This is a genomic window from Halorhodospira sp. 9622, assembly GCF_022228025.1.
GTDB lineage: Bacteria > Pseudomonadota > Gammaproteobacteria > Nitrococcales > Halorhodospiraceae > Halorhodospira > Halorhodospira halophila_A.
On sequence record NZ_JAJNRE010000005.1, the window covers coordinates 56,032 to 161,457 of the forward strand.

Genomic DNA, 105,426 nt, shown 5'->3' on the forward strand with positions numbered 1-105,426 from the left:
GGCGCTGGCAGCACTGCTGGCGGTGGCCACGGCGGTGGCCATCGGCAGCGTGCCCCTGACCCCGGGCGAAGTCCTCGCGGTCCTGGCCGGCAGCGGCGAGCCGCTGCACCAGACCCTGGTCCTGGAGCTGCGCCTGCCGCGAGCCCTGGCCGCTTTCGCCGTCGGCGGGCTGCTGGCCGTGGCTGGGGCGCTGATGCAGGTGCTGCTGCGCAACCCGCTGGCCGATCCCTACGTGCTCGGGCTCTCTGGCGGGGCCGCCGTGGGCGCCCTGGCGGCGATGCTCCTCGGGCTGGGCATGGCCCTGGTCTCCGGGGCGGCCTTCGTCGGGGCGCTCTTCTCGACCCTGCTGGTCTTCGGCCTGGCCCACGGCACCGGCAGCTGGACGCCGACCCGGCTGCTGCTCACCGGCGTGGTGGTGGCCTCCGGCTGGGGGGCGCTTGTCACCTTCATGCTCGCCGTCGGGCCCACCGAGCAGCTGCCCGGCATGCTCTACTGGCTCATGGGCGATCTGGCCTACGCCCGCAGCCCGTGGCTCGCCTTGGCCGCCCTGGCCGTGGCCGTGTTGGTGGCGCTGCCGCTCGGGCGCAGCCTCAACGTCCTCGCCCGCGGGCCTCTGCAGGCGGCGGCGCTCGGCGTCGCCGTGCGGCCATTGGAGTGGGCGGTCTATGTGGCGGCCAGCGTGCTCACTGCCGTCGCCGTGACCACTGCCGGGAGCATCGGCTTCGTCGGGCTGGTGGTCCCGCACATGCTGCGCCTGGTGCTGGGCAACGACCAGCGGCTGATCCTGCCCGCCGCGGCGCTGGCCGGCGGGGCGCTGCTGGCGCTGGCCGATGTCTTCGCGCGCACGCTCATCGCCCCGGAGCAGCTTCCGGTGGGCGTGATCACGGCGATGCTCGGCGTGCCGCTGTTCCTCTACCTGCTGCACCGCAGTCGTTAGGGGGGAAGCATGCTCCAGGCCCAGGATCTGATCATCGACATCCCCGAGCGGCCCGATGGCTATCCGCTCAACCTCACCATCGAGCCCGGGGAGATCTGGGGCGTGCTCGGGCCCAACGGCGCGGGCAAGACGACGCTGCTGCACACCCTGGCCGGGCTGCGCGCGCCCCGTGCCGGTGCGGTCGAGCTCGACGGCGCCAGCCTGCGCCGCTGGCGGCGCAAGGCGCTGGCCCGGCGCCTGGGGGTGGTCTTCCAGGAGCGCCACGACGGCTTCCCGGCCTCGGTGCTGGAGACCGCGCTCATCGGTCGCCACCCCTACCTGACGCCGTGGGATCTGGAGACCGCCGAGGATCTGGCCTGCGCCCGGCAGGCGCTGGAGCGGCTGGAGCTCGGCGGGCTCGAGGAGCGGCTGGTCAGCACCCTCTCCGGCGGCGAGCGTCAGCGCCTGGCGATGGCTACCGTGCTGGCCCAGGACCCGGCGGTCTGGCTGGCCGACGAGCCCACCAACCACCTGGACCTGCGCCATCAGGTGGCCGTCATGGATCTGCTGGCCGGCCAGGCGCGGGAAGGGCGCGGTGTCTTCCTCTGCCTGCACGACATCAACCTGGCGGCGCGCTGGTGTACCCACATCCTGCTGCTCTACCCCAACGGCGATGCCTGCTGGGGGCCCGCCGAGGTGATGCTCGTCACCGAGGCGCTGGAGGCGCTGTACGGCCAGCGGCTGGTCGCCGCCGAGGCCGACGGGGCCCGCGTCTTCGTGCCCGCAGGCGGCGTGCCGTGCGGCTGATCGCCCCCGGCGTCGCCGCCCTGGAGCGCTGGAGCGCGCGCTGGCCGCTCCTCTTCCACCTCTACGCCTGGCCGTACCGCCGGCTGGTGGCCCGGGAGCTGCGCCTGGCCGGGGTCGTGCCCGGCGAGCGGCTGCTGCATGTAGGCTGCGGGGCGCTGCCGTTCACTGCGGTGCTGGCCGCGCGTCTGGGCGGGGCTCGGGTGATCGCCGTGGATCACTCCGCCGCCGCCGTGGCCGGGGCACAGTCGGTGGTGGCGCACCTGGGCCTCCTCGGTGAGGGACCGGGGCGCGTCCGGGTCCTCTGTGCCGATGCGGCGGCCGACGCCCTGCCCGAGGTGGATGTGGCGCTGATCGCCCTGCAGGCTTGCCCGCGGACGTCGATCCTTGCCAACATCCGCCGCCAGCGTGCGCCGGCCCGTATCCTCTTTCGCCTGCCGCGGCCCGGGCTGGAGGGCCAGTACGGGGCTGCGCCGGACGGCGAGAAGGCGGCCGGGAGCTGCCGGCACGGGATGCCGACCTTCGACCGCACCGCGCTCTATCTCCATCGGCCACCGGAAACGACGTGAGCGGAGCCACTCTCAGCTGGACGACCCTCGGTGCCCGCGCCGCGCTCGCGGCCCTGGTGCTGACCCTGCTCGGCGCCTTGCTGGCCGGCAGCGCGCCGGAGTGGGCGTGGGTGCACGGCCAGCTGCAACAGCTGCGGCAGGTGGCCGAGTCGCAGCCGGTGCAGGCGGCGCTCGTCTTCCTGTCGCTGCGCTTTCTCTTCTCGGTGGTCTCAGTCCCCGGAAGCGGGGTGCTGACCGTCGCCGGTGGGGTGATGTTCGGCTTCTGGGCCGGTCTGGCGCTGGTCCTGGTGGCGGTGAGCACCGGCGCGCTGGCGATCTTCCTGCTCACCCGCTACGCCCTCCACGACGCGGTACGCCGCCGATTCCCGGAAGCGCTGCGGCGCGTCGACCGCCACTGTGCCGACCACGGTCCGAGCGCGCTGTTTTTGCTGCGCATCGCCGAGCCGTTTCCTACCTTCTTGATCAACGCGCTCTTCGCGCTGACGCGGATGCCGGCGCGGACCTACTTCTGGGTCAGCCTGCTGGGGATGTTCCCGGGCGTGGCCATCCTCACCAATGCCGGCGCGCAGCTGGAGGCGGTCCACACCCCGGCGGAGCTGATGAGCACCGGGATGATCGCCTCGCTGGTGGCCCTCGGCGCCATCCCGTTGCTCTCCAGCCTCGCCGCCGCCCGGCTTCGGGCGGATCGGCGCCGGCGCGGCGACTGAGCGCCACGGGGGGCCATGCCCCGGGCATCGGCCGTGGCCGCCGCGGACCGCCTAGAATAGGGGGAACCGCTGCCCGGTCATCGTGAGGCGCCCCGTTGCCCGCCCAGGAAGTCTTCCGCGCCGAGGGCATCACCAAGGTCTATCGCATGGGCGAGGTGGCCGTGCACGCCCTGCGCGGGGTGGACCTGGTCCTCTACGCCGGGGAGCTGGTGGTGCTGCTCGGGCCCTCGGGCAGTGGCAAGTCGACCCTACTCAACATCCTCGGCGGGCTCGATACGCCCACCAGCGGTCGTGTCATCGTCCAGGGGCGCGATCTCACCCGGGCCGGGGAGGCGGAGCTGACCGCCTTTCGCCGCCACTTCGTCGGCTTCGTCTTCCAGTTCTACAACCTGATCCCCAGTCTGACCGCCCGCGAGAACGTGGCCATCGTCACCGAGATCGCCCGCGACCCCATGCCCCCCGAGGAGGCGCTGGCGCTGGTCGGGCTGGGCAGCCGACTGGACCACTTCCCCTCGCAGCTCTCCGGCGGCGAGCAGCAGCGGGTGGCCATCGCCCGCGCCGTGGCCAAGCGCCCCCAGGTCCTGCTCTGCGACGAGCCCACCGGCGCCCTGGACTCGAAGACCGGGGTGGCGGTGCTCGAGGTCCTCGAGCGCATCAATGCGGAGCTGGGCACTACCACCGCGCTGATCACCCACAACGCGGACATCGCCTCCATGGCCCACCGGGTAGTGGACTTCAAGGACGGGCTGATCGACTCGGTGCACATCAATGACCAGCGGCGCCGGGCGGCGGAGCTGGTCTGGTGAGCGCGCTCACCCGCAAGCTGCTGCGCGAGCTGGTGACCCTGCGCGGGCAGGTGATCGCCATCGCCGTGGTCATCGCCGGCGGCGTGGCGACGCTGATGATGTTCCTCACCGCGCTCTTTGCCCTGACCGAGACCCGCGACGCCTTCTACCAGGAGTACCGCTTCGCCGATCTCTTCGCTAGCGCCGAGCGGGCCCCCCGGGGCCTGGTGACGGAGATCGAACGGATCGACGGCGTCCAGCGCGTGGAGGACCGCGTGGTCACCGCGGCCAACCTGGACGTCCCCGGCTACGACAACCCGGTGACCGGGCGCATCCTCTCGCTGCCCGAGGGTCGGCAGCCGGACATGAACCGCCTCCACCTGCGCCAGGGGCGGCTGCCGGAGCCGGACCGCGAGGCCGAGGTGGTGGTCAGTGACGCCTTCGCCGAGGCCCATGGGCTGCGTCCCGGCGATGATCTGGCGGCGATCATCCGCGGCCGCTACCAGCGCCTGGAGGTGGTCGGCGTGGCGGTATCGCCGGAGTTCATCTACCAGATCCGCCCGGGCGAGATCCTCCCCGACTACGAGCGCTACGGCATCCTGTGGATGAATCGCCGGGCCCTGGCCGCGGCCTACGACATGGACGGGGCCTTCAACGACCTGCTTCTCACCCTGCAGCACGGCGCCCGGCCCGGTGACGTCATCGAGGCCGTGGACCGCCTACTGGAGCCCTGGGGCGGGCGCGGCGCCCACGACCGGGGGGATCAGCTCTCCCACGCTCTGCTCGAGGACGAGCTGACCCAGCTGGCCAACCTGGCCTACGTGATCCCGGCGATCTTCCTCGGTGTGGCCGCCTTCCTGCTCAATGTGGTGGTCAGCCGCTTGGTGGCCACGCAGCGCGAGATCATCGGCGCCCTGAAGGCCTTCGGCTACTCGCGGCTGGCCATCGCCGGGCACTACGTCCGGCTGGTGCTGCTCATCGTCGTGCTCGGGGTGCTCGCCGGCGTGGCCGCGGGGTACTGGCTGGGGGTGCAGCTGGCCGAGATCTACGCCGGCTTCTTCCGCTTCCCCTTCCTCGAGTTTCGGCTCCAGCCGCCGGTGGTCGCCATCGCCGCGGCGGTGACCACGCTCTCGGCGCTGCTCGGGACGTGGCTGGCGGTCCGCCGTGCCGCCCGCCTGCCGCCGGCCGAGGCGATGCGCCCGGAGCCGCCGCCGACCTATCGGCCTACACTGATCGAGCGCCTTGGGCTGCAGCGCTGGTTCAGCCAGCCGACGCGGATGATCCTGCGCGGTCTCGAGCGCCGTCCCCTGCGCGCCGGGCTGGCCACCGTGGGGATCGCCCTGGCCGTGGCGATCCTGATGATCGGCCCGTATCAGCGCAACGCGCTCAACACCATGATCGACGTCCAGTTCAACCTGGTTCAGCGCGATGACGTGACGGTCTCCTTCTACGAGCCGACCTCGCGCAAGGTGATCCACGAGCTTGCCGGGTTGCCCGGTGTCGATCGCGCCGAGCCGTTTCGCCAGGTGGCGGCGGAGGTCGCCTTCGGACACCGCAGCCACCGCATGGCGGTGCTGGGCCTGGAGCCGGATGCGGACCTGCGGCGGCTGCTCGATACCGACCTGCGTACGGTGCCGCTGCCGGGGGAGGGGGTGCTGCTGACGGATTACCTGGCCGAACAGCTGCAGGTCGGGCCCGGGGATACGCTGGAGATCCGCGTGCTCGAGGGGCGGCAGCAGACGCTGGAGGTCCCGGTCAGCGGGGTGATCGCCGAGTACCTGGGGGTGTCGGTCTACATGGAGCTGGACGCACTCAATCGGCTCCTCGGCGAGGGCGAGGCGATCTCCGGGGCCTGGCTGGGTCTTGCCGGGCAGGAGCGCGGCCCCCTGCTGCGCGAGCTCGACCGCCGCCCGCGGGTGGCCGGGGCCACCGAGGCCGATGCCGCCATGCGCAACTTCGAGGAGAACGTGGCCGGCACGATGATGGCCACCGCGGCGATGACCACGCTGCTCGCCGGTGCCATCGCCTTCGGGGTCGTCTACAACAACGCCCGGATCGCACTGGCCGAGCGCGGGCGCGAGCTGGCCAGCCTGCGGGTGCTCGGCTTCACCCGGCGCGAGATCGCCTATCTGCTCCTCGGCGAGCAGGCGGTGCTGATCGCCGCCGCCCTGCCCATCGGGTTCGTGATCGGCCACTACCTCTACGCCATCATCGTCCAGGCGGCGGAGTCGGAGCTCTACCGGGTCCCCATGATCCCGTCGGTGGCCGGCATGGCGTTGGCTACCCTGGTCCTGCTCGGCGTCGCCGCTCTCTCGGCCTGGGTGGTGCGGCGCCGGCTGGATCGCCTGGACATGGTCGAGGCCCTGAAATCGAGGGAGTAGGGATGCAGCCACGCTGGAAATCGGTCATCGCATGGACCCTGGCCGGGGTCGCGGTCATCGGCCTGCTGGTCCTGGTGATGCGGCCGGCGCCGATCCTCGTGGATACCGAGGCGGTCAGCCGCGGCGCCCTGGAGGTCACCCTGGAGGAGGAGGGCAAGACCCGCGTGGCCGATCGCTATCTCCTCTCCGCCCCGGCAACGGCCCAGGCCCGGCGGGTCACTCCCGAGCCCGGGGATCGGGTCGAGGCCGGGCAGGTCCTCGCCACCCTCGACCCGATGGCCGTCCCGGTGCTCGACGCGCGGGCCCGGGAGCAGGCCCGGGCCCAGCTGGAGGCCGCGCGCTCGGCGCTGGAGGCGGCCCGCGAGGAGGCCGAGGCGGCCCGGGCGACGGCGGAATCGGCGGCCGATGAGTACCGCCGTCTAGCGACCCTGGGCGAGGAGGGGGCGGTCTCGGAGCGGAGCGTGGAGCGGGCCGACGCCGAGCGCCGGCAGACCCAGGCGGCCTGGCGCTCGGCGCAGTTCCGGGTGGCCAGCGCCGAGGCCCAGCGGGATCAGGCCCAGGCGGTTCTGCGCTGGGAGGGGGAGGAGGCCCTGGACGCCGGCGCTGCCGAGCCGATCCGTCTGCGTGCCCCCATCGACGGCGTGATCCTCCAGCGCCACTTCGAGAGCGCCCGGGTGGTGCAGCCCGGTGATCCGATCCTGGAACTGGCCGATCTCAGCCGGCTGGAGGTGGAGGTCGAGGTGCGCTCGGCGGATGCGGTGCGCATCGCCCCCGGCATGCCGGTGCGCCTGGAACGCTGGGGCGAGGCCGAGCCCCTGGAGGCCGTGGTCCGCCGGGTGGAGCCCTACGGCTTCGAGTACATCACCGCCCTCGGCGTGGAGGAGCGGCGGGTGCGGGTCATCGCCGATCTCGCCTCGCCCCGGCAGGCGTGGGCGCGCCTTGGCGATGGCTACCGGGTCAACGCGGTCTTCGTGCTCTGGTCGGCGGAGGATGTGCTCCGCGTGCCGACCAGCGCCCTGTTCCGCCACGACGACGGCTGGGCGGTCTTCGTGGTCGAGCAGGGCCGGGCGCGGTTGCAGCCGGTGACCATCGGCGAACGCGGTGCCCGTCTGACCCGGGTCCACTCGGGCCTTGAGGCCGGCGTCGAGGTGGTGGTGCACCCGCCCCGGGAGCTGGCCGACGGAGGGCGGCTGAGCGTGCGCCGCTGACCGGGCCGCCAGGGCGCAGCGGCGTTGTCCGGCCCTGGCCGCGGCGTATAGCCTAGTCCGACTTAGCGAATACCGGTGTGCGATGAAACAGGTCAACATTCATGAGGCCAAGTCCCAGCTCTTGAGCGGATCCGCCAGTACGGGATTCGCACCCTGAGGGCGGCCTGAGCCATGGCATCCTCGGCAGGTATGGCCGGTGCGCTGGCGGTGGCCGTGGGCAGTGCCCTCGGCGGGGTGGGCCGTTTCTGGGTGGCGGCGGCCGTCAACCGGCGCCTGGGCGAGGCCTTCCCCTGGGGGACGCTGGTGGTCAACGTCACCGGGGCGCTGCTTGCCGGGGTGCTGGCCGCTGTGCTCGCCGCCACGGCCGGCGGATTCGCCACGCTGGAGAGGCTGCTGCTGATCGGCTTCTGCGGCAGCTACACCACGGTCTCCTCCTTCGCCCTGCAGACCTACACCCTCGCCCGGACGGGTAGCGGAGTCCGGGCCGTGGGGAACATCGCCGCCACCCTGGCGCTGACCCTGGCGGGCGCCTGGATCGGGTTGCAGGCGGGGGCGTGGATCGCCGGAGGCGGCTCATGAGGATCACCCTCTGGGTCGCCGCCGGCAGTGCCCTCGGCGGGCTGAGCCGTTACGGCGTGGACCGGTTGATGCACGTGGCCGGCTGGGTGGCCTTCCCTGGGGGGGACCTGCTGGTGAACACCCTCGGCTCGCTGCTCATCGGTGCCGTGGCGGCCTGGGCGGCGGCGGATCCGGCGGAGCGGACGCTGCCCACCCACTGGCGGCAGTTCGCCGTGAACGGCTTCTGCGGCGGGTTCACCACGTTCTCCATCTTCAACCTGGAGACGCTGACCCTCCTCGAGCGGGCGCCCGCTCTTGCCGGCGCCAATGTGCTGGCCACCACGGTCCTCTGCCTGGCGGCGGTGGCGATCGGTTACGCTGGAGTGGCGCGGTGGCTCCAGGCTCGATGGCCGGCCGCCTCCTGAGACCGATACGGAACCTGCCTGGAGGACACTGTGAAGATCTGGGTCGATGCGGATGCCTGCCCGGGCGCGATCAAGGAGATCCTCTTTCGCGCCGCCCAGCGCACGGAAGTGCCGTTGACGCTGGTGGCCAACCACCCGATCCGGGTGCCGCCGTGCAAGCATATCCGCGCCGTCCAGGTGGCGCCCGGCTTTGACGTCGCCGATCATGAGATCGTCCGCCAGGTGGCAGCGGGGGATCTGGTCATCACCGGCGACATCCCGCTGGCCGCCGAGGTCATCGAGGCCGGCGCCCAGGCGCTCAACCCCCGTGGCGAACTCTACACGCCCGCCACCATCCGGGAGCGCCTGAATATGCGTGATTTCATGGATACTATGCGCGCCAGCGGGGTGGAGACCGGTGGGGCGGCGGCGCTGAGCCAGCGTGACCGCCAGGCCTTCGCCAACCAACTCGACCGGATTCTGGCCCGCCGCGGGACGGACGGGTAGCCGGGCGCGCCCTAGCAGGCCACCGTCGCGCCGTTGAGGTTCTCGTAGAGTTCGCGGAACTGTCCGGTGAGCTTGTGCCTCGGCGCCCAGTGAATCAGCGGCTGGGCGTTCTGGTGCGATTCGCGGACCTTGACCGAGGTGTTCAGGTGGGGGGCGAGGATGGGCAGTTCCTCGTTGATCAGTTCCTCGACCAGCTGCCGGGGCAGATTGGCGCTGGGCTGGAACTGGTTGACCACGATGCCCTCGACCCGCAGCGCCTCGTTGTGATCCTCGCGGATCTCTTCCAGGTGCTCGACGAGCTCGTAGAGCGCACGGCGGGAGAAGTCGTCGCAGTCGAAGGGGATCAGGCAGCGTTGCGCGGCGATCAGCGCCGAGCGGCTGAAGAAATTCAGTGCCGGCGGGGTATCGATGTAGATGGCGTCGAATGGGGTCTGCAGGCTGGAGAGCGCGTCGCGCAGCTTGTAGATCTTGTAGCGCGCCTCCAGCTTGTTCTGCAGCGCCTCCAACTCCCGGTTGGCCGGCAGGATCGAGAGGTTCTCGAACGGGGTCTCGGTGATGAACTGATCGAGATCCGCCGGCTTGCGGGGGCCGAGACGGAAACCCAGGGTCGAGGCGTAGAAGTCGGCGATGGTGGACTCGCACGCGTCGGCATCGGCGCCGAGCAGATACTGTGAGGAGTTGCCCTGCGGGTCGGAGTCGACCACCAGCGTCCGCAACCCGGAGGCGGCGCTGATGGCGGCCAGGTTGCAGGTGATGGTGGATTTGCCCACCCCGCCTTTCTGATTAAAGATCACGCGGTTCACGCTTGCCTCCCGCTCCGTGTTGCCACCGGTTGGACGGATCGCCGGCAAATTGCCGGTAAGTATCCGGCCGCAGGGCATGTGCCGTCAATCCGTGTGCCCGCCGGCGAGGGTGCGGTGCGCTTCGCGGAGGTCTCCGTCTGTCATTCGCCCCCCCAGGGCTGGTAGGATCCTCGCCCTTTCGCGATTGGCACGAACAGCGCCCTCCTTGGTGGCGGGCCCTTCCGGGTCTGCTGGTGATTCGCGGCATCCAGGCTCCGGGCCCGGCCCGTGAGCGCACCATCGCGGTTTCGTATTGCGTACGAGCCCTCGGTCCTGGAGCGGTCCGAAAGGGGGCGTAATGGTCTGGTGACTTGGGGAACGGAATGGACTGGAGCAGGCTCAAGCGGGAGTGGTTCGGCAACATCCGGGGCGACGTGCTCGCCGGCATCGTGGTGGCACTGGCCCTGATCCCCGAGGCCATCGCCTTCTCCATCATCGCCGGTGTGGACCCGCAGGTCGGCCTCTACGCCTCCTTCTGCATCGCGGTCGTGGTCGCCTTCACCGGCGGGCGGCCGGGGATGATCTCGGCGGCCACCGCGGCGATGGCGCTGCTGATGGTCACCCTGGTCAAGGAGCACGGGCTGGAGTATCTGCTGGCGGCGACCCTGTTGACCGGCGTGCTGCAGATCATCGCCGGCTATCTGCGGGTCGGGCAGTTGATGCGTTTCATCTCGAACTCGGTGATGACCGGTTTCGTCAATGCTCTGGCCATCTTGATCTTTATGGCGCAGATCCCGGAGCTGATCGATGTGCCGTGGACCGTCTACCCGATGGTTGTCGGCGGTCTGGCGATCCTTTACCTGTTCCCGTATCTGACCCGGATGGTGCCGTCCCCGCTGGTGACCATCGTCGTTCTCACCACGCTGGCCTGGTTCCTCGGCATGGACATCCCCACCGTGGGGGATATGGGCAAGCTCCCGGACACCCTGCCGGTGTTTCTCTGGCCGGATGTCCCGCTGAACCTGGAGACGCTCTGGATCATCCTCCCCTATGCGCTGGCGTTGACCGTGGTGGGGCTGCTGGAGTCCATGATGACCCAGGGGATCGTGGACAACCTGACCGATACGGAGACCGACCGCGACCGCGAGTGCAAGGGGCAGGGTATCGCCAACATCGCCGCGGGCAGCCTGGGGGGCATGGCCGGCTGTGCGATGATCGGCCAGTCCGTGATCAATGTGAAATCCGGCGGGCGGGGGCGGCTGTCGTCGCTGGTCGCCGGCCTGGTGCTGCTGATCCTCGTGGTCTTTCTGACCCCGCTGCTGGAGATGATCCCGATGGCGGCGCTGGTGGCGGTGATGATCATGGTCTCCATCGGGACCTTCAGCTGGGCCTCGATCCGGGATCTGCCCAAGCACCCGATGAGCACCAACATTGTCATGATCAGCACCGTGGCCGTGACGGTGTTCACGCACAACCTGGCCATCGGCGTGCTCACCGGCGTCCTCCTCGCGGCGCTGTTCTTCGCCAACAAGGTCAGCCGCTTCATGTACGTGCGCTCGGATGTGCAGAGCCTGCCCGACGACCAGACGCTGCACCGCCGCTACGAGGTGGTCGGCCAGGTCTTTTTCGCCTCGGCGGAGCGTTTCCGCAAGTCCTTCGATTTCGGTGAGGACCTGGACACCGTCACCATCGATCTAACCCGGGCCCATTTCTGGGACATCACGTCGGTGGCCGCGCTGGATCGGGTCGTCATAAACTTCCGCCGCGAAGGCGTCGCGGTGGACGTGGTCGGCATGAACGAGGCGACGGCGACCATCGTCGATCGCTACGCGGTCCACAACGAGCCGGATGCCGTCGAGCGGTTGATGGGTCACTGAGCCGGGCAAGGAGTCAACGACCATGAGCAAAATCATCGCCAGCGTCGACGGATCCCGCTCGTCGCCCTCCGTCTGCGATCACGCGGTCTGGGCCGCACGGCGCCTGCAGGCGCCGTTGACGTTCCTGCACGCCTTTCGCAACCCGCACGGTGAGCGCGAGGCGGATCTCAGCGGCAATCTGACCTTCGGGGTGCGGGAAAACCTCCTCGACGAGATGGTGCAGCTTGAGGAGCAGCGGGGTAGGCTCGCACGCGAGCAGGCGCGCGCCATCCTCGAGGATGCCATGAGCCGCGCCCGGGAACAGGGCATCGAGAACCCCGGGCGGCTGCTGCGCAACGGCGAGGTGACCGATGTGCTGGACAAGGCGCAGGAGGAGATGCGCCTGCTGGTGCTCGGCAAGCAGGGCGAGGACGGCGACGCCGAAGAGCAGCATATCGGCAGCCACCTGGAGAGCACCATCCGCCGGGTGCAGAAGCCGATCCTGGTGGCGCCGCTGGCCTTCCGCGAGCCGGAACGCTTCCTGATCGCCTACGACGGCAGCCCGGCGGCCCAGAAGGTGGTCGATCGCATCACCGAGAGCCCGCTGCTCCAGGGGCTCGAGGCGCACCTGCTCCTGGTTGACGCCGATACCGAGGTCAACCGCGAGCGGTTGCTCGCCCCGCGTCAGCAGCTGGAGGCGGCCGGTTTCACGGTCCACGCCGAGGTCCGTCCCGGCGGGATCGACGAGACGGTGTGCAACTACCGCAAGGAGCAGGATATCCACCTGATGGCCATGGGCGCCTACGGCCACTCGCGGTTGCGCCGGTTCTTTGTCGGCAGCACGACCACCCACATGATCATGCGCTCGAGCACGCCGCTGCTCATCCTGCGCTAGGGTTTCGGGCAATGACGGTCCCCGCGCTGCTGATCGCCGCCCCGGGCTCCGGCCAGGGCAAGTCGATGATCACCGCGGCGCTCGCCCGGCTGCACCGCAATGCCGGGCGCCGGGTGCGGGTGTTCAAGCACGGCCCGGATTACCTGGATCCGATGGTCCAGGAGCGGGCCAGCGGGACGCCGGTCTACCAGCTCCACCCGTGGATGACCGGCGAGGCCGAGTGCCGCTGGCGCCTGGCCGAGGCCGCGCGCGAGGCCGACCTGATCCTCGTCGAGGGCTCCATGGGGCTCTTCGATGGCGACCCCTCCAGTGCCGATCTCGCCGCCCTGGCCGGCCTGCCGGTGGCGGTGGTGATCGACGCCCGGGCCATGGCCGAGACCTTCGGGGCCCTGGTCGGCGGGCTGGCCCGCCACCGCGATGACGTGCGGGTGATCGGGGCCATCGCCAACCGGGTGGGGAGTCCGGGGCATGCGCGCATGCTCGCCGGCAGCCTGCCCGAGGGGGTGGAATGGCTCGGGGCGGTGCCCCGCGACGAGGCCCTGCATGTACCTGATCGCCACCTGGGACTGGTCCAGGCCGGCGAGGTGGCCGACCTGGATGCACGCCTGGATGCGGCCTCAGCGGTGCTCGCCGAGGCCGGCCTGGGCCGCCTGCCGCCCCCGGTGGCCCTGCACGGCGAGGCGCCGCCGGCTCCGCCCCGGCGGCTGCATGGGCAGCGGATCGCGGTGGCCCGGGATGCCGCCTTTGCCTTTGCCTACCGGGCCAACCTCGAGTTGCTGGAGGCGATGGGGGCCGAGGTGGTGCCCTTCTCGCCGCTGCGCGATGCGACGCTGCCCCCCTGCGATGCCCTCTGGCTGCCCGGCGGCTACCCGGAGCTGCACGCCGCCACCCTGGCCGCCAACGACGGGATGCGGGCCGCTATCGGTGAACACCACGCCGCGGGCCGGCCGATCCTCGCCGAGTGCGGCGGTCTGATGTACTGCGCCGAGTCGCTGGTCGATGGCGACGGCAGCGAGCACCCGATGCTCGGCCTCCTCGCGGGGCGTGCCGAGATGGCCGGGCGGCTGACGGGCATCGGCCTGCAGAGCCTGTCCCGCCCGGAGGGCGAGCTGCGCGGCCACACCTTCCACCACTCGCGGCTGGAGACGGCCCTGGAGCCCACGGAGCAAACCGTGCGGCGCAGCGGCAGCCCGGCCGAGGGCGTCTACCGGGTCGGCAGCCTGACCGCGACCTACTTCCACGCGTATTTTCCCTCGGCGCCCGAGGTCGTCGCCGGGCTCCTGAGCCGGTAGGCTACTCATCGCCGCTTCCCCGGGGAGCGGTTTCTCCCGAGCAACGAGGTGTGCGAAGCGATGCGTGAAGACGCGAAGGACCCGCAGCGGCACGCGGCGCGCATGGAGCGCAAGAGGGCGGTCATGGAGGAGCGCCGGTCCCGCGCGCAGCAGGATCGCGGTGTGCTACTGGTGCTCACCGGCCCGGGCAAGGGCAAGAGTTCGTCGGCGCTGGGCATGGTGGCGCGGACCCTGGGCCACGGCCGCAGCGCCGGGGTGATGCAGTTCATCAAGGGCGGCCGGGCCACCGGCGAGGAGGCCTTCTTCCGTGACCAGCCTGGGGTCGACTGGCAGGTGATGGGCGAGGGCTTCACCTGGGAGACCGCCGACCGCGAGCGGGATGTGGCGGCGGCCCGCGAGGCCTGGCGCGCCGCCCGGGGCTGGCTGTGTGAGGAGGGGCCGTCGCTGGTGGTGCTCGATGAGCTGTGCATCGTCCTGCGCTACGAGTACCTGGAACTGGGCGAGGTCCTGGATGATCTGTCCCGGCGGCCCTACGAACAGCACGTGGTGGTCACCGGCCGTCACGCGCCGCAGCCGCTGATCGACGCCGCGGATACGGTCAGCGAGGTAGGCGCCGTGCGACACGCCTTCGAGGCCGGGGTGCGCGCCCAGCCGGGGATCGAGTGGTGAGCGCCCGCACCCTCATGCTCCAGGGCACCTGCTCCGGCGCCGGCAAGACGGCGCTGGTCGCCGGTCTCTGCCGCCTGCTCGCCCGCCACGGGGTCCGCGTGGCGCCGTTCAAGCCGCAGAACATGAGCAACAACGCGGCGGTCACCCGCGACGGCGGCGAGATCGGCCGCGGCCAGTGGCTCCAGGCCCTGGCCGCCGGGGTGCCGGCGCACACCGACATGAACCCGGTGCTGCTCAAGCCCGAGGCCGAGCGCACCGCCCAGGTGGTGCTCCAGGGCCAGGTCACCGGGCGGCTCGAGGCGCGCGCCTTCCGCGAGGCCCGCCAGCCGTTGCTGCCGCCGGTGCTCGAGTCCTTCGAGCGTCTGCGCGGCGCCTACGACGTGGTCCTGGTCGAGGGGGCCGGCTCGCCGGCGGAGCCCAACCTCCGCCAGGGGGACATCGCCAACATGGGCTTTGCCGAGGCCGCCGACGTCCCGGTCTGGCTGGTGGGCGATATCGACCGCGGCGGCGTCTTCGCCTCCCTGCTCGGCACCCTGGAGTGGCTTGATGTGGCCGACCGGCGCCGGGTCGAGGCACTGATCATCAACCGCTTCCGCGGTAGCCCCGAGCTGCTCGGCGAGGCGCCGGCGCAGCTCGCCGAGCGCGGGGGCGTGCCGGTGATCGGCGTGGTCCCGGCGGTGCCCGATCTGCACCTGCCCGAGGAGGACGCCCCCTACCGGATGGCTGGGCCGCGCGGCTCCGGCGGCGCCCTGCAGGTGGTGGCGGTGGCCTATCCGCGGATGAGCAACCACGACGATCTCGACGCCCTGGATGCGGAGTCGGGGGTCCACGTCCGCTTCGCCCGGCAGCCGCGGGATCTCGACGGGGCGGACCTGGTCGTCCTGCCCGGCTCCAAGCATGTCTTCTCGGATCTGGCCTGGCTGCGTGAATCCGGCGTGGCCGAGGCGCTGCTGCGCCACTGTCGGTATGGAGGTCGGGTGGTCGGCCTGTGTGGCGGCCTGCAGATGCTCGGCGAGCACATCGAGGACCCGGAAGGGGTCGAGGGCGGCGGCAGCGCCCCGGGCCTAGGCCTGCTGCCGGTGCGCACCCGCCTGGCGGCGACCAAGCAGCTGGCCGAGGTGCACGGCCACGCCGAGTGGCCGGCGCCGGTGACCGTCACCGGCTACGAGATCCACCACGGTGTCACCGGCGCCCAAGAGGGCCTCTTCCCCTTCGTGGCGCGCTCCGACGACGGCCGCGTGCTCGGCAGCTACCTCCACCGGCTCTTCGACAGCGGGCCGTTCCGCCGCGCCCTGCTGGTGGAGTGGTTCGCCCTGGAGGGCGAGGGTGGCGACGAGCAGGCGCGCATCGAGGCGGAGCTGGATCGCCTTGCCGACACCCTGGAGCAGGCCCTGGAACCCGCCTGGCTGGAGGCGCTCGGCGTGCCGGGGCGGCCGGCGGGCTAGGTGCGCGTTCCGTCGGTGCATCCCCCGGGGGGTGGGCACGGGGATCGCGCCCCCTGCGACGAACTGTCCGGCTCGTCGATTTGCAACCGGCCGATCAGCCTGCCTAAACTCCGCGACTTCGATGTGGGTGCCCGCAGGCGCAACAGGATCGCCTGGGGTTAAACGGGAAGTCCGGTCCAGCTGCACCCAGCAGTGAAGCCGGCGCTGCCCCCGCAACGGTAGGTGGGGCCTGCGGATCACAGGCCACTGCGAGACAGCCGTCACCCGGCGGCCCTCGCGGGAAGGCGATCCGCAACGACGCATCCAGCGTCCCCCCACGAGCCCGGAGACCGGCCCACAGCAACCCACGAAACGGCGTGCGGGCGGCGCGCCTGGGGGTGAGCTTGCCGGTGATCCCATCCGTCCGGCGGCGGCGCTGCAGCCGTCGTCGCTCCCCCAGTTTGAGTCGCCAGCGCCCGTCGCAAGACGAGGAGCGCTGAACATGAATCCGAACGATCGAAAACCCGGGCGCCTGCTCGGTGCCTTGCTGGCCACGGCGGTGTCGGTCCCGGCCCACGCCGCGGACGATGACCAACCGATCGCTTCCTCCACCGATCTGTCGCCGGTGCGCATCGAGGCCGGCGGCGATCCCCTGGGACGCGGCGCGGACAGCGAAGCCCTGCAGCGCCGCCAGGCCTCCAGCAGCGCCGAGATCTTCCGCGGCGAGGCCTCGGCCGGGGTCGGTGGCGGCAGCCGCAACGCCCAGCGCCTCTACCTGCGCGGTGTCGAGTCGAGCAACCTCAACGTCAGCGTCGACGGCGCCCGCCAGGGGCGCAATCTTCACCAGCACCGCGGTGGCCTGACCGGCCTCGACCCGGACCTGCTGCGGTCGGCCGATCTCGACCCGCGTCCGGCGGCGGACCAGGGCCCCGGTGCCCTGGGGGGGTCGGTTCGCTTTGAGACCGTGGATGCCCAGGACCTGCTCGACCCCGACGAGGAGATCGGGGCCCGCCTGCGCGCTGGCTACGCCAGCGCCGACGAGGCCGAGCGCGGCTCGGCCACCGCCTTCGGCCGGCTGGGCGGCGACTGGGGCGTCCTGGCCCACATCGGTGCGGTCAACCGGGATGACTACCGCGTTGGCGGCGGCGGGAGCATGCCGTACTCCGGCGGCCGCGACCGCGACTACCTGGCCCGCATCAGCCGGGTTCCGGCCAGCGGGCACCAGCTGCGCTTCGGCGTGCAGCGCAACACCTTCGAGGGGGACCACCACTACGGCTCCTGGGGCAGTGACTTCGGCGACCCGCGCGAGACCACCCGGCAGGATCCGGTGGGCCAGGAGCAGCGGCGCGAGACCTGGACGGCAGAGCACCGCTACCGCCCGGCCGACCCCCACGTGGACTGGCAGGCCCGTGTCTACCGCAACGACAACCGCCTCGAGCGCCAGGACCGCAGCACCGCCACCCGGGCCGTGGAGCACGGTGGCGACGTGCGCAACACCTTCACCCTGGACGCCGGGCCGACCCGTCACCGGCTCACCGCCGGTTTCGACTACTACACCGAGGATGGGCGCATCGGCCAGACCGACGGTCCGCGGCTCAGCCACCGCTCGCGCAACTTCGGCGCCTTCCTGCAGAACCGGATGCGTTGGGAGCGGCTGCGCCTCTCGGCGGGGCTGCGCTTCGACGACTACAACACGGACCTGGTGGAGCAGGACCTGGACGGTGACGCCGTCTCGCCCAATCTCAGCGCCGAGCTGGAGATGAGCGCCGGCTGGAGTGCGTTCGCCGGCTACGGCGAAGCGGTCAGCGGTGCCGGCGTGCTGCCCATCGGCTGGCTGGCCTACATCGACGATGAAGAGACCAACCTCAACGACGGCGAGCCGTTCGAGGCCGAGGAGTCGCGCCGCACGGAGGGCGGCCTGCGCTACCAGGGGCGGGATTGGATCACGGCCCGCGACCGCTTCGACTTTGAGGCGACGCTTTTCGAGACGCGCATCAAGAACAGCATCGAGCGCAATGATGACTGGGGTAGCCCGTTTAGTTTCGGTGACCCGGCTTTCCCTAGCGGGCGTTCCGAGCCGCTCGTCGGCGAGATCCGCAACCGCCCCGATCCGGTCCGCCTGCGTGGCTACGAACTGCGCGCCGCCTGGGGCGTGGGCCCCTACGACGCCCGGCTTTCGTTCCTCAGCGCCGAGGCCGTCGACGACGACGGTGACCCGGTGGGGGTGATCCGGCGCCTGGGTGGGGGCGGCGGTGACCGCCTGGTCTTCGATCAGCGCTGGGCGGCCCACGAGACCCTGACCCTGGGCTACACGCTCACCTGGGTGGGTGATCACACCGACGTGCCCGACGACGAGCCGGAGCGCGACGGCTACCACCTCCACGACGTACAGGCCGAGTGGCAGCCGTGGGCCGACGACCGCCTGACCCTGGCGCTGGCGGTGCACAACCTCTTCGATGAGCAGTATGCGGAGCACACCTCGCTGGCGGTGGAGGAGAACGACGAGTGGCAGATCCGCGATGAGCCGGGCCGGGACGTGCGGGTGACCGGGACGCTGCGCTTCTGAGCCCGGCGCCGGTCTAGCCGGTAGAGGGCGGGTTGCCGAGCGCGGTCTCGATGAGCCCGGCGATCCGCCCGTCCAGCCAGTAGCCGGGCCGGGTGCCGTGGACGAAGCCGACGTGCCCGCCGTGGCGCTGCAGCTCCATAGACACCCCGGGGCCGAGTTCGTCGGCCTGCGGGATGGTCTCCGATGGTACGAAGGGGTCGTCCGCCGCGTGGAGGATCCGGGTGGGCTGGCGGATGGCGCCGAGACGCTGCCGGCAGCCGGCCCGCCGGTAGTAGTCGGCGCTATCGCGAAAGCCGTGCAGCGGCGCGGTGAGCAGGTCGTCGAACTCGCGCAGGCGGCGGATGCGCCGGATCCGCTCCACCGGCACCGGCGCATCGCTGCGTGCGGCGAACTTGGCCGCGGCCATCGCCCGCAGGCGGCGCAGCAGGTACGCCTGGTAGACGCGCGCAAAACCCTGCTCCAGGGCGTCGGCGCAGCGGTCCAGCTCGAACGGCACCGAGACGGCCACGGCCAGCGCCACCGGGCAGTCGCCGCGCTCGGCCAGCCAGTTGAGCAGCATCGAGCCGCTCAACGAGAAGCCGACCACCGCCAGGGGCTGCCCGGGGCGCCGCTCGACCAGGCCGGCGACCACCGCCTCCAGATCGTCCCAGGCCGCCGCGTGGTAGGAGCGCCGGTGGCGGTTGGGCCGCCGCCCGGCCCCCCGCGACTGCAGGACCACCGATCCGATACCGCGCCGGGCCAGCTCGGCCACCAGCCCGCGCACGTAGGCCGAGTCGCTGCTGCCGCCCAGGCCGTGGCCGATAATCGCCAGCCCCTGGCCCGGGGGGCCCCAGGCCAGCTCCAGAAAGTCGCCGTCGGGCAGCTCGAAGGTCTCCGACGTCAGCGGGATCCGCGGCGGGCTGCGCAGCAGGGCCGGGAAGACGGTCTGGGCGTGGCGGCCCGGCAGCCACCAGGCCGGTTGGAAGGCGGGGGGCTGCGGATCGGTCACGCGGATGCCTCTCCTGGGGATGTCGGTCCGTGTTCGGTGAACGCTACGTAGCCGGTGACGTTGCTGTGCTCGCCGCCGGCGCACGGCAGTTCGCAGACGAAGCTGGCCCCGGCGCCGGGTTCGCTCTCCACCCACAGGGTGCCCCAGTGGGCGTCGGCGATCAGCCGGCAGATGGCCAGCCCCAGACCGCTGCCCTTGGGCTTGCCGGCCTGTTGCTGAGAGATCTGGTGGAACTTGTCGAAGATCCGTCGCTGATCCTCCTCGCTGATGCCCGGGCCGTTGTCGGTCACCGACAGGCGCAGGGTGTCGCCGCGGCCCGGCTCCAGGCGCAGCCAGACCTGCCCCTCGCCAGGCTCGGTGAACTTCGAGGCGTTGGAGAGCAGATTGATGATCAGCTGCATCAGCCGGTCCGGATCACCCTTGACGGCGTTGTCGTCGCTGGTGACCTCGATGTGCAGCTGCGTCTGCCGGTCGGCGAAGAGCTGCTGGGTAGACTCGGCCGCCTCGCGGGCCAGGCGCGAGAGGTCGACGTCCTCCAGCTGCCACTGGGCCGAGCCGCTCTCGATCTTGGACAGGTCCAGCACCTGGTTGATCAGTCGGGTCAGACGCTCGCTCTCGCGGACCACGACCTCAAGGAATTCGCGGCGCTGATCGGCGTCTATCTCGGGGTTGTTGAGCAGGATCTCGCCGAAGGCGCGGATGGAGGTCAGCGGCGTGCGCAGCTCGTGGCTGACCATGGAGACGAACTCGTCCTTGAGCTGGTCGAGCTCCTTGAGCCGCTCGTTGGCCGCGCGCAGCTCCTCGGTGGCGCTCTCCAGGGCGCGGGATTTCTCCTCGAGCTGCCGTGAGTACTCGATGGCCCGCGAGGTGGCGTCGAGGATCTCCATCACGCCCTCGTAGGAGAGGGCCTCACCCTTGACGATGGAGGAGACCATCACCCGCGCCGAGGCGGAGCCGATGGACCCGGCGAGCAGGCGCTCGACGTGGTTGACCAGCTCGGGCCGAGCCTGCTCGGCCTCGTCCAGCGGGCGGCCGCGGTGGGCGCCATACTCGCGGATCACCTCGGCGGAGCGTTCCGGGCCAAGGAAGCGGCCGAGCAGATCCTGCAGATCGCCCACGGTGGCCGTGCCTTCCCAGAAGCGGGCGTCGCGCTCGGAGCGCAGGAAGACGTCGACGAACAGCGTGGCCTGGATGCGCTCCATGTCGCCCTGTCGATCGAACAGCGAGACCCCCAGCAGCAGCCCGAGGTTGGCGAGCATGGTCCAGAAGAAGGCGTGGGCGATCGGATCCATACCCTCCAGGCCGAACAGGGCGTAGGGGTGCAGCCACTCGACCCCCCACGGCCCGTCGCGGAGCAGCTGTTCGCCAAGCAGGCCGGCCTCGGCCAGCGAGGGCAATAGCAGGGTGTAGACCCAGAGCAGGAAGCCGGCCACCAGCCCGGCCAGCGCCCCGCGCCGGCTCGCCCCCTTCCAGAACAGCCCGAGCAGCACCGCCGGCGCGAACTGGGCCACCGCGGCGAAGGAGATCAGCCCGATGGAGACCAGGGCGTGGGTGTCGGCGATGAGCAGGTAGTAGATATAGCCCAGCGCCAGGATGACGCAGATCACCAGGCGTCGGATGGCGACGATCAGCCTCGACAGGTCGTGCCGGCCCCGGGCGTGGAAGCGGCGCAGCCGCAGCAGGGCCGGGGTGACGATATCGTTGCTGACCATGATGGCCACGGCGATGGTGGCGACGATGACCATGCCGGTGGCCGCCGAGAAGCCGCCGATGTACACCAGCAGCCCGAGCAGGCCCTGATCCACCGCCAGGGGTAGGGCGAGGACGTAGTCGTCCCCGGGGATCTCGTCGCCGAAGAACAGCAGACCGGCGAGTGTCACCGGCAGGACGAACAGGTTGATGACCAGCAGATAGAGGGGGAACAGCCAGGAGGCCGTGCGAATATGATCCTCGTTGACGTTCTCCACTACGCTCACCTGCCACTGCCGCGGTAGGAAGAGAATGGCCAGGGCTGACAGCGCCAGCATGGCGATCCAGCTCTGGTAGCCGCCGGGCAGCCCGGTGAGCAGCCCGAGTTCCTGGATGGCCGGGGTGGCCGCTGCCTCGCGGAAGAGCTCCACCGGACCCGCGAAGAGAACGAAGGTGACGAAGATCCCCACCGCCAGGAAGGCGATGAGTTTGACCACCGACTCGAAGGCCACGGCCACCACCATGCCCTCCAGGCGCTCGGTGGCGTCGATGTGGCGCGTGCCGAAGAGGATGGTGAACAGCGCCAGGAGGACCGCTACGTAGAGCGCCTTGTCGTCGAGGAGGCCGGCGCTGCCCGCCTGGACCGCCTCCATGTCGGGGAAGTGCAGCAGCACGTCGAAACTCGATGAGACGGCCTGCAGCTGCAGGGCGATGTACGGGGTGGTGCCCACCAGGGCGATGAACGCCGCCAGGCCGCCGAGCAGCATGCTCTTGCCGTAGCGGGCGGCGATGAAGTCGGCGATGGAGGTCAGCCGGTAGAGCTTGCTGATGCGCACGATCTTGCGCAACACCACCCACCAGACGATGGCCATCAGGGTGGGGCCGAGGTAAATGGTCAGAAAGGCCAGCCCGTGTTCAGCGGCCAGCCCGACGCTGCCGTAGAAGGTCCAGGCCGTGCAGTAGACGGCGATGGAAAGGGTGTAGACGTACGGGTTGTTGACCAGCGACAGGCCGCGGTCGCCGAGCTTGTCCGCCGTATAGGCGACGGCGAAGAGCAGCCCGACGTAAAGGGCCGAGACCAGCAGAATGGTCCAGGCCGGCAGCACGGCGCTCACCCCCGTGCGGCCGCCCGGTTGAGCCGGGCGACGGCCGCGATCAGTCCGGCCCAGACGGTAAAGAAGTAGGCGTAGAGCACCGGCACCCCGAGCACCTTGCCGTCCACCGCGAACAGCGATAGCACCGGGTAGTTAAACAGCACCACCCCGAGCAGGGCCAGGGCGGTGAGTCGCTCGCTGCGCCGTCCCGTCACGTCAGAACTGAGCCTGCTGCTTGCGGACCTCGATCATCTGTTCGGAGGCGTTGATGGCCTCGCGCAGGGTGGTGACGCCGCGCTCCTCGAGCAGGGGTAGCATCTGCGCGAAGATCTCGCCGGTGACCAGGGTATCGCCCAGCGCGGTGTGGCGGCCGCTGATCTCCACCCCCAGCCGGTTGGCGATGGCCTCTAGGGTGTGCTCGGGGGTGTGGTCGTGCAGGAAGACCGAAAGCAGCAGGGTGTCGAGCACCGGGTTCTCGAACCTCAGGCCGCACTGCTCCTCCTTAAGGCGGATGAACTTCATGTCGAAGGCCGCATTGTGGGCGACCAGTACCGAGTCGCCGACGAAGGCACTGAACTGCGGCAGGACCGTGGTGATCCCGGGCTTGTCGGCGACCATCTCATCGCGGATGCCGTGGAACTTGATCGACGCCTTGGGGATGGGCCGGCCCGGGTTGACCAGCTGCTCGAAGCATTCGCCCTCGAGGATGCGGCCGTTGACCATGCGCACCCCGGCGATGGAGATGATCTCGTCGCCCTCCGAAGGGGCCAGGCCCGTGGTCTCGGTGTCGAAGATCACGAAGGAGAGCTGGGCCAGAGGACGGTCGAGCAGCTCGCCCTGGTCGGCGGCCTGGTCGGCCAGCGAGAAGTCGTAGAACTCCGGCCGCGGCGGCAGCCGCTCGCCCGGTTGCTCCCACTGGCGCCGCGACACCGGCACGGGGATGCGGAGTACCGCGCGGTCTTCACAACGCGGCTGGGTCTGGCTCCAGGCCACGCTGTCGTGGCGCTCCAGGACGCCACGCGGTGTCAGCTGTCCGGTGGCCTCGGGCAACTCCTCGTCGAGCCACCCTTCGAGCTTCTCCGGCGGGATCGGTGCCCCCGTCCAGGAGAGATCCAGATAGACCCGCTGGTCGCCCATGAGCGGCTCGGCCCGGACCGACTCGATACCCAGGTCGCCGCGCAGGTGGCGCAGCAGGTGCTCCAGCACCAGGCCGATGGAGTGGCTCTCGGCGTGCATCCAGAGCGGAATGCCGACCACCTCCACCCGGGGCAGCCCCTCGGGATGGCGGCGCAGCACACTGGCGAAGAGATCGGCGCTGCTGATGTCCGCCATCGTCCATGGGGCGGAGACCAGGCGGTGGGTTTCCCGGGCCATGCGCTCGAAGCGCCGGCTCAGCTCGCGGCTCTCGTGGACCATCATGGCCTCGAAGGACTGCCGCTGCTCGCGGGCCATGGCCTCGTCGCCCTGCCCGAGGCTCTCGGCGGCGGCGCGCAGGTTCGCCAGCGGTGCGCGCAGCGATTCGACGGCGCTGCGCAGGGCGTGGTCACGTCGTGCCACCCCCTCGATCTTGCGGGTGATGTCCTCCAGGGTCAGCACGAAACCGGAGCGCAGCGGGCTGGAGGAGGGCAGCAGGCTCATCCGGCAGTGCAGCAGGGCACCGTCGTCTACCGTTGCGCAGACGAACTCGGCCCGGTTTTCGGCGACCGTGTGGTCCTCGGCGATGGCCAGCCGGTGCTGGAGCATCTCCAGGGTGTGGTCCACCGCCGAGCGGGCCAGCACATCGTAGATCGAGCGCCCGAGGCCCAGGGCGTCGTTGCGCAGGATCTCCCCGGCGGCCGGGTTGTAGAGCAGGATCCGCCCCTCGGTGTCGCAAACGATCACACCCTGCTGGATTTCGCGCAGGACGATCTCCAGGCGCGTTTTCTGGTTCTCCGCCCCCTGCGCGCCGGAGCCCAGCGCCTTGGCCACCTCGCGGCGGCTCTCGTAGAGATTGCTGCCGAGGGTCTGCAAGCTCTCCGGGAGTTCGCCGAGCAGGTGCATGCTCGGGATCTCCAGCTCGTGGGCCGGATTGGAGTGGGCCATGATCGATGCGCCGCGGGCCAGGGCACCCAGAGGGCGGATCACCGCGGCGTCGAGGAGGATCCAGATGGCTACGGTGGCCCCCATGAGCACGGCGCCGGCGGCCCCGAAGGCGAGCAGCGCGTTGGCGCGCTCCGGGCCCTCGGGGACGTGGCCCAGGGTCAAGTAACCGACGGTGGCCAGCGCAGCGGCGATCAGCAGGAGCAGGAACAGTGCCGGTGCCCAGAACTTCAGCCGGCGGCGAGCCATGGCGCTGGCCATCACTGCGCCCCGTTGGCCAGGATGTGCTGGACCGTCTCCACCACTTCCTGGGTCGAGAACGGCTTGGTGATGTAGTCGTCCGCGCCCATGGCCAGCCCCTTCTCGCGCTCCACGTCACGGCCCTTGGCGGTGAGCATGACCACCGGCAGGTGCGCCCACTCGGCGCGCTGGCGAATCTCCTGACAGACCTCGTAGCCGTCCTTGCGGGGCATCATCACGTCGAGCAGCACCAGGTCCGGGATGCGCGCCTCGAGGGCCTCGAGGGCCTGCTCGCCGTCCTGGGCGGTGCGTACCTCGAAACCGGCCTGCTTCATCAGGAACTCCAGGGACAAGACGATGTTGTCCTCATCGTCCACGATCAGGATCTCTTGGCTCATCTTCGTGGCCGCCTCCTCTCGGTTATCGTGCCGGGTCGCCATCGCCGGGGGCGTGCTGCCCCCCCCGGCGAGCGCCCTATTCTAAAGGCCGAAGACGCCTTGTACGCGGTCCTGGAAGCGCTTGACCGCTTTCATGCTCGTCGCCAGGGACTGCCGGGTCAGGTCGTCCAGCTCCTCGGGGTCGATGTACTTGTCCGGAATCTGCCCCGCCTGATGCTGCTCGATCTGGTGGGTCAGCAGCAGGTCGAGCAGTTCCTCGTGGGCGGTCAGGACCGAGTCGACCATCTCGCTGGTGAGCACACCCTCGCGGCGCAGGCCCTTGAGCCGGGCGACGGTGTTGGTCTCCCGCACGTTGGCGGAGAGTGCGTAGATGCGCGCGCCGTTGGCGATGATGCGCAGGCCCTTGCGCTTGATATCGACGCAGCCGTGACCATTGTCGGAGCGGCGCGAGCGGATCAGGCGGTTGAACAGCCCCACGGCCGGCTGCCCCTCGGCGTCGTCGCCGGTCATGAAGCGCAGCAGTTTGGGCTGCTCCTGCAGGGTGGCGAGGACGAAATCCCAGAGCTCGGTGACCAGCCCCTGCTCACCGTAGAGGAGTTCGAAATCCAGAAAGATGTTGCTCCACCGGGCCGAGGTGCTGTTCGGGTGCCGGGCGATGTAGCGCAACTGCTGCCGCCAACGCTCCAGCGCGTGGCGGTACTCCGGGTTGCGGGCCATGATATCGCCCTTGCACCACTCGTAGCCGAGCTCGTCGAGGCGGACGTTGACCCGCTCGGCGAAGTTGGCGAACCACTCCGCCTCGGTCTCGTCCAGGGGGCGGGGCTCGCTGCTGCCGCGGGGGTAGTCCCCGATGATCATGGCGTTGTCCTGATCCGGGTTGATCAGTGCCTCGCGGCGGGCCAGCGAGCCGAGCACGAGCAGGGCGTAGGGGCGCGGGGCCTCGCCCCATCCCTCGCCGTGGAGCTCGTCGAGGACGAGGTCGATGCAGCGGCGCTGGAGCTGCAGGTGGAATTCGCTGAGCAGGTAGGTGGCGCGGCTCGCCTCGCGGTTGTTGTTCCAGGCCTCGCGGGCGACGTAGCCCACCTCGCCGGCCAGTTGGCGCAGCTCCGCCATGCTGGTGGCTCGGTTGGTGCGCTCGCGCATGACCGTCTGCTGCGCCATGATCGCCTGCAGCATGTTCGACTGCGAGAGCATGCCCACCGGGCGCGTGCCGTCCATGACCACCAGGTACTTGACGTTCTCCCGCGCCTGGATGTCCTTGGCCTCGGACAGTGGCGTTTCCGGACCGATGGCGGTGATCCGCTCGGCGGCCTCGACGATGGAGGCGTCCGGGCTGAGTCCGCGGGTGAAGATGGCCCGGCCGATGGTGCGCAGCGTGGCCAGGCCCACCAGTCCACCAGCCTCGTCGAGCACGCCGATGCTGCCGATCTGGCGCTGGTCCATGAAGCGGAACGCCTCGGCGAGGCTGCAGTCCGGCTGCTGGTAGGTCAGCGGCGTGGACATGGCGGTGCGGGCCGGCTGCGACAGGGCGCCAGTGGGGCTGCCGCGGTGCTGCCAGGAGTTGGCGCGGATCCGGTCGGCGATGATGCGGCTCAGGGTGTCGGCCAGCGCCGGGTGCTCGCGTTCGAGGGTGCGCACGTCCTCGAAGGGGACGCCGACGACCAGCGTCGGCCGGGTGGCGAGGGCGGTGAGGGTGTAGGGCTCGTCGTCGAAGTAGCTTGACAGCCCGAGCAGGGTCACCGGCTCGCGCACGGTGACCACGTTGTGCGCGTCGCGCAGTTCCACGCGCCCCTCGTAGAGGATAAAGAGCGTATCCCGGTCCGGGTCGCCGAGGTGGAAGAGCACCTCGCCACTGTCCAGGTGGTGGACGCTGCCCCGGCCGAGCAGGGCACGCAGGACCCCGTCGTCGAGGTTGCGGAAGACCTCGTTCTCGGCCAGGCGGCGGATATCCAGCGTGTCGGCGGATACGTGCGGTTCCCCGGGGCTGTTCGCTCCGGTGGCCATTGGCGCTTCTCCTGTGCGGGTGTCTGCTCGCTTTGATCATGCCCAAGCCCGGCCGCGGAGACAAACCACTGTGCGGGTGTTACCCACCGGTGTTACCCGCGGGAACGTGGCCTGTTACCTCGGGTAACGCCCCCGCAGGGAGGCCGGGGCCGGAACCTAGATACATCAGCCGGTTAGCGGGCCACGCAAGGGTGGCACGGTTTTCGCTAGGTGCCTGCCACCCCCTGTGGGGGGTGCAACACCTCATAACTCCAGAAATGTGAGGGGGAGACGCGTAATGTCAGCTATGGCCATATGGCTGTTGGTGTTTGTAGGCCTGTACTGGGGCTACTGCATCTTTTGGGGTATCAAGGGATACCTCTGGTCGCGCACAGCCAGCGACTACTTCGTGGCCGGGCGTTCCGTCAGTATGTGGGTCTTCATACTGGCGGCGACGGCCACGTCCTTCTCGGGGTGGACGTTCGTGGGCCACCCGGGCCTGATCTATGAGGACGGCCTGCAGTACGCCTACGCCTCGTTCTACTCCATCTGCATCCCGTTCACCGGCATGCTGTTCCTCAAGCGCCAATGGATGATCGGCAAGCGCTGGGGCTACGTCACGCCGGGCGAGATGTTCGCGGACTACTTCCGGACGGACTCGATCCGCATCCTGATCCTCATCGTGGCGCTGATCTTCGCGGTGCCGTACCTGGGGATCCAGCTGCGCGCTTCGGGCTTCCTGTTCCACGTGCTCACCGACGGATGGATGGGCGTCGAGATCGGCATGTGGTTGCTGTCCGCGGTGGTGCTCTTCTACGTGGCCTCGGGCGGTCTGCGTGCCGTGGCGTACGTGGATGCGGCGCAGGCCGTGCTGCTCATAGTCGGTATCTTCGTCATTGGTATCGTGGCGCTCTACTACATCGGCGGCTGGAACAACTTCACGCACGTGATTGCCGGCCTCGTCGAGTGGGAGACGGCCACGGGCGGTGCCGGGGAGGTCTCGCCGGGCATGATCCCGGGTGATTCCGGTGCCAGCGGCTACGTCGCCATCCCGGGTGCCATCCAGTGGGTCGGTGCCGCGGCCAGTGCCCAGGGCGGCGTCTGGACCGGCGTGATGAACATCACCTACATGCTGGCGCTGGGCGGCATCATGGCTTCGCCCTCGTTCACCATGTGGGCGTTCTCCAACCAGAACCCGCGGCCGTTCGCGCCGCAGCAGACCTGGATGTCCCCGCTGGGCGTCGGTGCCCTGATGTTCACGTTCCTGGCGATCCAGGCAATGGCCACCCACGGCCTGGGCGGCAACACCGAGTTCGCCAAGGACATCTTCTCCGAGCAGTACGGCGAGGAGCTGGCCGAGTACCAGTCGCTGTTTGAGGTCTCCGAGGAGCACCAGGGCCTGGTCGACGAGGTGCGCCAGCGCCTCGATGCCGGTGAGTCCCTGGACGGCATGAACCTCAGCCCGCTGGTGCCCACGGCGGTCATGCAGCGCGGCATGATCCAGGCCGAGCACCCCGAGCTGAACCGCCAGGAGGTCGAGCAGGTCATTGCGGCCGGGCTGGCGGCGCTGTCCATTGGTGAGGATCCGCGCAACATGGATCCGGACTGGCTGGCAGCCCTGCCGGGGGATCTCGAGCGGGCCTGGCTGGATCTGTCCCTGGATCGGGGCGGTGACAGCGAGCTGGTGCCCCAGCTGCTGAATATGCTGGAGGCGGCAGCGCCCTGGTTGGCGGCCCTGCTGGCGGTCTGTGCCCTGGCGGCCATGCAGTCCACCGGTGCGGCGTACATGTCCACCACCAGTGGCATGTTCACCCGTGACCTGCTGCGTCGCTACATCATGCCGAATGCCAGCAACCAGACCCAGGTCGTGGCGGGGCGGATCTTCGTCACCATCTTGGTGCTTGCAGCATTGACCGTGGCAACGGTGACCACCGACGCCCTGGTGCTGCTCGGCGGTCTGGCCACCGCGATGGGTACGCAGATGTGGGTGCCCCTGGCAGCCATCTGCTTCTTCCCCTGGCTCACCCGTCCGGGTGTCGTCTGGGGCCTGAGCGTGGGCATCATCGCCGTGCTGATGACCGAGAACATCGGCATCGATCTGCTGGCGGCGATGGGCGTCGACGTGCCCTGGGGTCGTTGGCCGCTGACCATCCACTCGGCTGGGTGGGGCCTGGTGCTCAACGCCCTGGTGGCCGTGATCGTCTCGGCAATGACGCAGAACAACAAGGAAGACTACGATCACCGCATGACGGTGCACGCCTTCCTGCGTGAGCATGCGTCGCTGCCGGCCGAGAAGCGTCACCTGATCCCGATCGCCTTCACCATCGTCATCGGCTGGTGGATCTTCGCCTTCGGTCCGGGCGCCCTGCTGGGCAACTGGGTCTTCGGCGATCCGACCAACCCCGATACCTGGTGGTTCTTCGGCCTGCCGTCCATCTGGGTCTGGCAGCTGCTGTGGTGGGTGATCGGTATCTACATGATGTGGTTCACCTGCTACAAGTGTGAGATGAGCACCGTGCCCGAGAAGGAAATCGAGGTCCTCTTCGACGAGGATCAGGGCAAGGCCCGCTACGACGTCAGCCGTCCGTAACGGGTCGGTGATCATCGGATCACTTTGACCGGGAAGCGTAGGGGGCCATTTCGGTCCCCTACGCCCCTTCCTTCCAGAAGGCTTCATTCGAGCGAGCGATATGGATCCGACGCTTCAATTCCTGTTCTGGGTCGTTTTGCTGGTCGTCCTGCTCTTCTATCCCGTCAGTCAGTGGATCTGGGTGTTGAGCGTCCGGCGGCTGCAGCGGAGACTGGATCGGGAGTTGTCCGAAGAGGAGCTGGCGGGGCAGAAACGGCGGGCCCGCGTGCTGACCGCCATCATCCTGCCGGTGTTTTCTTTCTTCCTGAATTCCGCAACGTTGGGTGTGTTGCAATGATCAAGATTACCGAGCGGGGGTACCGGACCTGGGTGGTGATCGCCATCGTGGCGGCGCTCCTGCCGCTGGGCTATGCCCTGTACCAGGGCGTGGCACCGGATCGGGGCCCGGGCGATGTGAAGACCATAGCCGGCGACCGTGCCTTCCAGGATCGGCGTTACGAGCGCGCCCTGGAAGAGTATTCCCGGGCGCTGGAGGAGGCGCCGCAGCACCGTTACGCCCACCTGGGCAAGGCGACCACGCTGCTCGAGCTCGGCGAGTTCGAGCGCGCTATCGACCTCTACGATCGGTTCATCGAGTGGATCGACCCGGAATTCGCCGGCGCCTACGCGAATCGGGGCATTGCCTATGACCGGCTTGGCGAGCACGAAAAGGCGCTGGCCGATTACCGCAAAGCGGCGGAGCTGGACGAGGCCGTGGACGACGGCCCGGGGTGGTTGACCCGGTTCTTCCACATGGGTCCGGACGGACAGCCGAGCATTTCCGAGCGGGCTGACTATATCGAGGAACAACTGGCGCTGCCGGAGTCGGAGCGCAAGCTTTCCGATCCGGAGAAGGACAGCCAGCAGCGGGCCTATACGCAGCGGCCCGACTAGCGCATCAGAAGAGAGGGGATGGTGCGGCGTCTGCCGTGCCGTGCCCGATCCTGCCGGGTGGGATGTCCGTCCCGCCTTTCTCTCTACCCGACCCAACCCCACCAAGGCCCGCCTCAACGGGCCGTGCCGTGGCGTGGTTCAGGCCGCGTCCAGCGGCGCCACGCCGAGGATCGGCAGCCCGAGGATATCGACGAAGAGAAAGCGCATCGCGAAGATCAGGGCGATGCAGCCGAAGAGCAGGTGCACAGTGGGGTGATCGCCGTCCGGGTCCTTGTAGGTCAGCCCGTGCCAGGCGATGGCGAGGGTTACGAGAAAGTAGATCCAGGGTGACATGGGTCTCTAGGGCTTGGTGTTCTAGGGTCCGGGTTCAGGAACAGCAGGACGGGGCCGGTTGCCCGGCCCCGTCCGTCTCCCGCCTTACTGGTTGGCCCGATCCTCGATCAGGGTATCCACCACGGTCGGGTCGGCCAGGGTGCTGGTGTCACCCAGGCTGTCGAGTTCGTTCGCGGCGACCTTGCGCAGGATGCGGCGCATGATCTTGCCGGAACGGGTCTTCGGCAGCCCCGGCGCGAACTGGATGATGTCCGGCTTGGCGATGGGGCCGATCTCCTGGATGCAGAGCTTGACCAGCTCCTGTTTGAGCTCCTCGCTCGGCTCCTCGTCGGCCATGAGGGTGACGTAGGCGTAGATGCCCTGACCCTTGACGTCGTGGGGGTAGCCCACCACGGCGGCCTCGCTCACCTTCTCGTGGAGCACCAGGGCGCTCTCGACCTCGGCCGTACCCATCCGGTGGCCGGAGACGTTGATCACGTCGTCGACCCGGCCGGTGATCCAGTAGTAGCCGTCTTCGTCACGGCGGGCACCGTCGCCGGTGAAGTACTTGCCCGGATACGCGGCGAGATAGGTGTTGATGAACCGCTCGTGGTCGCCGTAGATGGTGCGCATCATGCTCGGCCAGGCGCGGTTGATCACCAGGTTGCCGTTGGTCGCGCCCTCGAGCACGTTGCCCTTGTCGTCGACCAGCTGGGGCTCCACGCCGAAGAAGGGCAGGGTGGCGGAGCCGGGCTTGAGGTCCATGGCGCCGGGCAACGGCGCGATCAGGATCGAGCCGGTCTCGGTCTGCCACCAGGTGTCGACGATGGGGCAGCGGTCCTCGCCGATGGTGTGGTAGTACCACTCCCAGGCCTCGGGGTTGATCGGCTCACCGACGGTGCCGAGGATGCGCAGGCTCTTGCGCGAGGTCTTCTTCACGTGGTCGTCGCCCTGGCCCATCAGCGCGCGGATGGCGGTCGGGGCGGTGTAGAAGATGGAGACCTCGTGCTTGTCCACCACCTGCCAGAAGCGACCGGCATCGGGGTAGGTGGGCACGCCCTCGAACATCAGGGTTTTCGCGCCGTTGGCCAGGGGGCCGTAGACGATGTAGGAGTGGCCGGTCACCCAGCCGACGTCGGCAGTGCACCAGTACACCTCGCCATCCTGGTAGTCGAAGATGTACTTGTGGGTCATCGCCGTGCCAAGCAGGTACCCAGCGGTGCTGTGCTGCACCCCCTTCGGTTTGCCGGTGGAGCCGGAGGTGTAGAGGATGAACAGCGGATCCTCCGCGTCCACGTGCTCCGGCGGGCAGTCCGGAGAGGCCTCGGCGCAGGCTTCGTGGTACCAGACGTCGCGCCCGTCGTTCCAGGCGATATCACCGCCTGTGCGACGGACCACGAAGACCGTCTTGACGTTGGGGCAGCCCTCCAGGGCCTTGTCGGTGTTGGCCTTGAGCGGGATCTTGCGGCCACCACGCACACCCTCGTCCGAGGTGATGACGACCTCGGCATCGGCGTCCTGGATCCGATCGCGCAGGGCCTCGGGCGAGAAGCCGCCGAAGACCACCGAGTGTACGGCGCCGATGCGCGCGCAGGCGAGCATGGCGACCGCCGCCTCGGGAACCATGGGCAGGTAGATGCAGACGCGGTCGCCCTTCTTGACGCCGCGGGCCTTCAGGGCGTTGGAGAAGCGGCCAACCCGCTCGTACAGGTCGCGATAGGTGATGTGCTCATCCTGGTCCGGCTCGTCGCCTTCCCAGATGATGGCGGTCTGATCCCCCCGGGTCTCCAGGTGACGATCCACGCAGTTATAGGCCACGTTCAGGGTCCCGCCCTCGAAGAAGCGGATGTCGCCCTTGGCCAGATCCCAGTGACAGGTGGTGCCCCACTTGCTGAACCAGTCCAGGAACTTATCCGCCTGCTCCGACCAGAACCCTTCGGGATCCTGGATCGAGCGGTTGTACATCTCCTGGTACTGCTCGAAGTTCAGATGGGCGTCCCGCTGGATCGCCTCGGGGACAGGGTACACCTTGGTCTCCGACATCGTTCTCTCCTCCCGGATTTCTGGTCGGTCAAGCTGGCCGTCTCCTGGCGACGACCCGGCCGTAAGTGCCCGCGCTCTGGTCACGCGGGGAGGATAGCAGAGCAAAGTGTTACGAGGTTGCACGCCTTCCGGTCCACAGGTGTGTCGAAAGGTAACACGTCACGCCCGGTTGCTACCCGGCCGTGGGATCCCGTGGCGCTGTCGTTTCTCCCACAGCGCCTTGCGGCTGATGCCGAGCCCTCGGGCCAGGGCGGTCTCGGTCATGTGATCCTGGTGTGTCAGGACATACTGGCGGAAGTAGTCCTCCAGGGACAGGTCCTGGCGTGGGCCAGTCTCGGCCGTGGCGCCGGATTCGGACCCGGCTGCCGCGCTTTCGGCCGCGGGCAGGCCGAGCATATCCGGGCTGATGGTGTTGCCTTCGCTGAGGATCACCGCCCGCTCGATGGTGTTCTCCATCTCGCGCACGTTGCCCGGCCAGGAGTATGCGCCCATGGCGTCGATGGCTGCCTGCGAGAGCTCCAGAGGGGCGCGGTTGAGCCGCTGGCAGGTCTTCTCCAGCAGGAAGCGGGCGAGTTCGGGGATGTCCGGGGCGCGTTCGCGCACCGGGGGCAGGCGGATCTCCATCACGTTGATCCGGAAGAATAGATCCTCGCGGAACTCGCCGGCGCCGGCCAGGCTCTTGAGGTCGCGGTGGGTGGCGGCCACCAGGCGGATGTTCACCCGCCGGGCCTGTGTCGAGCCGATGCGCCGGATCTCCCCCTCCTGGAGGACCCGCAGCAGTCGTCCCTGGGCCTGCTGGGGCAATTCGCCGATCTCATCCAGGAACAGCGTGCCGCCGTCGGCGGATTCCACTAGCCCCGCACGGGCGCCGACGGCGCCAGTGAAGGCGCCCCGCTCATGGCCGAAGAGCTCTGCTTCGATCAGTCCGTCGGGGATCGCCGCGCAGTTCACCGCCACCAGAGGCCCCTCGTGGCGCTCGCTCTGCTCGTGCAGCGCCCGGGCCACCAGCTCCTTGCCGGTGCCCGATTCGCCCAGGATCAGCACCGAGGTATCGGTGGGGGCGACCTTGCGGATGCGCTCGAAGACCGCCCGCATCGCCTCGCAGTTGCCGACGATGCCGGTGACCGGGTAATCGCGCTCGACGTGGGCCTTGAGGGCGGCGTTCTGGCGCTGTAGCCGGCCTTCCTTGAGGGTGCGCTCGACGAGCAGCAGCAGCTCGTCGTGGTCGAAGGGTTTGGCAATATAGTCCGCTGCGCCCTGGCGCATGGCTTCCACCGCCGACTGCACGCTGGCGTAACTGGTCATGATGATCACCGGGGCCGTGGTGCGCTCGATGGCCTCGGTGCCGGGCTCGCCGGGCAGGCGCATGTCGGCGAGGATCAGGTCGAAGGCGTCCAGGTTCCAGCGCTCCTGGGCCTGTTCGAGAGAGTCGGCCTGGTGGACACTGTACCCGTGACGGCTCAGCAGCCGCTCCAGGGCCTTGCGGATGACCGATTCGTCCTCGATGAGCAGCAGGTCGGCCATTTGGGGTTATTCCTCCTTGGTCGCGGCGTGCTCGGCCGGCGGCGCGGCATCGAGCACCGGCAGCGTGATCCACGCCGTGGTGCCGCCGCTGTCGGCGGTGATCGAGAACTCGCCTCCCTGTTCACTGACGATGTTGTAGACCAGCGGCAAGCCGAGGCCGGTGCCCTGACCCACGGCTTTGGTGGTATAAAACGGCTCGATCACCTTATCAAGCAGTTCGGCCGGGATCCCCGGGCCGTTGTCCACCACGCGGATCTGCACGCGGTCGCCGTACCGGCGCGCCGAGATTGCGATCCGCCCGCCAGGGCCGCAGGCGTCGGCCGTATTCGAGAAGAGGTTGACGAAGACCTGGGCCAGCCGCTGGCGGTCGCCGCGGACCTGGAGTTCGGCCCAGAGCTGGTTGTCGATCTCCAGGTCCTGGCCGCGCTTGCTCAGCTGGACCAGCCGGCGCGCCTCTTCGACAACTTCGCTCAGCGGCACGGGGTCCGGTGTTCGCTCGTCGGCGCAGCCGGCGTGGGCGTAGCCGATCAGCGTCTGCACGATGTTGTTGATCCGGCGTGTCTGTTCGAGGATTTCGTCGACGCTCTCGCGCAGGATCTCGGGGTCGGACTCGCCGCGCAGGTTCTGTGCCAGGGAGTCGATGCCGGTCACCGGGTTGCCGATCTCGTGTGCCACGCCCGCGGCCAGTCGGCCGATGGAGGCCAGCCGCTCGCTGTGGGCCAGCTCCCGCTCGAGGCGGCGGATGTGGGTGATGTCCTCGATGATCATCAGGGTGTCTCCGGTCCGCCCGCGGCCGGATTCGCGGATGCACGTCTTGTGCAGCGACAGCCAGCGCTGCTCACCGCCGGATTGCGGGATCTGCTCCTGGTGCTGTGGTTGCTCGATGGTCAGGAACCGGTCCAGGAGGTAATCCCACGGTGCCTGCAGGTCGCAGATCCTTGAGCCCAGCGCGGTGTTCGCCGGGATGCCGGACAGGCCCTGCATCGCCGTGTTCCAGCGCACCACGCGGCCGTGGGTGGTGACCGCTACGACCCCCAGAGGCAGGTCCTCAAGGATCTGGCGGTGGTAGCGGCGCAGTCGGTCGAGTTCCGCGGCGAGGCCGCGGAATCGGTTACGTGAGGACTCCAGACGCTCCTCGATCTGGCGGATGTTGTGTGTCAGCGCCGTGCGGGCCGTCCGGTCGAGCTGGAGCCGCTTGTCGACGATCATCCGCGCGAGCATCGGCCCCATCATTCCGGAGAGGTTGCGCTCGACCTGATCGCGCAGGGCGCGCAGGCGGTCGGGCCGGTTTTCGCTCCATTGCAGCCCCAGGTCGTGCAGCGCCTGGGAGACCTCCTGGCGTGCCGCTTCCTCGCCGGTGACCGGTGCTAGCTGGACCACGAACTGCGAGGGCGAGGCCGCCTGCAGGGTGCCGGGTGCGACCGCTGCCGTCTGGTCGCGGCAGACCTCGGCGGCCTGTCGCTCCGCCGAGCGCTGCGGCGTGAACAGTGAGACGCCCACGAAGAGCAGGCCGTTGAGGGCCAGGGACCAGAAGGTGGCGATGCCGTAGAGCTCAGTGGCGCTCTCGCGGGCCTGGGGGAAGCCGAGCAGGAAGAACGGCTCGGTACCGGCCAGTGCCGGCAGCAGCACGGTGTCTAGCCAGATCAGCGCACCGCCAAGCAGGCCGGCCACGAAGCCGTAGACCGTGGCTCGCTGCCAGTAGAGGACGCCGATGATCCCAGGCAGGAACTGCGCCATGGCCAGGAACGACATCAGCCCCCACTCGACCAGCGCTTCGGTGCGGTCGAGCAACTCGTAGAAGGTGAACCCGAAGACGATGAGCAGGGTAATCAGGAACCGCCGGGTCCAGCGGAGGGTGGCGTACAGGTCGGGCTCCTGATGCGGTAGCGACTTGATCAGCGGCATGACCAGGTGGTTCAGGGTCATCGACGACAGGGCCAGGGTCGAGACGACGATCATCGCCGTCGCTGCCGAGATGCCCCCCAGGTACACCAGCAGGGTCAGCGGCTCGGAGCCGGATAGGGCGGCCAGGCCGAGTACGTAGTAATCGGGGGCCGTGCCGGCATCCAGCGCGGTGCCGGACCAGAGGATCGGCGGCACCGCCAGCGCCAGCAGCAGCAGCATGAGCGGGAAGGCCCAGCTGGCGCGGGTCAGGCTGCGCGGCGACAGGTTCTCGGTAAAGAGGATGTGGAACTGGCGTGGCAGCAGGAAGGCGGCCGCGAAGGTCAGGGTGAGCAGGCTCAGCCACGGCCCCTCCAGCGCCGGCTGATAGAAGTCGTCCGTCTGCTGTGGCTGCTCGCGCAGCCATGCCGACAGGCCCGCCGGGCCGTCGAAGGCGAGGTCGACGGCCACCCAGGCGACCATCAGTAGGGCGCCGAGCTTGACCAGGCTCTCCAGGCCGATGGCGACCACCAGCCCGGTGTGCTTCACCCGCGGAGTGACGTGGCGGGCGCCGAAGATGATCGCGAAGACCGTCACGATCAGACAGAAGGCCAGCGCCAGGGGGCGCGGGTCGTGGCCCCCGCCGGTGAGCACCAGGGTCGACTCGGCCACGGCACGGATCTGCAGGGCGATGTAGGGCAGGATGCCGGCGAGCATGATGGCGGTGACCAGGACGCCAGCGAACTGGCTGGAGAAGCGGAAGGCGAAGACGTCGGCCACGGAGGTTAGCTGCTGGTTGCTGGTCAGGCGCAGCAGGGGGGCGAGCAGCACCGGCGTCAGGAGGAAGGCGGCGGTGACCCCGAGGTAGATGGTGGCGAAGATCAGGCCGTGCTCGTCGGCGAAGCCCACCGAGCCGTAGTAGCTCCACGTGGTGGCGTAGACACCCAGGGCGAGGACGTAGAAGACCGGGTGACGGACCACCGCCCGCGGGAACCAGCGTCGGTCTACCGCGAAGGCGATGACGAACAGCAGCCCCAGGTAGGCGACCCCCACCAGGAACAGGGTCAGCAGGTCAAAGGTCACGCCCGCTCCCCCGTTCGATCAGCCAGCCGCCCAAGGCGATGACCACTGCCCAGCCCAGGTATGGCACGTACCAGGGCGGCTGGGCCTGCATCCACCAGTCGGTGAACGGCGTGGCCAGCAGGAAGAGCACCAGCAGGAACAGCGCCACGCTTCCGGCAGCGGGTCCGGGTCCATTGCGCAACAGGAATCTCCTCCAGGCGGCGCCGGTTCGGGGCGCTCTCGTTATGTTACGGAAAGTAGCACGGCGGCCGCAGCGTGGCCAGTTTCCGAAGCCGCCGTCAGTTTGTTCCGACGCCCCGGGGTCCCGTATCCTCGCCCCCAGTCGACCGCACCAAAGGGATGTTGATGCGCGCGCTACCGTCCATAAGCCTGGGTGCACTGGTGCTCGGCGGCCCCCTGGCCGCGGGGTGGGCCGTTGCTGCGGAAGGCGCCCTGCCACCTGTCACCGTCCTCTCCGAGCCCGCTGTGGGCAGCGACATCCCTGGGGGCGAGGGCGCCCGTGCGACGGACCGGGCCGGCTTCAGCCGCACGGAGTTGGATGAGTCCACCCTCGCGACCCGCCGCCCCGATCGCCTGGAAGGGCTGGCCGGCGGGGTGCCCGGAGGGCATGCCGGGCGCGAGGAAGGCGGCCTGGGCACCGCCTGGACCCTGCGCGGCTTCACCGTCACTACCCCGCAGTGGAACGGTCTGACGGATATCGATCGGCTCTTCGTCCGCGACCCCTACACGATTGAGCGTGTCGAGATCGTCCCCGGCCCCGATGCGATCCTCCAGGGGGTCGGCTCACCCGGTGGCGCCATCCGTTACCACGGCAAGCGACCGGAACACACGCCGGCCCATGAGGTGGGCGTGGAGGTGGGCCATCCGGACCACCGGCGCGTGGTGGCTGACAGCACCGGGCCGATCGGCGACGACCTCGCCTACCGCCTGACACTGGCCGGCCAGGATGGCGAGCGCCGTCCCGCCGCGCAGCCGACCGAGCGGCTCCATGTACTCGGTGGCCTCGCCTGGCGCTACCACGCCGACGGCGAGCTGCGCCTCGAGCACGAATTCCAGCGCAATCGTCGGCCCTACGACATGGGCACCGTCTGGCTGGAGGACGGCCCGGTCTACGACACCCCGCTGCACAGCCCGGAGCAGGAGAGCGACCGGCGCTATCAGCGCAGTGCGCTCTACTGGGACCACCAGCTCGCCGAGGGCCTGGGCGTCTCGCTCAGCGCCGCGTACTCCGAGGTGGACCGGGAGGAGTTGATCCTGGGGTTCTACTCCTTTGGCCTGTTGCCGGCGCCGGAGCCGGTGGCCGGCTACGCGGCCCGGATCGATGATCAATACACCCAGGAGGATCTTCGGCTGCAGGTCGATTTCGAGCGGCGCACCCACTGGGGACGGTGGCAGGCGGTCGCCGGCGCGGATGCGCACCGACAGGAGATCGACTTCCAGCGCGACCAGCTGCGTTATTGGGATGACGAGGGCGACTGGTGGCAGCAGTTCAGCGTTGATCCCCGGGATCCCGACTTCTCCGGGATCCGCCTCGGCAACCTGGCCCTGGAGCGCCAGGAGGGCCCGGAGGAGGTCGATCGGTACGGGGCCTACCTGGCCAATCGCATCGAGCTTGGCGAGCGCTGGGCCTTCACCGCCGGGGTGCGCCACAACGAGTACGAGGTGCGCGAGGGCGATGAGGACGATCCCCAGCTGGCGGTGGTGGCCGAGGACCGTGGGGTCACTTGGCAGGCCGGGGCGGAGCTGGATGTGACCCCGCGAAGCCGCGTCTACGTGCACGCCGGGACCGGCCTGCGCCCCAATGAGGGCGAGGATCGTCACGGCGATTTTCTCCCCTCGCGGGAGAGCGCGATCACCGAACTCGGCTGGCGTCATGCGCCGACCGACCGCCAGCAACTGGCCGTGGCCGCCTACCACCTGCGCGAGGAGAACCTGCCGCAGGAGGATGAGGCGTATCCGGATGAGGACTACTTCCGCGCGGTCGGCGAGGTGGAGGTGGAAGGGGTCGAGGCGCGCTACCGGCTGCAGACCGAAGTCTGGCAGGTGGTGCCCAACGTAACCATCCAGCGCAGCCGCAGCTACGATGAGGAAGAGCCGCAGCAGCGCGGCAACCACCTGGAGGGCGTACCCCGCCACCTGGCGGGCCTGGAGCTGCGCCACGATCTGGGCGCGTACACCGCCCTGCCGCTCAGCCTCTGGTATTGCGGCGAGTACGTGGGTGGCTGGTACCTGGATGATGCCAACGAGTACCGCACCGACGCCTACACCGTGCACAGCCTCGGCGGCACCCTCGAATGGTCCCGGGGCGCCCGGCTCGACCTGCGCGTCAACAACGCCACCGACGAGCGCTACCTGGCGGCCCCACGGGTGCAGGGCGAGCGCCGCGAGGTGCGGGTGGCGCTAAGCCAGCGGTTCTGATCCGGCGCGCGCCGCCAGGGTCCAGGCCAGCACCTCCCCGGGGGCGGCCCGGCGCAGCCGCTCCGGGGCTGCATAGCCGAGCAGACCCAGCGCCTCGACCAGGTTCGCCGCGGCCCGGTCCTCGCTCAGCGGCGGCGCCCGGTTCTGCTTGGAGAGCTTCTGGCCGTGCTCGTTGAACGCCAGCGGCAGGTGGTGGTAGATCGGGGTGGGCAGCCCGAGCAGGCGCTGGAGGTGGATCTGTGGCGGTGTGCAGACCAGCAGGTCCTGACCGCGGATGACGTGGCTGTAACCGAAGGCGGCATCGTCCACCGCGCAGGCGAGGTGGTAGGCGAAGAAGCCGTCGGCGCGGCGGATGACGAAATCGCCCACCTCTGCCTCCAGATCGGTAGTGATGCAGCCGGCGGCGCCATCGCTGAAACGGATCCGCGCGCTGTCGGTGCGCACCCGCACTGCGCGCTCGTCGCGGCCGGCGGGCAGCCCGTCGCGGCAGGTGCCCGGGTAGACCGCCCCGATGGCCCCGTGGCGGCGGGCGGCGGCCTGGATCTCGCGGCGTGAGCAGGCGCACGGGTAGGCCAGGCCGGCGCCGCGCAGGCGCTCCAGCGCGGCCTGGTACGCCGCACCGCGCCGGCTCTGGTAGACCACCTCGCCGTCCCAGCCCAGCCCGTGTGCCTCCAGGATCCGCAGGATGGCATCGGCGGCCCCGGGCTCCTCGCGCGGCGGGTCGAGGTCGTCGATGCGCACATGCCACGTCCCGCCGTGGTGGCGGGCCTCGATCCAGCTGCCCAGCGCCGCCACCAGCGAGCCGAAGTGCAGCGGCCCGGTGGGCGAGGGGGCGAAGCGGGTTGAGAACGGTGCGCCGGGCCCGCTCATGCCGCCCCTGGGGTCAGCGGCCGTGGTGCTCCACCTCGACCGTGGTCCAGATCCCGCCGCGCACGTTGAAGTGCGCCGTCAGCTTCATGTAGCGCGGCTGCGTGGCGTCGACCAGGTCGGCGAGGATCTGGTTGGTCAGCGCCTCGTGGAACCCGCCTACTTCGCGGTAGGACCAGATGTAGAGCTTCAGCGACTTGAGTTCGACGCAGTGCCGGTCCGGGGTGTATTCCAGGTTGAGCGTGGCGAAGTCGGGCTGGCCGGTCTTCGGGCACAGGCAGGTGAACTCCGGGATCTCCATCCGGATGGTGTAATCCCGCTCCGGGTTGGGGTTTGCGAAGGTCTCCAGGGCGTTCGAGGGTTCAGTCGACATGGCTTTCCAAGGGTCCGGTGAGGCTTGATAATGGTCCGTTATCCTAACCGGACGCGCCCGTCGTCTCTACGATGCATCTCAAGCGGATCAAACTCGCCGGCTTCAAGTCCTTCGTGGACCCCACTTCGGTGCCCCTGCCCGGACGCATGGTCGGCGTCGTGGGGCCGAACGGCTGCGGCAAGTCGAACATCATCGACGCCGTGCGCTGGGTCATGGGCGAGAGCTCGGCCAAGCACCTGCGCGGCGAGTCCATGAGCGATGTCATCTTCAGCGGCTCGAGCGCCCGCTCGCCGGTGGGGAAGGCGAGCATCGAGCTCATTTTCGACAACACCGACGGGGCCATCGGCGGCCAGTACGCCGCCTACAACGAGATCTCCGTCAAGCGCCAGGTCAATCGCGAGGGGCAGTCGCAATACGCCCTCAACGGCACCCGCTGTCGGCGGCGCGATATCTCGGATGTCTTCATGGGCACCGGCCTGCGGCCGCGGGGCTACACCATCATTGAGCAGGGCATGATCTCGCGGGTGATCGAGTCCCGCCCCGAGGAGCTGCGCGTCTACCTCGAGGAGGCTGCGGGCATCTCCGTCTATAAGGAACGCCGTCGCGAGACCGAGCGCCGCATCCGGGATACCCGCGAGAACCTGGAGCGGCTTGAGGATGTCCGCGATGAGGTCCACAAGCAACTCGAGAAGCTGCGCCGCCAGGCCGAGACCGCCGAGCGCTACCGCTCCTACAAGGCTGAGGAGCGGCGCCTACGCGGTGAACTCTCGCTGTTGCGGCTGCGTGATCTGGATCAGCGCATCGCCGAGCGCGACGCCAGCATCCGCGAGCAGGAGAACCAGCGCGAGTCGGCGGTGGCCGAGCAGCGCCGCGCCGAGCGTGAGATCGAGGCCCTGCGCGAGTCGGCCCGGGAGCGCCACGAGGCGCTGAACACCATCCAGGGCCGCTACTACGAGATCGGGGCCGAGATCGCCTCGGTGGACGAGCGCATCCAGAGTGCCCGCGACCTGCGTCGCCGGCGGGAGGAGGAGCTGGCCGAGGCCCGCCGTGCGCTGGAGGAGCTGGACGCCACGGTGACCGCTGATCGGGACAAGCGCGCGGTCCTCGAGGAGCGGGTCGAGGAGCTGGAACCGGCCCTGGAGGCGGCCAGCGAAGAGGAGCAGGTGGCGGAATCCGCTCAGGAGGACGCTCGCGGGCGCCTGGATGCCTGGCGCGACGAGGCCGACGCCGTCCGCGCCGAGCAGACCTCGGCGCAGCGGCGCGAGGAGGTGGAGCGGACTCGTCATGACGCCGCCGCCCGCCGGGTCCGTGAGCTCGACGAGCGCATCGAGGCCCTCGACGACGAGCGCGACTCGGTGGATCTGCACGCGCTGGAGAGCGCCATCAGCGAGTTGGAGTCGGAGGAGGAACAGCTCTCCGCCGAACTTGAGGACCTGCAGCAGCGCCGCGATGCCGCCGCCGAGGAGCTGGAGACCCGCGCCGCCGAGCGGGACGAGGCGGCCCGGGAGTTGGAAGCGGCCCGCGAGGCGGTCTCCGGGACGCGGGCCCGGCTGACCTCCCTGGAGACCCTGCAGGAGTCGGCCCTGGGCCGGCGCGGGGACGATCGCCACGCCTGGCTCGAACGCCGCGGCTGGGCCGCCGCCCCGCGCCTGGCCGAGACGGTCCGTGTCGATGCCGGCTGGCAGCGGGCGGTGGAGGCGATCCTCGGTGACGCCCTGCAGGCTGTCTGCATCGAGCCGGAATTCCTGCCCAGCGAGGGGGCCCCGGACGGCGGGCCGCTGACCCTGGTCGGCGAGGCCCAGTTGCTGCCGGCACCGGCCGAGGATCGCCTGGCGGCGCATGTTCACGGCAGCGAGGCGGCCCGCGAGCTGCTCGCCGGGATCCGCTGCGCCCCGGACGCCGCCACGGCCGAGGCCCTGCGCCCCGAGCTGGCCGCCGGCGAGACGGTGGTCACCCCCGACGGGGTGTGGATGGGCGCCAACTGGGTGCGCCTGCCCGGGCAGGAGGACGCCGAGAGCGGTGTGCTCGAGCGCGAGCAGGAGATCCAGGCTCTGCGCGAGGAGGTGGAGAATGCCGAGGCGCGGGTCCAGGAGGCCGAGGGCCGGCTGGCCGACGCCCGCGGCGGGGCCGCCGAGGCCGAGCGCCGGCGCGATGAACTGGCTGCCGAGCTTGGTCCGCTGCACCGGCGCCACGCCGACCTGCAGGCTCGTCTGGAACACCGCCGCGAGTCCCTCGAGCAGGCTCGGAAGCGGCGCGAGGAGCTGTCCGGAGAGCGCAGCCGCCTGGTCGAGCAGCGCGATGCGGCCAGCGAGGAACAGGAGGAGGCCGCCGCCGCTGCCGAGGAGGCCGCCGCCGCTGCCGCCACGGCCGCCGAGCGCGCCGCCGAAGTCGAGGCGCAGCAGCAGGATCAGCGCGAGCAACTCGAGCGCGCCGGCGAGCGGCTGCGCGAGGCCCGTGAGCGGCGCTACGATCTGGCCGGCAAGCTCGAGAGTGCCCGCACCGCCCTGGAGTCCGTGCGCGAGCAGCTGCGCCGCTCCGAGGAGCAGCGTGAGCGCTACGACCGCCGTCGGGCGGAGCTGGAGACTGCTCTGGGCGACGATGAAGACCCGGTTGCCGAATTGACCGAAAAGCGCGAGACCCTGTTGGCGCGCCGGTCCGAAGCGGAGGCGCAGCTGACCGAAGCGCGCAGCGAGGCTGAGCATCTGGATCATCAGCTGCGCGAGCAGGAGCAGGCGCGGGCCGAGGCCGAGCAGCGGGCCGAGCAGTTGCGCGAGGGGCTGGAGGGGCTGCGCCTGGAGACCGGCGAGCTGCGCGTCCACCGCAGCCACGAGGCCGATGCCCTGGCCGAACTCGGCGAATCGGAGGCCGAGGTGGCCGAGCGCCTGGCCGCGGATGCCACCGTCGCCGCGTGGGAGCAGGCCCTGGAGCAGGTCAGCGAGCGTATCCGGCGCTTGGGATCGGTAAACTTGGCGGCCATCGACGAGTGCCAGCAGCTGGAGGAGCGCCGCGGCTATCTGGACGAGCAGCACGCTGATCTCAACGAGGCGCTGGAGACCCTGGAGACGGCGATTCGCCGCATCGACCGGGAGACCCGGGCGCGTTTCCGTGAGACCTTCGATCAGGTCAACGAGGGGCTGGGGCGGTTCTTCCCCCGGTTGTTCGGGGGCGGGCGCGCCTATCTGGAACTGACCGACGACGATCTGCTGTCCACCGGGGTGGTGGTCATGGCGCAGCCGCCGGGCAAGCGGGTATCGAGCATCCATCTGCTCTCCGGCGGCGAGAAGGCGCTGAGTGCGGTGGCGCTGGTTTTTGCCATCTTCAACCTCAACCCGGCGCCGTTCTGTCTCCTCGACGAGGTGGACGCCCCGCTGGATGAGGCCAACGTCGGTCGTTTCTGCGATCTGGTCGAAGAGATGTCCGAGAAGGTCCAGTTCGTGCTGATCACCCACAACCGGACCACCATGGAGCGGGCCTCCCACTTGCTCGGGGTCACCATGAACGAACCCGGCGTCTCGCGGCTGGTTGCGGTGGACGTGGACGAGGCGCTCGATATCGCCGAGGCCGGATAACGGAGAGAGACCCATGGATGCGATGCGTTGGACGATCCTGGGCGTAGGGGTGCTGGTGTTGCTGGCGATCTACGCCTTCGGCCGGTGGCGGGATCGGCGCCGCCGGCACGCCGAGCAGAAGCCGGCCGCCGCGGCGGCGGGTAGCGCACAGGGGCGCGGGGGCGTCGCCGGCGCCGGCGAGGAAGGGGGTGGCGGCGATTTGCGCCCCGGCCAGTCAGAGCGCCCGGTGATCGATGACGATGAGCTGCGCGGCATCGACGATCTCCTTGCCGAGCGGGAAGAGCTGGCCCCGGAGGAGCTCGACCTGGGGTTGGATCTGGGCGAACGGCCCGCTGCGTCGGGTGCGACGCCGCAGACGGGCGAGCAGGGCGACGATCGGCCCTGGTGGCAGTCCGCCGAGGCAGCCGCCGGCGAACCGGACGAGCGAACCGGCACGCCGCACCGCTCCGCTGCCGCCGAGGCGGAACGCGCCGGCCTGGCACCAGCCGGGGAGCAGCCCCAGGCGGCGGCCGGTGAACCCGTAGGGGCGGGGGCGGACGCCGCCGGAAGCGGTTCGCAGCCAGCGGGGCATGCCGACGCGGAGCCGGGCGGGGCAAGCGACGCCGTGAGCGGGGCAGAGAAGTCGGAGCCGTCGCCGGCAGGGAGGGGCGGCGGGACGGCCACCGCCGGGGTCGAGGAGCCGGCGCCGCTGAAGCTATCGCCGGCCTCGCAGGTGGAGATCGCCGCCTACCGCAGTGGCGATGTCGAGGAAGCGGAGAAGATCCTGGTGGCGTTTGTGGCCGCCCCGGAAGGCGAGCGTTTCCGGGGGCCGGCGATCGAGCGGGCCCTGCGGCGGGTGCGCATGGTTCCGGGCGAGCAACGCATCTGGCACCGCCGCGGGCAGAGTGAGACGGGGCGAGTGACCCTGTTCAGTGCGGCGAGCATGGTGGAGCCGGGGTATCTGGACCCGGAGGAGACGCTGCCGGGCCTGGAGACCCCGGGGCTGGTGTTCTTCATGCAGCTACCCCTGCCAGTGGATGGCGAGCAGGTGCTCGACGCGATGCTGGCCACGGCCTACCAGGTATCCGTGGAACTCGGTGGCGAGTTGCTCGATAGCACCCGTTCCACCATGACGCAGCAGATCGCCGAGCACATGCGCGAACAGCTGCGCGAGCACCGGCGGCGGCTGCACATCGCCGTGCATAAGCGCCAATAAGACCCACCCGACAAGGAGCGAGCGTGGCTGAATCGACGCCGTCCCGCGAGCAGGCGCAGCGACGCGTGGCCGAGCTGCGCGCCGAGATCGCCGAGCACGATCACCGCTACTACGTCCTCGACCGGCCGAGCATCTCGGATACCGAGTACGACGCCCTGTTCGCCGAGCTGCAGCGCCTGGAGGCGGCCTACCCCGATCTGGCCACCGCCGACTCGCCCACCCGGCGGGTGGGCGGGACCGTGCAGGAGGGCTTCGCCGCCGTCGCCCATGACACCCCCATGCTCTCGCTGGACAACGCCTTCGAGGGCGAGGATCTGGTCGAGTTCGACCGCCGCATCCGCGACCGGCTCGGCGTGGCCAGCGTGCTCTACACCGGTGAGCCGAAGCTCGACGGCATCTCGCTGAGCCTGACCTACGAGGACGGTGTGCTGGTGCGTGCCGGGACCCGGGGCGATGGGCAGAGCGGTGAGGACGTGACCCACAACGTGCGCACCGTCGGCAGCGTGCCGCTGCGCCTGCGCGGCAGCGGCCATCCGGCGCGGCTTGAGGTGCGCGGCGAGGTGGTGATCCGAAAGGAGGATTTCGAGCAGCTCAATCAGGCCCGTCTCGAGGCGGGCGAGCGGCCCTTCGCCAACCCGCGCAACGCTGCCGCCGGGTCGCTGCGGCAGCTCGACCCGCGGATCACCGCGCAGCGACCGCTGACCCTGTTCACCTTCGGCGTCGGCGAGCCGCTGGCGCTGGGGGTGGCCACCCACTGGGAGGTGCTCGAGCGCCTGGCCGAGTGGGGCTTTCGCACCACCGCGCCGCTGGAGCGCCTGGAAGGCGTGGCCGCGTGCCAGGCCTACCGCGAGCGGCTCATCGAGGACCGGGATGCACTGCCCTTCGAGGTGGACGGCGCCGTGTTCAAGGTCGATGACCTGGCCGCCCGCGAGCAGCTCGGCTTCACCGCCCGCGCCCCCCGCTGGGCCCTGGCCTTCAAGCTCCCGGCCCGGGAGGCGACCACCGTGGTCGAGCGGATCGTCCCCTCGGTGGGACGCACCGGCAAGGTCACCCCCCTGGCCCGGCTGCAGCCGGTGGAGGTGGGTGGTGTCACCGTTGCCCGCGCCAGCCTGCACAACGCCGACGAGCTGGCGCGCATGGACGTGCGCGAAGGCGATACCGTCATGGTGCGCCGTGCCGGCGACGTCATCCCGCAGATCACCGCCGTGATTCCCGACAAGCGCCCGCCGCAGGCCGAGCCGTGGCGCTTCGAGGAGCGCGTGCAGACCTGCCCGGAGTGCGGCTCGGCGGTGCAGCGCATCGAGGGCGAGGCGGCCCACCGGTGTGTGGGCGGCCTCTACTGCCCCGCGCAGCGCGAGGGGGCCATCCTCCACTTCGCCTCCCGCCGCGCCCTGGACATCGACGGGCTGGGCGAGAAGATCGTCGAGCAGCTGGTGGCCAAGGGGCTGGTGGCCGACCTGGCTGATCTGTTTCGCCTGAGCCACGCCCAGTTGGCCGGGCTCGAGCGTATGGGCGACAAGTCCGCCGATAACCTCCTCGCCGCCCTCGAGCGGGCGCGGCGTACAACGCTGGCGCGGTTCCTCTACGCCCTCGGGATTCCCCATGTCGGTGAGGTGACCGCGCGCCGCCTGTCCGAAGCGGCCTACGGTCTGACGGCCGCGATCCCCCGCGGCGATTTGGGCCGGCTGCGAGAGGCCGCCGGCGTGGAAGCGGGGACGGCGATCACCAGCGAGGCGCTGTTGCGGGTGATGGCGGCCCCGGCCGAGGAGCTCGAGGCCGTGGAGGATGTCGGCCCGGTGGTGGCGCGGGCCATCGCCGGCTTCTTTGCCGAGCCCCACAATCGCGACGTGGTCGATCACCTCTGCGCCGCCGGGGTCCGCTGGCCTGAGCCGGAACCGCCGGAGCAGGTCGCCGCGTCATCCCTGGCCGGCTGCACCCTGGTGCTCACCGGCACCCTGGAGGGCCTGACCCGGGACGAGGCCAAGGCCGCCATCGAGGCGTGTGGCGGTCGGGTGACCGGCAGCGTCTCGAGCCGGACCGACTACCTGGTGGCGGGGGCGGATGCCGGCAGCAAGCTGAACAAGGCCCGGGAACTCGGTGTCGAAATCCTCGATGAAGCCGGCCTGCGGGAACTGCTCGGCGAGCGCGGGGCGTAGCCACTGGGCAGCGGGCCTGGGCCGGTTTTCCCCGAAGCGGCCCAGGGGATTGGTATACTTTGCCGCACCTCTCCAACCGGTGAACCGATCGAGACTCCATGCCCGTCAGAGCCCGTAGCCGCATCCAGACCTTCCTCCTGTGGGGCGCCAGTGCCCTGATCGTGATCGGTGCCGTGGCGCTGTTCCGCGCCGACCTGGGTACCGGCGCCGGCCCCGGCGGGGAGCGCGAGAGCGCCGCCGTAGCCGTCGAGGTCGAACCGGTGGAGCGTCGCGACCTGAAGGATGTGCGCCGCTTCGACGGCAACCTCGAGGCGAATGTGCGCTACGAGCTCGCCCCCAAGGTCACCGGTGAGCTGCGCAGCCTGGAGGTGCGCATCGGTGACACCCTCGAGCCCGGCGACCTGATCGCCCGGCTCGATGATCAGGAGGTGGCGCAGGAGGTGGCCGAAGCCGAGGCTGGCCTCGAGGTAGCACGCGCGCAGCTGGCCGAGAGCCAGGCGGCCCTGGCCTCCGCCGAGCGCGACCTCAACCGCACCCGCGAGCTGAGGGAGCGCGAGATCGCATCCGCCGCCGAGCTGGAGGCGGCCGAAGCCCAGGTGGCCGCCGAGCGCAGCCGCGTGCAGGTGGCGCGCGCGCAGATCGCCCAGCAGCAGGCGGCGCTGAGCGCCGCGCAGATCCGCCGCTCGTTCACCGAGATCCGCGCCGACTGGGACGACGGCGAGCGGGTGGTCGGCGAGCGTTTCAAGGACCCCGGTGCCACGGTCAGCGCCGGCGAGGCGATCCTGACCCTGCTGGATGTCTCGCAGCTGCGGGCCGAGGCGTTCGTCACCGAACGGGAGTACGCCCGCCTGATGCCCGGCCAGGCCGCGCGGCTGCGCGTCGAGGGCTACCCGGATACCGATTTCCCGGCCGAGGTGGCTCGCCTGGCCCCGCTGTTCAGCGCCACCACGCGCCAGGCCCGGGTGGAATTCACCGTGCCCAACCCCGAAGGCCGCCTGCGTCCGGGCATGTTCGCCCGCCTGGCGGTGGAGGTCGGGCGCGCCGAGGACGTGGTCACCGTCCCCCGCGAGGCGGTCATCCAGCGCGGCGGCCGGTCCTCGGTCTTTCTGCTCAAGGAGGCCGAGGAGGGTCCGCCGCGGGTGCGCCTGGTGCCGGTGGAGACCGGTCTGCGTGCCGGGGGGCGCGTCGAGGTGCGCCCGCAGGCGGAGGGCGAGGCGCCCCTGAGCGGCGCCGTGGTGACCCTCGGTCAGCACCTGCTCGCCGACGGCAGTCGCGTCGAGGTGGTCGGCGAGCCGGGTAACGAGGTGGCCGCGCCGTGAAGATCGCCGCCTTCTGCGCCCGGCGTCCGGTCTTTACCGTGATGGTCACGCTGATCGCCGTGACCCTGGGCCTGAACGCCCTCGACCGGCTGCCGGTGGACCTGCTGCCGGAGATCGAATACCCCACCCTGCGCATCTCCACCAACTACCCGGGCGCGGGCCCCGAGGAGGTGGAGTCGCAGATCGTCGAGCCCATCGAGAACGCTGTTGCCCCGGTGGCCGGGGTGGAGCGCATCGAATCGGTCTCCGCCGAGGATCAGGGCGACGTCAGCCTCTCCTTTGCCTGGGGGACCGATCTGGAGGCCGCGGCCAACGACATCCGCGAGCGGCTGGATCGGATCGTCCGCGATCTGCCGGACGAGGCCGATCGGCCGCGGCTGCGCTTTCTGGACCTCTCCGACCGTCCCGTTCTGGTTATCGGTTTGTCCGCCGAGCTCGATCCCATCGAGTTGCGCTCTCTGGCCGAGGACCGCATTCGCGACCGCCTGGAGCGGGTGCCCGGGGTCGGGGCCCTGGATATCTGGGGCGGTCTTGAGCGAGAGATCGAGGTTGCAGTGGATCCGGGGCGTCTGCGCGCCGCGCAGCTCTCCCTGGAGGATGTTCGTGAGGCCATTGCGGATGCCGACTTCGAGGTGGCCGCCGGGCGCCGGGCGGAGGGCCGCCTGGAACTCGGGCTGCGCGTGCCGGGGCGGGTGACCGACCTCGACGCGCTGCAGGGGTTGCCGGTGGCCCGCGGGGAAGACGGATCGCTGGTCCGGCTGGGGCAGTTGGCGCAGGTCCGCGACACTCACGAGGAGGAGACGCGGCGTATCCGCATCGACGGTGAGCCGGGGATCCGCCTGGCGGTCCGCGGTCGCTCCGACGCCAACACCGTGGCGACGGCAGAGCGGGTGCGCGCGGAACTGGAGCAGCTGCGCAACGAGTTGCCCCAGGTCAGCCTGACGCCAGTGCGCGACACCGCCGTCTATATCGAGCGCTCGATGCAGAACCTGGGGCGGGCGATCCTGCTCGGCGGTGTGCTAGCGCTGGTGGTGCTGCTGATCTTCCTGCGCGACCTGCGCGCCGCCATGGTGGCCGCGGTGGCCATCCCGGTGTCGCTGGTCACCACCTTCGCCCTGGTCTACTTTGCCGGTTTCACCCTGAACCTGATGACCCTGGGTGGGATCGCCCTGGGCGTGGGGCTGATGGTCGACAACGCCATCGTGGTGCTGGAGTCGATCATGGCCCGCCGCGAGCGCGGCCTGGCCCCTTATGAGGCGGCGGTCAACGGCACCCTAGAGGTGGCTCCGGCGGTGACCGCCAGCACCCTGACCACACTGGCTATCTTCGTGCCGCTGGTCTTTCTCGAGGGGATCGCCGGGGCGCTATTCACCCAGCTCGCCTGGGTGGTCGGCTTCGCCCTGTTCGGCTCACTCATTGTGGCCTTCACCGTTGTGCCGATGCTCGCCGCCCGATTGCCCCAGCGCTCCGAAGGGGTGGCCCGGGTGGCCTGGTACCGAGCACTGGAGCGTGGCTACCGGCGTCTGCTCGGCGGTGTGCTCAGTCGCCGCGGCGCCGTGATGGGCCTGGCCACGGCGCTGGTGGTGCTGGCGGTGGCTATCGTGCCGCGGCTCGGCACCGAGCTCATGCCCGGCACCGACGAGGGCGACATCCGCATGAGCTTCGAGTGGGAGCCGGGGGTTTCGCTGGCGTTCATGGACGAGCGCATGCGCCGGATCGAGCAGCGGGCCGTCGCCATGGTGCCCGAGGCCGAGCACTGGGTCTCCAGTTCCGGCACCGGCGGCTTCCGTGCCGGCGGCGGGGACACCAGCCGCCTGGACTTCTCCCTGGTCTCGGTCACCGAGCGCGATCGCAGCACCGAAGAGGTGGCCGACGAGCTTCGCGAGGCCTTCCAGGCCACCCCCGGCGCCGAGGTGCGCGTGCGCGCCCGGCAGACCCGGCCGACCCGCGGTGGCTTCGGCGCCGAGGGCGAGGAGCTGACCATCGAGGTCTTCGGCTTCCAGCGCGAGACCCTGGACCGCGTGGCCGGCGCCATGGAGGAGCGGGTCAGCCGGGTGGAGGGGGTCACCGACGTGCGCACCGGTCAGGACCGCTCGGCGCCGGAGGAACAGCTGCACATTGACCGGGCCCGGGCGGCGGATATGGACGTCTCGGTCAGCCGCATCGCCAATACCATCGAGGTGGCCGTGGCGGGTGCCCGCGCCGGGCTCTATCGGGATACCGGCGAGGAGGTGGCGATCCGTGTGCGCCTGGCCGATGCCCGGCAGATCGAGCGTGAAGAGCTGCTCGATCTCACCGTGCCCAACCGCAGCGGTGAGCCGGTGGCTCTGCGCAGCCTGGTCAATGTGGTGGAGGGCGAGTCGCCGCTGACCATCGAGCGGCGCGACCGCCAGCGGGTGACCACGCTGCAGGCCAACATCAGCGGCCGGGATCTCGGTTCGGTGGTGGCCGACGCCCGCGCCGAGCTGGCCGGGGTCCCGGTGCCGCGTGGCTACGGCTGGCGCATCGGTGGCGACTACGAGGAGCAGGCCGAGGCGCTGCAGCAACTGACCATCACCCTGCTGCTGGCGGTGGCCCTGGTCTACATGGTCATGGCCTCGCTCTACGAATCCCTGCGCAATCCCCTGGTGGTGATGTTCACGGTGCCCCTGGCCGGTGTCGGCGTGGTGGGGATGCTCTGGGCCACCGGCACCACCATCAGCGCGCAGTCGTTCATCGGCATCATCCTGCTCGCCGGGATCGTGGTGAACAACGGCATCCTGCTCGTCGACCGCGCCAACCGCAGCCTGGTCCGCGGGGCCCCGCCGCGTCAGGCGGTGCTCATCGCCGGGCGACGACGGCTGCGCCCGGTGCTCATGACCTCGCTGACCACCGGCCTGGCCCTGCTGCCCTTGGCACTGGGCATTGGCGAGGGCGCCGAGGCGCAGGCCCCCATGGCCCGCGCCGTGCTCGGCGGTTTGATCACCGGCACCCTGATCACCCTGGTGGTCATCCCGGTGGTCTTCACCCTGTTCCACTCGGCGAAGGGCAGACGGCATGCGATGGTGTGACTGCGGCTGGCGCCGCCCGCTGACCGGCGGCCTGCTCCTGGGCGCGGCGCTGCTGCTCGCCGGCCGCGTGGTGGCCGGCGGCGACGAGGCGTGGGAGCTGAGCCTGGAGGAGGCGGTCTACAGCGCCGTCGAGCACAACCCGGCGCTCCAGGCCGAGCGCCTCGGCCCGGTGGCGGCGGGCACCTTTGAGCAGATCGAGCTGGGGGCGTTCGATCCGGAAGTCTTCCTAGAGGGGGACTACCGGCGGCGGCAGCTGGAGCAGATCGGCCTTGAGACCGGTCGGGCGCGGGATACCGATCGCACCGACGTCGGGCTCTCGGCCGGCATCAGTCAGCGTCTGCCTATGGGGGCCGAGTGGCGCCTGTCGGCGGTCCAGGACTTCGACGAGGATCGTGAAACCGGGCAGGAGCTTCATACCAGTGGCCTGCAGCTACGGCTCAGCCAGCAGCTCCTGCAGGGCCGGGGGCGAGCGGTCAACCTGGTCAGCCTGCGCCAGGCGGAGCTGGAAACCCTGCGCTCGGAGCACGAGCTGCAGGGCTTCGCGCAGCAACTGGTGGCGGACGTGGAGTCGGCGTATTGGGATTTCGTGCTCGCCGACCGCGAGATCGCCATCTTCGAGGAGTCCCTGCAGCTGGCCGAGCAGGAGGTGGAGCGGGCCGAGCAGCGGATCGAGCTGGGCGACCTGGCCGAGACCGAGCTGGCCCCGCTGGAGTCCGAGGCCGCCCTGCGCCGCCAGGAGCTGATCGATGCGCGCAGCCGCCGCGAGGCGGCGCGGCTGGAGCTGCTGCGCTTGATCGGCAGCGAGGATCAGCTCCAGGAGGATCGAGAGATCGAGCCCCTGACCGACCCCGAGCGCCTGGTCGTCGAGCCCGATCCGGTGGCCGAGCACCTGGCCCTGGCCCTGGAGCGGCGCCCGGAACTCAATCAGGCCCGCCTGGATCTGCGCAGCGAGAACCTGCAGGTTACCCGGACGCGGAATGGCTTGTTGCCCGAGCTCGAGTTGTTTATCCAGTTGGGCAGCAGTGGATATGCCGATTCTTTCAGCGGTGCGCCCCGGGACCTGGACGGGTCCAGCTACGACGCGCAGGTGGGGATTTCCCTGGGACGCTCGCTGACCAATCGCGCCCCTGAGGCGGAGCACCGCCAGGCGCTGACCCTGCGCAACCAGGCCAATCTGAGTCTGAGCAATATGGCCCGCTTGGTGCGCCACGATGTCCGCACGGCCCATCTGGAGCTGCAGCGGGCGGCCGCCCAGATCGAGGCGAGCCGTGCCACCCGCCGTGCCCGCGAGGAGCAGGTGCGCGCAGCAGATGAGCGCTTCCGGGCCGGGGATGCGACCGCCTTCGCCGTGGTCCAGGCCCAGCGCGATCTGCTCGAGAGTCGGATCAGCGAGGCGGCGGCGCAGGTGGAGTACCGCACCGCGCTGGTCGAACTCTACCGGCTGGATGGTACGCTGCTGGAGCGTCGCGGCATACAGGCGGCGACCGACGAGGGTGCGCCGCACTGAGGCGGATACCAAGGAGCCGTGGCCCATGACCAACCCGCTGGACTACCCGCGCTTTCCCTTTCGTGCCGGGGCGAGCGCGATGACCACGGCCCCCCTGTCGGCGGTCTGGGAGCAGTGCGTGTCGATCGGCGGGCCCAACCGCTACTACTACATGAACCCGCTGTGGAGCCTGCGCGAGTCGTTGGATGCGCTGCTCGGCGGTCGCGGGCTCAGCCGGGGGCGGCCGCTGCATACCGACCTGCGCCCCGGCGATGTCATCGACTCATGGCGGGTGCTGGTGGTGGAGCCGCGGGAGCGTCTGGCGTTGGGCTTCGGCATGAAGGCCCCGGGGACCGGGGTGCTGGAGTTCACCGTCCGGCCCCATGAGCAGCAGACCCGCGTGCGGGTGACCGCGTATTGGTCCCCGCGGGGGGTGCCCGGGCGCATGTACTGGTACGCCATGGAGCCCGCCCACGCCATCCTGTTCAAGGGGCTGGCCCGCGCCATCTGCCGCCGCGCGGAGACGCGGGCGAGTGGTTGAGCCCCTTCTTTGACACACCGCAAGCGCGTGCCGGATCCTGATCCCTTCTGAACCGCATTGTCGGGAGCTGGAGGACCATGAGCGAGCCGCACATCGAATACCTTCAGGGCGAGGAGATCGGCCAGCGTTTTGAGCAGATCGCCGCGCTGCGGCTGCAGGTCTTCCGGGAATGGCCCTACCTCTACGACGGCAGCATGGAGGAGGAGCGGTACTTCCTGCGCTTTTACCTCGACGCCCCGTGGGCGTTGGCCACCGTGGTTGTGGATGGCGACGAGGTGGTCGGGCTGTCGACGGCCATGCCGCTGACGGACGAGTCCCCGCGGATCCAGAAGCCGTTTATCGATGAAGGCTTCGATCCGGGGCAGGTGTTCTACCTGGCCGAGTCGATCCTCCTACCGGCCTATCGCGGCCGGGGGTTCTACCGGCACTTTTTCGATGTCCGGGAGCGCCATGCTCGAAGCTGTGGCGACTACCAGTGGGCCACCCTGTGCACTGTGGTCCGTGATCCGGCCCATCCGCTCCGCCCGGCGGACTACCAGCCACTGGACCCCGTCTGGCGGCACTTCGGGTATACGCCCCGCGAGGAGCTGATCGCCTACTACCCTTGGAAGCAGGTCGACGAGCCTGCGGAGACCGATAAGCCCCTGCAGTTCTGGATCAAGCAGTTGTGAAGGCGCTGCGGCGGGATCCCGGCCGAGGGCGTGGCCGGACGGGGAGGAGTGATGCGCATCGAGCCCAAGCCTCTGAACGCCTATCCCTGGTACCTGCGCCCGTTCTTCTGGAACCAGCGCCGCAAATACGGTGAAGTCCTCCAGCCGGGGCTGCTTTGGGGGCGCTCGCCCAGGGTCTTTGCCGCCTTGGCTCTGCTTTTCGGTGCCCTGGAGCGCAGACGCAGCCCCCTGGATCCGGCGCTGCGCTCGCTGGTTACCGTCCGTGTGTCACAGATCAACCACTGCGCGTTCTGCATCGATATCAATACCCGCACGCTGAACCGGCGCGGCGTTGACTGGACGAAGATCACTGCGCTGTCCGAGTGGCGGCAAAGCGATGCCTTCGACGAGCGTGAGCGGGCCGTGCTGACCTACACGGAGGCCATGACCTGCAGTGATGCCGGGGTTCGGGATGAGCACGTTGACGCCTTGCGGCCCTACTTCGACGAAGACGGGCTCGTGGAGCTGACCGGTCTGATCGCCTTCCAAAACATGTCGAGCAAGTTCAACAGCGCCCTCGACGTGCCGGCCCAGGGGTTCTGTCAGGCGCCTGGCAGGAGCCGGGTGAAAGGCGGCCGGCCCGGCGCCGACTGAGCCGCGCCGCCCGGTGCCGCGTTTACGTTCGGGTTGCCGACGGCGGTGGCCCCTCCACGGCAGCCCCGTCCGGTGCCGTGCGCGGGAAGAGGAACGAGGCCGCCGCCACGAGGAGTGCGAGCGTTGTGAAGGCCACGAACGCCTCCGTGTAGCCGGCCTGCGCGATGGCCCAGCCGACCAGCGGCGATCCGAGGGCCTGGCCGACGGTGATCGCCAGGAAGGGGACCACCGGTCCCAGCGAGGGCCGTTGACGCAACAGTCGGACGCCGGTAACTAAGTACAGTCCGGTTAGGGTCATGAACGCCCAACCGAAGACGCCGGCCGAGAACAGCGCGATCCACCACTCGCCCGGGGCGATGGCCACGAGCCCGGTGGCAGCGCCGAGGGCGACCAGCGCCATGGCCTGGGTGGTGGGGGCGCCAAACCGGTCGCCGAGGTCACTCGCCCACGCCCCGGCTAGACCGGTGATGCCGACGGCCAACCAAAGCAGCCCGGTGAGCCTCTCGGGAAGATCGCCCATTTCCACGACCAGGTCGGGCGCGAAGATCCAGTAGGCGGACGAGGTCAGGCCCATCGCGACGCAGAACACGGTCAGCCCGACCACTGGCAGCCACCGCCCGGGTTCGGAGGCCCCGGAGGCCGGAGCGTTGTCGCCGGGCTGCGCCCTTGCCGTCTTCGGGATCAGGAACAGGGCGGCAATGACGCCCATGGCTGCGAGGGCCGCGAACGAGCCGTAGGCCAGGCGCCAGGCCCCGCTGAGCAGTAGTACCGTGGGGACGCACAGGATCAGGCCGAAGCTGGTGCCGGCGTTCATCACGGCGTTGACCCGCCCGCGGAGGTCGGCCCGCACGGCCACCTGCGCACCGGCGGACAGCGCCGGCATCATTAGCCCGGTGGAGATGCCACAGGCGAAGACGCCGGCGCCGAGCGTCAGCGCGTCAGCCGCCTGGCTGATCAGCATAAGGCCACCGAACGCAAAAAGACCGGAGACCACGGCCGCGTAGCGCGGACCGAGGCGGTCGACGATGGGTGACGCGATCAGGCTGGCGAAGCAGAAGCTGACAAAGGCCATCGAACTGATGACGCCGACGGCGTCTGCCGAGAGCCCCAGCTCTGTGCGGATGGCGGGGACGAACAGCCCGAACGCGTATCGGGCGAGCCCGAAGGCGACCGCGATCAGTCCGGCCCCGAGAACAGCGTAGCCGACAGCACCCACGGGCCTCATGATTCCGCACCCTGCGCAGTCGCGAGGACGGCGGGGATAATCCCCTGCAAGTGCTCGGTGGCGGCGGCCGCGCCGAGCACCGGGACCAGGGCGTTGGCCCCCTCAAGCACCATCAGCAGGCGTTCCGCCAGCCTCGGATCGCCTCTCGAGCGGTCGCGTTCCAGGGCGTCGCCGATGACGGCGAGGAGCTCGCGCTTGAGCCGGCGACCCTGCTCGGCGATCGCCGGATGATCCTGCTCGTACTCGGCGATGGCCTTGAGGACAATGCACCCGCGACCGGGGGTGGTCTCCAGCCAACGGCAGTGGCGTTGTGCCAGTGCGGTGACGGCCTCACCCGGCGCCGCGTTGTCGACGGCAGCGCGCAGATCCTGGAGATAGCGCTCGTAGCGGCGGGCGAGCACCGCCTCCACCAGTGCCTCCTTGGATGGGAAGTGGTTGTACAGCGTCATCCGGGCGACCCCCGCCTGGGTGATGACGCGGTCGATACCCGTGGCGTGGAAGCCGGCCGAGTAAAAAAGCCGCTCGGCCGTGTCGAGCAGATTTTCGCGCTTGCTGTTGATCATGCGATACACCGGATCAGATAGAACGATCTGTCTAGTCTGGGGTAGAGGTCGCGACCTCGTCAATGGACCGGGCTGCGCTCACGCCTCCTCTTGCTCCTGCGGCGGCGGATCCGTGAAGCTCAGCGAGCTATAGCGGGCGAAATACAAGCGTCGGGGACCAGTGATTCGGCGGCAGGCCAACTTTGTTGCCGGGCCGTCGTGGTCGCACCGCTCGCTCAAGGCCGAGGGATTGCTATGGGCGGCTGATTGATCGTGTGCAGATGCCCGGAGGGGATGCGGGGGAGCGACGGGGTGGGGCCGCTGGCAGCGCCGCCGATCATCAGTGCCGGTGCGGCGAGGGTGATCAGGCGTTGCGGCAAGATTGCCTCCGGTTGGTTGCTTCCATCATGGATGAACCGTGAAGGCACGCCTCACTCTCGCCCGCAGGCGCAAGGCGTACACTCCCGGGAAGGCGGTGAGAAGGTTGGGAAGATGGCGGAAGGGGAGGGATTCGAACCCCCGGTGGGCAGGGCCCACAGCTGATTTCGAGTCAGCCGCCTTCGTCCGCTCGGCCACCCTTCCTAAGCCTTTTAGGATAGCCAGTAAGGGCGGGCTGCTGCAAGGGGTTACGGCGCGCGTGGTGTGTCGGTGAAGGTGACCGAGCGGTAGCGCGCGAATTGCAGGGTCCTGGACCAGTAGTCCGGGGGCAGGCCGGCCTTGAGCTTGAGCTGAGCGAGGAACTCCTGCGGGTCCGGTAGGCCCTCCCAGACCGCGGGCAGGAAGGTGGCGCGGCGCAGACCGTCGTGGAGGATCAGGCCGTCCTCGCCGGGGACCAGCTCTTCGAGCAGTTGCGCCTCGTGCTCCACCTCCAGGGGTTCGGCCTCGCCGAGGACGGCGACCTTGACGGTCAGCGCGTCGAGTTCTTCGCGGGTGACGGGGTCGAAGCGCGGATCGCTAAAAGCGGCCTCCAGGGCCGAGTCCATGACACTGCGCACCAGCGGTTGGCGGGGCACCAGGCTGCCCATGCAGCCACGCAGCACGTCGCCCTGGTGGAGTGAGACGAAGGCGGCCCCGGGCCGGGTCAGGGCCTCCGGCAGGCCCGAGGCGATGGGCAGCGGCTCGCCCACCTCCTGCTGGTGGGCGATGTTCTGCCGGGCGAAGCGGGGCAGGAGGGCGCCGTGCTCCGACGGGACGTCGGTGCCGATGGGAGTTTGCTCAGTGGAAGACATAGCTGCCATACCCTACGACCGAGGAGCGATCGCCGGTGACATCGCCGGAGTTGCATTGCGCAATCGTCTGCGCCTGCAGGCCGTGCTTGCGCGCGAACCACAGCAGCCCGCGCAGCGGGGCGGCGCCGCAGGCCCGCTGCGGGGTGATCTGCTCGAAGGTGCCGGCCTCGATGGCCGCGGTGGTCTCGGCGTCGAGCTGCCGGGCAGTGGGGTCGTCGTGGAAGTGGCTCAGGTCCGAGCTGACCACCACCAGGGTGTCCGGTTGCCAGAAACGCTCGATCAGGCGGCCGCACGCCTCGGCCGGACCGCGGCCGACCACCAGGGGGAGAACGTCGAAGTCCTCGAGCAGGGTCTGCAGGAAGGGCAGATGGACCTCCAGGCTATGCTCGCGTGCGTGGGCCGTGTCGTCGATGTGCACGCTATCCAGTGCCAGCGCCTTTCGGCGCAGGGTGTCGCTAACGGGCACCGTGCCTAGCGGGGTCGCCAGGGCGTCGGCCATCGGCAGGGCGATGCCGCTGAGGTCGACGAAGTGGGCCGGTCCGAGCAGCACCACGTGGCGCAGTTGCTGGCGGATCGGGGCGATGCGCTGATAGCCCCGCGCCGCGGCGGCACCCGAGAACGGGTAGCCGGCATGGGGGAGCACCATGGCGCGGGGGGCCCGGGCCGGGTCCTGTTCCGGCTCGCCGGCCTCGGCGAGCAGTTCCTGGACGGACCGGCGCAGGGCTTCCGCCTCGCCGGGGTAGAAGCGTCCGGCGACGGCAGGGGGGCGAACCGAGGGCGTGGTCTCGTGCATGGGCGTGACCTCCCGTGGCGAAGGAACCGCAATGTCGATGAACCCGTCTAAACTTTAGACGATTCAACCCGAGCGCGGTTTCCGAGCGATCATGAATCAGACCACGACCCCTGTACCAAGAGAGCGCGATCCCGCGGACCCGTCCGTCGTGGCCACGCGTTTCTGGAGCCGGTGTGACGACGGGCGGCTCCAGTGCGACCTCTGTCCGCGCCACTGTCGCCTGAAGGACGGGCAGCGGGGGCTGTGCTTCGTGCGTATGGCCCGGGGCGGGGAGGTGGTGCTGACCACCTACGGCCGCTCCAGCGGCTTCTGTATCGACCCCATCGAGAAGAAGCCGCTCAACCACTTCCTGCCCGGCTCGTCGGTACTCTCCTTCGGCACCGCCGGCTGCAACCTCGCCTGCAAGTTCTGCCAGAACTGGGACATGAGCAAGTCCCGGGAGATGGACATCCTCGCCGATCGTGCCGAGCCGGAGCAGATCGCCGACGCCGCGGCGGCCCAAGGGGCGCAGAGCGTGGCCTTCACCTACAACGACCCGGTCATTTTCCACGAATATGCAGTGGATGTGGCGGCGGCGTGCCGGGCGCGCGGCATCCGCACGGTGGCGGTGACCGCCGGGTATATCTGCCCGGAGCCCAGGGCGGAGTTCTTCGCTGCCCTGGATGCTGCGAATGTCGACCTCAAGGCGTTCAGTGAGCGTTTCTATCACCGTCTGACCGGCGCCCACCTGGCACCGGTGCTGGATACCCTGCGCTACGTTCGCCACGAAACCGATTGCTGGCTTGAGCTTACCACGCTGCTGATCCCCGGTGAGAACGACAACGATGCCGAGATTGAGGCCATGGCGCAGTGGGTGCTGGAGCACCTCGGCGCGGATGTGCCGATGCACTTCACGGCCTTCCATCCGGCCTTCCGGATGGTGAACCATCCGCGAACGCCGCCGCAGACCCTGAGCCGTGCCCGGGAGATCGCCCTAGCGCAGGGGTTGCGCTATGTCTACACCGGCAACGTCTACGACCCGGAGGGCAGTGCCACCTACTGCCACGCCTGCGGCGAGCGGCTCATTGAGCGCGACCGGTACGAACTCGGTGCCTGGCGGCTGGACGCCGCCGGCGCCTGCCGGCGCTGCGGGGAGCCGTGCGCCGGGGTCTTCGAGGCCCGCCCCGGGCGCTGGGCGGGGCGGCGCCTGCCCTTGCGTTTCAGCTAGTCGCTGCTGGCTTCCCCGGTCCCCGAGGCGGTGCCGATCGGCGCAATCACGCGGACCTTCGCCCAGACCCCTCGTGCGTCCGGGAAGCACAGGGATCCGTCGGCGAAGGTCATCTTCCAGTACGAGATGACCGTGGCGGGGGTCTGCGGGGCGGTGAAGTCGACCTGCAGCGTGACCCGCTCCCCGGGGTCGACCCGCGGGAGCGGTACCGAGGGTTGCAGCGGTACCAGTCGGGCGCCGATCTCCCGGGGGGTACCGGCCGTATCCAGGATGCGGATGTCGTCATCCTGACACGTGAGATAGCGGTCGACCCACGGCTGGTCGCCGAGATTCTGGAGCTGCCAGCCCTTGCGGAAGCGGCTACCCGCCAGCACCGGAGCGCCGTCCGGGTAGTTGAGGTCGCCGATGAAGCCGCTGCGGTCGAGGCCGTTCTCGACGGTCTCCGTGACCCCCGTCGCGTTGGGGTCGTTGCGGAACATGGGCTCGAGCAGTGCCAGCGGGTGGACCTCCAGCGCGTTGGCGATGCGGACGATGGTGCTCATGCTCGGATAGCGCCCCGGTTGCCAGGCGTCGTAGAGGGCCTGACGGCTCATGCCTGCCCGCCGGGCCAGCTCTGCCAGCGGGAGCCCTCGCTCCCGGGCGGTCTTGCGGATGTACTGCTCCAGTTCCGTCTGCATGAGCTCGGGTTTCGTCTTCGTCCGTGGATTAAGCGTAGCCCCGCTGACGGGATGGACTAGGGTAGTGGGCTTTAATCCTTTTTCATAGTAGGGAAACTGGCGCAACTGTCCAGCGATCTGGACGACTCGCACGCCTTGCATGGTCATCCACTGTATAAGGGGGCTACGATCCCCTCGGAAGCTGGCCGAAGTCAGGGCAGTGCAGTTTCGGGTGCGAAGGCTCCTGCCTGTCGGTTCGGCCCGATACGGGGGGCTGTACTGCCCTGACTTCGGCCAGCTGGGGCAGGGCGGAGCCTGGATCCGCCAGCGGTCTGGAATGGACTTCCGAGGTGGTTTGCGTGCGAGGGATCCCGCTGTGTTCCCTGATTGTCTTCGGTGGGCTGGGTCTTGCCCTGGTTTTCGGTGTCGCCTTCACCGCAGCCGGGACGTATCTCGGCCCAGAGAGCCACGCTGCTGAGCCGGCCCGCACGCATCCCGCTTTGCTCACCGCCCACCCGTCGCTCCCCGGCCTGCTGCGCATGCCGGAGGGCGGGCAAGCACCGGCTGGCACGTCGACCTACCTCGTGGCGCTCATCTCAGCCGGGGCAGGCTTCACCGTGGTGGGCCTGTTCGGCCTGTGGCTGCGCCGGCAACTGGTCGTTCCGCTGCAGGAGGCAGCCCGGTCCATCGAGGTTGGGGCGCCGATGCGCCTGCGGGGGATGGCCGGGGCCGTGCGCGAGCTGCGCATGGTCGAGGAGCGCTACAACCGCGCTCGAGAGGCCATGAAGCAGCGCATCGAGGCGCTGGACGAGCAGCTGCATACCGACTGGCTGACCGGGGTGAGCAACCGGCGCGGCCTCGAGGAGGCCTTGCTCGTGGAGTTGGATCGGGCGCGGCGCTCCGGGGCCCCGGTCAGCCTGGTCTTCCTGGATCTCGATGGCTTCAAGGCGCTGAATGATGAGCAGGGCCACGAGTCCGGGGATCGGGCCCTGCAGCAGGTGGCCAGACTGCTGCGCCGGCGCGTACGCGAGGCCGATGCGGTGGCGCGCTGGGGCGGCGACGAGTTCGTGATTCTCTGCCGGGACACCGACTTGGCCGGGGGCGAGGCGTTGGCCCATGCGCTCGCCCGACGCCTGGCGCAGTGGCCGCGGATGCCGGGTGGGTGTCGGGCAAGCATCGGGGTGAGCGCCTGGCAGCCCGGAGAGGGTTTCCGCGAGTTGATTGCCCGTGCCGACGAGGCCATTTACGACGCCAAGCGCCAGGGTGGTGGGCGCGTCTGCGTCAGGTCAGGTCGCTAAAAAGGTCCTGTTCGCGTTGTCTCGGTTGCAGCCCCGAGAGGCTCACGCCGAGCAGCCTGACCGCCCGGGACCCGGCCTCGGTCTCCGCGAGCAGGGCGGGGATCAGGGCCTCGATGTCCGCCGCCCCGGCGACCGGCCCGTGCGGGGAGACCCGCCGCGTGATGGATTCGAAGTCGGCGTAGCGCAGCTTCAGTGTCACCGTCCGGGCCACCACGCCTTGGCTCTCCAGGCGCGTAGCCACCTTGGCGATGAGCGGAGCCAGCCGCTCGCGGATCTCTTCCGGATCCCGGGTGTCATCCCCGAAGGTGCGTTCGGCACCGATGGATTTCCGTGGTCGGCGCCGCCGGACGGGGCGGTGGTCGATGCCGCGGGCGGCGTCGTGCAGGGTGCCGGCGCGGTTGCCGAGGAACACGTGCAGATCGGCCAGCTCCCAGTCGAGCAGGTCGCCGACCCGGGTGATGCCGAGGCGCTCGAGCCGGGCGGCGGTGGCCGGCCCGACGCCGTGAAGCCTTCGGATTGGCTGAGCGGTGACGTACGCCGGTCCCTGTTCGGGTGGGACGACGTAGAGGCCGTCCGGCTTGCCCTCGTCCGAGGCGAGCTTGGCCAGCAGCTTGTTGTAAGACACCCCCGCCGATGCCGTCAGGCCGGTCTCCTCGCGGATGCGCCGGCGGATCGCCTGGGCCATGTGGGTGGCGGATCCGTGGAAGCGCTGCGAGCCGGTGACGTCCAGGTACGCCTCATCCAGCGAGAGCGGCTCGATGGTGGTGGCGAAGTCGGCAAAGATGCCGTGGATCTGCCGCGAGATGGCGCGGTAGTGGTCGAAGCGCGGGCGCAGGAAGATGGCGTCCGGGCACAGGCGGCGGGCCCGGGCAGCCGGCTGCGCCGAGCGAATGCCGAAGGTTCGCGCCTCGTAACTCGCCGCGGCGACCACCCCTCGCCCGTCGGGGGACCCTCCCACCACCACCGGTCGTCCACGCAGGCTCGGGTTGTCGCGTTGCTCCACCGAGGCGTAGAAGGCATCCATGTCGATGTGGATGATCTTGCGCGCGGTCATCGCTATAACGCTCAGTCCGCTCGGGTCAGCCACTCCACGCCGGCGGCGGTCACCACCCCGGTGACCACCGCCCAGATGGCCAGGCTACCGATCATCCACTGCGCCGTCTGCCGCCGCCAGGCGCCCAGGGCCAGGGCCATAACTGCCGCCAGGTGGATGCCGGTGAGCACTGGCCCGAGCAGCGCCAGTCCGGGCAGCCCGTAGCGATCCCAGACTCGAGTGGCGCGGTCGCTCCAGCGCCGGCGCACCGGCCCGCGGCGGCGCTCCCACCAGCGAAACAGGGCGATGATGGCGAAAACCGGCAGCGCGTTGCCGATGAATGCGACTACGGTGAGCGGGGTCACCGAGAGCCCCATGGCTGCGCCCATGGGAATGACGACCATGAGCTCCACCCACGGAGTGGCGGCGAGCAGGAAGACGACCGAGTACTTGAGCAGCAGTTCCATAGAGGGGGCCGGCGCATGAATGAGCGGCCCATTCTAAGCGAATCGTCTAGATAAAGAGTTCCGGGGGCAGGGCCCAGTTTGCGGGATCCTCGGCACGCTCGATGCGGTGAGCGGGGTGGCCGTGGTACAGGTCCAGAGTGGGGGGTGGTTCGATCATGCGCTGCGCCGAGATATCGTAGACCACCCGGACACGCGGCTTGTCTGCGGGGCGGTCCCGGGCCTCCAGGACCACGCCGAGCTTGCCGGACGATAGGCGCACCAGGGTGCCCGGTGGATAGATTCCGACGCAGCGCACGAACCGCTGCACCAGCTTACCGTCCAACCCCTGGCCGGCTTCGTGGGCGACGATGCGGAGTCCTTCGGTCGGTGGGCGGCCGCGGTGGTAGGCGCGGATGGCGGTGACGGCATCGTAGATGTCGACAATGGCGGCCATGCGGGTCTCGATGCTCAGCTGCCGGCCGCTCAGGCCGTAGGGGTACCCGGAGCCGTCGATCCGTTCGTGGTGCTGCTCGGCGATGCGCACGGCCAGCGGAGTGGCCTGGGCCGTCTCGCGCAGTAGCGCCGCGCCGCGCCAGGTGTGGTCCTTGACCTGCTGATACTCCTCCGGCGTCAGCGGACCCGGCTTGGAGATGATGGCATCCGGTAGCAGCGTTTTGCCGATGTCGTGGACGATCCCGGCGGAGCCTAGTGCACGTACATGGGGCTCGGGCATGCGCAGGTAGCGCGCGAACGCCATCAGCAGTACGCCGACGTTGACGCTGTGCTGGTAGGTGTAGTGGTCGCGGGAGCGGATGCGCCCGAAGGCGAGCATGGCATCCGGGTGCTCGTGCAGGGCAGCGGAGAGTTCCTCGCTGATGGTGTCGATGTCCTGCATGCGCAGGGCCCGGCCGGCGCGGGCATCCTGCAGCAGCTCGCGCACCGCCGAGCGCGCCTCCTGAGTCAGTTGCCGTGCCCACTGCCGCCCGTCGCCGGCCTTGGCCCGGGCGGGGCGCCGGTGGCTTGGTTCGGCGGCCTGCTGCGCCGCGCCGGAGGTTTCGGGGCGTCCGCGGTGTGGGTCGACCCGCACCCGGGTCAGCCCCATGGCGCGGATCTTGTCGATGCTCGCCTGCTCGAGCTCGAACTGGTTGTACAGGAACGGGTGCATGGCCCACTGCACGCCCAGGTCGACGAGGTACATGCCGGGGCGCAGGTCCTCGACCGGGACCTCGACCGCGTCCCTGGGTGGTGGTCTTTCCACGACTGCTTCCCTCCGCCCGGTTCCCTGCCGGGGATCGCAACCCTGCATTTGAAACTCCAGCGGTCAGCGTAACCCAAACGCCATTTCCCGCAACCCGGAGAGGGGAGCCGTTGGCATTGCCGCACCGCCCTTATATCCTGATCGGGTTCGAGCCCGCCCCGGAGGTCGCATGTTCCTAGAGCGCAACCCGCGATTCGTCAGCCGGCTGACGCGTGAGACCCTCGCGCTGATCATGGCCGGCGGCCGCGGTGGACGGCTCTCCAGCCTCACGGACTGGCGCACCAAGCCGGCGATCCCCTTTGGCGGCAAGTTCCGGCTGATCGACTTCCCGCTCTCGAACTGCATCAATTCGGGGATCCGTCGGGTGGGCATCCTGACGCAGTACAAGGCCCACTCACTGATCCAGCATGTCCAGCGCGGCTGGGGGTTCCTGCGCGGCGAGTTCGGCGAGTTCGTCGAACTCATCCCCGCCCAGCAGCGCATGGACAAGCCGCTGTGGTACTCCGGCACGGCTGATTCGGTCTACCAGAACATCGACATCATCCAGGCTCACGACCCGAGCTACGTGCTGATCCTCGCCGGCGATCACGTCTATAAGATGGACTACGGTGCGATGATCGCCCGCCATGTGGAGTCCGACGCCGACGTCACCGTCGGCTGCGTGCAGGTGAGTCTGGAGCAGGCCCGCGCCTTCGGGGTGATGACCGTCGAGAAGGACGGGCGCGTCACCGCCCTGACCGAGAAGCCGACGCACCCCGAGCCGATGCCGGGCAAGGACGATGTGGCCCTGGTCTCCATGGGTATCTATGTCTTCAACCGCGACTACCTGCTGCAGGTGCTGCGCGAGGACGCCGAGAACTTCGCCAGCTCGCGGGACTTTGGGCGGGACGTCCTGCCCGCGGCCATCCAGCGCGATCACGTCCAGGCCTTCCCGTTCAGCGACCCGGTCAGCGGCAAGCAGGCCTACTGGCGGGATGTGGGCACCGTGGACGCCTTCTACCGCGCCAATCAGGAGCTGATCCAGGAGGAGCCGGAGCTCGATCTCTACGACGACGAGTGGCCGATCTGGACCTACCAGGCGCAGCTGCCGCCGGCGAAATTCATGCATGATCAGAGTGGCAAGCGCGGCATGGCCATCGATTCGATGGTCTCCGGCGGCAACATCATCGCCGGTGCCTCGGTGCGCCGCTCGGTGCTCTTCTCGCGGGTGAAGGTTGGACCCGGTGCCGTGGTCAAGGAGTCGGTGATCCTGCCCCGGGTGACCGTCGGCGACGGCTGTCGGGTGCGCAATGCGGTCATCGATGAGGGCTGCCGCATCCCGCCGGGGACGGTTATCGGCGAGGACCTGGAGACCGACCGCGAGCGATTCCATGTCACCCCGGGCGGCGTGGTGCTGGTCACCGCCGAGATGCTGGGCCAGGAAGTGGCTCACGTGCGCTGAAACGCCCGCGCTTCGCCGACGCTCGCGTCCCCGCCCATTGCCCCTGATACCAGGAAGCTTGTATGGCTGAGATCCCTGCTGTCGAAGGACTGTTCAACCAATTCGCCATCCTGCTGCTCGTTGCAGCCGTCATTGGCTTTATCGGCACCCGCCTCAAGCAGCCGCTGATCGTATCTTTCATCGCGGTGGGCATCCTGGTGGGCCCGTCTGCGCTTGGCTGGGTGGACGGGCACGAGCCGATGATGGAACTGCTGGCCGAGATCGGTATCGCGCTGCTGCTGTTCATCGTCGGCCTCAAGCTCGATCTGCACCTGATCCGCACCATGGGGCCCGTGGCTCTCGCTACTGGCCTGGGGCAGGTGATCTTCACCTCGGCGGTTGGTTTCCTGATCGCACTGGCGATGGGCATGGAGCCGATCACCGCCCTCTACGTGGCGGTGGCGCTGACCTTCTCGAGTACCATCATTATCGTCAAGCTGCTGTCGGATAAGAAGGAGATCGACGCCCTGCACGGGCGCATCGCCATCGGTTTTCTGATCGTGCAGGACATCTGCGTGGTCCTGGCCATGATCCTGATCACCTCCCTGGCAGCTGGTGAGGGGGACGCCAACGTCGCCGTCGAAGTGGGGCAGGTCCTGCTGACGGGCGTGGCCCTGCTGCTGTTCGTGGGCGTGTTGATGCGCTATGTGCTGCCGCGGCTGCTTAACATGCTGGCGCGCACACCGGAGCTGCTGGTGCTCTTCTCCATCGCCCTGGCTGTGGCGATGGCCACCGGGGGCGATCTGATGGGCTTCAGCAAGGAGGTGGGGGCTTTCCTGGCGGGTATCGCCATCGCCTCCACGCCCTATCGCGAGGCGGTGGCCTCGCGGCTGACGGCGCTGCGCGATTTCCTGCTGCTGTTCTTCTTCATCTCCCTGGGCGCGCAGCTGGATATGGGCACCATCGGCGATCAGGTGGTGCCGGCACTGATCTTCTCGGCCTTCGTGCTCATCGGCAACCCGATCATCGTGCTGATCATCATGGGCTTTATGGGCTATCGCAAGCGCACCGGCTTCCTGGCCGGGCTGACGGTGGCGCAGATCTCGGAATTTTCCCTGATCCTGGCAGCCCTGGGCATGTCGGTGGGGCACATCGGCCAGGACACCATGGGGCTGGTGACCCTGGTGGGTCTGATCACCATCGGCGCTTCCACCTACATGATCCTCTACTCCAAGCCGCTCTATGAGCGTCTAGCGCCGCTGCTCTCGGTCTTCGAGCGCAGGACCCCGCACGCGGAGATCGCCCTGGACAGTCAGCCCGATCAGCACTATGAGGCCGATGTGGTGATCTTCGGTTTGGGCCGCTACGGGCACCAGCTGGCCAAGAACTTCAAGGCCCGCGGCTGGCGGGTGCTCGGCGTGGACTTCGATCCGACCCTGGTGGGACAGTGGCGGGACGAAGGCCACATGGCCCACTACGGCGATGCCTCGGACCCGGAGTTCCCGCAGACCCTGCCGCTGGGCCGGGCCCGCTGGGTGATCAGCACGGTGCCCGATCGGGACATCGGGGCAACGCTGATCACTGCGCTGCGCGGGGCCGGCTACCGCGGTAAGGTGGCGGTTACGTCCCACTCGCGGATGGATGCTGACTACCTGCGTGGCCACGGGCCCGACCGGGTCCTGCTGCCCTTCGTCGACGCCGCGGAGATGGCCGTGGCCGGGATCACCGGGGGGCAGGGAGGAGGTGAACGATGAGCCTTGAGCGGATCCTGATTGCCAGCGACCTATCGGAACGGGCGGCGCTGGCCGGCGCTCGGTCGGCGCAGTTGGCCGAAGAGGCGGGAGCCGGCGTCGTAGCCGTCTGTGTCGTCGAGGGTGATATCCCGGCCGAGGGCGGCGGTGGCGATCCGCGGGCCACGGTACAACAGGCGGTCGAGGCCGAGCTGCAGCGGGTCACGCCGGGGCACTGGGCATCCGTGCGGGTGCGTTTCGGAGACACGCTTGGTGAGTTGTCTCGGGTGGCCGAGGAGGAGCAGGCTCAGCTGCTCCTCCTTGGTGCCCATGGTCAGCATTTCGCGGCCGACTGGGTGCTGGGGACGACCGCCGAGCAGGTCGTGCGCCACCTGCCGGTGCCCACTCTGGTGGTCCGGCAGTCGGCGGAGCATCCCTACCGGCGCATCCTGGTCGCCACCGATTTTTCCGCCTGTGCCCGCGCCGCCCTGCAGCGCGTAGCGGACTGGTTCCCGGGCGCGGACCTGGAGCTGCTCCATGTCCTCGACACCCAGGCCCTGGAGCAGATGCGTACCGCCGGGGTGGATCCGCGCTGGGTGGAGCGGCGCTACGAGCAGCTGCGCACCGAAGCCGAGTCCCGTCTACGTGAGGAACTGCTCGCCTGCAGGGTCGATCCGGATGAGGTGACGATGACGCTGTTGGCGGGCCATCCGGCGGAGTTCTTGCTCGAGCGCGTGCGGACCCGCCAGCCCCAGCTGGTGGCCATGGGCAATCACGGCCGCGGACGCTGGGGCAATCTGCTGCTCGGCAGCGTGGCCAGCCGCGTGCTGCACCAGATCGACACGGACCTGCTACTGGTCCGTGCCGGGGAGGGCTGAGGACGCCCCGGGCATGCCGCTGCGGTGGCGGTCCGCAACCTTCCCGACTGCGCGGAGGTTTCATGGTGGAGGACGAAGGGGACGCGGCCCCCGGGGCCGCGCAGGAGCCGGCTGGACGCTGGCATGCCAGAGAGGCCGAGCAGGTTGCCGAGCACTTCGGCTCGGGGCCGCAGGGCTTGGCGGTCGACGAGGTCCAGGCGCGTCTGCAGCGCCACGGCCCCAACCGGCTGCAGCCGCCCGAGCGGGCCGGCCCGGTGGTGCGCTTCCTGCGCCACTTCCACAACATCCTGATCTACATCCTGATCGCCGCTGCGCTGGGCACCGCGCTGCTCGGCCACTGGGTCGATACCGGGGTGATCCTGGCGGTGGTGCTGATCAACACCCTCATCGGCTTCCTCCAGGAGGGCAAGGCGGAGCGCGCCCTGGATGCCATCCGCCAGATGCTCTCGCCCCAGGCGGTGGTGGTCCGTGGCGGCGAGCGCCAGGAGGTGGATGCCGCCGAGATCGTCCCCGGCGACGTCGTCTTCCTCCAGGCCGGCGATAAGGTGCCCGCCGACCTGCGTCTGCTCAACGCCAAGAACCTGCGCATCGACGAGGCGGTGCTCACCGGTGAGTCGGTGCCGGTGGAGAAGGGCACCGAGGCGGTGGATGCCGGTGCGGATCTCGGCGACCGGCGGGGGATGGCCTACTCCGGCACCCTGGTGACCTTCGGCCGGGGGCTCGGCGTGGTGGTGGCCACCGGGGCGGAAACCGAGGTCGGGCGCATCTCGCAGATGCTCGGCGAGGTGCACAGCCTGCAGACGCCGCTGATCCGACAGACCGAGCAGTTCGGCCGCTGGCTGGCGGCGATCATCGTGGTGGTGGCGGCCTTCACCTTCGCCTTCGGCTACTGGGTGCGGGACTACCCGCTCGACGAGATGTTCCTGGCCGCGGCCAGCCTGGCGGTCTCCACCATCCCCGAGGGTCTGCCGGCGATCCTGACCATCGCCCTGGCCATCGGCGTGCAGAAGATGGCCCGGCGCAACGCCATTATCCGGCGCCTGCCCGCGGTGGAGACCCTCGGCTCGGTCTCGACCATCTGCTCGGACAAGACCGGCACGCTCACCCGCAACGAGATGACCGTGGCCACCCTGGTCAGTGGCGAGCGGCAGCTGCGGGTCGATGGCGTCGGTTATGCCCCCCACGGCGGGTTCTGCGAGGGGCACGAGGAGGTGTTCCCCGACCGCGACCCGGTCTTCCACCAGGCCCTGCTCTGCGCCCTGCTGTGCAACGACGCGGAGCACTTCGAGCGCGACGGCGAGTGGCGTCTGCGCGGCGACCCCACCGAGGGGTCGCTGGTGGTGGCCGCACGCAAGGCCGGCTACGATCCGGTGGCCGAGGCGGAGCAGCGCCCGCGCGTGGACGTCATCCCGTTTGAGTCGGATCACAAATACATGGCGACCCTGCACTCTGACCATCACGGATGGCAGGGGATCTATCTCAAGGGCAGTCCGGAGCGGCTGCTCGAGCTCTGCAGTCACGAGCAGACCACCGCGGGGGCGCAGCCGCTGGAGCGGGCCCGGTGGGAGTCGGCCATGGACGAGGTGGCCGCTCGCGGTGAGCGCCTGCTGGCCCTGGCCGTGCGGGAGGTCGAGCCCCATCAGCAGGAGCTGACCTACGAGCAGGTGGAGGCGGGGGGATTCACCCTGCTGGCGCTGGTCGGCATCATCGACCCGCCCCGCGAGGAGGCCATCGAGGCGGTTGCCCGTGCCCAGGGGGCGGGGATCCGGGTGAAGATGATCACCGGGGATCACCTGGCCACCGCGCGGGCCATCGGCCGGCAGCTGGGGATCGGGCAGGGGGCGGCGGTCTCCGGCCAGGAGATCGACGGCATGGACGACGCGACGCTGCAGGAGACGGTACGCCGCGTCGATGTCTTTGCCCGCACCACGCCGGAGCACAAGCTGCGCTTGGTTCAGGCCCTGCAGGCCGAAGGTGGCATCTGTGCCATGACCGGCGACGGGGTCAACGATGCGCCGGCGCTCAAGCGCGCCGACGTCGGCGTGGCCATGGGCAACAAGGGCACCGAGGCGGCCAAGGAGGCCTCGGAGATGGTCCTGGCCGACGACAACTTCGCCTCCATCACCCACGCGGTGGAGGAGGGGCGCGCCGTCTACGACAACATCCGCAAGGCCATCCTGCACATGCTGCCCACCAACGCCGGGCAGTCGCTGACCATCATGATGGCGATCCTGATGGGGCTGGCCCTGCCGCTGACCCCGGTGCAGGTGCTCTGGGTGAACATGGTCACCTCGGTGACGCTGGCCATGGCGCTTGCCTTCGAGCCGGCCGAGCCGGGGGTGATGGGGCGCCCGCCGCGGGATCCGAAGGCGCCGCTGCTCTCCGGCTTCATGCTCTGGCGTATCCCGTTTGTGGCGCTGCTGCTGTGGCTGGGGACCTTCGGCCACTTCGTGTGGATGGAGGAGGTGGTCGGCGCCAGCGATGAGCTGGCCCGGACCGTGGCCATCAACACCCTGGTCGCCGGCCAGGCGTTCTATCTGCTCAACCTGCGCCTGATCTACGACCCGATCTGGCGGGGCTGGGCGTTGTTCCGCTCGCAGGCGATGTGGATCGCCATCGGCGTGCTCATCCTGCTCCAGATTGCCTTCACCTACGCCCCGGTCATGCACGCGCTCTTCGGCACCACGCCGATTGGGCCCCAGGACTGGGCGCGCATCTTGCTCTTCGGGCTGGCGGTGTTCGTGATCGTGGAGTTGGAGAAGGCCGTCGTCCGCCGGCTGCCGGCGCGGCAGCCGGCTTCGGTGGCGACGACGGGGTAGCCGGTGATCCGGGTCGGGGCGGTGCCCGGCTCAGGCCTGCTGGAGGGCCTGACGCACCGCCTCGGCCACCTGGAGGGCGCGCTCCTCGCCCATGTACGGCCACATGGGCAGGCTCAGCACCTCGTGGCAGGCCTGCTCGGCCACCGGACAGTGGGCCTCCAGGTGCTGGTAGACCGGCTGCTGGTGGACCGGGACCGAGTAGTAGACCATGCAGCCGATGCCGGCCGCCTGGAGGGCGTCGCGCACGGCGTCGCGGCGGCCGTCGGCGATGCGCACGGTGTACTGGTGGAAGATGTGATCGCCGTGGGGCGCCGTATGCGGCGTGGTCAGACCCGGCAGGCCGGCCAGTTCGCGGTCGTAGAGCGCGGCGATCTCCTTGCGCTGGGCGTTCCAGCCGTCCACGTGGGGCAGCTTGACCTGTAGCAGGGCCGCCTGCATGGCGTCGAGCCGCGAGTTGTAGCCGATCAGGGTGTGGTGGTCGCGGCGCTCTTGGCCGTGCAGACGCAGCAGCCGGCACTGAGCGGCGAGCTCGTCGTCATCGGTGGTGATCATGCCGCCGTCGCCGAAACCGCCCAGGTTCTTGGTCGGATAGAACGAGTGGGCCCCGAGATCGCCCAGCGTGCCCAGCCGGGCCTCGCCCTGGCGGGCCCCGAAGGCCTGGGCCACGTCCTCGATCACCCGCAGGCCGCGCCGGCGCGCCAGCTCGTTGACGGCGGCCATATCCGGCCCCTGGCCGAAGATGTGCACCGGAAGCAGCGCCTTGGTGCGCTCGGTGCAGGCCGCCTCCAGGGTCTCGGCGGTGACGTTGAAGGTGTCCGGGTCGATGTCGGCAAACCGCGGCGTGGCGCCGGCCAGGCTGATGACCTCGGCGGAGGCGTAGAAGGTGAAGGGCGAGGTCACCACCTCGTCGCCCGGCTCGACCCCGGCGGCGACCAGGGCGATCAGCAGGGCGTCCGTGCCGCTGTTGACGCCGATGGCGTGCCGGCAGCCCAGGTGCTCGGCCACCGCCTGCTCGAAACGCTCCACCGTGGGACCGAGGACGTAGGCCCCGGAGGCCAGCAGATCCGTGGCGGCCTGTTCGAGTTCGCCGCGCAGGGCGTCGTATTGCGGCTTCGGGTTGTAGATGGGGATCTGCACGCTTTCCAGCTCCTATGCGTTCTCTGCGTTTCTCAGGCGCCCCGTGGCCTCGGCCAGCAGGTCGACGATGCCGGCGGCAAAGCGACCGTCCGACTGACACGTCTGCCCGTGGCGCAGGCAGTCGAGGAAGTGCTCCAGCTCCAGGCGCAGGGGTTGGCCGTGGCCTTGGTGGATGGTCTCGGCGCCCTCGTCGATGTTGTCCAGGTGGCCGTCGATGCCCTTGCGGTGGTGGGTGACCACCTGGTTGATCTCGTCGTAGACCACCATCCCCTCGCTGCCGACGATGACCAGGTTGCGCCGTTTCTCCGGCCACAGCCAGGAGCAGTGCAGGTGGCTTTGCAGGCCGTCGTCGTAGCTCAGGTGGAGGTAGACGTCGTCCTCGATGCCCGGCTGCAGGATGCACTGGCCGTGGACCTGCATGCCGCGGGGCGTTCGCCCGGGCAGCAGGAAGCGCTGCACGGCCACGTCGTGGGTGCCCAGGCACCACAGGGCGTTCTCGTAGTCGCGCGCCCGCCCCAGGCCCAGACGCTCCTGATGGACGCTGTGCACCTGCCCGATGCGCCCGGCGGCCAGGTCGTCGCGCAGCCACTGGATGGCCGGCTGGAAGAGCAGCAGGTGGCCGACCATGAGCAGCCGCCCACGCTGCTCGGCCAGTTCCACCAGGTGCCAGGCCTGGCTCGGGTCCGGGGTGAGGGGCTTCTCGACGAAGACGTCCTTATCGGCCTCCAGGGCCTGGCGGACCACCTCGTAGTGGGTCGCCACCGGGGTGGCGACGGCGACGGCGTCGAGCTGCGGGTCGGCCAGCGCCGCCGCGGTGTCCGTGTAGGTGGGGACGTCGGGGCAGATCGTCTGGACCTGGCGCAGGTTTTCGGCGTTGACCTCGACGACCGCGTGGAGGGCGCCGAGCTCATGGAGGTTGCGGACCAGGTTGCGGCCCCAGCCGCCGGCGCCGATGACGGCAACCCGGGGTGTGGCGGCCTGGGCGGCTTCGGTCGTGGCCATGGGCGTATCGATCCTCTCTTGGTGCCGGCGGCGCGCTTCGCCCGCGCTGGGCCGGACGCGGCCTGCGGCGAAACCGCGCTAATTTATCAAAAATCGTGCTGGGCAGGTTATCGACCGGATCGCTGCGGGCTGTAGGGCCGCGTCGCATCAGTCGGCGGCGAGGGTTTGCAGCGCTGCCGCCAGGCGCTGCCAGGCCGCCTCGGTGCCGGGCAGGCCGAAGCGCAGTCCCGCCGGCTCATCGAAGGCGCGGACCCAGACCCCGGCCCGGGCCAGCAGCGCCTGGTAGCGCCGCGCCGCGGTGCAGGGGACCCAGCGAAACAGCGCCGTGCCCCCCGCCGGTGCCAGCCCGGCGGCGGTCAGCAGCCCATCCAGCCGCTGCGTCGCCGCCGTCAGGGCGCGTCGCTGGGCCGCCTGCCAGGCCTCGTCGGCCAGGGCCTGCCCGGCGGCATGGCGGGCCGGGCCGGCCAGAGGCCAGGGACCGAGCACCCCGGCCAGTTGCTGGCGCAGCCCCTCCGGGCCGAGCAGGAAGCCGACCCGGGCGCCGGCGAGGCCGTAGAACTTGCCCAGCGAGCGCAGCAGGATCAGGCCCGGGCGGCCGACGGCCGGGGCCAGGGAGGTCTCCGGCTCGGCGTCGCAGAACGCCTCGTCGACGATCAGATGCCCGCCCCCGGCGGCCAGCGCATCGCACCAGGCGAGCAGGGTGGCGGCGGGGTAGCGGGTGCCGGAGGGGTTGTTGGGATGGCTCAGCACGAGCGTGTGCCAGGGCGGGGGCGTGGGTGGCCCGGCGGCGATCCGCTCGGCGGTGATGCGCTCGACGCGGTGGCCCCAGTGCTGCCACGCCCGCGCATGCTCGGCATACTCCGGCGCCGGGATGGCCACGTTTCCTGGGGAGTGGAGAGCCGGGAGCAGGCTGATGGCGGCCTGGGAGCCGGGCAGGGCCAGGGCCGCGCCGTTGCCGGCGGCGTAGTGCGCCGCGGCCTGCGCCTCGAGTCCGTCGGCCTCGGGCAGCCGGTGCCAGGTGGCCGCCGGGGCGGCGCTCAGCGGGAAGGGGGTCGGGTTGATGCCGGTGGAGAGGTCCACCCAGCCCCCCGGCGGCTCGCCGAAGCGCGCCGTCGCCTCGGCGAGGTTGCCGCCGTGCTCCAGCGTGTCGGGCAGGTGCTGTGCTTCGCTCATCAACGACCCCTCAGGGGATCAGCGGGGAGGGCGCCCACAGGGCGATCGCCGCCGCGATCCAGATCAGCACCCCGCGTTCCACCAGCGCCACTGATGCCTCGATGGTGTTGGCGTCCGCCGGATGCCCGCTACCCAGCGTGGGGCGTTGGCGGACGCCGTCGCTGTAGACGGCCGCGCCGCCGAGGGTGGTATCGAGGGCCGCGGCGCCGGCGGCCAGGACCACGCCCGGGTTGCTGCCGGGCCATTGCGGGGCCTGGTTGCGCACTGCAGCCCACACCGCCTGCGGGCGCAGGCTCGCCAGGGCATAGGTGAGCGCCGTCAGGCGCGCCGGGATCCAGCCGAGCAGGTCGTCCAGGCGGGCGGCGGCGTAGCCGAAGTCGTTGAAGCGCACGGTCCGGTAACCCCAGAGGGCGTCCAGGGTGTTGATCAGTCGGTGGGCGACTGCCCCCGGAGCGCCGGCGACCAGGAACCAGAAGAGGGTGGCGAAGACCGCGTCGTTGCCGTTCTCCAGGGTCGATTCGGTGGTGGCGCGGGCGGTGTCTTCGGCGTCCATGGACTGTGCATCCCGACTGACGATCCTGCCCACCGCCGCGCGGGCCTCGGCCAGGTCGCCACGGGCCAGCGGTTGCGCCACACCCAAGGCGTGCTCGCGCAGGCTGCGGCTGCCCAGGCAGAGGTAGAGCAGCCCCAGCTCCACCACCCAGCCGAGCGGCCCCAGCGTGAGCAGGGTGGCGAGCAGCACGGCCGGTGCGACCAGGATGGCGACCGCCACCATGCCGGCCTTGCGCCGGTCCGGGTCGGGCAGGCGCCCTTGGTTGAGCAGCCGCTCCAGCCAGCCGGCAACCCGGGCAAAGCCGTTCAGTGGGTGCCCGGCGCGGGGCTCGCCGAAAACCCGGTCGAGTAGCCACGCGCCGATGATCAGGGCGGGGAACGGCACGGGAGCGGCCTAGACGCTCGCCGCCACGGCGGCGGCGCCAAGCAGTGCGGCGGTCTCGGTGAGCTCCACGGTGGCGCCGGCGGTGTCGCCGGTGGTCCCGCCGAGGCGCCGTGACATCGCGTGCTGCGCCAAGACCAGGGCGACTGCCCCGGCGGCCACCGCCGCCAGCCCGGCCCATCCGGTGAGCAGGGCGGCCAGGGCGGTGACCACGGCCGCACTGCCCAGCGAGGCGCCGGGTGGCCCGAAGTGGGACAGGGCCTCGCCGATCCCGCCGGGGCGCACATAGGGTGTGGTCAGGAACAGCAGGGTCAGCCCGGCGCGTCCGACAACCGCCGCTGTGGCGATGGCCAGTACGGCGCCGGCGTCGAGCAGGGCGGCCACCGCTGCCACCTTGAGCAGGAGGACGGCGACGATCGCCGTGACCCCGATGGGCCCGCAGGAAGGATCCTTCATGATTTCCAGGGTGCGTTCCCGCTGCGCCATGCCGCCGACCCAGGCGTCGGCGGAGTCGGCCAGGCCGTCGAGGTGCAATGCGCCGGTCAGCAGCGCCCAGATCACCACTACCAGGGCTGCAGTGAGCAGTGCAGGCAAAGCTTGGGTCAGGAAGGCCATCAGAATCAGCAGGGTGCCGATGATCGCCCCGACCAGGGGGTAGGCGACCAGCGAGGCGCCACTCTCCTCGTCGTCGATGCGGCCGAGCGAAGGCACCGGAAGGCGCGTGAGAAAGGCGATGGCGATCAGCAGCGGTCGCAAGGCGGTCATCGCTCCCCCTCCGCCGATGTTGCGCGGTTATGGAAGTAGAGGGTCGGATCGGTGCCGGGCTCGACACGGACCCGGCTGACCGAGGCGTAGGGCACGTAGAGTCGGTTGAACCCGCGCAGCGGGAGCTCCAGCAGGTGCGACAGCACCACGCGGATCAGCCCGCCGTGGCCGACGAGCAGCAGGTGCTCGCCGGGGTGCTCTGCGAGCAGCCGCACCCAGGCATCGATGACGCGGCGCTGGAAGTCGGCCATGGGCTCGGCGTTGGGCGGCGTATAGTGGAGCGGATCGGCCCAGAAGCGGGCCTGCCCCTGGGGGTCCTGCTCGTAGAGCTCCGCCGGGGTCAGGCCCTCCCAGTCACCGAAGCCGATCTCTTGGAAACCGTTTTCCACCTGTAATGGCAGCCCCTGCTCGGCGGCGTAGCGTTCGGAGAACTCGCGGCAGCGGCGCAGCGGGGAGCAGACGATCCGGGTCAACGCCGCGGGCTCGAGCGGGGCGGCGCGCATCTGCGCCCAGCCGCGTTCGCTGAGCGGGTCGTCCTGGGTGCCGCGGTAGCGGCGGCCGCCCACCGGCTCGCCGTGGCGGATCAGATCGATCCAGGTCTCCTGGCCTTCGATGGGGGGTCTCACCCTTTGCCCTCCGGGGTTACGCCGGCCTCCGCGAAGGTGGCCATGCGGTTGTGGATGGCGCAGGCCATGCGCATCAGCGGTATCGCGGTCGCAGCGCCGCTGCCCTCGCCCAGGCGCATGTTGAAGTCGAGCAGCGGGCGCCCGCCGAGGGCCGCGACGATGCGGTGGTGACCCGGCTCGGCGGAGCCGTGGCCGAGGATCATCCAGGCGCGGGTGCCGGGGCGCAGTCGCTCGGCCAGCAGGGCGGCTGCGCCGCTGATGAAGCCGTCGAGGAGGATGACCACACCGCGCTGGGCGCAGCGGATGTAGGCACCGGTCATGGCGGCCAGCTCCAGGCCGCCCACGCGACGACCGGCTTGCCACGGCTCGCTGAGGTTTGCCGGTCCGCCGAGCTGTTCTCGGTGCAGGGCCAGGGTCTCGTCGACGGCCTCCGCCTTGTGTCGCAGCCCGGCGGCATCGTGTCCGGTGCCTGGGCCGACTAGCCCCGGCGCCGGTTTGTTGAGCAGGGCGCCGACCACGGCGGCGGCCGCAGTGGTGTTGGCGATGCCCATCTCGCCGGCGATAAAGACCCGGGTGCCGTGCTGATCGATGGACCGGTCGACGGCCCGCGCGCCGGCGGTGAGCGCAGCGCTGAACTGCTCGTCGGTCATCGCCGGCTGCCGGCGCATGTTGGCCGTGCCGGCGGCGATGCGTTCGTCGCGCACCGCCTGCGGCACCGCGCCCTGCCATCGGGTGCCGACATCCACCACCTCCAGCTGGGCGCCGATCTCCTCGCTCATCACGCAGATGGCTGCGCCGCCGTTGGAGAAGTTCTCCATCATCTGCAGCGTGACCACCGGGTCGAAGGCGGAGACGCCGTCCTCGGCGATGCCGTGGTCGCCGGCGAACAGCGTGATCTGGACCGGATCCACGGCGGGGTGCGGGGTCTGCTGAAGCCCGGCGAGCTGGATGGCGATCTCTTCGAGCCGGCCGAGCGATCCCGGCGGCTTGGTCAGCTGATCCTGTCGAGCCCGCGCCTGCTGGGCGTAATGCGGATGGGTCTGTTGGATCGGTTCATCGAGCCACTCCGGTTGGTTCACGATTGCGCTCCTCATTCCCTTCTTGGCGGCGTCAGCCCGTCGCGGGGGGACGACTCTATTTCAGGGGCTGTGCGAGGCCGGCGACGGTCCAGGTCACTCGCTCGCAGCGTTCGGCCATCTGTTGGTGCAGCGCTCCGGCCTCGTCGCAGAAGCGCCGCGCCAGGGCGTTCATCGGCATTACGCCCAGACCGGTTTCATTGCTGACCAGCAGCAGGTCGCCGCCTGCGGCGGCAACCGCGTCGACCAGCCCGGTTCGTGCCTGCTCAAGGCTCTCGCTGGTGACGTTTGCCTCGGTGGCCCCGTCCCCGGCGACGAGCTGATTGGTCAGCCATAGACTCAGGCAGTCGACCAGGAGTACGCGGCCCGGGGCGCTGTGCGCCTCGATGGCCCGGGCCAGCTCCAGCGGGGCCTCGATCGTCTGCCAGTGCGCGGGGCGTCGCGCCCGGTGCGCGGCGATGCGCTCGGCCATGCCGGCATCGCCGCGGGGTCGGGCCGTGGCGATGTAGACGACATCGTCGCTGAGTTCGCGCGCGCGCTGTTCGGCATGACGGCTCTTGCCCGAACGGACGCCGCCGAGGATGAGTTCCCGCATGGTATTCCCCCTGGCACGGGTGAGGGAGGATACCATACCCTTGCACTAGCCGGTCCCGGTCGGGACCGCATGCCCGATGCAGAGAAAGCCAGCCAGCATGACCCTTAACGTAACGGAAAGGCACCAGGCCAGTGACCCCGTCCCCGGGGCCTACGTCGACCACCCCCTGCGCCAGGAAGTCAACGACGAGATTCACGCCCGACCCTATGAGCGCCTGCGGGCCCCGGCCCGGGTCAGTCACCTGGGGATGTTCTCCGGGCGCCACTCCGCGGATGCCGATCGGGCGGCCGTAGCGGATCTGTGCGAGCGCTTCGGCGTGGAGCCGCCGGAGCCGGATGCCCAGCACATGTCCCGTGACTTCGGCGCCTTTCGGCTCAAGTGGGAGCGGCGCACCGAGGTTTCGACCTACACCTTCATCGTCGAGGACGAGTTCGAGCACCCGTTCGAGGGGCCACCCATCGAACGCTTGCCCGAGGACTGGCTGGCCAGTTTGCCCGGACCGCGCCTGGTCGGTATCCATCTCGCGCTGGAGCCGTCCTGGTCGCAGCCGCGGACCAGCAGCGGAATCGTGGCGCTGTTCAACGACAACACGATCGTTGGCAGCCAGATCGCCGGCGGAGCGGCGCGGGTGTGGACGGACTTCCGTATCCACGATGACGGCTTTTCGCGCATCCTCCTGCGCGATGTGAACATGCGCGAGCGCCAGGCCGGGCGTGCCATCCAGCGTCTGCTCGAGATCGAGACCTACCGCATGATGGCGCTGCTCGCCTTCCCAGTGGCGCGGCGCCTCAACCCTCAGCTCAACGAGCTCGAGGAGCAGCTGGCCGGGATCACTGAGCGCATGACCGGCTCGAGCCGGGAGCGTGACGAGCAGCACCTGCTCGGTCAGCTGATGGAGTTGGCCGCCCAGGTGGAGCGTATCGGCAACAACACCAACTACCGCTTCCATGCGGCGCGTGCCTATCACGAGCTGGTCGAACGGCGCATCCAGGAGCTGCGCGAGCAGCGCATCCAGGGCGTACAGACCATCCAGGAGTTCATGGAGCGGCGCCTGGTGCCGGCCATGCGCACCTGTGCCACGGTCACCGAACGGCGCGAGTCGCTCTCCGAGCGTATATCGCGCACCGGCGATCTGCTGCGCACCCGCATCGACGTGGCCCTGGAGGCGCAGAACCGCGATCTGCTCGACTCCATGGATCGCCGCGCCAAGCTGCAGTTCCGGCTGCAGGAGACGGTCGAGGGGCTGTCGGTGGCGGCCATCAGCTACTACCTGATGGGGCTGATCAGCTACGTCCTGGAGGCGGCGCGCGACGCCGGTGCCCCGATCCGGGTGGAGGTCACCCAGGGGCTGGCGGTGCCGGTGGTGGTGTTCACCATCTGGCTGGTGGTGCGCCTGGTCCGCTACCGCATCGCCAAACGCCAGGAGGCCTAGCGCCGCGCCGGCCGGCGCGGCGCCGGCCGCGGATCAGCCCTCCACCCGGTCGGTGGCCGTGCCGGTGCTGGTGTCGCTGGTGTGCCAGTCCGACTCCACCTGCGCCCACGGTTCCATGGGCGGTTCGCTGCGTTCGCCGGGCCGCGGTGCGAAGCGCTCCTCCTCCAGCGCTTTGAGCAGGCCCACGACCATCCCGAGGATGATGAACGAGAACGGCACTGCAGCGGCGATGACCGCGCCCTGCAGGGTGGTCAGGCCGCCGGCGGTGAGCAGCACGATGGTCACCAGGGTGATGACCGTGCCCCAGATCACCGTGTGCAGCCGGGAGATCTCCGTCGAGCCGTTGGAGAGCAGGGTCTGGGTGACCAGGATGCCGGCGTTGGCGGAGGTGATCAGGTAGGTGCCGATGAGCACGGTCACCAGCACCGACGCTGCCGCTCCCCAGAGGCCCACGTCCATCAGCTCGATGGTGCGGAAGACGGCGGTGCTGACCTCCTCGCGGGTGGCTTCGGTGACCCCGCCGGGGCCAAAGAGCTCAAGGTGGATGGCGTTGCCGCCAAACAGTCCGATCCAGACGATGGTGATACCGGTCGGCACCAGCAGCACGCCCATGACGAACTCGCGCAGCTTGCGGCCGCGCGAGATGCGCGCGATGAAGATCCCGACGAAGGGCGCCCAGGCCAGCCACCACCCCCAGTAGAAGAGGGTCCACTCGGCCTGCCAGTCGCCCTCGGCGTTGGCGTGGGTATGGAAGGAGAGGGTGAAGAGGTTCTGCAGGTAGTCGCCGGTGGACTGCACGATCAGCGCCAGCAGGTACTGGGTCGGCCCCCAGAGCAGGAAGAAGAGCAGCACCGCGGCGCTCATCCAGAAGTTGGCCTCGCTGATCATGCGCACCCCGGACTGCACGCCGTAAAGCACCGATACGGTGGCGACGCCCATCACCGTGACAGCGATGGCGATCTGACCGGTGGTGCCCGCCGTGATCCCGGTGAGTTCGCCGATGCCGGTGTTCAGCTGCTGGATGCCCAGCCCCAGCGTAGTGGCGATGCCGAAGACCGTGGCGAACACGGCTAGGACGTCGATGGCATCCCCCCAGGGGCCGTGGATGTGCTTGCCGATGAGCGGGTAGAAGGCCGAGCGCATGGTCAGCGGCAGCCCGCGGCGGAAGCTGAAGTAGGCGAGGATGAGGGCGACCAGCGAGAAGACCGCCCAGCCGTTGAGGCCCCAGTGAAAGTAGGCCAGGCGTAGCGCGGTGTCGGCGGCTTCGCTCGGGTCGTCGCTGACCGTGAACGGGTTTCGGTCGAAGTGGGAGATGGGCTCGGCGACCGCCCAGAAGATCAGGCCGACGCCCATTCCGGCGGCGAAGAGCATGGTGAGCCAGGAGAAGGTTCGGAACTCGGGCACCTCGTGGTCCTGGCCCAGGCGCACGTTCTTAAAGCGCCCGGTGCCCAGCCAGATCACCAGCAGCAGAAAGGCGGCCACGACCAGCACGTAGTACCACTGCAGGAAGGGGGTCAAGGCCTCGCGCCAGCCGGTGACCACCGTCTCCAGCTGCTTCGGCCAGACGGCTCCGGCCAGGGCAAAGGCGGCCACAAGGAAGGTGGACACGGCGGTCACCCGGGGGCTCATGCCCTTGAAGAAACCGCGGGTCGCTACGTTGAACATCGCTGCTGGCTCCTGCTTTGCGGTAGGCTAACGGGCTGGCGCACGGGCGCCCTAGCCTAACAACCACCGACGCGTCCTGCGGCGTTGGCCGCGCCGCGGGGCCCAAGGAGGCGTGCATGCATCGCGGGATGCTCCCCGTTTTGTCCGTCGTCGGCATCCTGGCCGTGGTGACCGTCGCACTCGGGCCCATGGTCTCGGCGCCGATCGCCGCCGCCTGGCCCGCCTGGTGGCCGGTATGGTCCGGGTTTGCCCTGATCGGTGTACTGGCTGTTCACGTCGCCCGGCAGCGGCCTTGGCTGGCCCGGGTAACGGCGGTTCGGGCATTCCTGGCCTGGATACTCTGGGCGATGCCGGCGCTGGTCTACGCCGTCGTCGGTGGTCGCTACGGGCTGCCGACGGCCGGATGGGGCGAGCAGGCGCTCGGTGCAGACGAGATCAGCCACTGGCTTGATCGGGTCACCGCTTACAGCCTGTTGGGGGCCCCGCCGATTCCCGAGCCGCTGCCCCAGTTGGGGGCGACCGTAGCCCTGGTGGCGGTCTATGCGGCCCCGGTGCTGGCCTTGCTGGTGCTGGTCTCGATCTGGCGCAGCGGCCGGCGCGGTCGCCGCGGCCGTGCTTGACACCCCTGGCCCCCCTGCCTAGCATCCGCGGGGCTGACCCGGAGCGCAGATCCTGCCCATGAACCTTGATGCAATCCGTGAGCTCGCCGCCGACGACATGGCGGAGGTCAACCGCTTGATCCAGGCGCGGCTGTCGTCGGACGTGGTTCTGATCAACCAGCTCGCCCACCATATCGTCAACAGTGGCGGTAAGCGTCTGCGCCCCACGGTCGTGCTTCTGGCGGCGCGGGCCTGCGGCTACCAGGGCACGGATCACGTCCAGCTGGCGGCGATCATCGAGTTCATCCACACCGCCACGCTGCTCCACGACGACGTGGTGGACGGCTCGGACATGCGTCGTGGCCAACAGACGGCGCACACCATCTGGGGGAACGAGGCCAGCGTGCTGGTCGGCGACTTCCTCTATACCCGGGCCTTCGAGATGATGGTCGAACTCGACTCCATGGCCGTACTGCGGATCCTGGCGCGGGCGACCAACACCATCGCCCGGGGCGAGGTGATGCAGCTGATGAACGTCCACGAGCCGGATCTCACTGAGGCCGATTACCGGCAGGTGATCTACCGCAAGACGGCGACCCTGTTCGAGGCCGGCTGTCAGAACGGAGCGGTGCTCGCGGGACTGGACGAGGCCGGATGCGAGGCCCTGGCGGCCTACGGGCGGCACTTGGGGACGGCCTACCAGCTGGTGGACGATGCTCTGGATTACAGCGGCGATGCCACCGAGATCGGCAAGAACATCGGTGACGACCTGGCCGAGGGCAAGACCACCATGCCCCTGATCCACGCCATGCGCGAGGGTGAGCCCGCGGACCGTGACCTGATCCGGGAGGCCATCGAGGCCGGTGGGCTGGATCAGATGGAAGCCGTCGGCCGGGCGATTGAAAAGACCGGATCGGCTGAATATACTAGGCGCCTCGCTGAGGTTGAGGTTGAGCAGGCCATCGAGCAGCTCACCTCAGCGGTTCCGGGTAGTCCCTGGCGGGATGCGCTGGTACACTTGGCCCGCAACTCGGTATCCCGGACAGCGTAACAGGTTGCACACGGGGTGTAGCTCAGTTTGGTAGAGCACTGCCTTCGGGAGGCAGGGGCCGCAGGTTCAAATCCTGCCACCCCGACCAGACAATCCAAGGCGCCGCGGATCGACCGCAGCCACCACGCCCGCCTCTCCCCAATCGTTCGACGGCCCGGAAGCGGCCCCGGGGTCAGGCGCGGTGATCGTGTCGAATCGAGCGGCGGCCCGTAGCCATCAGAGTAGACAGGAGCAAGACGCCGATGTACGCGGTGATCCGAAGCGGCGGAAAGCAGTACCGGGTCTCGGAAGGAGACGTGCTGCGAGTCGAGAAGCTCCCGGCCGAGGTCGGCGAGACCGTGCAGTTCGACGATGTCCTCATGGTCGGCGAAGGGAGCGAGGTCAAGATCGGTACGCCGCAGGTCGAGGGCGGCAGCGTGAAGGCCGAGGTCCTTGAGCAGGACCGGCATCGCAAGGTCGAGGTGACCAAGTTCAAGCGGCGGCAGGGCTATCGTCGCCACCACGGTCATCGGCAGCCGTACACCCAGGTCAAGATCACCGGCATCAACGCCGGCTGACGGAGGGCATCAGGCATGGCACACAAGAAGGCGGGCGGCAGCACCAAGAACGGTCGCGACTCTCAGTCAAAGCGTCTGGGCGTCAAGCGCTACGGCGGTGAGGCGGTCTCTGCGGGCAGCATCATCGTCCGCCAGCGCGGCACCCACTTCCACGCCGGCGAGAACGTCGGGGTGGGCAAGGACTACACCCTGTTCGCCAAGAGCGACGGTCGGGTTGTCTTCGAGCGCAAGGGGCCGGCCCAGCGCCGCCGGGTGCGAATCGAAGCGGTCTAAGGGCGGCGACCCATTCCGGACCCGTAAAGCCCCGCCATGGAGCGGGGCTTTTTTGTATACGGACGCGCTACAGCGCAGAGGCCGAGCATGCGATTCGTCGATGAAGTCACCTTTGTCGTCCGCGCCGGGGACGGCGGCGACGGCTGTGTCCACTTCCGGCGCGAGAAATATGTGCCCCGGGGGGGGCCTGACGGCGGCGATGGCGGCCGCGGCGGCAGTGTCTACCTCGAGGGCGACGAAGGCCTGAACACCCTGGTCGATTACCGTCACGATCGCTTCTTCAGTGCCGAGAGCGGTGAGGCTGGCGCAGGCCGGCAGTGCACCGGGCGCTCGGGTGTCGACCGCGTCCTGTCGGTGCCGGTCGGCACCCTGGTCATGGACGAAGGCACCGACGAGGTCATCGGCGACATTACCCGCCACGGCGAGAGGCTGATGGTGGCCGCCGGCGGACGTGGCGGGCTGGGCAACCTCCATTTCAAGAGCTCGACCAACCGCGCCCCGCGTCAATCCACCGACGGCACCCCCGGGGAGTCTCGGGAGCTGCGTCTGGAGCTTCAGCTGCTGGCCGATGTCGGGCTGCTCGGCATGCCCAACGTGGGCAAGTCGACCCTGATCCGCACCATCTCCGCCGCTCGCCCGAAGGTCGCCGATTACCCCTTCACCACCCTCTATCCACAGTTGGGCGTGGTCCGTTACGAGGCGCAGCGCTCGTTCGTGGTGGCCGACATCCCCGGCATCATCGAGGGGGCGGCCGAGGGGGCCGGACTCGGGGTGCGGTTTCTCAAGCACCTGAGCCGGACCGGTTTGCTTTTGCACCTGGTCGACGGGGTGGCCGAGGAGGAGCGTGGCGGTGACCCGGTGGCCGAGGCGCAAACCCTGCTCGCCGAGCTCCAGGCGTTCAGCCCCGAGCTGGCTGAAAAGCCGCGCTGGTTGGTGGTCAATCGCCTCGACGCCCTGCCCGAGGAGGTGCGCGAGGAGCGGGTAGCGGAGATCGCCCGGGGCCTGGCGTGGGACGGCCCGGCTTACGGCATCTCGGGGCTGACCGGCGAAGGGGTAGATCGGCTCTGTGGGGATATCATGAGGGACCTGGAGGCGCGACGCAGGGAGGATGAAGGTGGGGCGACGTGAGGCGCTGCGCCAGGCCCAGCGCTGGGTGATCAAGGTCGGCAGTGCCTTGATCACCGACAACGGGCGGGGGTTGGCGCATAAGCAGATCAGCGCCTGGGCGGATCAGGTGGCGGCACTGCGCAAGGCCGGACGCCAGGTGACCCTGGTTTCCTCGGGGGCAGTGGCCGAGGGGATGCAGCGGCTGGGCTGGCGCAACCGGCCGCGAGCCGTCTATCAGCTCCAGGCTGCGGCCGGCATCGGGCAGAGTGGCCTGGTCCACGCCTGGGCCGAGGGCCTGGCGCGGCACGGACTGCAAACCGCCCAGGTCCTGCTGACCCACGACGACCTCTCTGATCGACGCCGCTACCTCAATGCCCGCAGCGCGCTGCGCGAGATGCTCCGCCTCGGCGTGGTGCCGGTCGTGAACGAGAACGATACGGTCGTCACCGATGAGATCCGTTTCGGTGATAACGACACCCTGGCTGCGCTGGTCGCCAACCTGGTGGAGGCCGAGGCGCTGGTGGTCCTGACCGATCAGCCCGGCCTGATGGACCGCGATCCGCGTGCGCATCCCGACGCCGCGCTGCTGGATGAAGTCCGTGCCGGCGACCCGGAACTCGAGCGGTTGTGCGGCAGCACTGCCGGGGTCCTGGGCCGTGGCGGCATGCTGACCAAGGTCCGCGGTGCTGAGCGGGCCGCCCGCTCCGGTACCTACACGGTGGTCGCCAGCGGGCATGAGCCACGGGTGATCCAGCGTCTGGTCGAAGCCGAGCGAGGGCTGGGGACGCTCTTCGTACCCGATCAGGAGCCCCTGGCGGCGCGCAAGCAGTGGCTGGCCAGCCACCTGCAGACCCGTGGCGCGCTGACCCTCGACGAAGGCGCTGCGCGAGCCCTGCGCGCGTCCGGCAAGAGCCTGCTGCCGGTCGGCGTGGTGGCCGTGGCGGGTGACTTCTCCCGCGGGGAGATGGTCGTCTGCCGGGATCCGTCGGGGATCGAGGTGGCGCGCGGTCTGGTCAACTATGCCGCCGACGAGGCGCGACTGATCTGCGGACGTGCCAGTCGTGATATCGAGGCGGCGCTCGGCTACGTCGATGAGCCGGAGCTGATCCACCGCGACAACATGGTGGTGACGGTGTAGGTCATGCTCGGGCCCGCCCTTCGCGTCTTGGTGCCGTTGGCGACCGGATGTCTGCTCGGCGGCTTGCTCGCCGCTTGTGGCGCCTGGCCGCTGTCACCGGCGCAGCAGGAGGCCTTCAACGCGGCGCGTGACGGCGATGCCGCCACCCTGGAGCGGGCCCTGGACGGTGCTGCCGATGTGCAGGCAACCGACGGATCCGGGCGCGGACTCTTGCACTACGCCGCCCTCAACGGCGAGGCGGGGGTGGTGGAGCTGCTCATCGAACGCTCGGACGGGGCGGATCTCGAGCTCCGCGACGACGGCGGGCGGGTGCCCCTGCACGAGGCGGCCGCGGGTGGGCACACCGAGGCGGTGGCGGCGCTGCTGTCAGCCGGGGTAGCGGTGGATCCCGTTGACGGGGATCGGCGGACACCGTTGATGCTGGCCGCCCGCAGCGGTGATCCGCGCACAGTGGAGGCGTTGCTGGCTGCCGGGGCGGAACCGGATCGTCAGGATGCCGATGGTGCGACCGCGCTGTCGATGGCATCGGCCGCCCGCTACCCCCGGGTCGCAGCGCAGCTGCGCGAGGTCAGCGAGCGACCGGCCGCCCCCTGGGCCCTGATCGGGGTCGTGCGCGCGGGCGATGTCGAGACCCTGGCCTGGATGCTCGACCGCGGGTTGCCAGTGGATCTCGCTTGGCAGGATGGCGATGACTTCCTCTCCCTGGCGGATATCGCCGCCGAATCCAGCCCGCGGGCTGCGGCTCTACTGCTGCGCCGAGGTGCGCAGCTGCACGGGGACGGGACTGCGGCCCTGGTGGCGGCGGCGCTCCACGGGGATGCCGATCAGGTCGCCGAGCTGCTCGGCGAAGGGGTGGATCCCGACGTGACGGTCCGCGGTGGCGATGCCGAGGGCCGTACGCTCCTGATGGAGGCGGCACGCCTTGGGTATGACGAGGTGGTGGCAGACCTCTTGGCTGCGGGGGCTGATGCCAGCGCCGTCGACGAGCACGGCGCCGATGCGCTCTGGCACGCCGCGGTAGGCTACGTCTCGCCGGGGGACGAGCAGGCCGGGCTGGAGCGCGACGCGGATCGGGGCACTGTGGTCCGGACCCTGCTCGAGGCCGGCGTTGCCCCGTCCAGCGGCGACCGTCACGATTTTGCCGCCATTCATGCAGCGGCGGCCCGGGCGGAGGCGAAGACTGTCGAGGCGCTCCTCGATGCCGGCGCCGGCCTGGAGCAGACCGATCGCAACGGCCGGACACCGCTAATCTTCGCCGCCCAGGCCGGCAACGAGGCGACCCTGGCCGCCCTGCTGGCGCGAGGGGCCGATCCGCGGGCCGTGGATGCGCTCGGCGCTACGGCGCTGACCCATGCCCGGTTGGCCGAGTCGCGTGGTATGGCCGAAGAGGCGGTAACGGCCGTGCGCGAAGCCGGGGGCGGTAAGGCCGTGGGGCCGCGCCAGGGGACGCCGGGGTTGTCCGTTGGCGGCGATCACCAGCGCCTGATGCGTCTCGACGCCCCGGTGGCCATCTTCGACAGTGCCGGCTACGACGGTCACAGTGCCCGTTTTCTGCCCTACACCACGGCTTGCCGGGGTCACGGTTGCCTGGTGCCGCCCGTGGTCGTGCTGCCGGCCGGGACAACGGTGGAGCTGGTGGCCCGCGAGGCAGCCGAGGACGGCCGGCTCCACGGGGTCTTCCTGGTCCAGGAGCCGGGCCTGCGCGGACTGCTGTTCGAGGATTACCTGTTCGGCGCTTGGCCACCGGACGGGACGGCGGTCAGCGAGATCAGCGTGGGGCGGGTGGCGCACATCCGCGGCATGGACTGGGTCGAGATCTTCGATGTCGATCTGCCAGCTGCCACAGGCGGGCTGTTCTGGTGACGGCCACGGATGGGGGGGGCACAACGCAAAACGGGCGCCTTGAGGGCGCCCGCTTGGGATGCTGCGCGTTCCGGTTGCCCGGTTCAGCCGGCGAGGCTACGCACCTTGGCGTTAAGCCGGGACTTGTGGCGCGCGGCCTTGTTCTTGTGGATGATCCCGCGATTCGCCGAACGATCGATGACTCGCACGGCACTGCGGTAGGCCTGCTGAGCCTGATCGTGGTCCCCGGTCTTGACCGCCTTGAGAACTTTCTTCATCGAGGTGCGCATCTCGCTGCGGCGCGACTTGTTGCGCAGCCGGCGTTCTTCGGCCTGACGGGCACGCTTCTTGGCGCTCGCGATATTCGCCACGGTTGTACTCCTGCTCGCTTGCGATCCTCGGAGACGGGGTCCTAAGCTGTCATAGCGGACCCTGCAAAGCGCGTAAATATGCCTGCTGGCGTGATCGCTGTCAAGCGCGCCGGGTTACTCCCCGGCAGCGGTGGCCAGCGTCCAGGCCAACAGTTCGCTGCCGACGCTTCGGTTGGCGGCTCCCAGGGCGGCAACAGCCGCATCGACGTCACGGGCCGGTGCCTCCTCAGTGGCCGAAAATCGCTCGGCGTCGATGATCCGCCGTTGCCCGACGTCCACCAGACGGGCATCCACCACCACCCGCGCTCGTGGTGTCTCATCACGGGCATCCAGCTGGAAGTCGCGCAGGGTGGTGCGCAGTTCCAGGTCCGCGGCGAGGCGGTCGCCGTCGGCGCTCAGGTGCCGGATACGGCCGTCGCTCCGGAAGGTGTCGATGAGGTGCTCCTGCCAGAGCCGGGGCAGCGGCGAGACCCAGCGCGCGCCGCTAAAGGCGCTCATGCGGTGTTCGCCGGTAGCGACGGCGATCCGGTTACCGGCCAGCAGGTCACTGCTGCCGGGAGCGGCCACACGCAGCGTCCAGTCCACCTCGCGACCAGCCGGCGACGGTGCGTCCGCATCGGGCGGCGGCAGGCGATAGGCGGTGTAGGTCTCGGGGTCGGGCAGCAGGGTGCAGGCGCTCAGCGTCGCGGCTGCCAGCAGCGTCAGCAGCAGGCCGGGGCGGCGGGGCGTTTTCACGGCTGGTACTCCTCCATCTGCTCACGGCGCAGCAGTTGCCCGCCGGGGTCCTGTCCCAGGCGTCGGAGCAGGCCGCGCAGGGCGCCCAGGGTTTGCTGCAGCTCTTCGCTCAACGGTTCCAGATCCTGCAGGCTCTGCAGGCCGCGTTCGACAGCCTCGCGGTTGTCGCGGAACAGCTCCTGCGCCTCGCTGCTGCTTCCCTCGAGCGCCTCGGCCGCGCGCGCGGTGCTGCGTAGGATCTCGCGGCCCGGGCCGTCAAGCAGCGCGCGGATCTCCTCAAGCATTTGTTGCGCCTCGCTCAGGGTCTCCTGAAGCTGCTCGCCGCCATCGGCCAGGGCGGTGATGCCCCGGCCCAGGTCGTCGCTGCGCGAGGCCACCGTCCCGCTGGTCCGCTCAAGGTGTTTGAGGGTGGCGCTCAGGGTCTCGATGTTCTCCGGAGAGAGCAGCTGATTGGCGGTCTCGACCAGGTCGTTGATGCCGGCCAGCAGTTGGTCGCTGTCCTGGCGCAGACGGGCCATGGGCGAGGGCTCCGTCTCGATCCGCGCCATTCCCCGATCCGGTGGTTCAAGCGGCGGAGCGTCGGCATCGCCGGGCTTGAGCCGGATGTGGGCACCGCCGGCGAACAGGCTCGAGCTGCCGATCTGGGCCCGGGTGTCGCTGCGGACCGGGGTGTCGCCCCCCACCGTGATGCGGGCGATCACCCGCCGCGGGTCGTCGGGGTCGAGGGTCAGGTGGTCGATCTCGCCGACGTTGATCCCGTTGAACTTCACCGGGCTGCGCGTGGTCAGGCCGCTGACATCCTCTTCGAAGACGATCTCGAAGCGCTGCCGTTCACCGTGGAGGTCGGAGTCGGTGAGCCAGACCCCGAAGAGGATGACGCCCACGATCAGGGCCAGGGTGGCCAGCCCGATCCAGAAATGCCGCGCCCGGGTCTCCATTCAGCGGTTCTCCTGCGTGCTGCGGGCGGCGCGCCCCCGCGCGCCATGGAAATAGGCCCGCACCCAATCGTCGTCGATGGCGCTCACTTGCTCAAGCGTGCCCGTGGCCAGAACCCGCTGGTGGGCGAGCACCGCAACGCGGTCACAGGTGGCATAGAGCGTATCCAGGTCGTGGGTGACCAGGAAGACCGTCAGGTTCAGCGCGTCGCGCAGGGTGACCAGCAATCGGTCGAAGCCGCCGGCACTGATCGGATCCAGGCCGGCGGTGGGCTCGTCCAGGAACAGGACGTCCGGGCAGAGCGACAGGGCGCGGGCAAGGGCAGCCCGCTTGACCATCCCGCCGGAGAGTTCGGCGGGGTAGCGCGGGCCGGCCGCCGGGTCGAGGCCGGTGAGCGCCAGCTTGACCCGGGCCAGGTCTTCGGCCTCGGCGCGGGTTAGCCCGGCGTGTTCGATCAGGGCCAGCGCGACGTTCTCGGTGATGGTCAGCGACGAGTAAAGGGCGCCGTGCTGGAACAGTACGCCGATGCGCCGCTCCAGCCCGCCCCCTTGTCGGAGGGCGTCGACGGATTGGTCGTGGATCCGGATCTGGCCGGCGGCCGGGCGCAACAGTCCGATGAGCGTGCGCAGCAGGACCGACTTGCCGCTGCCCGAGCCGCCGACTAGGCCGAGGATCTCGCCCCGGTGCACGTCCAGATCCAGCCCGTCGTGGATGGTCTGCCCGCCGAGTCGGGTGACCAGGCCGCGGACCCGGATCGCCGGGTGAGGATCGGTGGTGCTGGCGCTCACCATCCTATCTCCACATAGATGAGGGCGGCCACGGCGTTGAGGATGATGACCCAGAAGATCGACTGCACCACCGCCGAGGTGGTGTGCGTGCCCACCGACTGCGCGCTGGCACTGCACTTGAGTCCTTCCAGGCAGCCGATGATGGCGATCACGAAGGCGAAAACCGGCGCCTTGGCCAGTCCGGCAAGGTAGTGGCGCAGCGAGATGTCGCTGTAGAGCGAGATGATCCGCCCCGCGGGGACGTCGACGTTGAGCAGGGTGACCAGCCCACCGCCAGCCAAGCCACAGACCACCGCCACGAAGGAGAGGACCGGCACGGCAATCAGCAGCGCGACAACCCGCGGGATGACCAGCATCTCGATGGGGCTGAGCCCCTGGGCGCGCATGGCATCGATCTCCTCGTTGGCCTTCATCGAGCCGATCTGGGCCGTAAAGGCGCTGGCCGAGCGTCCGGCGAGGAGGATCGCGGTGAGCACGACGCCGAACTCGCGCAAGAACGCATACGCCACCAGGTCCACAGTGAAGATGCCGGCACCGAAGCGCCCCAGCACGGTGATTCCGAGAACCGCAATCACCGCCCCGACGGCGAAGGTCAGCAGGGCGACGATGGGCAGCGCCTCCAGCGCCGTATGCTGGAGCTGGCGCGAGACCGCGGCCGGGCGCCAGCGCCAGGGGCGCAGGGCGCTGGCGGCGAAGGCGGCGAGGACCAGACCGGTAAAGGCGATGGCCCGGGCCAATTGTTGGCCCGCATGGCTGATTTGTGCCCCCAGGCCGATCGTCAGGCGCCCGAAGAAGTAGGGTTCACGGGTCGGTTCCGGGGTGGCGCGGGCACGCTCGCTAGCTGCCGCCACGGCCTGGAGCAGGTTGCGTCGCTCGGCGGAGAGCTCGGGTGCCGTGCGCGCCAGCGCTTCGACACGTTCCGGCCCGAGCAGGCGGGCCAGTAGGGTCGCGCCGGCGGTGTCCAGTCGTTCCAGTGCGCCGAGATCGACCCGCGGTTCGCCGTCCAGCCGCGTCTGCTCCACTTGCCGGAGCACGGTGCGGTAGTGGGCCAGGGTCCAGTCGCCGCCGACAAGCACCTCGGGCCCCGCTGCCCCGTGCCGGCACCTCAGGTAGCCCGGGTCAGCCACGGATGGTCGTATCCCCTTGACCGGGCGCTGTATCATCAGCGCCGTCGCTGTTTGCTGTGTGCCGAGGAGGCGTTCCCTGCGTGGTTACCGGTCTGTTTCGCCACATCTTCACGTTCGGCTCCCTGACCCTGGTTTCGCGGATCCTCGGTTTGGCCCGGGATGTGATCATCGCCGGGGTGTTCGGCTCGGGGGCGCAGACGGACTCGTTTATTGTCGCCTTCAAAATCCCCAATTTCATGCGGCGGATTACCGCCGAAGGGGCGTTTTCGCAGGCGTTTGTCCCGGTGCTCACCGACTATCGCACGCACAGCACGCACCGCGAAGTCCGCGCCCTGATCGCCTACAGCGCCGGCACCCTCGGGGCGGCATTGGCGTTGGTCACGGCCCTCGGCATGGTGGCGGCGCCGGCGGTGGTCAGTGTCTTCGCCCCCGGTTTCAGCGACGATCCGGAGCGCTTCGCGCTGACCGTGGACCTGCTGCGGGTGACCTTCCCCTACATTCTATTCATATCCCTGGTCGCGTGCGCCGGGGCCGTGCTGCATACCTGCAACCGGTTCGCCTCCTTCGCCTTTGCGCCGGTGTTGCTGAACGCTGCGATGATCGGGGCCGCGCTGTGGGCCACGCCGTGGTTCGAAGAGCCGATCATGGCCCTGGCGGTGGCCGTGGCGGTGGCCGGTGTCCTGCAGCTGCTGCTGCAGCTGCCGTTTCTCTACCGGGAGGGGCTGCTGGTCTGGCCTCGGCCGTCGCTGCGCCACCCCGGGGTGCGGCGGGTGGCCCGGCTGATGGGACCGGCGGTGATCGGCTCCTCGGTGATGCAGGTCAACCTGCTGGTGGATACCATCCTCGCCTCCTTCCTGATCACCGGCAGTGTCAGCTGGCTTTACTTCTCGGACCGCCTGGTGGAGTTCCCGCTGGGGGTGTTCGGCATCGCGCTGGGAACCGTGCTGCTGCCGCGGCTCTCGGCCGAGCACGCCGGCAGTGAGCCGGAGCGCTTCTCGCGCACGCTGGACTGGGGGCTGCGTCTGGTGCTGCTGGTGGTGGCGCCGGCCACGGCCGGGCTGATCGTGCTCGCCGGGCCGATTCTGGCCACCCTGTTTCAGTACGGTGCCTTCGGCGCGGACGATGTGGTCGCCGCTTCCTGGTCTCTGGCCGCCTACAGCCTGGGTCTTTTCGGATTCGTCCTGGTCAAGGTGCTGACGCCGGGATACTTTTCCCGGGAAGACATGAAGACCCCGGTCTACTGCGCGGTGGCCGCCGTGGCGGTCAACCTGGTCCTCTCAGTGAGCGCGGTCTGGGCCCTGCACGAGACGCCCTTCGGCCACGTGGCTCTGGCCGCCGCCACGGCGGCCTCGGCGACCGTCAATTCGGCGCTGTTGTTCATCGGCCTGGTTCGCCGGCGGGTCTACCGGGGGGGCAGCGGCTGGCTGCGCCTGACGGTGCAGGTGGCCGTGGCCACGTCACTGATGGTGGCGGTCCTGCTCTACCCCGCGCTGCGCCTGGAGGCGTGGCTGGAGGCCGGCGTTGTGGCGCGCGTGCTGGCGCTGACCGGTGTCGTGGCTGCCGGCGGGGCCGTCTACTTCGCTGCGCTCTACGCCCTGGGTGTCCGGCCGCGGCAGTTCCGCGAACCGGAGGCGGCCGGTGAGCCGGGCGGCTAGCCGAGGCTGTTGCCGGGCTAGTACACTTGATCCTTTTCTCAGGGGCCATGGAACTCATCCGGGGATTGCATAACGTCCGGGCCCGTCACCGCGGCGCGGCGATCACCATCGGCAACTTCGATGGGGTCCACCGCGGGCACCGGGCCATGATCGAGCGCCTGCGCCGGGAGGCGGCGCGGCGTGGTCGGCCGGCCGTCGTGGTCACCTTTGAGCCGCACCCCATGGAGCGCCTGGCCCCGGCGCGGGCGCCGGCGCGTTTGACCGGGCTGCGCGAGAAGGTGCGCCGGCTCGCCGAGACCGGTGTGGATGCGGTGCTCTGCCTGCGCTTCGATCAGCATCTGGCGGCGGTGGAGGCCGAGGCCTTTGCCGGCGAGTTGCTCGGTGAGCGCCTGGGTGCCGGATACGTCCTAGTCGGCGACGATTTCCGGTTCGGTCGCCAGCGCCGGGGAGATCTGGACATGCTTCGGCGCGTTGGCCGCGAGCGGGGCTACGAGGTGGCACCCATGGACACGGTGGTGCGCTCCGGGGAGCGGGTGAGCAGCACCCGCATCCGTCAGGCCGTTACCCAGGGGCGCTTCGCCGATGCGGCCGAGCTGCTCGGACATCCCTATTGCGTGCAGGGGCGTGTGGTCCACGGTGATGCCATGGGCCGGAAGCTCGGCTGGCCGACGGCCAATCTACGGCTGTCACCGGAGCGCATCCCGCTCGACGGTATCTACGCCGGGTGGGCCCGGGGGGCTGCCGAACGCCCGTGGCCGACGGCAATCAGTGTCGGCGTGCGCCCCACGGTGGGGGGGCGGCGCTTGGTTTTCGAGGCTCACCTGATCGATTTCGACGGCGACCTCTACGGCCGCCACCTCTGCGTCGAGCCGGTGGCCCGGCTCCGGGGCGAGGAGCACTTCGACGGGCTCGATGCGCTGGCGAGACAAATCGGCGAGGATGTACGCGCGGCGCGGCGCGTGCTCGGTCAAGAACACCATTAGGCGAGGCGGCGACGTGAGCGAGTACAAGCACACCCTCAACCTTCCCCACACCGAATTCCCGATGCGGGCGCGTCTGGCCGAGCGTGAGCCGCAGCGCCTGCAGCGCTGGGAGGAAGAGGACCTCTACGGCGCCATCCGGCGTGCGCGGTCGGGGCGCGAGCGGTTTATCCTGCACGACGGTCCGCCCTACGCCAACGGCGATATCCATATCGGCCACGCGGTCAACAAGATCCTCAAGGATATCATCGTCAAGGCGCGCACCCTGGACGGGTATGACGCGCCGTACATCCCCGGGTGGGACTGCCACGGCCTGCCGATCGAGCACAAGGTCGAGGAGGAGGCTGGCAAGCCCGGCGTAGACCTGAGTTACGCGCAGTTTCGTGAGCGCTGCCGGGCGTTCGCTGCCGAGCAGGTGGACGGACAGCGCCAGGACTTCAAGCGCCTGGGCGTGCTCGGCGACTGGGAGCGCCCCTATCTGACCATGGATTACGCCACCGAGGCCGGCATCCTGCGGGCCCTGGCCCGGATCTTCGAGGGCGGGCACGTTACCCAGGGGTTCAAGCCGGTGCACTGGTGTGCCGACTGCGGCTCGGCCCTGGCCGAGGCCGAGGTGGAGTACGAGGAGCGCACCTCGCCGGCGGTGGATGTGCGCTTCGCTGTGGCGGACGAGATGGCGCTGCAGCAGCGCGTCCTGCTCGAGGGCGAGGGTGCCCAGGCGGGAACGGCCTCGGTGGTGATCTGGACCACCACGCCCTGGACGCTACCGGCCAACCGGGCGGTGGCGGTGCATCCCGAGCTGGAGTACCTGGTGGTCGCCCTGGATCACAGCGAGCGGCTCATCCTGGCCGCCGATTTGGCCGAGTCGACCCTGGCGCGGGCCGGCATCGGCCGCCACGAGGTGGTGGGTCGCTGCCGCGGGGCGGATCTGGAGGGACTGACCCTGCGCCACCCCTTCCTTGAGCGCGAAGTCCCGGTGGTTCTCGGCGGGCATGTGACCACCGACGGGGGTACCGGTTGCGTGCACACGGCGCCGGGGCACGGCCAGGAGGACTTCGAAGTCGGGCAGCGCTACGCTCTGGAGGTGACCAATCCGGTCGACGGCGCCGGCTGCTTCTTCGAGGATACCGAGCACTTCGGCGGGCTGAATGTCTTCGATGCCAATCCCCGGGTCGTCGAGGTGCTCGAGGCCGGCGGGGCGCTGCTGCACCACGAGAAGTACCGGCACAGCTACCCCCACTGCTGGCGGCACAAGACCCCGGTGATCTTTCGGGCCACGCCGCAGTGGTTCATCGATCTGGATCGTCACGGCATGCGCGAGTGCGCTCTGGCCGGGATCCAGGGCGTGCGCTGGATGCCGGAGTGGGGCCAGGCGCGCATCGACGCCATGGTCCGCGGGCGTCCGGACTGGTGTATCTCCCGGCAGCGCCACTGGGGCGTGCCCATCGCCGTGTTCATCCATCGCCGCAGCGGCGAACCGCATCCGCAGACGCCTCAGCACATGGAAGCGGTCGCCGAGCGCATGGAGCGCGAGGGGCTGGAAGCCTGGTGGGACCTGGATCCCGCGGAGCTGCTCGGTGACGAGGCCGCCGAGTACGAGAAGGTCACCGACATCCTGGACGTCTGGTTCGACTCCGGGGTGACCCACGCCACCGTGCTGGATCAGCGCGACGGCCTGCAGGTGCCGGCGGATCTCTATCTGGAGGGCTCGGATCAGCACCGCGGCTGGTTCCAGTCTTCGCTGCTCTCCTCGGCGGCAATCCGCCGTTCGGCGCCCTACCGTGGCGTGCTCACCCACGGATTCACCGTGGATGAGCAGGGGCACAAGATGTCCAAGTCGCGCGGCAACGTGGTGGCCCCGCAGGACGTGATGGACCGCCTCGGCGCCGATATCCTGCGCCTGTGGGTGGCCTCGGCGGATTACAGCGGCGAGATCGCTGTCTCCGACAATATCCTGCAGCGCACCGCTGATGCCTACCGTCGCATGCGCAACACTGCCCGGTTCCTGCTCGGCAATCTGCACGGCTTCGAGCCCGGGCGTGATGCTCTGGCCGCGGAGCAGATGCTGCCCCTGGACCGTTGGGCGGTGGCGCGGGCCCGGGAACTGCAGGAGCGGATCGTCGCCGCCTATGACCGCTACGAGCTGCACCGCATCTACCACCTGCTGCATAACTTCTGCGTGGTGGACATGGGTGGCTTCTATCTCGATGTGCTCAAGGACCGTCTGTACACCACGCCGGCGGACAGCCGCGCCCGGCGCTCCGGCCAGACGGCCATGTACCACATCGCCGAGGCCTTGGTGCGCTGGCTGGCGCCGATCCTCTCCTTCACCGCCGACGAAATCTGGGGGCATCTGCCCGGCGATCGCCGCGAGCCGGTGTTCACGGCGGAGTGGTACGATGGGCTCTTCCCGCTGGACGACGAGTCGCGCGAGGCCTCGTTCTGGGAGCGGGTCATGGAAGTGCGCACGGTGGTCAGCCGCGAGCTGGAGCGGCTGCGTAACGAGAAGGTGATCGGCGCCAATCTGGATGCCGAGGTGGACCTCTACGTCCCCGAGGCGCTCGCTGCGGAGCTCGCCCCGCTGGGCGATGAGCTGCGCTTCGTGCTGATCACTTCGGCGGCACGCATCCACGACGTCGCCGAGGCTCCGGCCGGTGCCGCCAGCGCCGCCCTGGAGGATGGCACCGAGGTGCGCATCGTGGTGGCCGCCTCCGGCCACGACAAGTGCCCGCGTTGCTGGCATCGTCGTCCCGATATCGGCGCCAGTGATGAGCACCCGCAGCTGTGTGGGCGCTGCGTCGAGAACGTGGCCGGGGCCGGTGAGCGCCGGGCCACGGCCTGATGGGGGTGGGATGGGCTACCGGCTCTGGCTTCTGCTCGCCGTCGCCATCGCGGCCCTGGATCAGGCCTCCAAGGCGTGGGCCCAAGCGGCGCTGCGACCTTACGAGTCGGTCGAATTGCTGCCCGTGCTCAGTCTCACGCTCGGCTACAACCCCGGGGCGGCGTTCAGCCTGCTCGGCGACGCCGGCGGCTGGCAGCGCTGGCTGCTTGCGGGCATCGCTGCCGCCGTGGGGGGCTACCTGATCTACTGGCTGCGCCGTATCGGGGCGTCGCAGCCCTGGCTCGCCTTGGGGGTGGCTCTGATCCTGGCCGGGGCCCTGGGCAACCTGGTCGATCGCCTGTACCTGGGGTACGTGGTTGATTTCATCCACCTCCATTACGCTGGGTTTCACTGGCCGATCTTCAACGTCGCCGATATTGCCATCACACTGGGCGCCGGCCTGGTGATCGCGCTGCTCGTGTTCTCAAAATCGGCCACTGAACACTGAACCGCTGCAGGCAGAACCGGAGGTTTCCGTGCCCAAGATTCACCTTGCCAATCCCCGCGGTTTCTGCGCCGGCGTGGACCGGGCCATCGCCATCGTCGATCGGGCGCTGGCGGTTTACGGGTCGCCCGTCTACGTCCGTCATGAGGTGGTGCATAACCGTTTTGTGGTGGATGATCTGCGCGGGCGCGGCGCGGTCTTTGTCGAGGAACTGCACGAGGTGCCCGACGGGGCCACCGTGATCTTCAGCGCCCACGGCGTGCCGCAGTGGGTCGCCGACGAGGCCGAGCGGCGGGGGCTGCAGGTCTTTGATGCCACCTGCCCGCTGGTGACCAAGGTCCACAAAGAGGTGCGCGATCATGCGCGAGCGGGCCGTGAAGTGGTCCTGATCGGCCACGCCGGTCATCCGGAGGTCGAGGGCACCATGGGGCAGTATCTGGCCCCGGAGGGACAGGGCGGTATCTACCTGGTGCAGAGCCAGGAGGAGGCGGCGGCGCTACAGGTCCGGACCCCGGACGATCTGGCCTTTGTCACCCAGACCACGCTGTCGGTGGACGACGCCGCTGGCATTGTCGAGGCGCTGCAGCGCCGCTTCCCGTCTATCCAGGGGCCGCGCAAGGACGACATCTGTTACGCCACGCAGAATCGCCAGGATGCGGTGCGTGCTCTTGCCGACGAGGTCGACCTGCTGTTGGTGGTCGGCTCGGTCAACAGCTCCAACTCCAACCGCCTGCGCGAACTGGCCGTGCGCTGCGGTACCGAGGCGTACCTGATCGATGGTGCTGCCGATCTGGACCGGGGCTGGCTGGATGGCCGTCAGGCGATCGGCGTGACCGCCGGCGCCTCGGCGCCGGAGAGCACCGTGGTGGAGGTGGTCGAGCAGCTCCAGGCGTGGGGCTGCGAAGCGCCGGAGGAGCGGCCGGGCAAGGCGGAGACGGTCACCTTTGGTTTGCCGCGGGAGCTCGGTCAGCCTCCGGCGGCCTCATGAGCGCCGTGCCGGCGACTCCTCCCGCCGCTTGAGCGGGTGCAGCACCAGCAGGGCCTCCGGCTGGCGCTGGCGCACCTGCTCGGCAACCGCCCTGGGCACCACGGCCAGGCCGTCGCCACTGATGACCAAGCCGGCGTAGCCGTCCGCCAGCTGCCGCTGTTGCTGCCGGGTCACCCAGGCGTGGCGGATCCGCTGTCCCTCGATGAAGTGGTAGGCGGTGTCGCCTCCCCAGCGCGGTAGCGCGTAATGGCGGATCAGGTCGGGTAGTGGGATGTGCGCCTCGAGCGGTTGGTGATCCCGTGCCTTGTCCGGGCGGGATCTCCCGCGCGGGGTTGCCCGGTCGCGGGGGCCTCGGCGCTTGCCCGACTGCTGCCTGCGAGCTTCCTCCTGGCTCGCCAGACCTGCTCTAACAAGCTGTTCTTGAAGAGAATTTGACATGTGCAGCATTCTGCACAGGTGGCCTGCCGGCGTCGACCCCCGGTCGCGACATGGCGGGTTATACTGATCCCGCAGCCAGTTTTTCCGGATAAGGCGAGGGGGCTATGAAGGCGTGGATTCGGGGTGCCCTGGTGCTGTTGGCCATGGCGGCGGTCGCGGGCTGCGGTCACTCGGTGGAGCGGATCGATCGGGATGCGGAGCACGACCTCTCCGGTCGGTGGAACGACCAGGATTCGCGACTGGTTGCTGAGGAGATGATCGCCGACGCGCTGGATCGCCCCTGGTTGCGGGAGTTTCGGCGCGACGAGGGCGGGCGGCCCACCGTCATCGTGGGGGGTGTCCGCAATCTCAGCCACGAGCACATCAATACCCGCACGTTCGTTAACGATATCCAGCGGGAGCTGATCAATTCCGGACAGGTGGATTTCGTCGCCGACGCCGATCAGCGCGAGCGCATCCGTGAGGAGCGCCGCGACCAGGATCTGCACGCCAGCGAGGAGACCCGCAAGGCCATGGGGGAGGAGCTGGGCGCTGACTACATGCTGCTTGGTTCGGTGAACTCCATCATCGATCAGGAGGGGCGACGTCAGGTCCGTTACTACCAGGTCGACATGGAGCTGATCAGCCTGGCCGATAACCGCAAGGTCTGGATTGGCAACAAGGAGATCCGCAAGCTCGTGCGTTCGGCCTCGGCGCGGCCCTGAGCGGCGCGGCCGCGTGACGCATTGGCTGTATAGGCCCTGGCTGGCACTGATGCTGGCTGCTGCCCTGGCCGGGTGCACGACCTACGGCGATCGGATGGCACCGGTAGAGGCCGCCGTGGAGGACGGCGATCCGCGTCGAGCGGTGGAGCTGCTCGATGCGGACTCCGGCGGGCCGGGGGACCGTGTTGTCGACCTGCTCAACCGCGGAGCGCTCCTGCGCATGGCCGGGGAGTTCGAGGCCAGCAACCGTGCCCTGGAAGAGGCCTACGACGCCATCGCCGAGGTCGATCCGCTGAGCGTCTCGGAGAGCGTGGGCAGTCTGATGGTGGGTGAGACCGCTTTCGCCTACGCCGGCGAGCCCCACGAACGGGTCCTGCTCCATCTGCTCATGGCCTTCAATTATCTGGATCTCGGGGATCCGGATGCGGCGCGGGTCGAGGCTTTGCGCGTGGATCTGCGCCTGCAGCGTCTCGCCGCCGAGCAGGGGCGGTCCGTCTACCGGCAGGATCCGTTTGCCCGGTACCTCAGCGGGTTGATCTTCGAGCGTCTGGGTGAGCCGGATCAGGCCCTGGTGGCCTATCGCCAGGCCTACCAGGCTTACCGCGAGCAGGGCGGACGGCTGGGGGTTGCGGTGCCCCGCTCGCTACAGCGCGATCTGCTGCGCCTAGCCGATAAGCTGGGACTCGACGAAGAGCGGGCCGAGTGGCAGCAGGCTTTTGGGCTGGACGCCTGGCCGGATCCGGCCGAGCATCGCGAGCAGGCGCACGTGGTGTTGATTGCCGGGGTGGGGCTGGCCCCGCGCAAGGGAGAGCAGGGGTTCGCGGTGCAGGATCGCCAGGGACGCATCCACAGCGTGGCCCTGCCGTACTACGAGCCGCGGCGCAGGCCGCTGGGCGGGGTCCAGTTCAGCGCTGGGGAGGCCTCGGTGCCGGCAGAGCCGGTGCACGACGTGGACGCCGTCGCCCGGATCCTGCTCGAAGAGCAGCAGGGCGTGCTCGCCGCCCGCGCGCTGGGGCGACTGCTGGTGCAGAAGGAGATGATCGATCAGGCCCGCGAGGCCAGTCCGGTAGCCGGTCTGGCCATGAACGTCTTCACCCTGGTGGCGGACCGGGCGGACACCCGCACCTGGGGCATGCTGCCGGCGCAGTACTACATGGCCCGCATCAGTCTGCCACCCGGCGAGCACCGGCTTGAGCTGGTCTATCAGGGCCGGTCCGGTCACCCGCTGACCCGGGTGGACCTCGGGGCGCTGGAACTCGAGGCCGGGGCTTATCACTTTGTATTCGATCGCTGGGTCTCGGCGCGTGCCGGCTCCGTGACCCACAGGGGGGAGCCGTGAAAGCGCTTCTCGTAGTCCTGATGGCGCTGTTCCTGCTGGCCGGCTGTGCTGGTAGTGCTCCGCCATCGGGAGATCAGCCATCCTGGGTGGTCGGCGGTGAGCCGGCCTCCTATCCCCGTGAAAGCTATCTCAGTGCGGTGGGCACGGCCGATCACCGTGAGCTGGCCCACGATCGGGCCCGGGCCGAGCTGGCGCGCGCCTTCGAGGTTCATGTAACGGCGGCGACACAGCAGGAGGACCGGCTGGCGTTCCGCGACGGCGAGACCCGGCACCGGGCGACGCTGGGTCAGCAGGTCGCGACGCGCACCGCGGTCACCCTGCGCGGTGTCGAGATCGGCGAGACCTGGCGGGAGCCGCAGAGCGGCCGGTATCACGTCCTCGCCGTCATGGATCGGCAGCAGGCGGCCAGCGCGCTGCGCGAGGGCATCGCGGGCCTGGACGCGGCGACCAGTCGCTATCTGCGCCAGGCAGACGCTGCCGCCGACCCGCTGCACGCACTCGCCGCGCTGGCCCGGGGGCTGGAGGCGCAGCGCCAGCGTGCCGAGTATCAGCAGGCCCTGCGGGTGCTCACCGGCGCCGGCATGACGGTGCGGTACGAGCTGGCGGTGCTGCGTGCGCGGCTGGCCGCCGAGGCCGGGAGCATCCCCTTCGGCATCGGCGCGCGGGGTGATCATGCCGAACGGGTGGCAAGCAAACTGCGGGCATCGGTGGCCGCTGCCGGGTTCCGGGTCGATGAACGGGAGGATGCCTACCGGCTGGAGGCTGTGCTTGAACTCGAGGATCTCGGGCAGCGCGATGGCTGGTACTGGCAGCGTGGCGGCCTGACCCTGCGCTTGCTGGATGATGCCGGTGAAGTCCGTGGCGAGCAGCGCTGGCCGGTGCGCGGTGCCGCCACCGATTACACGACGGCCGAGCGTCGCGCCCTGGAGCAGGCATTCGAGCGCCTCGGCGAAGACCTGTTCGGCCTGATCATCGCCTTGGCTGTCGGCCAGGGCGAGTCGGCGCCGCGAGGCTAGAAGCGACCGCGCAGCGTGGCCGTAGCGAGCAGCGAACTCGAGCGGCTGCCGCGGAAGTCATCCGGAACCAGATCGCGGTCAACGCTTCTTGCCGAGGCCTCCAGCCGGAGCTCGATCCGCTCCCAGGCATAGCCGCCGCCGCCGAGCAGGTGGAAGCCAGTGCCGGAGAGCGTATCGCCGTTGTCGCGTTCAAGGCGCTCGTAGTGCAGGCCGGCCCCCATGTAGGCGCGCGGCCCGGCCTCGCGGAACTCGCGCCCGAAACGCAGGGTCAGGTCTGTGGCGCTCCAGCGTTTCGGTTCCGGGTCGGCGTAGAGGCTGCCGCTGGTGCTCAGCTGCTCGCTGTGCAGGTGGGCGATGCCCACCGAGGCGTGTTCGCTGACGGCGTACTGGATGTCCAGCACGGGACCGTGGGCGCGCAGGCGCGTTGAGTCGTCGCCGTATCGCTCTTCAACCGACAGGTGGTGGTAGCCGTAGCCGACCCCCACACTCCAGTTGCGCCGGGGCGGCGGCGCCTGCTCTTCGGCCCGCTCGGCCACGCGTATCGTCTCCGCTTCTTCTGCCCGTTCCTCCTCGGTCTCGTCATGAGTCGCCCCCGGGATTCCACCCTGCCACCAGGCCGGTCGGTCCGTGGGCGGTGTCTCACGCGTTGTATCGGGTGGCTCGGGGCCGTCGGCCTGTTCGAGGATGCGCATGATCCCGGGCATCAACGCCGGCCGCATCTCCATGGCGTGGCGGGCAATCGGGTCGGCCAGTCGCGGATAGGTCGACAGCAGTTCGTCGAGCTCATCGAGGAAGGCCTCATCGTCGCGCAGCGCCGCCTCCTCGATGCGGGTCAGGGCGTCATCGAGGATGCTGCGCTGGTGTTCGGTGAGCAGGCCCGGATCAGCGGATGCGCTGCCGTGGGGCGCCGGAGCCTCGGCGTCTTCGGCCGTCGCTTGGAGGACCGGCCACAGCGTGGCGGCCACGATGAGTAACCCGGCGAGGTGCCTGCTGCCGGGCGTGCGGTTGGGCCGACGATACCGGTGCATGGGTGGCTCCTGTCTGTTGTGCCGCTACCTCTTGCTTCCGGCCAGCGCGGCCCGTCGGCTGGTGAGGCGCGCCGACCCTGCCCCGAAGGATAGTCAGCCCGTGCCCGTCTCGCGACCCAGCGCCGGTGGGTTATTCCCCGCGGCCGCCCGCAGCCTCTAGGCGGATCCGTTCGACCGCCTCGCCGTACTGCGGATGATCGGGTGCTGCCGCTTCGCTCCGGCGAGCCGCCTCCAGCGCCTCGGCGACCCGGTCCAGGCGCAGCAGTGCCCAAGCCAGGTTGTGGTGGGCCGCTGGCCCCGACTCGTCCTCCGCCTCGATAGCGTGGCCATAGGCGTCCACAGCGGCGGCGTACTCCCCCCGGGCGTAGCGGATGTTGCCGAGGCCCAGCCAGGCGTCTGCGTGCGCGGGCCAGCGCGTCGTGGCGGCGTGGTAGCCGGCCAGGGCCGGCTCCCAGCGCTCCTGGCGCTCCAGCTCGGCGACGGCGGCGACCCAGTCATCGGCGTTGGCACTGCGGGGCAGGTGCCCGGGGCGCGGGATCACCATCGCCCAATGGTCGCCGCGTTGCCAGGTTCGCTCGAACCGGCGCAGCGAGAGGGTCTCGCGTCGCTCGGTCCCCGAGCGCAGGGTGACCGTTCCAGCGTCCAGGTCAAAGCCCACCACCACGGCGTAATGCCAGTGGGGCAACGCCTCCAGGGCCAGGTTCTGCAGGACCAAAACCGGGCGGCCGCCGGCTACCTCCGCTAGTAGGTCGGCTAGATCCGGTGCGAGGACATACGGGATGCGGTCGGCGCGGCGGGCGGCGGCCAGCAGCTCGTTCTGCAGCGTGCCCTGGCGCTCGGGAAGGTAGACGGCGTCGATCAGCTCATCGTCGGTAGTCACCACATCGCTGGCGACCAAGACCGTGGCCAGTGCCGCCGGGCCGCAGTAGTAGGTCTCGTCCGGGAAGAAGGGCGTGTCGCTCAGCTCCACCGCGCGGGGTAGCTCGGCGGTCTCCCGCGCCTCGGCGATTACCTCCGGGTGCTGCAGTGGGGGGGCGGCGCCCCCCCCCCC

90 protein-coding genes, 2 tRNA genes and 1 riboswitch (1 of these 93 only partly in view) are annotated in these 105,426 nt (G+C 69.7%); of the genes, 52 read left to right on the forward strand and 40 right to left on the reverse strand.

The features are described 5' to 3' along the window. The 10 genes from LRG07_RS04260 to LRG07_RS04305 all read left to right on the forward strand — a co-directional run. Positions 1 to 937, forward strand: the 3' portion of a protein-coding gene (locus LRG07_RS04260; RefSeq protein WP_238636647.1) for an iron ABC transporter permease. Its footprint begins 125 nt before the window's first position; the window shows 937 of its 1,062 coding nt (coding positions 126-1,062); the start codon falls outside the window, past its left edge; it ends in the stop codon at positions 935 to 937. A gap of 9 nt (positions 938 to 946) precedes the next feature. Further along, positions 947 to 1,723 carry an ABC transporter ATP-binding protein gene (locus LRG07_RS04265; RefSeq protein WP_238636648.1) on the forward strand — a complete coding sequence of 259 codons (777 nt, stop codon included), beginning with the start codon at positions 947 to 949 and terminating at the stop codon, positions 1,721 to 1,723. Then, a complete protein-coding gene (locus LRG07_RS04270) occupies positions 1,714 to 2,289 on the forward strand; it encodes a methyltransferase domain-containing protein (RefSeq protein ID WP_238636649.1) in 576 nt (191 codons plus the stop codon). Before LRG07_RS04265 ends, LRG07_RS04270 begins: the two co-directional genes overlap by 10 nt. After that, a complete protein-coding gene (locus LRG07_RS04275) occupies positions 2,286 to 2,996 on the forward strand; it encodes a VTT domain-containing protein (protein ID WP_238636650.1) in 711 nt (236 codons plus the stop codon). The genes LRG07_RS04270 and LRG07_RS04275 overlap by 4 nt, the downstream gene beginning before the upstream one ends. 146 nt (positions 2,997 to 3,142) lie before the next feature. Next, complete coding sequence (locus LRG07_RS04280; protein ID WP_370641494.1) at positions 3,143 to 3,802, forward strand: ABC transporter ATP-binding protein; 660 nt, start codon at positions 3,143 to 3,145, stop codon at positions 3,800 to 3,802. Beyond that, positions 3,799 to 6,162 (forward strand): FtsX-like permease family protein, encoded by a 2,364-nt coding sequence (locus LRG07_RS04285; protein WP_238641861.1) that lies wholly within the window; start codon positions 3,799 to 3,801, stop codon positions 6,160 to 6,162. The genes LRG07_RS04280 and LRG07_RS04285 overlap by 4 nt, the downstream gene beginning before the upstream one ends. Before the next feature lie 2 nt (positions 6,163 to 6,164). Further along, positions 6,165 to 7,370, forward strand: a complete 1,206-nt coding sequence (locus LRG07_RS04290; RefSeq protein ID WP_238641862.1) for an efflux RND transporter periplasmic adaptor subunit — start codon at positions 6,165 to 6,167, stop codon at positions 7,368 to 7,370. Positions 7,371 to 7,541: 171 nt separating this feature from the next. Beyond that, positions 7,542 to 7,949: a CrcB family protein gene (locus LRG07_RS04295; RefSeq protein ID WP_238636653.1), complete on the forward strand. Its 408-nt coding sequence runs from the start codon at positions 7,542 to 7,544 to the stop codon at positions 7,947 to 7,949. After that, entirely contained in the window at positions 7,946 to 8,353 is a 408-nt protein-coding gene (locus LRG07_RS04300; RefSeq protein ID WP_238641863.1) for a CrcB family protein, read from the forward strand. The genes LRG07_RS04295 and LRG07_RS04300 overlap by 4 nt, the downstream gene beginning before the upstream one ends. A gap of 30 nt (positions 8,354 to 8,383) precedes the next feature. Next, positions 8,384 to 8,839 carry a YaiI/YqxD family protein gene (locus LRG07_RS04305; RefSeq protein WP_201171843.1) on the forward strand — a complete coding sequence of 152 codons (456 nt, stop codon included), beginning with the start codon at positions 8,384 to 8,386 and terminating at the stop codon, positions 8,837 to 8,839. Between the two features lie 11 nt (positions 8,840 to 8,850). Here LRG07_RS04305 and LRG07_RS04310 read toward each other — a convergent pair whose 3' ends face one another. Beyond that, positions 8,851 to 9,642, reverse strand: coding sequence for a ParA family protein (locus LRG07_RS04310; protein ID WP_201171842.1), 792 nt, complete (start codon positions 9,640 to 9,642; stop codon positions 8,851 to 8,853). 362 nt (positions 9,643 to 10,004) lie between these two features. On the opposite strand from LRG07_RS04310, the gene LRG07_RS04315 reads away from it, so the two are divergent. From LRG07_RS04315 to LRG07_RS04340, 6 genes are all read left to right on the forward strand, one after another. Then, on the forward strand, positions 10,005 to 11,498 hold the full coding sequence (locus tag LRG07_RS04315; protein ID WP_238641864.1) for a SulP family inorganic anion transporter: 1,494 nt from the start codon (positions 10,005 to 10,007) through the stop codon (positions 11,496 to 11,498). 22 nt (positions 11,499 to 11,520) lie between these two features. After that, a complete protein-coding gene (locus LRG07_RS04320) occupies positions 11,521 to 12,372 on the forward strand; it encodes a universal stress protein (protein WP_201171840.1) in 852 nt (283 codons plus the stop codon). A gap of 11 nt (positions 12,373 to 12,383) precedes the next feature. Further along, positions 12,384 to 13,664, forward strand: coding sequence for a cobyrinate a,c-diamide synthase (locus tag LRG07_RS04325; RefSeq protein WP_238635548.1), 1,281 nt, complete (start codon positions 12,384 to 12,386; stop codon positions 13,662 to 13,664). 60 nt (positions 13,665 to 13,724) lie between these two features. Further along, positions 13,725 to 14,333, forward strand: coding sequence for a cob(I)yrinic acid a,c-diamide adenosyltransferase (gene cobO, locus LRG07_RS04330; RefSeq protein ID WP_201171838.1), 609 nt, complete (start codon positions 13,725 to 13,727; stop codon positions 14,331 to 14,333). Next, positions 14,330 to 15,778 carry a cobyric acid synthase gene (locus LRG07_RS04335; RefSeq protein ID WP_238641865.1) on the forward strand — a complete coding sequence of 483 codons (1,449 nt, stop codon included), beginning with the start codon at positions 14,330 to 14,332 and terminating at the stop codon, positions 15,776 to 15,778. The genes cobO and LRG07_RS04335 overlap by 4 nt, the downstream gene beginning before the upstream one ends. A gap of 108 nt (positions 15,779 to 15,886) precedes the next feature. Continuing rightward, positions 15,887 to 16,131: riboswitch (cobalamin riboswitch) on the forward strand. Between the two features lie 128 nt (positions 16,132 to 16,259). Then, on the forward strand, positions 16,260 to 18,323 hold the full coding sequence (locus tag LRG07_RS04340; RefSeq protein WP_238641866.1) for a TonB-dependent receptor plug domain-containing protein: 2,064 nt from the start codon (positions 16,260 to 16,262) through the stop codon (positions 18,321 to 18,323). A 13-nt stretch (positions 18,324 to 18,336) separates the two neighbouring features. Here LRG07_RS04340 and LRG07_RS04345 read toward each other — a convergent pair whose 3' ends face one another. The 6 genes from LRG07_RS04345 to LRG07_RS04370 all read right to left on the reverse strand — a co-directional run bounded on the left by LRG07_RS04345 (position 18,337) and on the right by LRG07_RS04370 (position 26,815). Next, on the reverse strand, positions 18,337 to 19,311 hold the full coding sequence (locus tag LRG07_RS04345; RefSeq protein ID WP_238641867.1) for a hydrolase: 975 nt from the start codon (positions 19,309 to 19,311) through the stop codon (positions 18,337 to 18,339). Continuing rightward, on the reverse strand, positions 19,308 to 22,115 hold the full coding sequence (locus tag LRG07_RS04350) for an ATP-binding protein (RefSeq protein WP_370641492.1): 2,808 nt from the start codon (positions 22,113 to 22,115) through the stop codon (positions 19,308 to 19,310). The genes LRG07_RS04345 and LRG07_RS04350 overlap by 4 nt, the downstream gene beginning before the upstream one ends. Beyond that, a complete protein-coding gene (locus LRG07_RS04355) occupies positions 22,112 to 22,309 on the reverse strand; it encodes a hypothetical protein (RefSeq protein ID WP_201242928.1) in 198 nt (65 codons plus the stop codon). The genes LRG07_RS04350 and LRG07_RS04355 overlap by 4 nt, the downstream gene beginning before the upstream one ends. A 1-nt stretch (position 22,310) precedes the next feature. Next, entirely contained in the window at positions 22,311 to 24,434 is a 2,124-nt protein-coding gene (locus LRG07_RS04360) for an exonuclease domain-containing protein (protein ID WP_201171829.1), read from the reverse strand. Continuing rightward, positions 24,434 to 24,811, reverse strand: coding sequence for a response regulator transcription factor (locus tag LRG07_RS04365; protein ID WP_201171826.1), 378 nt, complete (start codon positions 24,809 to 24,811; stop codon positions 24,434 to 24,436). The genes LRG07_RS04360 and LRG07_RS04365 overlap by 1 nt, the downstream gene beginning before the upstream one ends. An 81-nt stretch (positions 24,812 to 24,892) precedes the next feature. Then, positions 24,893 to 26,815, reverse strand: a complete 1,923-nt coding sequence (locus LRG07_RS04370; RefSeq protein WP_238641868.1) for a putative nucleotidyltransferase substrate binding domain-containing protein — start codon at positions 26,813 to 26,815, stop codon at positions 24,893 to 24,895. 277 nt (positions 26,816 to 27,092) lie between these two features. Between LRG07_RS04370 and LRG07_RS04375 the strand changes: the two genes are divergently transcribed. The 3 genes from LRG07_RS04375 to LRG07_RS04385 all read left to right on the forward strand — a co-directional run bounded on the left by LRG07_RS04375 (position 27,093) and on the right by LRG07_RS04385 (position 30,317). Beyond that, a complete protein-coding gene (locus LRG07_RS04375) occupies positions 27,093 to 29,384 on the forward strand; it encodes a sodium:solute symporter (RefSeq protein WP_201242927.1) in 2,292 nt (763 codons plus the stop codon). Between the two features lie 100 nt (positions 29,385 to 29,484). Then, on the forward strand, positions 29,485 to 29,721 hold the full coding sequence (locus tag LRG07_RS04380) for a hypothetical protein (protein ID WP_201171817.1): 237 nt from the start codon (positions 29,485 to 29,487) through the stop codon (positions 29,719 to 29,721). Then, entirely contained in the window at positions 29,718 to 30,317 is a 600-nt protein-coding gene (locus LRG07_RS04385; protein ID WP_201171814.1) for a tetratricopeptide repeat protein, read from the forward strand. The genes LRG07_RS04380 and LRG07_RS04385 overlap by 4 nt, the downstream gene beginning before the upstream one ends. A gap of 138 nt (positions 30,318 to 30,455) precedes the next feature. On the opposite strand, the gene LRG07_RS04390 is transcribed toward LRG07_RS04385, so the two are convergent. The 5 genes from LRG07_RS04390 to LRG07_RS04410 all read right to left on the reverse strand — a co-directional run bounded on the left by LRG07_RS04390 (position 30,456) and on the right by LRG07_RS04410 (position 37,341). Further along, positions 30,456 to 30,650: a hypothetical protein gene (locus LRG07_RS04390; protein WP_201171804.1), complete on the reverse strand. Its 195-nt coding sequence runs from the start codon at positions 30,648 to 30,650 to the stop codon at positions 30,456 to 30,458. Between the two features lie 84 nt (positions 30,651 to 30,734). Continuing rightward, positions 30,735 to 32,672 carry an acetate--CoA ligase gene (gene acs / locus LRG07_RS04395; RefSeq protein ID WP_238641869.1) on the reverse strand — a complete coding sequence of 646 codons (1,938 nt, stop codon included), beginning with the start codon at positions 32,670 to 32,672 and terminating at the stop codon, positions 30,735 to 30,737. Positions 32,673 to 32,831: 159 nt separating this feature from the next. Further along, positions 32,832 to 34,196, reverse strand: a complete 1,365-nt coding sequence (locus LRG07_RS04400; protein WP_201171802.1) for a sigma-54 dependent transcriptional regulator — start codon at positions 34,194 to 34,196, stop codon at positions 32,832 to 32,834. Between the two features lie 6 nt (positions 34,197 to 34,202). Further along, entirely contained in the window at positions 34,203 to 37,160 is a 2,958-nt protein-coding gene (locus tag LRG07_RS04405; protein ID WP_201242923.1) for a sensor histidine kinase, read from the reverse strand. Next, a complete protein-coding gene (locus LRG07_RS04410) occupies positions 37,150 to 37,341 on the reverse strand; it encodes a hypothetical protein (RefSeq protein ID WP_201171796.1) in 192 nt (63 codons plus the stop codon). The genes LRG07_RS04405 and LRG07_RS04410 overlap by 11 nt, the downstream gene beginning before the upstream one ends. A gap of 164 nt (positions 37,342 to 37,505) precedes the next feature. Here LRG07_RS04410 and LRG07_RS04415 point away from each other — a divergent pair, with 164 nt between their 5' ends. After that, positions 37,506 to 39,578 carry a TonB-dependent siderophore receptor gene (locus LRG07_RS04415; RefSeq protein ID WP_238641870.1) on the forward strand — a complete coding sequence of 691 codons (2,073 nt, stop codon included), beginning with the start codon at positions 37,506 to 37,508 and terminating at the stop codon, positions 39,576 to 39,578. On the opposite strand, the gene gluQRS is transcribed toward LRG07_RS04415, so the two are convergent. Both gluQRS and queF read right to left on the reverse strand, forming a co-directional pair. Continuing rightward, positions 39,561 to 40,448: a tRNA glutamyl-Q(34) synthetase GluQRS gene (gene gluQRS / locus LRG07_RS04420; RefSeq protein WP_238641871.1), complete on the reverse strand. Its 888-nt coding sequence runs from the start codon at positions 40,446 to 40,448 to the stop codon at positions 39,561 to 39,563. The genes LRG07_RS04415 and gluQRS overlap by 18 nt on opposite strands. Before the next feature lie 13 nt (positions 40,449 to 40,461). Then, positions 40,462 to 40,818: a preQ(1) synthase gene (gene queF, locus LRG07_RS04425; protein ID WP_238632720.1), complete on the reverse strand. Its 357-nt coding sequence runs from the start codon at positions 40,816 to 40,818 to the stop codon at positions 40,462 to 40,464. Between the two features lie 71 nt (positions 40,819 to 40,889). Between queF and smc the strand changes: the two genes are divergently transcribed. The 9 genes from smc (at position 40,890) to LRG07_RS04470 (ending at position 55,438) form a co-directional block, all read left to right on the forward strand. Further along, positions 40,890 to 44,387, forward strand: a complete 3,498-nt coding sequence (gene smc / locus LRG07_RS04430; protein ID WP_238641872.1) for a chromosome segregation protein SMC — start codon at positions 40,890 to 40,892, stop codon at positions 44,385 to 44,387. A 13-nt stretch (positions 44,388 to 44,400) separates the two neighbouring features. Next, on the forward strand, positions 44,401 to 45,582 hold the full coding sequence (locus LRG07_RS04435) for a cell division protein ZipA C-terminal FtsZ-binding domain-containing protein (protein WP_238641873.1): 1,182 nt from the start codon (positions 44,401 to 44,403) through the stop codon (positions 45,580 to 45,582). Positions 45,583 to 45,605: 23 nt separating this feature from the next. Further along, positions 45,606 to 47,738, forward strand: a complete 2,133-nt coding sequence (gene ligA, locus LRG07_RS04440) for an NAD-dependent DNA ligase LigA (protein WP_238641874.1) — start codon at positions 45,606 to 45,608, stop codon at positions 47,736 to 47,738. Between the two features lie 98 nt (positions 47,739 to 47,836). After that, the gene (locus tag LRG07_RS04445) at positions 47,837 to 49,057 is read left to right on the forward strand and encodes an efflux RND transporter periplasmic adaptor subunit (protein ID WP_238641875.1); all 1,221 of its coding nucleotides are present in this window, start codon (positions 47,837 to 47,839) and stop codon (positions 49,055 to 49,057) included. Beyond that, on the forward strand, positions 49,054 to 52,107 hold the full coding sequence (locus LRG07_RS04450; protein ID WP_201171766.1) for an efflux RND transporter permease subunit: 3,054 nt from the start codon (positions 49,054 to 49,056) through the stop codon (positions 52,105 to 52,107). Before LRG07_RS04445 ends, LRG07_RS04450 begins: the two co-directional genes overlap by 4 nt. After that, positions 52,094 to 53,614 (forward strand): TolC family protein, encoded by a 1,521-nt coding sequence (locus LRG07_RS04455; protein ID WP_238641876.1) that lies wholly within the window; start codon positions 52,094 to 52,096, stop codon positions 53,612 to 53,614. Before LRG07_RS04450 ends, LRG07_RS04455 begins: the two co-directional genes overlap by 14 nt. 25 nt (positions 53,615 to 53,639) lie before the next feature. After that, on the forward strand, positions 53,640 to 54,134 hold the full coding sequence (locus tag LRG07_RS04460; RefSeq protein WP_201171763.1) for a DUF2867 domain-containing protein: 495 nt from the start codon (positions 53,640 to 53,642) through the stop codon (positions 54,132 to 54,134). A gap of 77 nt (positions 54,135 to 54,211) precedes the next feature. Further along, positions 54,212 to 54,805, forward strand: coding sequence for a GNAT family N-acetyltransferase (locus LRG07_RS04465; RefSeq protein WP_201171761.1), 594 nt, complete (start codon positions 54,212 to 54,214; stop codon positions 54,803 to 54,805). 51 nt (positions 54,806 to 54,856) lie between these two features. Continuing rightward, the gene (locus LRG07_RS04470; RefSeq protein ID WP_201171750.1) at positions 54,857 to 55,438 is read left to right on the forward strand and encodes a carboxymuconolactone decarboxylase family protein; all 582 of its coding nucleotides are present in this window, start codon (positions 54,857 to 54,859) and stop codon (positions 55,436 to 55,438) included. A gap of 22 nt (positions 55,439 to 55,460) precedes the next feature. Here the strand turns inward: LRG07_RS04470 and LRG07_RS04475 are convergent, their stop codons facing one another. From LRG07_RS04475 to amrB, 5 genes are all read right to left on the reverse strand, one after another. After that, positions 55,461 to 56,663, reverse strand: a complete 1,203-nt coding sequence (locus LRG07_RS04475; RefSeq protein ID WP_238641877.1) for an MFS transporter — start codon at positions 56,661 to 56,663, stop codon at positions 55,461 to 55,463. Next, positions 56,660 to 57,226: a TetR/AcrR family transcriptional regulator gene (locus LRG07_RS04480; protein ID WP_238632705.1), complete on the reverse strand. Its 567-nt coding sequence runs from the start codon at positions 57,224 to 57,226 to the stop codon at positions 56,660 to 56,662. Before LRG07_RS04480 ends, LRG07_RS04475 begins: the two co-directional genes overlap by 4 nt. Positions 57,227 to 57,698: 472 nt before the next feature. Continuing rightward, positions 57,699 to 57,787 (reverse strand) — tRNA-Ser (locus LRG07_RS04485). 44 nt (positions 57,788 to 57,831) lie between these two features. Continuing rightward, positions 57,832 to 58,434 (reverse strand): AmmeMemoRadiSam system protein A, encoded by a 603-nt coding sequence (gene amrA / locus LRG07_RS04490; protein WP_201171741.1) that lies wholly within the window; start codon positions 58,432 to 58,434, stop codon positions 57,832 to 57,834. Beyond that, positions 58,421 to 59,227 (reverse strand): AmmeMemoRadiSam system protein B, encoded by an 807-nt coding sequence (gene amrB, locus LRG07_RS04495; RefSeq protein WP_201171739.1) that lies wholly within the window; start codon positions 59,225 to 59,227, stop codon positions 58,421 to 58,423. The genes amrA and amrB overlap by 14 nt, the downstream gene beginning before the upstream one ends. A 91-nt stretch (positions 59,228 to 59,318) precedes the next feature. On the opposite strand from amrB, the gene amrS reads away from it, so the two are divergent. After that, a complete protein-coding gene (amrS, locus tag LRG07_RS04500) occupies positions 59,319 to 60,434 on the forward strand; it encodes an AmmeMemoRadiSam system radical SAM enzyme (RefSeq protein ID WP_201242913.1) in 1,116 nt (371 codons plus the stop codon). On the opposite strand, the gene LRG07_RS04505 is transcribed toward amrS, so the two are convergent. Next, positions 60,431 to 61,111, reverse strand: a complete 681-nt coding sequence (locus LRG07_RS04505) for an NBR1-Ig-like domain-containing protein (RefSeq protein ID WP_201171737.1) — start codon at positions 61,109 to 61,111, stop codon at positions 60,431 to 60,433. The two genes, amrS and LRG07_RS04505, sit on opposite strands and share 4 nt — an antisense overlap. Positions 61,112 to 61,449: 338 nt before the next feature. Here LRG07_RS04505 and LRG07_RS14025 point away from each other — a divergent pair, with 338 nt between their 5' ends. Continuing rightward, positions 61,450 to 62,388, forward strand: a complete 939-nt coding sequence (locus tag LRG07_RS14025; RefSeq protein ID WP_238641878.1) for a GGDEF domain-containing protein — start codon at positions 61,450 to 61,452, stop codon at positions 62,386 to 62,388. On the opposite strand, the gene dinB is transcribed toward LRG07_RS14025, so the two are convergent. The 3 genes from dinB to LRG07_RS04525 are packed head-to-tail and all read right to left on the reverse strand — an operon-like array spanning position 62,372 to position 65,125. Next, positions 62,372 to 63,442, reverse strand: a complete 1,071-nt coding sequence (dinB, locus tag LRG07_RS04515) for a DNA polymerase IV (RefSeq protein WP_201242911.1) — start codon at positions 63,440 to 63,442, stop codon at positions 62,372 to 62,374. The two genes, LRG07_RS14025 and dinB, sit on opposite strands and share 17 nt — an antisense overlap. An 11-nt stretch (positions 63,443 to 63,453) precedes the next feature. Beyond that, the gene (locus LRG07_RS04520) at positions 63,454 to 63,888 is read right to left on the reverse strand and encodes a small multi-drug export protein (RefSeq protein ID WP_201171713.1); all 435 of its coding nucleotides are present in this window, start codon (positions 63,886 to 63,888) and stop codon (positions 63,454 to 63,456) included. Between the two features lie 46 nt (positions 63,889 to 63,934). Further along, complete coding sequence (locus LRG07_RS04525; protein ID WP_201171707.1) at positions 63,935 to 65,125, reverse strand: HD-GYP domain-containing protein; 1,191 nt, start codon at positions 65,123 to 65,125, stop codon at positions 63,935 to 63,937. Positions 65,126 to 65,294: 169 nt separating this feature from the next. Here LRG07_RS04525 and glgC point away from each other — a divergent pair, with 169 nt between their 5' ends. From glgC to LRG07_RS04545, 4 genes are all read left to right on the forward strand, one after another. Continuing rightward, positions 65,295 to 66,566, forward strand: a complete 1,272-nt coding sequence (glgC, locus tag LRG07_RS04530; protein ID WP_238641879.1) for a glucose-1-phosphate adenylyltransferase — start codon at positions 65,295 to 65,297, stop codon at positions 66,564 to 66,566. A gap of 62 nt (positions 66,567 to 66,628) precedes the next feature. Beyond that, positions 66,629 to 68,299: a cation:proton antiporter gene (locus tag LRG07_RS04535; protein WP_201171704.1), complete on the forward strand. Its 1,671-nt coding sequence runs from the start codon at positions 66,629 to 66,631 to the stop codon at positions 68,297 to 68,299. Further along, on the forward strand, positions 68,296 to 69,153 hold the full coding sequence (locus LRG07_RS04540) for a universal stress protein (RefSeq protein ID WP_201171703.1): 858 nt from the start codon (positions 68,296 to 68,298) through the stop codon (positions 69,151 to 69,153). The genes LRG07_RS04535 and LRG07_RS04540 overlap by 4 nt, the downstream gene beginning before the upstream one ends. 62 nt (positions 69,154 to 69,215) lie before the next feature. Further along, a complete protein-coding gene (locus LRG07_RS04545; protein WP_238641880.1) occupies positions 69,216 to 71,972 on the forward strand; it encodes a cation-transporting P-type ATPase in 2,757 nt (918 codons plus the stop codon). Positions 71,973 to 72,002: 30 nt separating this feature from the next. Here the strand turns inward: LRG07_RS04545 and LRG07_RS04550 are convergent, their stop codons facing one another. The 8 genes from LRG07_RS04550 to cobU all read right to left on the reverse strand — a co-directional run bounded on the left by LRG07_RS04550 (position 72,003) and on the right by cobU (position 79,280). Next, entirely contained in the window at positions 72,003 to 73,109 is a 1,107-nt protein-coding gene (locus tag LRG07_RS04550; RefSeq protein WP_201171701.1) for a DegT/DnrJ/EryC1/StrS family aminotransferase, read from the reverse strand. A 12-nt stretch (positions 73,110 to 73,121) separates the two neighbouring features. Further along, a complete protein-coding gene (locus LRG07_RS04555; protein ID WP_201241359.1) occupies positions 73,122 to 74,111 on the reverse strand; it encodes a Gfo/Idh/MocA family protein in 990 nt (329 codons plus the stop codon). Positions 74,112 to 74,258: 147 nt separating this feature from the next. Further along, a complete protein-coding gene (cobD, locus tag LRG07_RS04560) occupies positions 74,259 to 75,284 on the reverse strand; it encodes a threonine-phosphate decarboxylase CobD (protein ID WP_201171698.1) in 1,026 nt (341 codons plus the stop codon). A 10-nt stretch (positions 75,285 to 75,294) separates the two neighbouring features. Next, positions 75,295 to 76,221 carry an adenosylcobinamide-phosphate synthase CbiB gene (gene cbiB / locus LRG07_RS04565; RefSeq protein ID WP_201171696.1) on the reverse strand — a complete coding sequence of 309 codons (927 nt, stop codon included), beginning with the start codon at positions 76,219 to 76,221 and terminating at the stop codon, positions 75,295 to 75,297. A gap of 9 nt (positions 76,222 to 76,230) precedes the next feature. Next, positions 76,231 to 76,983 (reverse strand): adenosylcobinamide-GDP ribazoletransferase, encoded by a 753-nt coding sequence (locus tag LRG07_RS04570; RefSeq protein WP_201171694.1) that lies wholly within the window; start codon positions 76,981 to 76,983, stop codon positions 76,231 to 76,233. After that, positions 76,980 to 77,609 carry an alpha-ribazole phosphatase family protein gene (locus tag LRG07_RS04575; RefSeq protein ID WP_201171691.1) on the reverse strand — a complete coding sequence of 210 codons (630 nt, stop codon included), beginning with the start codon at positions 77,607 to 77,609 and terminating at the stop codon, positions 76,980 to 76,982. Before LRG07_RS04575 ends, LRG07_RS04570 begins: the two co-directional genes overlap by 4 nt. Next, positions 77,606 to 78,703 (reverse strand): nicotinate-nucleotide--dimethylbenzimidazole phosphoribosyltransferase, encoded by a 1,098-nt coding sequence (gene cobT / locus LRG07_RS04580; RefSeq protein WP_207189817.1) that lies wholly within the window; start codon positions 78,701 to 78,703, stop codon positions 77,606 to 77,608. The genes LRG07_RS04575 and cobT overlap by 4 nt, the downstream gene beginning before the upstream one ends. A 40-nt stretch (positions 78,704 to 78,743) precedes the next feature. Next, complete coding sequence (gene cobU / locus LRG07_RS04585) at positions 78,744 to 79,280, reverse strand: bifunctional adenosylcobinamide kinase/adenosylcobinamide-phosphate guanylyltransferase (RefSeq protein ID WP_201242598.1); 537 nt, start codon at positions 79,278 to 79,280, stop codon at positions 78,744 to 78,746. A gap of 97 nt (positions 79,281 to 79,377) precedes the next feature. On the opposite strand from cobU, the gene LRG07_RS04590 reads away from it, so the two are divergent. Then, on the forward strand, positions 79,378 to 80,712 hold the full coding sequence (locus LRG07_RS04590; protein WP_238634521.1) for a DUF3422 family protein: 1,335 nt from the start codon (positions 79,378 to 79,380) through the stop codon (positions 80,710 to 80,712). A gap of 33 nt (positions 80,713 to 80,745) precedes the next feature. Here the strand turns inward: LRG07_RS04590 and LRG07_RS04595 are convergent, their stop codons facing one another. Next, a complete protein-coding gene (locus LRG07_RS04595; protein WP_238641881.1) occupies positions 80,746 to 82,377 on the reverse strand; it encodes a BCCT family transporter in 1,632 nt (543 codons plus the stop codon). Between the two features lie 116 nt (positions 82,378 to 82,493). Here LRG07_RS04595 and LRG07_RS04600 point away from each other — a divergent pair, with 116 nt between their 5' ends. The 8 genes from LRG07_RS04600 to LRG07_RS04635 all read left to right on the forward strand — a co-directional run bounded on the left by LRG07_RS04600 (position 82,494) and on the right by LRG07_RS04635 (position 88,965). Beyond that, positions 82,494 to 82,997: a hypothetical protein gene (locus LRG07_RS04600; protein WP_201171685.1), complete on the forward strand. Its 504-nt coding sequence runs from the start codon at positions 82,494 to 82,496 to the stop codon at positions 82,995 to 82,997. 58 nt (positions 82,998 to 83,055) lie between these two features. Beyond that, positions 83,056 to 84,027 (forward strand): octaprenyl diphosphate synthase, encoded by a 972-nt coding sequence (gene ispB, locus LRG07_RS04605; RefSeq protein WP_201171684.1) that lies wholly within the window; start codon positions 83,056 to 83,058, stop codon positions 84,025 to 84,027. A gap of 11 nt (positions 84,028 to 84,038) precedes the next feature. After that, positions 84,039 to 84,115: transfer RNA gene (locus LRG07_RS04610), tRNA-Pro, on the forward strand. Positions 84,116 to 84,269: 154 nt separating this feature from the next. Then, positions 84,270 to 84,584 carry a 50S ribosomal protein L21 gene (gene rplU / locus LRG07_RS04615; protein ID WP_201171683.1) on the forward strand — a complete coding sequence of 105 codons (315 nt, stop codon included), beginning with the start codon at positions 84,270 to 84,272 and terminating at the stop codon, positions 84,582 to 84,584. A gap of 15 nt (positions 84,585 to 84,599) precedes the next feature. Beyond that, on the forward strand, positions 84,600 to 84,857 hold the full coding sequence (rpmA, locus tag LRG07_RS04620) for a 50S ribosomal protein L27 (RefSeq protein WP_201171682.1): 258 nt from the start codon (positions 84,600 to 84,602) through the stop codon (positions 84,855 to 84,857). 87 nt (positions 84,858 to 84,944) lie between these two features. Next, entirely contained in the window at positions 84,945 to 85,985 is a 1,041-nt protein-coding gene (gene cgtA, locus LRG07_RS04625) for an Obg family GTPase CgtA (RefSeq protein WP_201171679.1), read from the forward strand. Further along, entirely contained in the window at positions 85,966 to 87,102 is a 1,137-nt protein-coding gene (gene proB / locus LRG07_RS04630; protein WP_201171677.1) for a glutamate 5-kinase, read from the forward strand. Before cgtA ends, proB begins: the two co-directional genes overlap by 20 nt. Before the next feature lie 3 nt (positions 87,103 to 87,105). Continuing rightward, the gene (locus LRG07_RS04635) at positions 87,106 to 88,965 is read left to right on the forward strand and encodes an ankyrin repeat domain-containing protein (RefSeq protein ID WP_238636664.1); all 1,860 of its coding nucleotides are present in this window, start codon (positions 87,106 to 87,108) and stop codon (positions 88,963 to 88,965) included. Positions 88,966 to 89,048: 83 nt separating this feature from the next. On the opposite strand, the gene rpsT is transcribed toward LRG07_RS04635, so the two are convergent. From rpsT to LRG07_RS04660, 5 genes are all read right to left on the reverse strand, one after another. After that, positions 89,049 to 89,315 (reverse strand): 30S ribosomal protein S20, encoded by a 267-nt coding sequence (rpsT, locus tag LRG07_RS04640; protein WP_238632676.1) that lies wholly within the window; start codon positions 89,313 to 89,315, stop codon positions 89,049 to 89,051. A 114-nt stretch (positions 89,316 to 89,429) separates the two neighbouring features. Continuing rightward, entirely contained in the window at positions 89,430 to 90,050 is a 621-nt protein-coding gene (locus LRG07_RS04645) for an ABC-type transport auxiliary lipoprotein family protein (protein WP_201242595.1), read from the reverse strand. After that, a complete protein-coding gene (locus LRG07_RS04650) occupies positions 90,047 to 90,988 on the reverse strand; it encodes an MlaD family protein (RefSeq protein WP_201171671.1) in 942 nt (313 codons plus the stop codon). Before LRG07_RS04650 ends, LRG07_RS04645 begins: the two co-directional genes overlap by 4 nt. Beyond that, the gene (locus LRG07_RS04655; RefSeq protein ID WP_201171670.1) at positions 90,989 to 91,777 is read right to left on the reverse strand and encodes an ABC transporter ATP-binding protein; all 789 of its coding nucleotides are present in this window, start codon (positions 91,775 to 91,777) and stop codon (positions 90,989 to 90,991) included. Next, on the reverse strand, positions 91,771 to 92,901 hold the full coding sequence (locus LRG07_RS04660) for an ABC transporter permease (RefSeq protein WP_238632672.1): 1,131 nt from the start codon (positions 92,899 to 92,901) through the stop codon (positions 91,771 to 91,773). Before LRG07_RS04660 ends, LRG07_RS04655 begins: the two co-directional genes overlap by 7 nt. Before the next feature lie 80 nt (positions 92,902 to 92,981). Between LRG07_RS04660 and murJ the strand changes: the two genes are divergently transcribed. Genes murJ through ispH form a run of 5 tightly spaced genes read left to right on the forward strand, consistent with a single transcriptional unit; the run spans position 92,982 to position 99,850 of the window. Further along, positions 92,982 to 94,556, forward strand: a complete 1,575-nt coding sequence (murJ, locus tag LRG07_RS04665) for a murein biosynthesis integral membrane protein MurJ (protein ID WP_238641882.1) — start codon at positions 92,982 to 92,984, stop codon at positions 94,554 to 94,556. A 47-nt stretch (positions 94,557 to 94,603) separates the two neighbouring features. Next, a complete protein-coding gene (locus tag LRG07_RS04670) occupies positions 94,604 to 95,539 on the forward strand; it encodes a bifunctional riboflavin kinase/FAD synthetase (protein ID WP_201171663.1) in 936 nt (311 codons plus the stop codon). A 13-nt stretch (positions 95,540 to 95,552) separates the two neighbouring features. Beyond that, positions 95,553 to 98,378: an isoleucine--tRNA ligase gene (gene ileS / locus LRG07_RS04675; RefSeq protein WP_238641883.1), complete on the forward strand. Its 2,826-nt coding sequence runs from the start codon at positions 95,553 to 95,555 to the stop codon at positions 98,376 to 98,378. Between the two features lie 10 nt (positions 98,379 to 98,388). After that, positions 98,389 to 98,865, forward strand: coding sequence for a signal peptidase II (lspA, locus tag LRG07_RS04680; RefSeq protein ID WP_238641884.1), 477 nt, complete (start codon positions 98,389 to 98,391; stop codon positions 98,863 to 98,865). A 28-nt stretch (positions 98,866 to 98,893) separates the two neighbouring features. Continuing rightward, positions 98,894 to 99,850, forward strand: coding sequence for a 4-hydroxy-3-methylbut-2-enyl diphosphate reductase (gene ispH, locus LRG07_RS04685; protein WP_238636667.1), 957 nt, complete (start codon positions 98,894 to 98,896; stop codon positions 99,848 to 99,850). Here ispH and LRG07_RS04690 read toward each other — a convergent pair. Further along, entirely contained in the window at positions 99,845 to 100,288 is a 444-nt protein-coding gene (locus LRG07_RS04690) for a DUF2058 family protein (protein ID WP_201171654.1), read from the reverse strand. The genes ispH and LRG07_RS04690 overlap by 6 nt on opposite strands. A 104-nt stretch (positions 100,289 to 100,392) precedes the next feature. On the opposite strand from LRG07_RS04690, the gene LRG07_RS04695 reads away from it, so the two are divergent. The 3 genes from LRG07_RS04695 to LRG07_RS04705 are packed head-to-tail and all read left to right on the forward strand — an operon-like array spanning position 100,393 to position 103,347. Next, positions 100,393 to 100,992, forward strand: coding sequence for a penicillin-binding protein activator LpoB (locus LRG07_RS04695; protein ID WP_201171652.1), 600 nt, complete (start codon positions 100,393 to 100,395; stop codon positions 100,990 to 100,992). A 13-nt stretch (positions 100,993 to 101,005) separates the two neighbouring features. After that, entirely contained in the window at positions 101,006 to 102,331 is a 1,326-nt protein-coding gene (locus tag LRG07_RS04700; protein ID WP_238641885.1) for a COG3014 family protein, read from the forward strand. After that, a complete protein-coding gene (locus LRG07_RS04705) occupies positions 102,328 to 103,347 on the forward strand; it encodes an LPP20 family lipoprotein (protein ID WP_238641886.1) in 1,020 nt (339 codons plus the stop codon). The genes LRG07_RS04700 and LRG07_RS04705 overlap by 4 nt, the downstream gene beginning before the upstream one ends. Here LRG07_RS04705 and LRG07_RS04710 read toward each other — a convergent pair. Further along, complete coding sequence (locus tag LRG07_RS04710; protein WP_201171645.1) at positions 103,344 to 104,375, reverse strand: hypothetical protein; 1,032 nt, start codon at positions 104,373 to 104,375, stop codon at positions 103,344 to 103,346. The two genes, LRG07_RS04705 and LRG07_RS04710, sit on opposite strands and share 4 nt — an antisense overlap. A gap of 130 nt (positions 104,376 to 104,505) precedes the next feature. Beyond that, on the reverse strand, positions 104,506 to 105,426 hold a 921-nt coding region (locus tag LRG07_RS04715; protein WP_238641887.1), incomplete at its 5' end, for a PA2778 family cysteine peptidase.

Excerpts from the sequence above, each read along its gene's own strand:
- LRG07_RS04445 (WP_238641875.1), top strand. The coding sequence starts at position 47,837 with ATGCCCGTCAGAGCCCGTAGCCGCATCCAGACCTTCCTCCTGTGGGGC.
- LRG07_RS04385 (WP_201171814.1), top strand. The coding sequence starts at position 29,718 with ATGATCAAGATTACCGAGCGGGGGTACCGGACCTGGGTGGTGATCGCC.
- rplU (WP_201171683.1), top strand. The coding sequence starts at position 84,270 with ATGTACGCGGTGATCCGAAGCGGCGGAAAGCAGTACCGGGTCTCGGAA.
- dinB (WP_201242911.1), bottom strand. The coding sequence starts at position 63,442 with ATGACCGCGCGCAAGATCATCCACATCGACATGGATGCCTTCTACGCC.
- LRG07_RS04670 (WP_201171663.1), top strand. The coding sequence starts at position 94,604 with ATGGAACTCATCCGGGGATTGCATAACGTCCGGGCCCGTCACCGCGGC.
- LRG07_RS04690 (WP_201171654.1), bottom strand. The coding sequence starts at position 100,288 with ATGTCAAATTCTCTTCAAGAACAGCTTGTTAGAGCAGGTCTGGCGAGC.
- LRG07_RS04470 (WP_201171750.1), top strand. The coding sequence starts at position 54,857 with ATGCGCATCGAGCCCAAGCCTCTGAACGCCTATCCCTGGTACCTGCGC.
- LRG07_RS04570 (WP_201171694.1), bottom strand. The coding sequence starts at position 76,983 with ATGACCGCCTTGCGACCGCTGCTGATCGCCATCGCCTTTCTCACGCGC.
- LRG07_RS04460 (WP_201171763.1), top strand. The coding sequence starts at position 53,640 with ATGACCAACCCGCTGGACTACCCGCGCTTTCCCTTTCGTGCCGGGGCG.
- cgtA (WP_201171679.1), top strand. The coding sequence starts at position 84,945 with ATGCGATTCGTCGATGAAGTCACCTTTGTCGTCCGCGCCGGGGACGGC.
- LRG07_RS04365 (WP_201171826.1), bottom strand. The coding sequence starts at position 24,811 with ATGAGCCAAGAGATCCTGATCGTGGACGATGAGGACAACATCGTCTTG.
- gluQRS (WP_238641871.1), bottom strand. The coding sequence starts at position 40,448 with ATGAGCGGGCCCGGCGCACCGTTCTCAACCCGCTTCGCCCCCTCGCCC.
- LRG07_RS04380 (WP_201171817.1), top strand. The coding sequence starts at position 29,485 with ATGGATCCGACGCTTCAATTCCTGTTCTGGGTCGTTTTGCTGGTCGTC.
- smc (WP_238641872.1), top strand. The coding sequence starts at position 40,890 with ATGCATCTCAAGCGGATCAAACTCGCCGGCTTCAAGTCCTTCGTGGAC.
- LRG07_RS04540 (WP_201171703.1), top strand. The coding sequence starts at position 68,296 with ATGAGCCTTGAGCGGATCCTGATTGCCAGCGACCTATCGGAACGGGCG.
- LRG07_RS04695 (WP_201171652.1), top strand. The coding sequence starts at position 100,393 with ATGAAGGCGTGGATTCGGGGTGCCCTGGTGCTGTTGGCCATGGCGGCG.
- glgC (WP_238641879.1), top strand. The coding sequence starts at position 65,295 with ATGTTCCTAGAGCGCAACCCGCGATTCGTCAGCCGGCTGACGCGTGAG.
- LRG07_RS04320 (WP_201171840.1), top strand. The coding sequence starts at position 11,521 with ATGAGCAAAATCATCGCCAGCGTCGACGGATCCCGCTCGTCGCCCTCC.
- LRG07_RS04370 (WP_238641868.1), bottom strand. The coding sequence starts at position 26,815 with ATGGCCACCGGAGCGAACAGCCCCGGGGAACCGCACGTATCCGCCGAC.
- LRG07_RS04650 (WP_201171671.1), bottom strand. The coding sequence starts at position 90,988 with ATGGAGACCCGGGCGCGGCATTTCTGGATCGGGCTGGCCACCCTGGCC.
- LRG07_RS04635 (WP_238636664.1), top strand. The coding sequence starts at position 87,106 with ATGCTCGGGCCCGCCCTTCGCGTCTTGGTGCCGTTGGCGACCGGATGT.
- LRG07_RS04315 (WP_238641864.1), top strand. The coding sequence starts at position 10,005 with ATGGACTGGAGCAGGCTCAAGCGGGAGTGGTTCGGCAACATCCGGGGC.
- LRG07_RS04710 (WP_201171645.1), bottom strand. The coding sequence starts at position 104,375 with ATGCACCGGTATCGTCGGCCCAACCGCACGCCCGGCAGCAGGCACCTC.
- LRG07_RS04475 (WP_238641877.1), bottom strand. The coding sequence starts at position 56,663 with ATGAGGCCCGTGGGTGCTGTCGGCTACGCTGTTCTCGGGGCCGGACTG.
- LRG07_RS04600 (WP_201171685.1), top strand. The coding sequence starts at position 82,494 with ATGCATCGCGGGATGCTCCCCGTTTTGTCCGTCGTCGGCATCCTGGCC.
- amrB (WP_201171739.1), bottom strand. The coding sequence starts at position 59,227 with ATGCACGAGACCACGCCCTCGGTTCGCCCCCCTGCCGTCGCCGGACGC.
- LRG07_RS04265 (WP_238636648.1), top strand. The coding sequence starts at position 947 with ATGCTCCAGGCCCAGGATCTGATCATCGACATCCCCGAGCGGCCCGAT.
- LRG07_RS04290 (WP_238641862.1), top strand. The coding sequence starts at position 6,165 with ATGCAGCCACGCTGGAAATCGGTCATCGCATGGACCCTGGCCGGGGTC.
- LRG07_RS04455 (WP_238641876.1), top strand. The coding sequence starts at position 52,094 with ATGCGATGGTGTGACTGCGGCTGGCGCCGCCCGCTGACCGGCGGCCTG.
- LRG07_RS04400 (WP_201171802.1), bottom strand. The coding sequence starts at position 34,196 with ATGGCCGACCTGCTGCTCATCGAGGACGAATCGGTCATCCGCAAGGCC.
- LRG07_RS04505 (WP_201171737.1), bottom strand. The coding sequence starts at position 61,111 with ATGCAGACGGAACTGGAGCAGTACATCCGCAAGACCGCCCGGGAGCGA.
- queF (WP_238632720.1), bottom strand. The coding sequence starts at position 40,818 with ATGTCGACTGAACCCTCGAACGCCCTGGAGACCTTCGCAAACCCCAAC.
- LRG07_RS04360 (WP_201171829.1), bottom strand. The coding sequence starts at position 24,434 with ATGGCCAGCGCCATGGCTCGCCGCCGGCTGAAGTTCTGGGCACCGGCA.
- LRG07_RS04655 (WP_201171670.1), bottom strand. The coding sequence starts at position 91,777 with ATGGTGAGCGCCAGCACCACCGATCCTCACCCGGCGATCCGGGTCCGC.
- LRG07_RS04520 (WP_201171713.1), bottom strand. The coding sequence starts at position 63,888 with ATGGAACTGCTGCTCAAGTACTCGGTCGTCTTCCTGCTCGCCGCCACT.
- LRG07_RS04390 (WP_201171804.1), bottom strand. The coding sequence starts at position 30,650 with ATGTCACCCTGGATCTACTTTCTCGTAACCCTCGCCATCGCCTGGCAC.
- ispB (WP_201171684.1), top strand. The coding sequence starts at position 83,056 with ATGAACCTTGATGCAATCCGTGAGCTCGCCGCCGACGACATGGCGGAG.
- cobD (WP_201171698.1), bottom strand. The coding sequence starts at position 75,284 with ATGAGCGAAGCACAGCACCTGCCCGACACGCTGGAGCACGGCGGCAAC.
- LRG07_RS04280 (WP_370641494.1), top strand. The coding sequence starts at position 3,143 with ATGGGCGAGGTGGCCGTGCACGCCCTGCGCGGGGTGGACCTGGTCCTC.
- LRG07_RS04465 (WP_201171761.1), top strand. The coding sequence starts at position 54,212 with ATGAGCGAGCCGCACATCGAATACCTTCAGGGCGAGGAGATCGGCCAG.
- LRG07_RS04555 (WP_201241359.1), bottom strand. The coding sequence starts at position 74,111 with ATGGCCACGACCGAAGCCGCCCAGGCCGCCACACCCCGGGTTGCCGTC.
- lspA (WP_238641884.1), top strand. The coding sequence starts at position 98,389 with ATGGGCTACCGGCTCTGGCTTCTGCTCGCCGTCGCCATCGCGGCCCTG.
- amrA (WP_201171741.1), bottom strand. The coding sequence starts at position 58,434 with ATGTCTTCCACTGAGCAAACTCCCATCGGCACCGACGTCCCGTCGGAG.
- proB (WP_201171677.1), top strand. The coding sequence starts at position 85,966 with ATGAAGGTGGGGCGACGTGAGGCGCTGCGCCAGGCCCAGCGCTGGGTG.
- acs (WP_238641869.1), bottom strand. The coding sequence starts at position 32,672 with ATGTCGGAGACCAAGGTGTACCCTGTCCCCGAGGCGATCCAGCGGGAC.
- cobU (WP_201242598.1), bottom strand. The coding sequence starts at position 79,280 with ATGCGGGAACTCATCCTCGGCGGCGTCCGTTCGGGCAAGAGCCGTCAT.
- cobT (WP_207189817.1), bottom strand. The coding sequence starts at position 78,703 with ATGAGGAGCGCAATCGTGAACCAACCGGAGTGGCTCGATGAACCGATC.
- LRG07_RS04340 (WP_238641866.1), top strand. The coding sequence starts at position 16,260 with ATGAATCCGAACGATCGAAAACCCGGGCGCCTGCTCGGTGCCTTGCTG.
- LRG07_RS04435 (WP_238641873.1), top strand. The coding sequence starts at position 44,401 with ATGGATGCGATGCGTTGGACGATCCTGGGCGTAGGGGTGCTGGTGTTG.
- LRG07_RS04545 (WP_238641880.1), top strand. The coding sequence starts at position 69,216 with ATGGTGGAGGACGAAGGGGACGCGGCCCCCGGGGCCGCGCAGGAGCCG.
- LRG07_RS04325 (WP_238635548.1), top strand. The coding sequence starts at position 12,384 with ATGACGGTCCCCGCGCTGCTGATCGCCGCCCCGGGCTCCGGCCAGGGC.
- LRG07_RS04480 (WP_238632705.1), bottom strand. The coding sequence starts at position 57,226 with ATGATCAACAGCAAGCGCGAAAATCTGCTCGACACGGCCGAGCGGCTT.
- LRG07_RS04415 (WP_238641870.1), top strand. The coding sequence starts at position 37,506 with ATGCGCGCGCTACCGTCCATAAGCCTGGGTGCACTGGTGCTCGGCGGC.
- rpmA (WP_201171682.1), top strand. The coding sequence starts at position 84,600 with ATGGCACACAAGAAGGCGGGCGGCAGCACCAAGAACGGTCGCGACTCT.
- LRG07_RS04535 (WP_201171704.1), top strand. The coding sequence starts at position 66,629 with ATGGCTGAGATCCCTGCTGTCGAAGGACTGTTCAACCAATTCGCCATC.
- LRG07_RS04300 (WP_238641863.1), top strand. The coding sequence starts at position 7,946 with ATGAGGATCACCCTCTGGGTCGCCGCCGGCAGTGCCCTCGGCGGGCTG.
- LRG07_RS04295 (WP_238636653.1), top strand. The coding sequence starts at position 7,542 with ATGGCATCCTCGGCAGGTATGGCCGGTGCGCTGGCGGTGGCCGTGGGC.
- LRG07_RS04595 (WP_238641881.1), bottom strand. The coding sequence starts at position 82,377 with ATGTTCAACGTAGCGACCCGCGGTTTCTTCAAGGGCATGAGCCCCCGG.
- amrS (WP_201242913.1), top strand. The coding sequence starts at position 59,319 with ATGAATCAGACCACGACCCCTGTACCAAGAGAGCGCGATCCCGCGGAC.
- LRG07_RS04590 (WP_238634521.1), top strand. The coding sequence starts at position 79,378 with ATGACCCTTAACGTAACGGAAAGGCACCAGGCCAGTGACCCCGTCCCC.
- LRG07_RS04375 (WP_201242927.1), top strand. The coding sequence starts at position 27,093 with ATGTCAGCTATGGCCATATGGCTGTTGGTGTTTGTAGGCCTGTACTGG.
- cobO (WP_201171838.1), top strand. The coding sequence starts at position 13,725 with ATGCGTGAAGACGCGAAGGACCCGCAGCGGCACGCGGCGCGCATGGAG.